This window comes from Desulfomonilia bacterium (genome assembly GCA_036567785.1).
Classification (GTDB): Bacteria; Desulfobacterota; Desulfomonilia; order UBA1062; family UBA1062; genus DATCTV01.
Window position 1 is genome coordinate 115,344 of record DATCTV010000004.1, and the last position, 115,343, is coordinate 230,686.

A 115,343-nucleotide genomic window follows, 5' to 3' on the forward strand; every position below is an offset into this window, starting at 1 on the left:
TATCACCTGGGTGGCCGAAATGCCTATGCCGGCAAGTCCGCACAGAATGCCTGCGGCAGCGATGTTCGACGGCGGCAGAAAAATGGCGCTCAACATCACAATGACCATGTAGGCCATTGCCATGAAAAATGCTGTTTTTTTACCCTTTTTCTCTCCGATATATACCCAGAGAGGAGCGGCGAGAACCGCAGTGATCAGGGGCAGGCCCAGAAGAATGTAGGTCATGCTTTCGGGCATTTTCAGAACGTCCTTAAGATAGAAGAGGAAAAGGCACTGTATGAGATTGAATCCAAGGAGGTTCATTATGAACATGGTAATGGCGATCCTCGATTCCCTGAGCTTCATGATGGAACCTATAATACTGAACATGCCGCCGGTGATTTCCGCTTCAGATTTCACCCTTTCCTTTGTGAAGAAAAATGTTATCAGCAGAGATACAAGAAAAACCGCTCCACCGATCACGCCCATGACTGGATAACTCTGTTTATAGAACTCGTGCCCCCTGTATATTTCGTCAACAATAAGGGCGACCCCTGCGGCGCCAACAAGATTACCCACAAATGTGAGCCCCATCCTTATCCCCGATATGGTGGTTCGCTCGTCATAGTTCTGCGAAAGCTCCGGCATCAGCGAATTGTACGGCAGGGCAACGAAAGTATAAATGGTGACATAAAGAACATATACGACGGAAAAATATATGATGTTGGACACATGGCCGCTGAACGGGACAACCCATAAAAGTACAAACAGGATCGAGGCCGGAATGCAGCCGAAGAGTATGAAAGGCCTTCTCCTGCCGAATCTTGTCTCAGTCTTGTCGGAGATCATCCCGACAATAAAGTTCAGTACGGCGTTATAGATGTTGACTGCCAGAAAGATGCTGCCTGCAAGCCCGGCCGGCACTCCTGTTACGTTGATGACGAAATATAATAGATAAAAGCTTACAGCGGTGAATACGACATTGATCCCGAAATCACCCATGCCGTATGCAAACTTTTCCCATAACGGAACAACAAATCCGGGTTTCATGCATGCCCCCTTCTAAAAATCAAACAGATCATATGTTAAGTATAGTATGCCAGAAATGTCATGAATTCAATTGCTCTGTTCCTCGTGAAAATCATGATTACCCTTTCATAAGTGTTGACCAGAGGCTAATGCAAATGTATGAATAACTGGCCTGATCAAAGGCATGAACAGATAAAATAATTTCAAAAAACTGGGGAGGTAGTATTATGAAAGGTTTAAGATTTCTGACAGCTTTTCTTTTATGCTCACTGATTGCGGTACCGGTAACTGCGGCAAATAACGAACCCATCAAGATAGGCGCGATCCTGGGAGTCACCGGACCTGCGGCCAACCTCGGAAAACCGGAGGCCAACACACTTGAAATGCTTACCGCCGACATCAACAAGAAAGGTGGCATAAACGGCCGCAAGATACAGCTCATAATCAAGGATTCGGCGGCAAGCCCAGAAAAGGCGATTTCTTTCGCAAAGCAGCTCATAGATGAAGACAAGGTCATTGCAATAATCGGTCCCTCAACCAGCGGTGAGTCAATGAAAATAAAAGGCATTGCAGATGACGGCAAAACCATACTGTTGTCCTGTGCAGCGGCTGAAGCGATTGTTGTTCCGGTAAAGAAATACATATTCAAGACGCCGCAGAACGACAGATTCGCAGCCATGAAGATTTTCTACCAGATGAACAAAATGGGAATAAAAGAGATAGCAGTCCTGTCAAGCAATACCGGATTCGGCAATGCCGGCAAGCAGCAGCTTGAAACCATAGCCCCTCAGTATGGAATCAATATTGTCGCAAACGAGGTCTATGACAAGGAAGCGACCGACCTGTCTGCAGTCATTACAAAAGTCAAGACAGCCGGGGCCCAGGCCATTGTCAACTGGTCGATTGAGCCTGCGCAGTCAATAGTGATAAAGAATGCAAGACAGGCGCTCGGGCCTGACTTCCCGATCTTTCAGAGCCACGGTTTCGGCAACATAAATTATGTCAAGGCTGCCGGGCCCGCTGCAGACGGAGTGATCTTTCCGGCAGGCAGGCTCCTGATTGCCGATATCCTCCCGAATACCAACAAGCAGAAACCCGTACTTTTAAAGTACAAGAAGAGCTATGAGGCCCTTTACAAGGAAGAAGCCAGCACATTCGGAGGCCATGCATACGATGCCTTTGCAATACTTGTCGAGGGGATCAAAAAGGCCGGAACAGACAATGAGAAGCTCCGCAACGAAATAGAAAACATGAAAGGTCTTGTAGGAACGGCTGGCATTTTCAACTTCTCGCCTGCTGATCACAACGGCCTTAACATGGATTCCTTCGTAATGCTTACGGTAAAGAACGGCAAATTCGTCCCTCTGCCGGATACCCCGGTAAAAAAGAAATAGCATGAAATCCCGGGATGAGGCCTGTTGATGCCTCATCCCTTTACCTAATCAACGGCATGGGTATAGAAACCTTTTTCCAGTATATAATAGCAGGGATTACCTACGGAACGATTTACGCAATCGTCGCCATCGGCTTTAACATCATCTACAACGCAACGGGAATAATTAATTTCGCGCAGGGCGAATTTGTAATGCTGGGAGCAATGACGGCCGTTACGCTTAATGAATACATGCCCCTGCCTGCCGCAATAATCTGCGCAGTCATCATTACGATGGCTGTCGGCGCACTCATCGAAACCCTTTTCATACGCTGGCTCAAGAATCCCGCTGTTCTGAGACTTACGATAATAACGATCGGCCTCTCTATTCTGATAAGGGAGACAGCCCTTCACATATGGGGGGCCGGCGTCAGGTCTCTGCCCTATTTTACAGGCACTGCCGTCACCACAATATCAATCGGGGACGTGCTTGTCTCACCACAGATCCTGTGGGTAATTGGGGTCTCAGGGATAATGGTTCTGATTCTGAGCTTCTTTTTCAACTACACGCTTGCAGGCAAACAGATGAGGGCCTGCGCATCAAACAGCAATGCAGCAAGGCTTTGCGGAATCAATGCAAAAAACATGGTGAGCCTTTCCTTCATATTGAGCGCGGGCATCGGAGCACTTGCAGGATGCGTCGTGTGCCCGATTACCTATGTCCAGTATGACAGCGGCACCAGCCTGGCCATCAAGGGTTTCACGGTAGCGATTCTCGGAGGACTTGGAAACAGCACGTCTGCAATAGCCGCCGGCATGATTCTGGGCATTATGGAATCGTTTTCAATATGGATTATGCCCACGGCGTACAAGGACGTCATAGCCATCACCCTGCTCCTTCTGATTCTTTTCGTGAGGCCTTCAGGCCTGTTCGGAAACGCCGAGACCTCACGCCTGAAGGAGTTCTGATGCTGAGAAACAAGAATTTTCAGATCGGCCTTCTGGCCTTCATAGTCATAGCCGTGCAGCTGATGATTACTTTCACTGGCAAAACGCCTTATCTGACCCAGCTTACCATGACGGGCTATTATTCCATGGTTATTATAGGACTTACCCTTCTGATGGGATATACCGGCCAGATATCGCTTGGGCATGCGGGTTTCTTTGCAATAGGAGGCTACACTTCCGCCTTACTCACGACATTCAACATGCTGCCCTACAGATCGAAACCTTTGATCTCGCTGCTTGAAAATGTCGGGGTGCTCACGCTTCGTAAAGACCTCTATGAGATGGACATACTCACAGTGACTCCGTGGGCGGCCTGCATTGCCGCGGTCATTCTGAGCGTCCTTATCGCCTGGATAATAGGCCGGCCGGTGCTCAAACTCAAAGGACACTACCTTGCAATGGCAACGCTCGGCTTCGGAACGATAATATACAAGATCGTACTTGCAACCACCTTTCTGGGAGCAGCGGACGGGCTTTCCGACATCCCGGGATTCAGCCTTTTCCCGGGTCTTGAGGTAAGCGGGAAGTCGTCCATACGCATAGAGAATTATTATATAGCATGGGGTCTTGTAATAGTTAGCATGATCCTGCTTACAAACCTTATCCATTCAAGGGTCGGCCGGGCGTTACGTTCAATACACGCGGCCGAGGATGCATCCAACGCCATGGGCGTAAACACCGCACAGTACAAGCTGAAAATATTCATACTCAGTGCTGCGCTCGCATCTCTCGGCGGCGTATTCCTCACTCATTTCAATGGGGGCATCGGACCGTCTGAGGCTTCCATCATGAAGTCGGTCAGATATGTCGCGATTGTAGCCATCGGCGGCATGGCAAACCTGTGGGGTGCATTGTTCATGGGAGTGCTGCTTAATTTCCTGTCGCTGAGAGGTTATCTCGGCTCGTTTGACGACGCGGTTTTCGGGGCGATCCTTATCATTATAATGCTCTTCGCTCCAGATGGCCTTTTGAACAAAGACCTTTTCACCGGCATCTGGTTTAAGCTGAAACGTCTCGCATGGAAAAAGGTGAATACAGAATGAGCCTTCTCGAAGTAACCAACCTCAATAAACGCTTCGGCGGCCTGCAGGCCGTGGATGATGTCAGTTTTTCCATCAGTAATGGTATGATCAAAGCCCTTATCGGCCCGAACGGTGCAGGCAAGACAACGCTTTTCAACCTTCTTACCGGCATGATCCCGCCCGATTCCGGCAGAATTACGTTCAAAGGTCAAGAAATCCATCACGCTCAACCCTACATCGTGGCAGGTCTTGGAATAGCGCGCACATTCCAGCATATCAGGCTCTTTTCCGGAATGACTGCCATAGAAAACATCATGGTCGGCAGGCATACTCACAGCAGGTCGGGTTTTGTATCATCTATGCTGGGCCTTCCCTCTACGGGAAGAGAGGAAAAATCAATAAGAAAAAAATCCCTTGAGATAATGAATTTCCTCGGTATCGAGGAACATGCCGATACCAATGCAGCAAGTCTTGCATACGGCCAGCAGCGCATAGTCGAACTGGGCCGGGCGCTGGCATGCGAGCCTGAACTGCTTCTTCTGGATGAGCCCGCCGCAGGGCTCAACATGAGGGAAACCTCCGAAATGGCAAAGCTTATCATGAAGATCAGGGATACGGGCGTTACAGTTCTTATCGTAGAGCATGACATGAGTCTTGTAATGAACATCTCGGATGAGATACTGGTGCTCAGCTACGGCCGGAAAATCGCGGACGACATACCTCTGGCGATACAGAAGAATCCCGAAGTCATCAGGATATACCTGGGGGAGGACGATGCTCAGGCTTAGGAACATGGAATCAGGCTATTCCGGGCTCAAAGTGCTGAGGCGCTTGTCCATTCACGTCTCAGAGGGGGAAATCGTAACCATAATAGGCGCCAACGGGGCCGGAAAAACGACCCTTTTGAAGACAATCGCAGGGCTTATAAAAGCCTCATCAGGCGAAATCCTTTTTGAGAACTGCGATATCTCGAAGCTCCCGCCTGAAAAGGTCGTCATGATGGGATGCTCGCTCGTACCTGAAGGAAGGCAGGTATTCGCGCCCATGACAGTCAGGGAAAACCTTCTGCTCGGGGCATACCCTCAGTACAGGAGAAAAAAAGGCAAAGAAGTCGATGATGATCTGAAGCGCATATACACACTCTTCCCAAGGCTTCTCGAACGCGAAAAGCAGCTTGCGGGTACTCTTTCTGGTGGAGAGCAGCAGATGCTGGCCATAGGAAGGGCCCTTATGGCAAGACCCAAGCTTATCATGATGGACGAGCCTTCCATGGGACTTGCCCCCCTGATAGTAAAGGATATTTTTTCGATAATACGACTGCTCAAAGACGAAGGCAACACGGTGCTTCTTGTCGAACAGAATGCAAAGATGGCCCTGTCCATAGCCGACAGGGGCTATGTGCTCGAAACCGGCAGGATAATGCTGGAAGAAAAGGCGCAGGAACTCCTGTCCAACAAAGATGTCCAGAGGGCGTACCTCGGCAGGGACCTGGATTCGGAAGTAAGGATATAAGGTATGAACCCGCAAATATCATTACCGGGAGGCCGATATGTATTTTGAACCTCAACAGGAACAGATGGACCGGGAAGAATTAAAGCAGTTACAGCTCGAACAGCTTCAGGCTATATTGTCCAGGGTTTACATGCATGTCCCGTTCTACAGGAAAAAGTTCGACGAGTTGAAGATAGACCCGGATGACTTTAAAAACCTTGATGATCTGAAGAACCTTCCCTTCACGACGAAAGAGGATATATCGGACAATTACCCTTACGGCATGTTTGCAGTGCCGCTGCGCGAGGTCGTCAGGATTCACGCGTCTTCCGACATGTCGGCTGTTGTAGGCTATACGAAGAACGACATAAAGACATGGTCTAACCTCGTTGCCAGGCTGCTCACTGCTGGCGGCGTGACAAAGGATGACGTCGTACAGATCGCCTATGGCTACAGCCTGCTCACCGGCGGCTTCGGAATGCACTACGGTGCCGAGAAGATAGGCGCTTCAGTCATTCCGATATCAACCGGCAATACTGCGCGCCAGATAAAGATCATGAAGGACTTCAGAACCACGGCACTTGTCTGCACACCGGGCTATGCCATGCATATCGCCGATACTATTCACAAGTCCGGGACAGGTCTCGGCAACCTGTCGCTCAAATACGGTCTTTTCGGAGGAGAACCCTGGTCAGAGACCATAAGAAAGGAAATCGAGGAAAAGCTCCATATCACTGCAACGGACAACTACGGGCTGAGCGAAGTGATCGGACCGGGTGTAGCCTGCGAATGTCTGGAAAAGGATGGTCTTCACATACAGGAGGACCATTTCCTTGTCGAAATCGTCGATCCCGTTACACTTGCCCCGGTAAAACCGGGTGAAGCAGGAGAAGTGGTGATTACGACGCTCACCAAGGAGGCATTCCCTGTAATAAGGTACAGAACCCGCGACATTTCAATGCTGATTCCGGGCCAATGCAAATGCGGCCGGACTATGCAAAGGATGGCGCGCATCATGGGACGGACCGACGACATGCTCATAATAAAGGGCGTCAATGTTTTCCCGTCGCAGGTAGGCGCAGTGCTTTCCGAAGTTGAAGGAACCGAACCCAATTATCAGATAATCATTGAAAGGAAGGGCTCGCTTGATGAAATGAAGATCAATGTCGAGGTCTCTGAAAGCAGCTTCTTTGATGAAATCAAAAAGCATCAGGCGCTTATCGAAGAAATAAAGGATAAGATCGCATCTTCAATCGGCATATCGACAAAGGTCAGACTTGTCGAAAAGAAATCATTGGGCGAGATTCCCGGCGTAAAGGTGATCGACAGGAGGGATAAAACCCAGACGGAGAAGCCACTTTAATTGTCCTTTAATGTCTGAAAATGTATTCACGTATTAAAAATACGCGAGACTGACACTATCAGTGGTTCAACTAGAGGTTCAGATAGTCCTGCGGCGAATCCCCCCTTATTTAATTCTATCCCGTCAGGTGCTTTCCTTATGCCCTCCAATTCATATCAGCCTTTATCACCTCTCAGAAATCCATGATTTTGACCGTAATATCCGGAGTTCCCACGTCTTCGATTCTGAATCTGTATTTCTTTTTGATCGGAAATACTTCATTCAATATGGTTCTGGCCTCGGATTCATATGTAAATTCATATGTTCCGGTTTCAGGCTGGTCTGTCATGTCAAACCATAGCGTGATTATGGACTGGTTGAAGCCAGCCTTCTCCCACTGGAAACGTGTTTCAGGGTCGTCGTCAGTATAGAGGAAATCTTTGGGGGCCAGTCTGTAAACATCATTGGCCGGCGTTCTGACTGTCATGTAAGTCCCGTCTGTCATAAGATTGCGGTTGGGGAAAGCACCCCATATCCTGAGCTTGAGATAGCGGACCCCGTCTGGTTCCTTCTCGAAATATGGACCCTTGACAATGCCTCCGAACGGATTCTGCGTGCTCTGCCAGTCAAAAAGAGGCCAATTGAGTGTTGATGTCGAAGACTCCGCCATGGCTGTTTTATCCGGGAATGGGGGAACGGGTTCGCCGGTCTTGTCCATCCGGGAGTTATTCTTCATTGATAAGGCCAGTTTTGCAACCGTCTGCTGGAAGGCCTTCAGTTCATTCGGACCGAATTGAGTGGAAGCGCCTTCATAATACTGCTTCTGGTACTCCTCTAATGTCGTGACATAACCTGCATAGTCATTGGTGCATTGTGCAACGACTACATATCTGACCGGCCCCTCCTCGTCAGCCCAGCCGTCACCATTTCGATCACCGTTGAAAATCAGCTTTATCGTGTTCTCGATACGCCGTCCGGCCATTGTAGTCACCTCAACAGGCATGGCACATATTATCAGCTCCCCTATCCTGAAAAGCTGGACAGGAAGAATATTGGAACAAAACGGAATTTTTATGTCTTTTCCAGTATCACCGTCCTTTGATGATACCTGGATGAATCCAGTGGCCAGAAGAATCACCTTCGGATATTGGCTGGCTTTATATTCGTCAGTAAGAGAACCTAAAGTACCGGGGGAGATCAAACCAAACAGGTTTGGGGCCAGAAGGGCAAAGAAGCGTTCGGTGAGGCTGGCTATACCGTCGGGACTCAGATCGTCAACAGTAATACCTTCTCTGAAAAGAGGAGCAGGCGACCCGGAATCTTCGGTGCTGCCTGCCGTAATAGGACCGCCCATGGCCGCCTTGGAGGTTTGCCAGGGATTTTTAGGGTCTTCGCTTGCAACGCAGGACATGTCAACAAAGACATGACGGTAATCTATGACAGGACTAAGTTTATGTTCGCCTCCGTTAGCATTCAAGTAGAGCTCAAGCGCCTTGTCAAACTGTCTTTTGCCAAGCTCCTTGGTATGCTGCCAGTCGTATATTCCAGTCTTGCTGGGGGGGCCGTACATGATGTTTCCGGAGACGTCTCCGCAATTCGCCTGGGCGAAGGCACCGGTCATGTAAGGAAAGCGCCGCTCCCACAGGGATTCGGCATATCCCTTGCTGTCGCCGGAAACAAACCGGAAATTGGTACCGAGAGATGTCGGGTGCAGCGCAAACCAGTTTACCATGGCGTTTTCGCCGATTTTCAGTAGGGTCATGCGTTTGTTGGTGTTGTTCCAGTCAACACCGTTAACGTAACCTGTGGAAAGACCGTTTTCAAGGTGTTCCCTGTCTTCAGGATCAAGATTTTCCAGGTTGCTGAAGCCGGCCTCATTATCTATGGAAGTGATGTCGGAAACACGACCGTAATGCTTGAGTTCGGTCAGCGGATTATTAATGTAGGCCCGAGGCGAACGATTCCATCCGCACTGGAACAGATTGTCCTCATTGATTCTCAAATCCGCCGGCTGCAGGGATGCTTCCGCTAACCGTATGGCCTTGACGATGCCGCTGACCTGCACATCGAAATTAATTTTATTAAATCCTCCGCCGCCCAGATTATACATGGGAGACAGTGAAGCACCGCCTGGCGCCGCATGGGTGTGCGTTCCCTGGAGCATGATGTTATCATCAGACCATCCTTCGTCCTTCAATGACCTGACTACTTCCTGCTTGACACCCTGAAAAATCATGCAGACATCGGATGTAACATAGGCCATCTTCTTATCGCCCTGCCTGAAGACAAATGCCCTGGCGTAAGTACGGGAAAGCAGTCCTTCGCCCTTCTGCGAAGGTTCGGCCATTCCCATGAACTGCGCCATGGCCGGCGGCCCTGTTACATCTGCCTTGCCCACACCTGCGTACAGGATATCCGGAACATCCTGTCCGGACGAATCTTCAGCCTGGCCTGCCGGACTAACAGGATTATCACTGCCGCCTGAAGAACAGCCTGATAAAAGTAAAAACAGGATAAGCGAGATTACAGGTCCGGATTTAAGGATAGTCCTCATTGCCACTTCTTACCTCCTCACGAACGGATGAGCGTGATCAGCCATCAACGCTATTAAAATCAACTATAAAATAAAGGAAAAGAAGAGAAAAAACAAGAGGTCACAACTCCCCGAATTTGGCTTGACATAACGTTGTGCATGACAAGGTATTATTCTCCCGTGAGTATCTGTCAAATCGGATTAATATTTTTGTATAAACAGCAGACCGGGCTTTTTTACGGCTTGACGCCATTCCGGCCCTCCATATTTTCTCCCAGCCTGTTATCAATTATTATCACATTGATCTTTCTGTAATCAAAAAAGGCATCTTCCGAATTCCTCTGGAGTATCCTCTCACGCAAACGTTTGAGTTCGGGTTCGTTCTTAACTGTGCTTGAAGCGGCCAGAACCTCGTAGTCACCTTCTTTCCCGGCTGACTTATAGATATTATCGTATTCTTTTCTGAAGGCCTCTGCAGAGACCTTCTTCTTTTTCATAAACGATTCGACGTCCGCTTTCATATTTTTCATGTTATCCAGGGTATTCCGGGCCAGATTCAGAAGATCATTGTTCTTCTCCCTGGCCGTGACCTCTTTAAAATATTTCGTCATAACGGAAAAATCCGGAACAGTTGAAGTAAGTGAGCCAAGTATCATCCCGCTTATTCCCGTATCCGTTTCTTTCCAGTAATGCTCGAACATCGGCTGTGCAGCTTCGGTAGATATAAGCAATTGTCCCAGAACATTTATTGCATTGGCCCGGATGTTTCGGTCAGGATCATTTATCTTCTCTATGAGGAACGAAACCGATTTATCGCCCATCTTTCCGAATACCAGCATGTTAAGCCAGTAATAGTTCTTTATATCCAGCTTCAATATCTCCACGGTCTGCGGCAATGCCTTCTCATATTGCATCTGGCCGAGCAGGTTCAGAATGTTGTAGCGCATTTCAACATCCTTGGTTGATTCAAGGGTTGAGAGAAGAAAATCGCCTGATTTATTCCCTCCGATATTTGCCAGTGCGCCAAGGCAATTCCCCTGAACCTGACTGGATTGAGTCTTCTTATAAACGTCGATTACGGCATCAACCGCATCAGGGTCCTTTGTCATTCCCAGAACCCATATATAAACCGCCAGTTGAACTTCAGGCAGGTCCTTGTCCTTGAGCTTGCGGATGATGGCTGCCGATATTTCATTCGGATTTTTTTCGGCTTGACCCACTACGGATTTGACAAGAGACGACTCCGCCTTTTCACCGAGAGAGGCCATCTTATCTATATCTTTCAAGACATCCTTGGTCTCCGCGGCGGATGCAGGCACATATAAAGCAACCGATATGAATATCGTCACGGCTGTAATATACAGTATTCGTTTCATTTTATTACTCCTTGCCTTTTCTGATTTTTCATTTTGGTTCTGCTCTAAAAAACCCTTTGTCTAAAATAAATAGGCATATCGAACATGAATGTCAAAACACTTTCAAAAACTTTATCCGTACGACCGTATCGAGCTAAAAAATAAAGACCCTGCACAACTTCCCAAGTTTTTTGATTGAGGAAACTTGTCATCAAAAATCATTTTCTTAAATAAAAACTCTGCCATGTCAGCAATTATTCATGAATTGTAGAGGAGTTGTGCAGGGGTCTTTATTCAATTCTAAATTCGCCTTTTTCAAAAAAGATCTGTCTGAGCTTACAGGAAGTGTCACCTGTTATTAGGCGCAGCGCTGAATCTTTTCCGTTTTCTGGAGATTGGATCGGCGCTGAATCAGCCCCTGCTTTATGTCATTCAGGGTTCCGAATGAAGATACGGGCTGTAGGTTATATTGTCCTTTGAATTGATGTTGGCTTCTATGATTTTCGAATCTGTTGTCCCCCACCAGTTGTTTTGAGCGTTGATATTTGTGAGAGTCTGATTGTCAATGTCATAATAGGCACCGCCTTCTATATTGTTGGCATATATGGAATTATAGCCGCCCGAAACGCCGTCGCCCAGATTTATGCGGCTCATCGTCCCGCCTGCTTCATTATTGAATACCATGCCGTTTTGGTAATTGCCGATAATGGTGTTGCGTGTGAAAGTGAAGTTATCTATCGTGCCGGTGCCGCCTCTGTCGCCATTACCTGTCATTGTTATTCCGTTAGCGTGATTATTGCTTAAAGTGTTATGCATGAAAGTGAAGTTTTCTATTGTGCCTGTGCCCTGATAACCGTTGTCCTTTATGCGTATGCCGTTTGACCTGTTATCGGATATGATGTTTCCGGAAAAGACAAAGCCACTCATTGTGCCTTCACCGCGCAAACCATTATCAGATATCAGTATGCCATCACCGCCAGATGGGGAAAGAGATCTAAAACCGTTGCCGGTAATAGTGTTTTCAGTGAAGGTGAAGTTTTCCATGATGCCTCTGTTGCTAAAATATATAGGATTGCCACCATTATACGATATATCTATGCCTATAAGCCCATTGTTGTTAATGGTGTTGCCGGAAAGGACAAAGCCCGTCATGATTCCATAACCGTTAGAGCCGTTTGTAGATAAATTTATTCCTGTCATTTGATTGCCATTTATGGTGTTGCCGGAAATCGTGAAATTGGACATGTCACCGTCTCCTTCGGAACCGTTATCAAAAAAGGTTAATCCGACAAAACCATTATCGTTGAACGTATTGCCGGAAATCGTGAAATCCTTCATTACGGCAACGCCTCCGGGTCTTGCATTTCCACCCAAAGATAAACCTTCGGTGTTCAGGTTGCATGTATTATCCGATATTAAAAATCCCTCTATTTTGCCCTTGTTTTTATAAAAACTTATTCCGGTGCCTCCTTCATAGCCGTTCGCGGTGTTGCCTGATATTGTGAATCCTGACATTGTGCCGGTATTGCTGACCCCGATTATCCCACCGACATAGTCTGAAATACTGCCACCTCCCTGGCTGTCACAGGCAATATTGTTCAGTATATTGAAGTTCTGCATCGTGCCGCTGTTGTTTGATAAATCTATTCCCCTCCAATAGCTGCCGGTTATCGAATTATCAGAAATGGTAAATCCAGAGATCGTGCCGGTGTTTTCTGAAAGGTTTATGCCATCCCAACCGCTGTCTTTTATCGAATTATTGGAAATGGTAAAGCCCGTCATTGTTCCGCTGTTTTCTGAAAGGTTTATGCCGTAATGGCCGCTGCCTGTAATGGTATTATGCGAAATCGTAAAATCAGACATTGTGCCTATGCCGCCTCTCTCTCCATTTCTGGTTATGGATATGCCATTAATTTTATTATTATTAATGGAGTTATATGTGAATGAGAAATTTTTCATTACACCTTCCCCATTAGAACCGTTTGCATTTATATTTATGCCGTTTGACCTGTTATCGGATATGATGTTTCGGGAAAAGACAAAACCGCTCATTTCTCCATAACCGTTCAATCCATTATCATCTATTATAATACCGTACCCACCACTTGAAGAAGGATATTTATAACCATTTCCAGTGATAGTATTTCCGGTAAATGTGAAGTTTGTCATGATGCCTCTGCTGCCTAAAGAAATAGGATTGCCACCATTAAACGACAAACTCATGCCATCTTTCCCGTTATTGCTTATGGTGTTTTCCGAGAAGATAAAGTCAGACATAGTGCCATAATGCTCAGAGCCGTTTCCAATGATTATTCCCCTCAAATGATTTTCATTGACGGTGTTGCGGGAAATAATGAAATTAATCATATCGCCATCGCCTTTTCTGCTGCCATTGTCAACTAAATCTATTCCTACAAATCCATTTCCGTTGAATGTGTTGTCGGAAATCGTGAAATTCTTCATTATTGCCACACCGTGTGGACTTCCATTTCCATGTAAATACAAACCATAAGAGTTTATGTTGCATTCGTTATTGGATATAATGAAATCTGAAAGTGTTCCCATATTATAACCAAAACTTATTCCGCCCCCCCCCAAATAGCCATTTGCTATGTTGCCAGATATAGTAAATCCTGACATTGTACCAGTATTTTCCACCGCAATTATACCGCCGGTATCAAATGATTCATCCCCCCCACCTCCCTGGCTGTCACAGGCGATATTGTTCAGTATGCTGAAGTTCTGCATCGTGCCGCTGTTATTTGATAAATCTATTCCCCTCCAATAGCTGCCGGTTATGGAATTATCAGAAATGGTAAATCCAGAGATGGTGCCGGTGTTATTAGAAAGGTTTATGCCGTCCCAACCGCTGTCTTTGATAATGTTATTGTTGATTGTGCCTGTTGAAGTTATGCCGTCGGTAAATATGATGCCGTTGCTCGGGGCGTTCTGCAAATGAAGCCCCATTACCGTATTGTTGTCTCTGATGGTCACGAGGCTGGAATCGCCCGGCAGGCCCGTGCCGTCGATCACGGGATAGCCCGTGGCTAAAATCCCTTTGAATCCCCCGTCGTATCCGCTGCCCCATAGGACAGTATCGTCGCTTAGTTTGACAACTTCATTATATCCGTCGTTGCCCTGCCTCACATATACCCACTTGTCTCCGAACGCATTGTCAACACCTTCCTGTATGGTCCTGTAGGGGTGTTCATATGAGCCGTCTTCGATGCCAGTGGTGTTGGAGTTGTCGACATAGGTTAGGCCGTCGATCACCTTTGTTTCGACAGGCGCTGGCGTAATCTCTTTTACAAGGACATCCATGTCCCTCATGACCATGTCTGTCATACGGTCTCTCAAAGGCCTTGCGCCTTTGCCGAAAGAAAAGAACTTTTCCATGCTTTCAAAAGGATTTCCGCTTTTGAGCATATTGCCGATGGAGAATGGCAGCGTCACATAGCCGCCCACATACGCCTCTGTCGAGGATACATTGTCATTCGAGACCTTGACATCCAATGTCAGGAGGGGGATCGGCATTATCTCTAGCCTTGCCTTTATGCCGTTGATGTCCGGGCCAAGGTCTGCGGTGTAGTTATAGCCTCCTATGAAGGCCCTTGTCTCGACATAATCGGATATGAAAGGGATCAACGCCCCTGCCTCGTAATCGACGCCTTGCATGGGCTCTTCGTAAGTGCTTGTTGTTAGCTTGTTCAGGCTTCTTGAGGCGAATTCATGGGTTATTTCCTGATCGAGCACGATTTTTGATGACTGCGGGAAATAAAAATTGGCCCTTACATCCACCCACCTGGAAAGGGCCTCCACACCGAAACCCCACTGCTCGAAGCGGTTTCCGTAATAGCTTTTAAAAAAATCATAATACAGATTGGCACCAAGGATAACGTTTTCCTCAAACGCCATATGCCTCAAGCCGATACCGATATTCTGCTCGTTTGCATCATGGTCGTCCCAGTTAAGTTTGGGGTTTATGAACACAAGCAGGTTTTCCGTCCCTACGGCGGGAATCAAAAAGTCGGAATAATAAATGGTTCTGCCGCCTCCGCCCATTATTCCGGGGCGTATCATCGCAGGCCATTCGGACGGCGAATCGAGAATCCATATTTTGCTGTCCTTGATATGGGCGGCAGTCGGTGCCGATTCCTCGGCTTTTGCATTGGAAACTAACAGTAATGGAATTATAATTATGATAATTAGTTTTTTCATTCATAATTTATTAGAGATTAATAAATGCAAATGCAACAAAAACCGGCTATTTTATAAAAAACATTTCGTAATCACTGATGGGATAATCTTGAATGAAGCATAAACGAAAATGTTCCTGATTATATTTTATAAGGGAGGGATAAGGAGATGCTTATAAGGATTCTCATTTTAGTTCTATCGCTACTTTTAGCGGCCGTCGTATATGTATGACTGACACCTTTCGGGTGTGAATTCCTCATAATCGCAAGATATTCATGGGTGCTTGCGGCATTTGCGGTATTGCTTGCAGCCTTTTCAATATATGGCCTTGTCAGTCAGGCGAAGGGCAATGGAACCCAACAGGTGCCCGCTTATGCAAGGGTCTTTATAAATAAATATGTGTCAATGCAAGACCCCATAAGGCATTATATGAGCTTACATCTTTTTGAATCTGAATTTCGAACCAAATTCTGATTTAATTGTAATACCTGTTTTTTTTAAGCCATTTCTGCGCTTCACCCATGCAGTAGATGAAATAAAGTTCATGAAGTGTTTTTTCCTTTGCAAGTGTTTTGGTGATAAATCTTGTTGAAGAAAAATCTTCATGAATTATATTTAACTCACATTGTGGAAATGTTTCCTTCATCTTTCTGCTGTTATCCGACGGCACACAGTCATCGTTGGTTCCATGAATGAGCATTACCTTTGTTGATGGATTCATTGTCCATCCAGAATCGAGATCATTTTCCCTAAGTTTTTCATAGAATTTTCCGGTCCCTGCATCCATTTGAGCCCTGATGCCCGTTTCGAATATATCGCGCGGCTTTTTCGAAGATGGCTCATATTTATCGACTTCTTTATCCGAATGGTATCCGTCTATCAGATTATAAAGTTCAGTATAGCTTGGAGCAAAAAGTTCCGCGGGACTGTAATTCAAGTCGGTTGTCTTGTTTAACGTGGCAATCAGATAAGGGGCGAAGTAGAATACTGGAAACTCGGAATCCGCCATGAGTTTCTTGCGCATCACATTAGAAAGCGAGTATGGTCCTGCCTGTGCAGCCACTGCTATAACGCTTAAACCCGGATAGCTTGCCGCGTTCAGAGAAAGCTCCTTGAAAAGAGCCATAGTTGCATAGCCGCCTTCAGAATACCCCGTCAGGAAAACCCTTCCGTTGCTTCTGCTGAACTTCGCACCCGTAATCCATCTGTCAGGATAATAAAAATCGTTATAGAAGTTGGACTGTCCAAGGGTTTTAAGCATATCTGCGCATGCATATCCAATCGGCTTCGACTGACAGTAGGGGTGTAGATCATTTTTGTGTAGGCTTGCCAATCCCATCCCAGGAAGATCAGGAACAAGCGTGATATACCCGGTTGCAGCAAAGAGGGTCGCATAGGCAAGTTCAGGCCCCCATGACGCACTTGGCGCTTCCTTTTTGGTAAGCAAAGTGCCATGCTGGAAGCTCAATACAGGCATATCCGACATGCTGCGGCCGTCCGGATCATAGGGAATTATCATAACACCGGATGAATCAATCTTTTTCCCCTGAGCGTCCCTTGTTGTGTACTGAACATCAAACATTGCAATAGGATAATCCATGTCCTTGAAATTAAATCCTGATTGACCCATCATATGTTCAACGATCGCTTTTTTTGAAAGCTCATGTTCAGCTATAATACTCGCTGCATTGTCCAGAGCCTTGTGAATTTTTTCCTTTGAGAGTCTATATTTGCCATATCTCCAGGAAATTCCCAAAGTCCCTCTTTGAGCTATTGAGAATATCTTGCCTGTCCCATATTCATCTTCTCCGCGCAGGCTTTCAGAAAAACCATCATCAGGCACATCGCTGAAAGCCTCCAGACTTATCATTCCACGGCCGTTGTCGCTGTCTATAATAATCCATGGGTCAATCCATGTTGCAGGCGTTGAGGGCAATATAATCCTAAGATGACTTTGTCCATCCGATACATCCATTGGAAAATTTTCATCCGAATCATCATAAGGATCATCAATTTCTTCAGGATTTTCGATAATCGTACACTTTTCAATCTTTTTTTCGCCGCCTTCTCTTTCCATGTATTCAAGATAGACATTCTGCGTTTTGCCGAAAAAGGAGCCTGTCAAATCTACTGTCTCCCCGGGAGAGATTACACCTTGACTGGAAACAATATGTGGAGTTCTCACTTCAAGAGTTTTGTCAATTAGATAGATATCATCATTACCCTCTATGCTCATATTAAGCTCATAGATTCCAGGCGCTAACTCGCCTTCAATTCGGAGAACCGCTTTCCCTTGCGATATTGAGCATTGGCTCAAATCATAATGTTTGTCTTCCGAGTCTTCAAGCCAGAAATTGGCAGTACCATCAATTGCAGCCTGTTTCAGTTCAGGATAGTCATCCCCAAAATCGATGGTATAGACCATGTCATCACATACGCTCTTGAATTCACCTTGGAATATTTCTGTGTCAATAATGGCTCTGTCGTTATTTGAACTTTCACCGCACCCGGAAAGAAATAATGTGATTGACAAAATTACCATAAAGTAATCGATCCATTGTGACGTCCTGGATGTTGATAGCATAATCTCACCCCATATGTTTTATATATTTAATAATATCGACAATAATTTGTATTCTAATAAATTGAATTTCGAATGAAACTTAAGATTGTACTCGTAATCACAAGGTCGAGAATAAACGCGCCGGGAGTTCTGAATCATATTATCATCCGAGGAATTGAGCGCAGGTACATTTTTGAAGATGATCTTGACAGGAACGACTTTGTGAACCGTCTGTCGGTTATTTTCACTAAGACTAAGACAAGATGCCAGACTAATAGGGGGCGCTGATTGGTAAATTGATTTAAAGTTTTAAATCTGCTTATTCTTATTATCCAATCAGCGTTACCCCAAGGGGTTCCCACCCTTTGGATCTATATCATTTTTTTGTATGCCGGTAAGCATCTTCCTGAACCTTGACCAGTCTATCATCTTTCAAATCCTTATAAGTCTGTTGTCATTAAGCTTGTCTTCAACCCCCAGCATGAACAGATTCATTGAAATCCTTCTGAATAATTTATTCAATTATTACAATTGGTTATAACAAACAAACAGCAATACCGCAAGTTATTTCAAGGGGTTAAAATTATTTTTTTAAACAAAACCTCTGCCATGTCAGCAATTATTCATGAATTGAAGGAGGGGGGTGTGCATGGGTCTTTTATATACGGTTGTTGCAGCCTTACCTGAACACAAAACAGGCTAACGGTTTTAAGATTTTTTAGTTATAATATCAGAGTTTCAAACATCAGCAGAAGGATTCTGCACAAGATCCGTGTTGGGGAACAGGATAAAAAGCTTACGGCAAATGCCGGGCAAAATTTAACCTGCAGGGATTTAAAAAATTTAATAAGGGCTTAACAGTTGCTGCCCGTTTGAGGAGTATTAAATGGAAGAAATTAAAGAAACCGTCGGGTTTGACAGACGCAGAAAGATTATTCTTACTGCCATCTTCGCCGTATTTGTAATTTCCGGTCTCAGCATTCAGTTTCCGAACATGATACATGACTACCGCGCAAAAGGATTTGTCAAGGAATGGGCCCCTGTATTCTCAAGCTGCAAGTCAATAGATTGTGTCTATACAACATCGGGCAAAAATCCGGATTATTTCTACAAGAGGACTTTTGAAAACGGCGAATGGGTCATTGCCGTAAATTCTAATTCCTGCGAAGGATTGGCCAATTTCAATGCCTCGGTGTTTTACGGAAGCGACGGCGCCATTTATTATCAGACCGGATACAAATACTGCGGTCAGTCCGCCTTCAAAGAGGCCCTCGACAGCATCAGGGAAGGAGACCTTACGCGGTTCTATGACAAGCTCCCCTATAAACTTCACTATTGGAAAGGTTAATGTGTCGGCTGTTTAACGCAGGAGAATAATAGCAAAACGAGATTCAGAAAACGACTTCACCGAGGTCTGACAAAAGAGTTTTTTGTATGGAAAGATTGGCGACTTTAAAGGCTGATCCTGATGAATGCTTCTGACTTTCAAACCCGTTATTGGAAATGCTTATACGCAATTGACATAGGTATTCTTCAATTATAGTATAGACCATATTTTTGATTCCAGTGATGTATATGAATTCTAACATATTGAGGCAGCAAGGTTTTCTATTCCTGTTTAAGCGAGTACCGGGTAACCTCAAGTGTACATTACGGGCATCAATCATAATATCAGCCAAGGAGGGTGATATGCACAATGGTAATAATATCATGAGGAGAGTTCTTATCCCGGCCGTAATTCTGGCATTCATGATGATTTCAGCAGGCTGCAGAGAAGGAGCGTCAGGAAAGCTTACCGTCCTCAGCACAAATGACAGCCATTCGCACACGATAGGCGCACCGGCTGAGCAGTATGACCCGTCTTCAACAGGAGACGGGACCATCGGCGGCGCTTCCCGCGCAGCAGCTGTAATAGATGCCGAGAGGCTCATAAATCCCGACCTTATGGCGTTTTCCGCAGGAGACTTCACCGACGGGACCATATTCATAACGGGAGAAAACGGTGCCGCTGATTTCAACCTGCTGTCCGACATGGGATTCACGGCAGCGTGCCTCGGTAACCACGAAATGGGCATGGGGCCGGAAGGTCTCGCCCATGCGATACTCAATGCAAGGCAACCAGTAATTCCGCTCGTATGCTCCAATTTCAGTTTCAGTAATGATGACACGCCCGAGGGGCATTCTGACGACCTGCTTGAATCGCTTCACTCAGAGACAGAGAAGCCCGGCAAATATATCTTCGATTACATTATCCGCACAACCCCGTCCGGGATAAAGGTCGGCATCTTCGGCCTGATCGGAGGCAGTGTCCTTATGCCTGATGCCCTGCCTGTGAAATTCAAAATCAACAATCTCAAGATACAGACGCTTGTCAACAAGCTGCGGAATAAGGAGAAGGTCGATGTCGTCGTATGCCTAATGCACGCCGGATTTTCGATTGACGGTTCAGGAACCCCGAGCGGAGAGGTGCCTGACCTTGCAAAGAACGTATACGGTATAGACATAATCTGCTCGGGACATTCACACACGCTGGGAACTGCTGTTGTTAAATACTGGGCGCCATGGAGCACCTGGAAGACAACCATCATGGAGGCCGATGACGAGTTCAAGTATGTGGCCGCATCGAACCTGTTCGTGGAAAAAGGCAGGGTGAACACCGCACTCACCGAAACACGCCATATCAAGGTCGATGACACCATAGCCGGATTGCCTTCGGTCAACGCCAGGGTTGATGAAATCACAAGCGATATCGAGACGAAATACCTGAGCCGTTATCCGGTTCTGGGAGACGGCACGATCTTCGCAACACTGGCTCATTCTGATTTTGCACTATCGAGCTTGAACTCCATGAACCTCGTGACTGACGCCATGCGCGGCATTGCAGGCACCGACATTGCGGTATGCACGCCGGGAGCGGATACCGCTTATGTTCAGACGTCTCCTGGCGGTGCGATAAACGTATATGAGGCCTTTGCCGCCATGCCTCACAGCATCGGCCGCGACGGAACACCCGGGGGGGCACTTTATGCATATTATCTCAAAGGCTCGGATATCCTTTCTCTATTCGAGCTGGGGACCTGCCTGCTGGGACAGTTGACCAGCGACCTGTTTGTAGTGCCCTCTGGAATACGGATAGTCTTTGATTCGAGCGGCACCATAGGCAAACGGGTCCTTCAGATGTATGAAATTTCAGCGGATGAAGGTACTGAAACACTAATTTATGACAGCGAAAATCCCAAATATCTCTTAAGGGGCGGATGGGTCACCGATTCAAAGAAAAACTATTCCGTAAGTTCGAGCCTTCTTGTTCTCATAGGCATCAGATATGTCACTAATCTGTTGCCTCTGGTCGATATCTGGCCGAGGGATGTGAGCGGCAACAAGGTGAAATGGGAGGTCGTATCCGATCTCGACCAGTTCGTCGTACACGGAATCAACCCTTTAACCGGAGAATCCTATGAGGTAAAGGCCTGGTACAGCCTTGCGCAGTGGCTTCTGAATCTTCCCGGCGGAGAGGTCCCGTCACGCTTTAATGATGATGCCGCGATAAACCCGGCAGGTCCTGCCTGGCGCAGGGTATGGGACGTAAAAAAATACGGTGAGCCTTATTAACTGAGAATAAAATCCTAGAAGGCAGGAGTCAGACTTACAAAGACCCCTGCCTTTTATTTTCATCAAAGAGCTTCAGATACTCACCATACCCGGCTTTTTCCATATCCTCTTTTGGTATGAATTTCAGCGATGCCGAGTTTATGCAGTATCTAAGGCCTGTTGGTCCCGGCCCGTCATCAAATACATGGCCGAGATGAGAACCGGCTTTACTGCTCCTGACCTCCGTCCTTCCCATGAAGCCCTTTTCCTTCTTCTCAATGATGTTCTTGCTTTCGACCGGCCTGGTAAAACTCGGCCAGCCGGTACCGGAATCGAACTTGTCTCTCGAGCTGAAGAGCACCTCGCCTGAAACTATGTCCAAATATATGCCTTCGCGCTTGTTGTCCCAGTATTCATTTCTGAAAGGAGGCTCTGTTCCGCAGTTCTGGGTCACCTCGTACTGCATGGGTGTAAGTTTCTTTTTCAGGTTTTCTTTTCCCCATGTCTTTTCCAGCCAGCCCTTTCTGCCTGAACCCTCCTTGTAAAGCCTGTATTTGACAGGGCAGGTCCTTGCATAATTCTGATGATAGTCTTCGGCCTTATAAAATACCGATGCCGGTAGAATTTCAGTGGCGACAGGCTTGTCGAACATCCCTGAATTTTCGAGCCTGTTCTTCGATCCCACGGCCGCCTTTTTTTGATTTTCGTCCTTATAGAATATTGCGGTCCTATACTGCCTGCCCCTGTCTGAAAATTGACCGGAAGGATCGGTAGGATCGATATTCCTCCAGAATATGTCCAGAAGCCTTTCGTAAGAAATAAGGACCGGATCGAATGTCACCTCGACCGCTTCATAATGACCTGTCGTCCCCGAGCATACCTGTTCATATGAGGGGTTGGCAACGGATCCTCCCGTATATCCCGAAACAGCCTTTATCACACCTTTCTCCCCGCTGAAGGCAGCCTCCATGCACCAGAAGCAGCCGCCGGCGAACACCGCGGTTTGCTGATTATTCGTCATAACTGTCTTTTCCTTCTCTTCGCTCTGGGTGCAGGAGAAAGCAAAAAACATCAACCCTGCAATGAGCATTGATTTCTTCATATGAATTCAGTAGGAATTGGAGTTGAGAATCTCAAGGCCCGATGTCAGATTCTAATTTTCAAGGAGAGCAAATGGAGCAAACGAATATCAGTCCCAGGGCATCATCTGCAGGGATAGGCGATGCGGAAATTTCATACCTCGAGTACGAGGGCACCGGGAAAACAATTATATTTCTTCATGCGACAGGCTTCATGCCATGGATATGGCACCCGATCGCAAGGGAATTTGCGGGCAGGCATCATGTGCTGGCGCCGTATTTCTGCGATCACCGCTCAGTAGATCCGTATGAAGGCGGCCTCAACTGGCTCCAGCTCGCCGATGACCTGACAAAATTCTGCAATGTACTTAATATAGACAAGCCCTACCTTATCGGACACTCGATGGGTGCAACGGTCATAACCATGGCGGCGGCAGTTTCCGGGCTTGAAACCTCCGGCATGGTTCTTATTGAGCCCATATTCCTTCCTGAAGACATTTATGCAATGGATCTGGGTGTCGAGCAGCATCCGCTTGCATCAAAATCGATCAAGCGCCGCAACGGATGGGCCGACTCCGACGAGGCTTTTGCGTATCTTAAATCAAGGCCTCTGTTTAAAAGATGGGATGAAGAAATGCTTCACCTTTACCTGGAACACGGCATGAAGCCTGATGAGGAAGGGTTGAAGCTCACATGCTCGCCTGTAAAGGAGGCATCCCTGTTCATGGGTGGAACACATTTCAACCCCTGGCCTGTTCTGCATAAAGTCTCTCAACCGGTGCTTGTGGTTGAAGGGTCGCTGAGCGAAAACAGGGGCTTCATCGAATATGAAAAGGCGGCAGGCCTTTTTCCTGAGGGGCGATATCTTCTCGTGGAAGATGCCGGACATCTCATTCCGATGGAAAAACCTGCTTTGATTACAGAGATAATTCAATCTTTTCTCCCCGAATAAGGCTTTTCGAAGTTATAAATCAGTAATTTCCTGATTGTGGCGTTACTGCTGAATTCTATAAATGATAAAATACAGCTGGGTATCAGCGCCTTGAGTTAATGTCTGGCTGAAAAGCCAGAAAACAGATCGAGTATTTATAACATAGCGGTTAAAGGAGGAACAGATAATGAAAGACTGTCTCTTTAAAATATTGTTGGTTCTTGCGCTGGCGCTCCCGGTCTCAGTCCAGGTTTATGCTGCACCGTTCCATTACAGCGATATTTACGGTCAATATGATATCAATATATCCACGACAGAACCCTATATCGCATTCGATGGCCGGGCTGATACAGAAAACACATATGTCATATATGGACAGACAGCTGCTCTTCCCGATGGAAACAGGCCGATAACCTCTGCTCCCGTCCCTGAACCGATGACTCTTGTCCTTTTCGGCATAGGCATGATCGGTATAGGCTTTCTTGCAAGAAAAGGAACAATATAAAAAAGAAGGTGGAGTATGTTTGAACCTACAAGCGGGTGGATGTAATGCCCAGAATCAGCAAAAATACTGTAACCTCCCTGAAGCTGGCCGGTATATTACTTGAAAATCGCCTTGAGAACAGAGGTAAAGATCCGGTCTCAGAAAATGAAAAGGCCCCAGCTCAGAATGATCGACGAAAGGCGAAACGTCTCAACCTTGAAAAGGACATAATGTTCAGACATGCCAACGGCAAAAATGCTTTCGGCCATATAATAAATATCAGCAGAAGAGGAATGTACATCATAACAGACACACCTCTTGATAACGGCGAAGAAATCCATGCGAACCTTTTTCGGGTAAACCTCAAGGGCATTACAGGCATCGATGGCCGCATCGTAAGAAAGGGAGATAACGGGGTCGCGGTCCGTTTTGTCTGAAGAGAAACGAGCACTCAATATCGCAAATATCCTTAATTACTGAAAAACCATATTCTTCTTTAAAAAAAACCATTTTTGTCCATAACCATTGCACTTTAGAACCGGTTTAATACAATTGGTTCTCAATCATTATTGACTGATCCTTTTTTTTAAGCATAAAGTCATACATGACTGAACAGCCATTCATTTTGTAAAGGAGAAGGATATGAGCAACATTATCAGCAGGGATACAATCGGAGACATTACAAGAAAGGCAGCCACAAAATACGGGGACAAGACAGCCATTATTTTCAGGGATATAAAACTTTCTTATTACGAACTTGAAAAAGAGGCTAGGCGCTTCGCGAATCTCATGACCAGTTACGGAATAAAGAAGGGTGACAGGGTAGCCATTTATTCCTACAACTCTCATTACTATCCCATCAGCATGATTGGTCTTTCGAAAATCGGCGCAATACAGGTTCCCATAAACTACATGCTGAACGCCGAAGAAATCGCATATATAGTCAATCATTCCGGTTCCAGGTTGTTCATCGTCGAAGATGCGCTCTACCCCATCATTGCTAAGGCCCAGGACAAATTCACCACTGTCGAAAAATGGGGTTTTCTTCCTCTTGCGGATACAGAGATACCGGCTGGCTTCTTCAACCTCATAAAAGAAATGGAATCGATGAATTATGATGAGTCCTATGTAGAGGTGAATGCGGAAGACATAGCCCAGATTCCATACACGAGCGGTACGGAGTCCAAGCCCAAAGGGGCAATGCTCTCACACCGTGCGCTCATGTCGGAATATTACAGCTGCATATTTGACGGCCAGTATGACACCTATGATGTAAGCCTTAACGCCCTGCCGCTCTTCCACTGCGCACAGCTGCACTGCTTCCTGATGCCGTACCTTTATGTGGGTGCAACCAATGTCATCATGCACAAGGCAGACCCTCTTGAGATGATCAGGGCAATCGAAAAGTATCAGATAACTCATACATTCGCACCTCCTACCGTCTGGATTGGCATTCTCAACCATCCCGAATTCAAGAACCACAACCATAGCAGCCTGAAGAAGGCTGCCTACGGGGCCAGCATCATGCCGGTTGAAATAATAAAACAGCTCTCGGTCGCTTTCAGGGGTTTGAAGCTCTGGAACTATTACGGCCAGACCGAAATGGGTCCGGTCGCGACAATACTGAAGCCCGAAGACCAGCTTTTAAAGCCCGGCTCCGCAGGCAAGCCTGTCCTTAATGTCGAAACGAGATTGATGGATTTTGAAGGCAATTTCGTTCCGAACGGTGAAGTGGGCGAGATAGTCCACCGCTCAGGGCAGGTCATGACCGGATATCTCAATGACCCTGAAAAAACCGCAGAAGCGTTCGAGTACGGATGGTTCCACAGCGGAGATCTCGGCCGCTTCGACGAAGACGGATATCTTTATGTCGTTGACCGTAAAAAGGACATGATCAAGACAGGCGGTGAAAACGTCGCATCACGTGAGGTCGAGGAAGTGCTCTACAAGCATCCCGGCATTGAAGAGGTGGCAGTAATAGGCCTCCCCGATCCCAAATGGATCGAAATCGTAGCGGCAGTGATCGTTCCGAAAAAGGGCATTGTCCTTTCAGAAAAAGACATCATCTCATTCTGCAAGGAAAACCTCGCCGGATTCAAATGCCCGAAGAAAATTCATATCACGGACAAACTGCCGAAGAACCCTTCCGGAAAGATATTAAAGCGCGAACTGAAAGAGGAATTGGGGAAATAACATGGCAGAAGATAACAGGAGGCAACCAGCATGACGACAAGAACCGCTTCATTCAACATCTCGGACTGGACTACTGCCATGAGGATACCTTTCGCTACAGTCGCTGTTGTGCCGTTCTGTGTAGGGATTCTGCTGGCAATCTTCAACGGCGTGCCGGTATCATTGCCTGCATCGATTTCGGGAGTCATAGCGGTTTTCCTTATATGCACGGGATGCCACCTGATAGGTGAAACGGCCGATAAGGCCGAAGATGCGATAACCCTGAAAACGGGCCGGACAAAATTCTCAGGAGGCACACTATCGGTAGTGCAGGGCAAGCTGAATGAAAAAAAGGTAATGAAAGCCGCTTTTGTCTGTTTTACTGTTTCAGCCATTCTTGGCGGTATTATCTTTTACATCCACAGATCGTTCTGGCTGGTAGGACTCGGCTCCTTTGGAGCCGCGGCCGCGATATTCTATTCCATGCCGCCCGTAAGGCTTGCCAAGCGTGGAATGGGCGAGCTTGTCATTGGCGTATGCTACGGATGGCTCACAATTGTTACGGGTTATGCATGCGCATCAAACACAATGCCGCCGGATTCGTATATCTGGTGCTGGCCGGTTGCGCTTACGGTATTCAACATCATTCTCATAAATGAATTCCCGGATTACATACCTGACTCGACAACCGGCAAAAGAAATATCGTGGTCAGGATAGGAATGGAAAAAAGCCAGTGGATATACACATCCGCATCAATCCTTACCGGGATATCAATATTCAGCATCTGGTTAAGGTACAGGCCATTTGAGTTTGCCTTTCTTGCTGTGGCATTACCCGGTATTTTGCTTTCCTTTGCACTTGCATACCTTGTTGCCGTAAAAAAATTATGGAAATCACACAGCACGATCGAGCCGGTATGTGCGCTCACAATAGTGCTCAATCATATATCATCCATAACGATAGCGCTCCTGGTAAGATGGTAGTTGCCCCCTATTTATCCGTTCATAATCTCATCAGACAGTTCGCTTCATCTCTCCTGCTGATGAGGACCGCCAGATGGAAACACTTTCCATTGTGGCTCTCTAAAAACGCCTGGAAATCCATACCTGTTGCAGGAGGTGCTGTCGGTATGGGCTGCATCGGTTTCGGATATCATGCGGTATGGGAAGTGACTGAAGCATGCAATCTCAGGTGCAGGCATTGCCATGCAACCAGCAGCGTGGCATCCCCGGATGAGCTCGACACCATGGAGGGCTTCAGGCTGCTTGAGCAGATATACGGGCTCAAGGGCTTCCAGATGCTCGCATATTCGGGAGGAGAACCGCTTGTAAGAAAAGATATCAATGACCTTCTTGCATATGGAAAGAAGCTGGGACTTGTCAATGTAATCGCTACTAACGGCACATTGATCGATTATCCGCGTGCAAAAGAGCTGAAAAAACTTGGCGTAAAAGGCGTAGCCGTAAGTTTCGACTCCACAGACCCACAGATACATAACAGTATCAGACAGAGTCCTACAGCGTTTGACCGGGCTATAAGCGGAATAGAGGCGTGCAGGAAGGCCGGGATAATCGTTCAGCTCAACTATACTGCGATGAAAGAAAATATTGAGACACTGCCCGAAGTGGTGAAGTTCGCACATGATGTCAATGCGGCAATCATGCTCTGCTATCAGCTCGTACCTATGGGAAGAGGCGGCGCTATTGCATGTTCTGCTCTTTCTCCCGAGGACAACAGGCTACTTATGAAAAGCATAAAAGAGCTTCAGTCCGATGCGGTCACCATCGTCGAGCCGGTTGCAGGTCCGCAGTACTGGCCTCACCTTCTCGGCAGGGACAACAATGACCCAAAGCGTCTGATAAAACACAGCCTTTTCCACGGCTGCGCGGCAGGATGGGGCCTCATATACGTCAAGCCGAACGGTGATGTATGGCCCTGCCCGTTCGTCCCCGTGAGCGGCGGGAATGTAAGGTCTATGGGCCTTTCAGATATTCACAGAAAAAGTGACATATTTTTTAAACTCTCAGACAGGGACAATCTGAAAGGCAAATGCGGCGAATGCGAAAACAGGCACATATGTGGCGGTTGCCGGGGAAAGGCGTATGCAGCCTTCGGGGACGCTCTGGAAACAGATCCCACATGCTACAGTCACCATACTGTAATGCCCCAATATCTGAAATGGTCTTCTAACGGTGCATTTTTTGGCGATACGCCCGGAGGAGGCACAGGAACCTGCGGCTGATAAATACTTTCATCTCGTCTTATAACTTTTATCAAATGACAATCAGGCATCATTACTGATATAATTGTCGTATTCAATATGAGGAGATTGATATGAGGAAGACAAAGGGGTCATTTTTTATCCTGACGGTTACGGTGCTGCTGATGCTATGCGCCTGCAGAAACAGCTTCGAGCGGCAATATATAACGGATGATCAGGGTCGCGCCTTGATACTTCACGGTCTTAATGTCAGCTGCTCTTCGAAATATTACGAGGACAGGGTCGGCTGGACCAAGAAGGAAGATATCCTGAGAATGTCCCGCGACTGGGGGTTTAATTTCGCCCGTATGCTTGTGCTGTGGGACGGTATCGAACCCGAGAAGGGCGTATTCGATGAGGCCTATCTTGACAGGATTGCAGAACGCCTCGGCTGGTATGAAGAGGCGGGCATACATGTTGTCCTCGATATGCACCAGGACCTCTATTCCATACACTTCGGCGGTGACGGGGCCCCATCCTGGGCTATCGAAGACAACGGCTGGGCGTTCGAATATCATAACCCCTGGTCGATCAACTATCTTGCACCAGCCGTAATCGCCGCATTCGGTAACTTCTGGGATTATGAGAATCCCGAATATGCCTATCTGCAGGAACATTATACAATGGCGGTCATGAAGATTGTAGAGCGCTTCCACGACCATCCGGCTGTAATAGGCTATGACCTGATGAACGAGCCCTACCCTGGCTACCATAAGCCTTTTACCTTTGAATCTCAGGTGCTCAGGCCTTTTTATGAAAGACTGACAGCGGCCATCAGGACTGTAGATAACGACAACTGGGTATTTTTCGAGCCGATTGCCATCCCGGTAAACCAGGGAACACCCTCATATCTGGGAGTTGTCAAAGACGTCAGGCCCGGAGGGGACAGGCTTGCATACTTCCCTCATATATATGCCTTCAGCCTGTCCACCATCCTGCTGTGGGAAGAAACCAGGAAGAATGAGGCGGCCAGACAGCAATCCCCAATGCTTATCGGTGAACTTGGCTTCTCCGGTAACGGAACCGCAGCCGACACATATCTGAAACAGGTCATGGCAATGGCGGACCGCACCACAAGCGGCTGGGCGTACTGGTCTTATGACGTCGATCCGATGGGTGTAATAAACGCTGACGGGAGCGAACAGACAAAGATGAACGACCTTGTCAGGGTATATCCGAAGGCGGTGGCAGGTTTTCCAACCAGCTACGACTACAATCCGAATACCCGGAAATTCGTTCTTGTTTTCAATGAAACCGGGGTCAATGCTCCTACCGAAATTTACATACCTGCAAAGCGTTTCTTCCCTGAAGGATGGAAACTTGAAACAAGCGACCCGGCAGGCTCGTGGTCAAGCGAATGGAACGCGGAATCGGAAGTGTTGAAGGTTTACACAGACCCGAATCAGGCGGTTCATACTATAAAAATATCGCCCGAAGTTTGAAAATATAAGGAGGCGTGTAAGTGCCTCCTTTCTCACCACTCTTAACTCCCAAGCGGCTTTTTTATTCCCACTCTATCGTGCTCGGCGGTTTTGAGCTGATATCATAGACCACCCGGTTGACGCCTTTGACCTCATTGATGATGCGGGTCGAAATCCGTGCAAGTATTTCATACGGTATCTTAACCCAGTCTGCAGTCATGGCATCCATGCTGTGTACGGCGCGTATCGCGATGGCGTTCGCATATGTCCGCTCGTCGCCCATAACACCCACGCTCTTTACCGGCAGCAGCACTGCGAATCCCTGCCAGATGTCCTTGTAGCCTTCCCATTTCTGGAGCTCTTCCTGCACCCTCAAATCCGCCTGGCGGAGAACGTCGAGCTGTTCTTTCGTTATTTCACCGAGAAGCCTCACGGCAAGGCCGGGGCCCGGGAACGGCTGGCGCTTCAAAAGCTTGTCGGGGAGCCCGAGTTCATGGCCGAGCACTCTGACCTCGTCCTTGAACAGTTCCTTGAGCGGTTCAATAAGTGTGAATTTCAAATCCTTTGGCAGGCCTCCGACATTGTGATGGCTTTTTATGGTTACCGAGGGCCCTCCTTTGGCCGAACGGCTTTCGATAATATCCGGATAAAGTGTCCCCTGCGCCAGGAACTTTGCGCCGCCGATCCTGTCGGCTTCGCCATAAAATACATCGATAAAAGTCTTGCCTATTATCTTGCGTTTTTTCTCTGGGTCCGAGACACCTTTCAGCTCGTTGAGAAAGAGATCGCTTGCATCGACTATATCGAGGTTGATCGGATAATCATGTGTGAACATCTGCCTTATTTCGTCCACTTCATTGGCGCGCAAGAGCCCGTTGTCAACAAATATGGCCGTCATCTGTCTGCCTATCGCCTTATGTATAAGCGCTGCGGCAACGGATGAATCGACACCGCCAGAAAGCCCGCAGATCAAATTATCTTTTCCGACTGTGGCACGAATTTTAGCCACGGTCTCTTCTATGAAGCTGGCCATTGTCCATTCGCCCCTGCATCCGGCAATGTTGAACAGGAAATTTCTCAGCACCTCCATACCCCTCGGTGTATGGACAACCTCCGGATGGAACTGGACACCGAATATCTTCCTTTTGAAATCGCCCATAGATGCGATGCACGACGATGTGTGCGCAAGGACGGCAAAGCCTGCCGGCGGCACTTTGACATGATCGCCATGGCTCATCCATACATCCATTCCCAGGCTGAATCCGTCAAAGAGACCTTTATGAGAATCGATTTCAATTGTTGCGGGACCGTACTCGCGGCTTTTACCGGCATCAACCGTTCCGCCTGAAACGAGCGTTATCAGCTGCATCCCGTAGCATATCCCGAGCAAGGGGATTCCGCTTTTAAGGAGCGCCGGATCCATGCCCGGATGATCTTCCTCAAGGACCGATGAGGGGCCGCCTGAAAGGACCACAGCTTTTACACCCATCTTTTTGAGCTCATCGGCGGTCGTATCATGCATAAGTATTTCGCAGTAAACTCCAAGCTCTCTAATGCGTCTGGCAATAAGCTGTGCATACTGGCTGCCGAAATCAAGAACAGCTACCATCTCTCTCATATTAAACCTCTGGATTATAGAATTGTTAATACAGCGGACAGCAGAAAACAGTTTCTATATTTTCCCTCTCCAGCTATTCCTGCCCTTCCATGCAGTCACAGCTTGAAAATGCGAATTTGTCATAATCCGACGGTTTTGCAGTCGGATATTTGCCGGTAAAACAGGCCGTGCAAAAATCTGTGGGATTGACCACGGTTGCAAGCATGGCGTCAATGCTGAGGTATTTCAGGCTGTCCGCTTCAATAAATTCACGAATTTCCTCTACCGTCTGCTGCGACCCGATAAGTTCACCCTTGCTGGATATGTCGATACCGTAAAAGCATGGGCATTTGACCGGAGGCGAACTTATCCTTACATGAACCTCTTTAGCACCGCCCTCCCTGATAAGCTTCACAAGCTTTTTCATGGTGGTTCCCCTGACAATCGAGTCATCCACAACAACGACCCGCCTGTCCTGGAGCACGCCGCCAACTGGATTGAATTTTATCTTGACGCTGTCCTGCCTTGACTTCTGGTATGGTGAGATGAATGTACGCCCAACATAATGGTTTCTGATAAGACCTATCTCGAAACGTTTTCCCGAGGCCTGGGCATATCCCAGCGCAGCGGTATTTGCAGAGTCCGGAATGGGGATTACGATGTCGGCTTCGGCAGGAGATTCATAAGCAAGCTGCTTCCCCAGCCTTCTCCTGATCTTGTCGACCTTTTCGCCGAATATCCAGCTGTCAGGACGGCTGAAATATATGTATTCGAATATGCATTGCGCCTTGTTGTGAGATTCATTAAGCCACAAGGATTTAACGCCTGATGAATCTATGACTATCATCTCTCCTGGTTCGAGCGATCTGATATATTCAGCCCCCACAATATCGAAGGCACAGGTTTCGGATGCTACCATATATCCTGAGGAAGTCCTGCCGAGGCTGAGCGGTCTGAATCCCATCGGGTCTCTCGCAGCTATAACCTTATCGTTGGTAAGAAATACATAGCAGTATGCGCCGACCATCTGCGAGAGTGCTTCAATAATCTGTTCTTCGATAGTTGTTTTCTGAGACCTCGCAATAAGATGCATCACTATCTCGCTGTCCGATGTGGTCTGGAATATCGAGCCTGCGCTTTCCATTTCAGATCTGAGACTCGGCGCATTAATCATATTCCCGTTGTGCGCAGACGCAAGCTGTCCTGATTTGCACTGAATAACAAGGGGCTGGGCATTTGCTATATTCGTACCGCCCCTTGTCGAATAGCGGTTATGGCCGATTGCCGAATGTCCGTGAAGCCTCGGCATTATCCTCGAATCAGAAAAGACCGACCTGACCAGACCGAGGCCCTTGTGATATCTTATATCGTGACCGTCTGAGGCAGCAATGCCTGCGCTCTCCTGCCCCCGGTGCTGAAGGGCGTAAAGCCCCAGATAAACCTTTTCCGAGGCATCCTCATCGCCATAAATGCCTACTATTCCACAGTATTCCTTTAATGAATCATCATGATCGACCGGATTATACATATTACAGGCAGACTTCTCCTTTGAAAGCGACGTCCACAGCACCTATAAGCCACACATCGGTAAATGAACCGTCTTTATATTTAAAGTCTATCTTGAGTTCACCGCCGGGTACTACCACCTTTATAGGAGTGTCTGACACATCTTTCAAGGCGGCGCTCAAAAGGGCCGAGGCTGTCGCGCCCGTTCCGCATGCGAATGTTTCGTCTTCTACGCCCCGTTCATAGGTGCGTACCCTGATAGTCCCCTTATCAACCACCTGGACAAAATTGACATTTGTCCCGGCAGGCCTGAACGCTTCATGATGGCGGATCATACCGCCTAATATCCTGACCGGTACCGACTCCACATCGTCCATGAAGAGAACGGCGTGTGGCACACCCGTATTTATGAACTGGACCATATATTCCATGCCTTTGATGGTGACTGGTATGTCTTTTTTCATTCCGGCCGGATCGGTGAGTTTTATTGCTGCACCGTCTCTATTGAGCTCAGCCTCGATTATTCCTGCAAGTGTCTTGAATTTCATCCTGTTTCCGGCGATTCCCTGTCCCGCGGCAAACCTGGCGGCACATCTTGATCCGTTTCCGCACATTTCAGCCTCGCTGCCGTCCGAGTTGAAAATCCGCATGGTGAAATCCGCCTCGTTCGACGGTTCAATGAGTATGATGCCGTCAGCGCCGATCCCGAACCGTCTGTGGCAGAGCCTCAGTGCAAGATTGCTCAAATCAGTCTTCAGGCCGAGGTTCATATTGTCTATCATGATGAAATCATTGCCCGTGCCTGACATTTTCACAAAGGAAAGACAGTTACCGCTCATAAATAACTCCTAGTCTATATTCTGAAACATTTAGAAAGATTGTGCCCAGGTGATAGCTTCGATTAACAGACCATTATTATCCGGTCAAGAGACAGTTGAACACGTTATCGATTGTATTAATAAACCTGGACTACCCGAAGCTGTAGCCCTTTGTGATGAAGTAATTGATCCTGTCATAGAAAAATATGATGCGGTTGTTAAGTTCGAGAGTTGAGTATATTTCAAGGGGAGATGAGAGTATCCGCTTCTTTATTACAGACAGCCATATGGATTTCCTGCTTAGAGCAAGCGCCGTCAGAATTTCAGCAAGCATGAAGGTCTCTTTCCTGATGTTCTTTCCGAACTCGACATACTTTTTATAATCTACCTCGCTTCCCTTCAGCCATGATCTGACATCACTTAAAACCATGCTGTTCAGCCTGGAAAGCTCAACCTTAAGAATCCCGGCTCCGGGAATACTGTCCAGCACGTCCTTAATCCACCCGCTGGAAATTTCATCCATATCCATATCAATAATCTTTATCAGAAGATTCGAAAGGAAGGCCCCGGACTTTTCATTCCCCGCCGAGATGCCTTCGATATTCAATGCGCCGGGAAAGAGCTGCCTGAAAGAATCCATCATCGCCCAAGTATCCTTATAAAGCATCCTGAAGATTTCGAGCGCCTTTTCATTCGATGACCAGGCAAGTTCAGGAAGGCTGCTTATGGGAAAGTATGCTGCATCGGTAGCGTCATCTCCCGGTTTGAGCACACCCCCTGTTGCCCTGACCTCATAAGTGACAATAGCAAGACTGCCGTAAAAGTAATTTTCGACGGTATCAACATCAATAAGCCTGACGATCTCTCCGGTAAGGCCGGTCTCTTCAGACAATTCCCTCAGGGCGGCCTGGCTTACTTCTTCGCCTGACTCCGCAAAACCTATGGGCAGGCACCACATGTCCTTATAAGGGTCTTTTTTTCTCTTCACGAGAAGCACTTCCCGGTTCTCGTTAGAAACGATGCAGCAGGCAACAGGAAGCGGGTTTTCATAAAACACGGTTTTACAGTTTCTACAGTAGTCCCTTTTCCTGCCATCGATCGTCTTTCTCGATATGGTACCGCCACAGAAACAACAGTATTTTTTCTTTTTTTTCATTGCCTGCCCCGAGCCTTATTTTTTCTGCTTTTTAATATTATCTTAAAACAAAGCAGCAATCCTGTTTTTTGCCGCTTTTCTCCATATCGACTGTTCCCACCCCATCCCTAAAGATTATTACGGTTCCGAAAGGTCTGGATATCTCTTCAAGATGGCATATGATTTCTTCTGCCCTGTTTCCTCTTGCAGATGCAGGTTTGAACATCACCTCATAATTATCAACGATAACGGGATAAAGCCTGACACTGTAAATTCTGTCCTTTTTCATAATAATTTCTGCAGCAAAACTTACAGGGGTTTTCCTGCTGTAGGACCCGAATGCATAATTCCCCATACTGTAAAAAACAGGTTTCCCTTTATATATTTCCACGGGCTGCGGGACATGGGGATGATGCCCGAATATGATATCAGCCCCATAATCTATTGCAGTATGTGCCATTTCTATCTGATATCCTTTCGGTGCGAATGCCAGTTCCGAACCCCAGTGAAAGCTTACAATCACTACATCCGCTTCTTTTTTTGCATTCATGACATCTTCGATTACCGCGCTCCTTTCTCCATAAGCGGTGCCTGCTTTTCCGGATGTAGCCCAGAACTCACCGGGAAAGGTCATCGAATATGAAAGAAGCCCGTATGTGATGCCCTTTCTTTTGATAATACTCAACCTGCGCGCTTTTGTTATATCCATACCTGCACCGGAACATGCCAAACCTGATTTCAGACAGTATTCCTCAGTGGATGTAAGACCGCTGACCCCATAATCCATCATGTGGTTATTGGCCAGTGAAAGCATATCGAATCCGGCTCTTCTGACGGCCTTTATCGATGCAGGATCAGCCCTGAACACGAACTCCTTATCTTTAAACGCATTTCCTCCTTTCGTGACCGGACATTCAAGGTTTGCAAAAGCAAGGTCTGCATTCCTTATCAGCTTTGAAAGTCCGTTATCCCCGAACGAATAATCATAGCCTTTTTTTCTCAGAAGAGGTTTTGCGCTTCCGGAAAGCATTATATCTCCGACACCGATAATTGTCTGTATTCCGGATGGGTCTGGTTTTTCTGCGGCTTCAGTTTCGTTTATGATTATAAGGCTTGTGGCAATAACGATAAAAATAAACTTTCTGAACGGAAATCCGTCACCATGAACGGACTTTTCATGAATGAACGATTTGATTATCGGATTCACCTGAACTTTGCGACAGTTGTCTTTGAACGGTGTCTGGCATTTGTCTGATAATTTGTATTAGTCCTTATCTTGTGGGAAGAATATTTTTTTGAATCTCTATTTTTTTCATGCTTGTTTAATGAAAGCGGATTTACATACACCCCTGATTTCATAACTCTCAGATCAAGATGAGGGCCTGTTGACATTCCTGAAGAGCCGACATAACCGATCACTTCACCGCGCTTTACGGCTTTGCCTTCTGTTATGCCCTTACCAAAACGGCTCAGATGCGCATACTGAGATATATAACCGTTATAGTGCCTGACCTGAATGGTATTGCCGTATCCATTCCGCCAGCCTGTGAAAATTACCTTTCCATATCCTATTGTTTTAACCGGAGTGCCATAGGGTGCGGCATAATCAACCCCGGTATGGTGTTCAGAGTTACCCGTGATCGGATTGACCCTCCATGCAAACTTGGATGTTATCTTTCTGTAGGCCAGAGGCGCCTTCAGGAATTCGCGCTTTGCTGCAAGCTTAGCCCTCAGGAACATCTGCCTTTCCCTGTATATTTCATTTCTTAATCTGTTCTTGAGAGATTTCGGCGCATTGAATATCGACAGATGATCATAGTCTCTATCGATATCATGAGGCATATAGGATTTATCCGATATTTCCCAGGGCACCATTCCGGGTATGAAACTGAGGTCTGCCGCAAGAAGTTCCGCCGGCCCTGGTACGGAATCATTCTGAAATACATCTTTTACTGTCCATACAGGAGAATGGCTGTAGCCTTTTGACGACAATGGTATTTTTATGCTTCCGCCTTTTCCCAGAAATTCAGTCCTTGGATTGAATGCCTCGACAACCGATGACGTCTTTGATGTTTTTGCAGGGCCAGCAACATTTGCATTATTGTATCCGGTCAGTGATGCCTGTCCGGGTGAGGAAACCGGTAATCCCTTTCCTGAATACAACACCTTTCTCTTTTCATCCCTGAATGTATACCCTATTTCCATTATTGCCGTTCTGTCTTTATTATAAGAAAGGTCAATGATACCGCCAGGTTTAATTTTTTTCAGTGTCTTTTTATCTATTTTTTTTGCAGCGGCAAGAGCATCGCCAGTGGATACATCATATCTTTTTAATATTGAAATCAGTATATCCCCGTTTTTGACTTCATATATGATTCCGGCTTTATCCGGACAGCTTTTCTTCAATCCGGAAATACCCGGTTGCACCTTTTGAGGATAATCGGACAGCTTTTCTATGCTTGCCTGTATGCCTGATGTAATAAAAAGGAAGCATGATACAGATACTGCTGCAAGAAACCATTTTAGTGATGGCCGTCTATCCTTGCCCAAAAATAACCTCCACAACCCGTCTTTAAAAAACTGCTAATATTCAAGATTGTTTTGATTCTTAGGGCCATATACACTAATAAAAATCTTCAAGTCAAATCTGCATGTTTTTACTTTATATAATCAATAAGTTAGCATATTTATTTACTTGAGCTGTTTTATAAACTATTCTCACAAAGTAAAGACGAGGTGAAAATGAGCAAGGAAAAGATATATCTTGATCATGCTGCGACAACGCCTGTGCACCCTGATGCGCTTGCCGCCATGCTGCCATGCTTCGGTTACCATTACGGCAATCCTGGCAGTCTCTATTCGCTCGGGAAAAAAGCCGGAAATCTTATTGATGAAGCAAGGTCACGTACAGCCTCTCTGATTGGAGCCTGTCCTGAAGATATCATATTCACCTCAGGAGGGACGGAAGCAGACAATCTGGCTATCAAGGGGGCGGCACTCGCCAGCTGGAAAAAAGGCGGGCATATAATAACCTGTGCAAGCGAGCATCATGCGGTTCTCAATACCTGCGAATGGCTTGAGGACAAAGGGTTCACGGTCACATACCTTCCGGTCGACTCATATGGAATCCTGAATCCCGATGATGTAAAAAAGGCAATAACAAAAGATACAATTCTCATTTCCATCATGCACGCCAACAATGAGACCGGAACAGTGCAGCCGGTTGAGGATATAGGAAAAATCGCCGGTGAGAATGGTATTCTTTTCCATTCCGATGCAGTCCAGAGCGCAGGCAAAATCCCGATCGATGTCGCCAGCATGAATGTCGATCTTCTGAGTATTTCATCACATAAGATTTACGGTCCCAAGGGTGCAGGGGCACTTTATGTAAAAAATAAAGCTGTTCTCTCCCCTCTCTTTTCAGGCGGAGGTCAGGAAAACGGCCTCAGATCCGGAACGGAAAATGTCACCGGAATAGTGGGTTTCGGCCGCGCCTGTGAAATAGCGCTCGGCAACCTTTCCCATAACATTCTGCATGTCAAATCATTGAGAGACTGCCTCGAACAGCTTCTGCTTGAAAAAATACCCGATGCCAGGATCAACGGCCACCCGACAGAGAGACTTCCCCATATACTGAGCGTCTCATTTGAAGGCATAGAGGCTGCAAGCATAATTGCAGCTCTGGATGCATCCGGAATCTGTGCCTCAGCCGGCGCCGCCTGCACCTCAGGATATGTTAAACCTTCTCACGTGCTCGCTGCAATGCAGGTTCCTCCAGGAATGCTGTATGGAACCATCAGGCTGAGTCCGGGCTTGGAGAATACAGAGGACCAGATGCTTGAAGTATCTGATGCCATCCATAAGGCAGTCAGCGAGTTCAGGGAATTTGCCGCCAGAAGATATTCAGAGACAACCTACCTTTTATTCTCTGACGAAAAAAAGGCCAGGAGGGCTAAACTGGCAATCAATAAAGCTGGTATTGACTGTATTTTTGCATCCGTTCCTCCACAGTTCAGGCGTCTTTCTGCAAGCAACACATCTGCGGCAATCCCATCCGCAAAGAAAGCGGCTTCATTGAAGACCTTGTCAGGCATATCTCTCGAACCCCTGGCTGTTTATGACATAAAGGGCGTTGGAATCCACACAAGGAGTTCTCAACTGTCAAAAAAAGAACATTCTTTCTGGGAGGATGTTACGGAGTCTTGACTTGATGCCGATTATACAGGTAATAGTTTTGCGAGGTTATCTTACCGGCAAGGAGAAAGTATGAAATTCAGATTTTTACCTAAAGGTTTTGATTTCTTTACATTATTTGACAAACAGGCAAATTATGCAGTTGATGCCGCGAAACTGTTCACGGAACTTGTACTTAAGGGAACATACGACAGTGAATCAGTACAGCAAATGCGTGAAATAGAACACCTGGCCGATGAAGTCACTCATGACATCATGAAAAATCTCAACCTTACATTCATCACGCCGTTCGACCGCGAAGACATCCATGCCCTGGCAAGCGAAATGGACAGTGTCATAGACATGATGTACACAATCGTAAACAGAATGAGCGTTTACAAGATTACAGGAGTCAATCAGGACCTTCTCCAGTTCTCGAATGTCATAGAGCGCTCCGTCAGGACACTGGCTACAGCAGTAAAAAGCCTTAACAACTCCAAAAATTATGAATCAACGATAGAAGCCTGTATAGAGGTAAACAGGCTTGAAAATATAGGTGACACAATGAGAGACGCCATTATCGGAAAGCTCTTTGAAAACAGTACCGACACGATATACATATTAAAATGGAAAGAGATATATCAGTTTGCCGAAAGCGTTCTCGACATATGTGAAGACGTGGCTAATGTCGTTGAATCAATAGTGGTTAAGCAGGCCTAGAGTCTGGCTTGAGAAATGTTTACTTTTATTGACTTGCTACAATTAAACGGTATCTTGATCACAGAATTGTTAGTGCTGGTTCCTTGATGAAAATAAATGAATCCGCCCAGATTAAGAGTAATTCCGAATCTCCTGACGAGAGAAATGCCCTCCTTGAAAATCTGATCGAGGAGTATGAAGACATCAAAGACAAGTACGAATGTCTATATGACAGGTCAATAGAAAGCATTTACATACATGACCTGAAAGGCCGCTTTCTTGAAGTCAACAAGGCAGGTCTTGACCTTACAGGATATACGAAAGAAGAAATTTCCAAGATGAGCCTGCCCGACATCCTGAAAGAAAACCAGATACAGCAGGCGCTCGACCTGATCGATGAAGTAATCAGCGATGAAAGTCCATCTTACCCTGTGGAATTCAAGATAAAAAGGAAAGACGGCTCCTGGCTGGATGTGGAGGTATTCCCCTCAGCTGTTTATAAAAACGGTGCCCCTTTTGCAATAATGGGAGTTTGCAGGGACATTACGGACAGAAAAAATTACGAAGAAGCCATTCAGGAGAGTGAAAAGAACTTCAGGGCGATAGCCGAAAATGCAGGTGCAGGAATCCTTGTCATAACAGGCATTGAAGGCAGACTCTCCTACATAAACAGGATGTTCTCGACACTTTCAGGATACAATCTGCAGGAACTCAGACACAAAACCATCACGGACCTGCTGACGGCCGACTGCAGCAATGCAATAACGGGCAGGCACAAGACCATTCTCAGGGGAGGCGTTTTCAAAAAGACGATCGAAGCCGGGATACTCAGGAAAGACGGTTCTGCAGTCCCGGTGGAAATGATAAGCGCCCGCACATACTGGAAAGGCGAACATGCGGAACTTGTTCTGATACATGACATTTCAGCAAGAAAAGCAGCTGCCGGACATGAAGACTTCAGCCAGGACGAAGACCTTTATAAGCTTGCAATAGAGGCAGGCGGCTTGAGGTTCTGGAAATGGGATTCTGAAACAGAAGAAATAGTCACGCCCAGAGGCAGTACGGATTGGAAATTCAAAGGCCTTCTGGAATCTTTTATGGCGATCATACACCCTGATGACAGATGGATGCTTGAACAGCTGGAAAAGGAAGCAAGGGCAGGCAAGAACCAGTTCACCTTCAAGGCGAGGATATACAAGGATCCGACCACTTATAACTGGGTGCAGGTTGACGGAAGGGTTTACAGGGACGATTCGGGAAACCCGAAGAGGGTCGTCGGGATTGCAAAAAACATCACGGATCAGGTCAATGCCGAAATGGAGAATGCCAGGCTCCTTCGTGAAAAGACCAATATCCTTGACGTCATGGATGACGGGCTCTTTGCGTGTGACATAAAAGGAAAGATCATAGAGGCAAATCCTGCACTAATGAACATGACCGGGCTCAACAGAGATGAACTTATAAGCAAGTACGCGCCGGAAATCATTGAGAGATCGGTCGAACATGAAGATGCTGAATTATTAAGGAGCTTATATCCTGATGTCCTTTCAGGAGTAAAGCAGCCAAGTTTTGAAGTTACCATCATACACAAGAACGGCAAAAAAACGCCCGTACACTTCTCAACATCTTTTTTCAAAGACAGCGAAGGCAAACCGGGAGGCATTGTCTGTGTAATAAAAGATATCACCTATCAGAAAAAGACCTGGGATTTTCTCAAGTTCTCCTGTGACGAACTCGAGTATAAACTCAGTGATGCAAACACCGCGCTGAAAGATAAGATTGAAATGCTGGATGAGCAGATAGCCCGGAAAACCAGGCTCGAGGAACTGGTTAAGCAGCAACGCGATCTTGCAATAAAATTAAGCGCCTCAATTGATTATGATGACCTGATGACCCAGACGATAGACATGGCTATGGGCATCCCCGGCATTGATTGTGCCGGGGTTTATATAATCAACAGGGAAACAGGCTATATGGAAATGAAGGCCAGTAAAGGCTGTTCAGAAAAATTCATAAAAAGGGTTTCACGCTTCGCCCCGGGCAGCCCTCAGATACAGATGATCGAAAAAGGGATACCGGTATATGGTCTGTATTCGGTTCTGTTCCCCACCAGTGATAAGGTCAGGATAAGGGAGGGATTGAAGGCCTTTTCATTGATACCCGCTGTCCATGAAGGAAAGGTGATTGCAGCCCTTGCAATTGCATCTCGCACACTGGATGAAATACCCCTTTATGCCAGGGAATTTTTTGATACGGTGGCTGCCCAGACCGGTGCGGCATTGTTCAGAATGTGGACGGAAGACGACCTCGATAAGAAGCAGATCGAACTGGCAGAAAGTGAAAACAAATACAGGTCTCTCGTCGAAAGCATGAACGAGATATTCTTTATCATAAATTCTCAGGGTGCATTCAGTTATCTGAGCCCTTCCGTCGAAAAAATACTCGGTTATTCCGTTGATAAAATGCTGAGCGAATCCCCTTTCACATTCGTGCACCCTGATGACAGAAAAACGCTCAGCGATCTTATACCCGATGTCATTTCAGGAAAGGCCAGCAAACACGAATTCAGGGTACTGGACATTCAGGGAAATATACGATGGGTCAATATCTCAATTAAAACATTATACGAAAACGGTCAATTTGCCGGCATTCAGGGTATTTTTTCAGATATAACTGAAAGCAAGGTCCTTCAGCAGAGGCTATTTGTTTCAGAACGTCTTGCGGCAACAGGCCAGCTCGCGGCGTCTGTGGCGCATGAAATCAATTCGCCTCTTCAGGCAATTACCATAACACTTTCATCAATGAAAAAGATGGCGCATGACAAACCCGATCTGCTGGAAGGCATAGAACTTTTAAAAGGTGCATTTTCAAGCATCAGCAATACGGTAAGAAACCTGCTCGATCTTAACAGGCCTGGCATGATCGAAAAGAGGTCAGCTGACATCAACGATATTCTCACCAAGACCGCTTCTCTTGTAAAATCACAATTGAAACAGAACAGGATCAGGGTGCTGATGGAACTGGGAAAAGACCTTCCGTTTGTAAAAGTTTCCACGCAACATATAGGACAGGTTTTCCTGAATCTCATCAATAATGCAATCGATGCAATAGCCGGTGAGGCAAGAAGCAATACCGACTATAACCGGGACCTCGAAGGTGGGACCATAAAAATCACCTCTCTGATGGAAGACGACGCTGTTACGGTCAGGATCGAAGATACAGGCTCAGGCATAAAAGAGACGGATATTGACAGGATCTTCAATCCTTTCTTTTCCACCAAAAACGGGGCCGGCATGGGCATAGGGCTTGCCATATGCAAGACAATCGTTGAAGAAAACGGTGGAATCATTACGGCTGCCAATTCATCAGAACATAAAGGCGCGGTTTTCACTATAAAACTACCTCAAAACAAGGATTGAACAATGATAAAAAATGAACTTCTGATTGTCGATGATGACGCCAATATCAGAAAAGCAATCGGCCTGAGCCTGTCGGCGGACGACAGGAACATAACACTGGCCGCAAGTGCTGAAGAGGCAATCAGCCTGATCAAGAGCAGGTACTTTGACCTTGTCATTACAGATCTTCTGATGGGTGAACTTGGCGGCATCGACGTATTGAGAGAAACAAAGAGCGTTTCCCCTGGCACAATGGTTATAATCCTGACCGGCTATGGAGACCTGTCTTCCGCAATAGATGCCCTCAGGCTTCATGCCGACGATTTCCTCATCAAGCCATGCGAGGAAGAGGAGATGCTGGAACGGGTCGAAAAATGCCTTGAAACGGCCTCCATGAAGAAAAGACTCAATATTTATGAAAACATGCTCGCAGTCTGCTGCAAGTGCAAAAAAATCCGGGATGACGAAGGCCAGGAAAAAGGCGAAGGCAAATGGGTGAGTGTCGAGGATTATATGTACACGAAGGCCAAGCTCATGCCGACAAGCACCTATTGCCCGGTTTGTGCAGCAAAGGCCCAGGAGGAGCTGGACAAAAAATGAGGGGCATTTTTTAAACTACAAACTCCTTACAGGCTTTATTATTACATGTATCTTTTTTTAAGCCTGATATCGGTATATGCCTCAATCATACTGATTATATCTTCTCTGTGTCTTATAAGAACGGGATTGCCCTTCAAATACTCATCAAGGAATCCCGTTCTCTTTTCCCTGCTTAGGCTCATGCAGAACGACGCATTCAGATAAGTCAGGTTTTTGATGATGTTATCAAGAGACAGGTAACTCTTTACCTTGAGCCTGTCCAGGTCAATCAGATATATTTTTCCCTTATCATCACAAAGGAGGTTCTCTCCCTTGAAATCCACATGGGAAACCCCTGTTTCATGCATCCTTCTTACATATTGAGCGACATCGGATATTAATCCGTCAGTACAGGAGCCGCCGGTTACTACTTCCACCAGGTTTCTGGCATTTACGGCCCTGGTTGCAATAAATGATTTCATGAGAATGCCAAGAACCCTTTTTTCGCAGGCAAAAATTACTTCAGGGGTATCGAGCCCGATTTCTTTAACCTTAAGTGCCGCTTCCATTGCTTTGAGCGCCCTGCTCTTTCTGAACAGATTTTTACATGAGTCCTTGATACCCTTGTAGTTGTAGCGTTTCAGAAAAACCATCTCTCCTTCAACATCGCCGCTTTTGACAAACGTTGTCCTGGATCGGTTATGCACTTCAGGCATCAGGTTCAGAATCTCGTCCGGGGTCTTATCAGGAATCCTGCCTCCTTGGGGTATAAACCATCTGTATCCTGATCTCTTTTCAATCGAATATACAGGTTCAATCCTTTCAAGTCCGAAACCCCGGGGCCTGCCAGAAATAATCCATATAAAAACCGAGGCTGAGCGGATCACCTTTTTCCTTTTTTTATCGATGAAGCAAAGAGGCAGATTTGTGATGACTTCGATAAGAGACTTCATGAGCGTCAATATTAAAAAGACATGCGACTTTAATTCTCCGCCATACTTCATAAAAAAACGGTTCATGGAGCGTATGAACTCTATAGTCCTGGCAATGTCATATTTTCTCGCCGATACGCCCTGATAATGAACCATTTTCAGATGAGGAAGATGCCATACCTCAAATCCGGCATCAATTGCCCTTTTGCACAGATCGGTTTCTTCCAGGTAGAAGAAAAAGCCTTCGTCCAGAAGGCCTGTCTTTTCAAGCATCGAGCTTCTTATCATCATGAATGCGCCGATGACAGAAGGGACTTTTACCGCTTGGGCGTAACCGGAGCGCTTACCGGGATAAGCGCCGGGAAACATTATTTTCAGAGCGGATTTATTGATGAACTGATTTGCAAGATTGGGGATAATATCAACCGAGTTCTGGAGTTTCCCGTCAGGGAATATAAGCTGAATGCCGCATATGCCGGCCTTTTCATTCATTTCCATAAAATCAACGACCGGACTGACCACATCCGAATCGAATCTGGTATCAGAATTCAGCAGCAGCAGCCATTCCCCCTTTGCTTCTCTGATTCCTCTGTTGACCGCCCTGGCAAAACCGAGATTCCGGCCGTTTTCGATTATCTTATCCGCATATGAAGATTCAATTGTATTTCTTGAGTTATTTACCAGAATTATCTCATGATCCGTTCTTAGGTGATTTCTGATTGATTCCAGGCATCGTCTTAGCTCCAAATCGACACCCATCGTAACGATTATTATGCTGACCACAAGGCCTCCATTTTCTCAAAAACATCCTGCGGAGTTATCCCGCGCATGCATTTCGGATCGTCGCAGCTGCGCCTGTTGCATGGCGAACAGTCAAGGGCTTTCTGAATCACCGTGCCATGGAGCGGCCCGGTCCTTGCAGGATCGGACGGTCCGAACAGGGCTATGACCTGTCTTTTCAGGGCAACGGCCAGATGCATTGGTCCAGTGTCGCAGGAAACAACCATCTTTGCGCCTGCCAAAACTTCCTTCAGTTCAGGTATTGTGGTTTTGCCTGCAAGATTTATAACACAGTCTCCGGCTTTTTCCGTGATGGCTGCCGAAGAATTTTCATCCTCCCTGCCGCCTGTAATTACGCTAACGACCCCGAAACGCGATTTTATTATCCGAGCCAGCATTGAAAAATTATCTTCAGGCCACAGGTTTGCTTTTTTCGTGGCTCCTATATTCAGCACGACATATTTTTCCGGTAGACTGAACGGTATTGCACCTGAAACGGGTATGTCCCATTTTATCTGATCGGAATCCACTCCGAGGTGCCGGGCGAAATCAAGGTACTGGACAGCCATATGCCTTCCCGGGTCTCCCATTGCTATCCTTTCGAAAGGGAAAAGCCATGTCATTTCCTTGCATCTCCTCTTGTCGAAGCCTATACGTCTCGAGGCTTTTGACACCATTGCAAAGGATGCCGATTTCAATATCCGTTGAAGGTCCATTACAATATCAAAGCGTTTTTCTCTCAATTTCCCCAGCACATCCGGCAGGGATTGCCTCCAGTTCTTCTTATCAAAAAGAATCACTTTATCGACAGCGGGATGTCCGTTTACAATCGGAAAACTGAGCGGCTCGACCAGCCATGTTATCCCGGCATCCAGATTGTTCTTCAGGCTTACGGCAAGAGGAAGCGTGTTGATCACATCTCCGAGCGCACCGAGTTTGACAAAAAGGATATCCATCAGGCCTTGATATTTCATAATCATGACTTTGGCAAGCATATGAAATTCGCAGGTTCCGTTTAAATAAACAAGGAATCATTTTTTTATGGCAACCTTGTGTTGTCTTCTTATAACTGGTTTTTTATCATGATAAAGGCCATATTCTGGGATAATGACGGGGTGCTTGTAGATACGGAAGAAATCTATTTCCAGGCAAACAGAGACACTCTTGCCGGGGCAGGCATTGAACTCACAAGGCAGGATTTTCTTGAACTCAGCCTTATCAGGGGAAAAGGTGTCTGGGGTCTGGCGGAAATGAACGGCATGTCTCATGATGAGATTGAACGGCTGAAAGAAAAAAGAAACCGGATATACAATAAAGAGCTCGAATCAGGAATTCCTCTTATCAATGGCGTCAAAGAAGTGCTCGAAATCCTTGATGGAAAATACATCATGGGTATTGTCACAAGCGCGTATAGACATGACTTTGAGATAATCCACAGATCAACGGGCATTCTGCAATATTTCAATTTTGTCCTTGCAGGCGGCGAATACGAATATTACAAACCCCACCCTGCACCTTACCTGAGGGCTATTGAATTATCCGGATGCAAACCCTGGGAATGCATGGCAATAGAAGATTCGCCGCGGGGTGTTGAATCTGCGGTTAAAGCGGGAATCAGGTGCATAGCCGTACCGCACGGCATTACTGAAGGGCTCGATTTCCCAGGAGCGTGGAAGATAATGTCCCATATATCTCAGGTCCCTCAAGCCCTGTCCCTTGCCTGAGAATCAGACCCCTATCAGGCCCATCCCGGCAAGAACATTCGAGGCGGTTGTAAAAGAAAAATCGGATATGAGCTTTCTGAAACGTCCCTTCGTTCTGGAAAGGTTGACATAAGTCCTGAAACCGGAAAGTACAGGCAACCCTTCGATCTTCAAGGAGTCCGGGTTGAACTCCCAGGGATGAATATAAAAAACGAAGGGTTTCCTTTCCCTTTCTATTGTTTTCAGCCCGAGCTTTGTGAGCATATACGGGAACAATCTGAAATAACCGCCTCCGGCAATCGGGAAATTGATATTGCCCAGTTTCATTGTCGAAATCGGAAACTCGGCAAGATTTCCTCCTTCGATCCTGTAAGGAAACCTCGGGGCTGAAGGAATTCCATAATTGTCGTGATGAACCGGGAATATGCTGGAGTCATAGGCAAAACCAAACTCATCAATGATATCAAGTGCCCACAATGTCTTTTCAGTTATGGAATAAGTGGGCGCCCTGTAGCCGAGAACAGGCTTTCCAGTGATATCTTCAATGATTTTCTTCGATTCGGCAACATCTTTTCTGAACGCATCCGGGGTCTGATTGTAAATGACCTGATGGTTGTAGCCGTGGCATGCTATTTCGTGGCCGTCATCACAGATACGTCTTATCAGGGGCCCGTGTTTCCGTGCGATCCACCCTAGGCAGAAAAAGGTGGCCTTCGTATCATTCTCTTTCAGCATATCAAGGATAATGGATGTGTTCGACTCCACGCTGGAGGCAAATCCGTCCCAGTCCTCAATCTTCACGACGTCTGAGAGGGCATGCACTTGAAAAATTTCTTCAACATCGATTGTAAGAGCATTCCTCATTTCAAACCTATCGGATTAACGCTCAATAAGGATTAGAGGTAAAACATCTTGAGCTTTGGCTCTCTTTGATGTAATCCGGAATCGCTTCAATACCGTCTTATCAATGGAGGGCTTGATGAATTTTTCCGAATCTACGATAGCAGGAATTTTCCTGAACAGGGCAGAAAAATACCATTATCGGACCTGCATCCGCCACAAGGAAGACGGAAAATACAAAGATATAAGCTTCACGGAAATGAAAAGAAACGTGATGAACCTCGGGCTCGGCCTTATCTCTCTTGGAGTCAGAAAGGGGGACATCGTTGCAATCTTCTCGGAAAACAGGTGGGAATGGCTTGTTTCGGACCTGGCGATCTTATCCATAGGCGCAGCTGATGCTCCGATATATTCGACATGTTCGGGAGAGGAAGCTGCATATATAATCAATGATTCGGGTTCAAAAGTTGTATTCGTCTCGAATAAGGAACATCTGGATAGACTTTTGAGCGTCAAATCAAAAATAAAAGGGGTAAAGAAAATCATCTGTTTTGAAAATGCCGCTGCAAAGGGGAAAAGCATCATTACCTTCAGTGATGTCATTGAAACCGGTGCCTCTGCAAAGGACAGAAAGATATTTGAAACATGCATTGGCGAAATCGAACCGCAGGACCTGGCAACACTCATTTATACGGCAGGAACGACCGGGAATCCGAAAGGGGTGATGCTCACGCATGATAACATTGTGACCACCGTCCATCAATGTCATGCATCACATCCCATGCTGAGCCAGAATGACGAAACACTCTCTCTCCTTCCCTGGAGCCATTCGCTTGGCAGAATCGTAGGCATTTATCTCATGTATCATGTCGGTGCAGTGATATCGCTTGCGGAAAGTTTTGCTACAGCATTGACCAATCTCGTTGAAATCAGACCCACCTTGCTTGTCAGTGTGCCGCGTATTTTCGAAAAAATGTATTCGTCAATACTCTCAAAAGAACAGAATTCACCTCCTCTCAGGCAGAAGCTGTTCAACTGGGCAAGAGAGGTGGCGGACAGGTCGGTTGACTATATCGTACAGAAGAAGCAGATACCGTTCGGACTCAGAATACAATATGATCTGGCAGAGAAGCTTGTCTTCTCACGTATCAGGGCTGCTCTCGGCCTCGACAGGCTCACTGTTTCGGTAAACGGAGGCGGCCCTCTGGCAAACGGAATTGAAAGGTTTTTTAACGGGGCAGGCATAGCTCTTCATAACGGCTACGGCCTCACGGAGACCTCAACGGTCACAAATACCAACACGTTCGATGCATTCGAATTCGGCTCAGTCGGCAGGCCGGTGGCAGAAACGAAGGTCAAACTTGCAGATGACGGTGAAATACTCATCAAAGGCCCCCAGGTGATGAAAGGATACTGGGAAAAGCCAGATGAAACAAAAGCGTCTTTCGACAGCGAGGGGTGGCTTATGACCGGCGATATAGGCAGAATAGATGAAAGAGGTTTCCTGTATATTACCGACAGGAAGAAAGACATAATCATAACCTCGGGCGCAAAAAACATCTCTCCACAGAATATCGAGAATACTCTGATAACGGATGCATATATCGAGCAGGCTGTTGTAGTGGGTGAAGGAAGGAAGTACCTGAGCGCGCTTATAGTACCCAACTATATTGAACTGTCTTCCTGGGCAAGGTCGGAGCGCCTGACGTTCGATTCAAATGAGGAACTTGTCTCAAGGCCTGACGTAATCGAGTTTTATAGAAAAAGGATTGAAAATGCCATGAAAAAATATGCCCGGGTTGAACAGATCAGAAAATTCCGTCTTCTCTCCAGCGAATTCAGCATAGACGGCGGTGAACTGACGCCTACATTAAAGCTTAAACGTAAATTCATTAATGAAAAATACTCAGATGTCATCGAGGGCATGTATCTCGAAAAAAAAGGTGAATAGATATCCCATTTATTTATAAAATTAATTATGAAATATCAAAGATTTACATATTACATACGTCTGCCTCTTTTTATTTATGAATCTCGGCCTTAAATTTTTTTTAAAAAATTTTATTTTTTTCTAAATATTCTTGTAAGCCCTGCCGAAACACTATATATGGTTGATTATCTCGGCCATCAACACTATATATAGCGCAGGAGGATGGTATGTTTGATAAAATTATAAAGAGGGATGGAAGGGAAGCGATATTCGATGCATCAAAGATCACCGATGCCATCGCAAAGGCCGGGAAGGCTACAGGTGAATTCGGGGATGATGTTGCAGGCAGGCTTACACTGCAGGTTCTGAACTTCGCGCAGCAGACTATCAAGGGAGTACCCACGGTCGAGGGAATCCAGGATATAGTGGAGTATGTCCTGACTACTTCACCTTTCAAGGCAACCGCAAAATCCTATATAATTTATCGAGACCAGCACGCCAAGATGAGGGAAATAAAGGCCGGCATCGGTGTCGACCTTATCGATCAATACCTTCAGCAGCTCGACTGGCAGGTAAATGAAAACAGCAATATGGCCTTTTCGCTGCAGGGGCTTAACAACTACATATCTTCCGAGATCAGTAAGATATACTGGCTAAATAAGATATATCCCCCTGAGGTAAGGAATGCACATTCGGAAGGCGATTTTCATCTTCACGATCTGAATATCCTTTCCGTTTACTGTGTCGGATGGGACCTGTACAACCTTCTGCTTCAGGGATTCAAAGGTGCTGCAGGCAAGGTGGAAAGCAAGCCTGCAAAACACTTCAGAACAGCTCTCGGACAGATAGTGAACTTCTTCTACACACTTCAGGGCGAGGCGGCCGGTGCACAGGCGTTTTCCAATTTCGATACGCTTCTGGCACCGTTCATCCGGTATGACAATCTGGACTACAGCCAGGTTAAGCAGTCGCTCCAGGAATTCATCTTCAACATCAATGTGCCGACCCGTGTGGGTTTCCAGACGCCCTTCACCAACGTTACCCTGGACCTGAAAGTGCCATCGTTCTATAAAAATCAGGGAGTGGTCATAGGCGGAAAGATAAAGGATGCCGTATACGGTGATTTCCAGAATGAAATGGACATGTTCAACAAGGCCTTCGTCGAGGTCATGTCAGAAGGTGATGCGATGGGCAGGGTCTTCACGTTCCCGATACCCACCTACAACATCACTTCAGATTTCGAATGGGAAAATCCCGATCTAGACGGCCTGTGGAAGATGACGGCCAAATACGGCGTGCCCTATTTTTCCAACTTCATCAATTCCGACATGAAGCCAGATGATGCGAGAAGCATGTGCTGCAGGCTGAGGATAGACAACCGCGAACTCCAGAAAAGGGGCGGCGGCCTTTTCGGTTCCAATCCGCTCACGGGTTCCATCGGAGTAGTGACCATAAACCTGCCCAGACTCGGTTATATAAGCAGCGATAAGGATGACTTCAAAAGGCATCTTGAAAAGCTTATAGATATAGCCAGCGTAAGCCTTGAAATGAAGCGCAAGATTCTCGAGATGTACACCGACGGAAATCTCTACCCTTATACCAGGTTCTATCTCAATGACATAAAGGAGAGGTTCGGCGAATACTGGAAGAACCATTTCTCCACGATAGGTATAGTCGGCATGAACGAGGCCTGCCTCAACCTCCTAGGAAAGGATATAGCAAGCAGTGAAGGCATGGCGTTCGCCCTTGAAATTTCCGATTTCATAAGGGACAAGCTGGTTACGCTGCAGGAAACGACAGGCAACAATTACAACTTCGAGGCAACACCTGCCGAAGGCACTTCATACCGTCTGGCAAAGATGGACAAGAAAAAATTCCCCGACATCATCTGCGCAAACGAGGATGCCTTCAAGAACGGGCATGAGCCCTTCTACACGAATTCCACCCAGCTGCCGGTCAATTATACGGATGACATCTTCGAGGCATTCGATCTGCAGGACGAAATACAGACAAAATACACCGGCGGCACGGTGCTCCATATATATGCAGGAGAGCAGGTGAATGAGCCTGTCGTGATCAGGGAGCTTGTAAGAAGGCTGTGTTCGACCTACCACCTGCCTTATTTTACTTTCAGCCCCACTTTCAGCGTCTGCCAGTCTCACGGCTACCTATCGGGGCAGCAGCCTCTTTGCCCTCACTGCCATGCCCAGACCGAGGTGTATTCGCGCGTTACGGGCTATCTCAGGCCTGTGGCTCAGTGGAACAACGGTAAAAAGGAAGAGTTCACGCTGAGAAAGACCTTCGAGGTTAAAAAGGTCTCTCATTCAAAACTGATCGAACCCTTTAAGATGGCAAAAAAGGATGCAAGACCGGGTACTGCCTTTGTAAGCGTCTTCGAAAAAATGAAAGGGCTTTCAGCCGGCTGCGCAATGATAGTAGTATGACAAAAAAACAAGGGACAGGTTAACAGGCCTGTCCCGGTTTCTGATAAGTAATGAAAATTGCACATCTTCAGAAAACCTCATTTATTGAATATCCGGGAAAAATTTCGGCAGTTATCTTCACCCAGGGCTGCAATTTAAAATGCCCGTATTGCCACAACCCCGAACTGGTCGAGCCCGGGCTGTTCACTACCCCGCTTTCTCAGGATGAAATCCTGTCGTTTATGATGAAAAGAAAAGGCAAACTTGACGGAGTCGTGATTACCGGAGGCGAACCGGCCCTTCAGAAAGGTCTGATCGAATTCATGCATAAGATAAAGGATATTGGCTTTCTTATAAAATTCGACACAAACGGGACATTTCCGGATGTCCTTGAAAACATTATTGAACAGCGGCTTGCGGATTATATTGCAATGGACATAAAAGGCCCTGCCTATAAATACCCGGCAATTACAGGTGCTCGGGTTGACATGGACTTAATCTTGAGGAGCATCCGCTTGGTAATGAATTCCGGTATTGATTACGAGTTCAGAACAACATGGGCCATAGAGCAGCTGACCCTGACAGACATCGAAGAAACCGCAACGATGATCAGGGATGCAAAACGTTTTGCCCTGCAGCGCTTCAATCCGTCAAAGCATCTTGACCCTTCAACACTCAATTTTCGTGCTCCGACGGATGACATGATCAGAAAGGCTGTTGATTATGCCGGCAATCTTGTCGGGGAATGTATCATCAGATAGGATTTTATGAGAAAGTTCCGGCCATATCAGACCGGGCCGGAACTGTCCTAAAGGAAGGTCTCTTATGCCACCCTTAATCAGGGCTTCACTACGTCGATTGCAAGGGCCTGGGTTATGCGCAGGGTAATGTCATCGCCCTTCTTGATATCGCCCAGTTTTTCCACCCTCTTGTCCACCTTGAATTTCTTTGTCTTTCCTTCCGGACCGGCAAGAGTGATGGTCCTTTTCTTAACATCGACAGCATTTACTTTCGCAGTCAACTCGTCCGTCTGTACCATGACCATTCCGGGCTTGGCACCCTTCGGGGCCACTCCTACCGCATCAAGTTCACCCGCACTGGGAGGATCGCTTGTCTTGCGCACAAATACCGCTATGGACTCCAGGTATTTTGCCACAACCTTGTCTCCGGCCTTTACTTTATCAAGGTTCTTCACATCATCACTGACTTTGAATGTGACCGAGTTACCTTCTGGACCTTTAAGAGTGATCATCCGTGTCTGCAGGTCAATCTTATCCACTGTCGCAGTAATCTTTGTGACATCAACTATTGCGCCTCCTATCGGCTTGTCTGACGCTTTCGCATCCGTTTTACCCTGGGCGAAAGAAACAGAGGTAAAACAAAGAACAAGCATGCCAACAATAAGTAACGACGATACCTTTTTCATAAACGCCTCCTGATATTTTTTATTTCTTCTGTAACCTGCTCAATCCATATAGCCGGGGACAGAGCCTGTTACTGAAAACACAAACATAACTGTTACCTTGGTTTTCGGTTCCAGGCTGATAGCCCAGTTAAGCATTCCTTCTTCATCGGGCTTCACCTGAGGGGCTGATTCTTTCATATCCACCTTTATCCCTTCATCATCAGATACTGGAATCTGATCTTTTATTTTAAGATCAATTTTTTTATCTCTCAAATTTTCGAGTGTTATTGTAACAGTCTTTGTATATCTGTTTTTGCCTGTCAGCGTCTTTTCCGTAAATGTCTTTTCCTTGCGGTCAATCTTTATGCCCTCATCCCTGCCGAGATCCACCATGATATTCCCACCGGGCTCGACTGTTTCCAGATATCCCTTGCCGCAGTACTCACCATCGACAAAGGCCGTATAATCTCCCGCCATAAGAGGCGCATTTCCCTGCCATGCACCCTCGGCCCTGAGGTATGCAGCCCCGGATATTTTCGGCACAGCCGCCCTTGTAAAGTTCGAGTTGATGCGCTCTTTCAACAAACTTATTACCCTCGGACTGCCGTCCCCCGGGATTGTTACATTTCTGGCGGCACCGATAACATAGGATGTCTCGGTCGCCTTCACGGATGGGGCATATTCCCTGTCAGCCCCTCCATCCATCTCGAGAGGCGCCGCTGCCATGGCCTCAGCCTTCAGCATGTTTCTTCGCGGCCTTACAGGTGATATATGCCAGGGAGAAAGCTCCGGAGCTTGTATCCCGTATGAAGGTGTGCCCGTAGAGACGAGGACTTCTTCAGCGGTAATGTCCGCTCCGGTCGACTGCCATATCCTGGCTTGTATTTCCAAAAGGAGCATGTCCTTTGAAGGCCATGCCTGTATCGCGTATTCAGGTTTCCATCCAATGTTCCTGACGGCATAGGATACATCGGCAGAACCGTCAGCCCCGATTGTTATCCGGTATCCCTGAAGCCTTGAAACACCTTTAAGCTGCTCTTCCAGTTCCCTGATCCGGGTCTTAAGATCATCACGCTCTTTCCCGAGCTTTATATATCTCGCATTGAGCGCACCAACCTTATCATCAATATAAGAAATGGATTCATTCAGGCGCGACCTTGGAAAAGCCGCCTCTTTCTTTACCCCGCCTGCAATATCATAGATAATCTCCATCTCCCTTTCTATGGTTTCCTGCTGGCGCTTCTTCAGAGTCTGCTGAGCTTTCATCTGATCGATCTGGTCCTGAATATCCCTGGCCTTACCGTTAAGACCGCTTCCGGGTTTGACCTCGATTGAACGTATAGAGCCCCCCGTCTGAGCAGGCTGAGCCATAATGGATTCCTGAAGCAGCCCGGCAGGTGCATCAACGATTATGCTGCCGCCTGCGGCCGTTTTATGAATGGTAATGTATGCCACATCCCGATAGATAACCAGACGCTTTACAGTTTCCGCACCTGCATAAGAGAATATCCCGAGAATGAAGAGTATCGTTATCACAACCTTTTTCATGGTTTCCTCCCTTGATGTGAAATATCGATTTCCGGACAGGACAAAACCTACACGAGCAAGAGATAAAAATCAAAGGTTCCTGCAAATTTCAAGATTCGCCATAAATTTTTCATATGATATTCTTTCAATCGACGTTCCCATGCTCAATTTTTTGAAATCATCCTCATTCAATCTGAGAAGCTCTTCCCTGCCTAGCAAAAAAAGGCCGTTACTTTCCATAAAAGAAGGTTCCCTTGTCCTTACGGCGTTTCTGTTCCATGGACATGCCTCCTGGCAGATATCGCAGCCATAGACATAAGGATGACATATCATGCCGCTTCCAGGAAAAGAGCCTGACCCTCTTTCCTCTATCGTTATGTAAGATATGCATCTGCCGGCATCTATTGTCCTATCTTCTCTTATCGCTCCTGTAGGACACGCCTTTATGCATTCCCGGCACTCACCGCATTTACCGGAAACCGGCGTATCAGGTTCATACTCCCTGTCAATTATAAGTTCTGCCAGGAAAAACCATGACCCGAGCTTTTCATTGACAAGAAGTGAATTCCTGCCGATCCAGCCTGCTCCAGATCTAGCTGCAAATGATTTTTCGGCGATCACCGATGAATCGACACATATCTTCGCCTTAATCGTCGGATCATTCTTTTTTAAAAAGGCCTTAATTCTTTCAAGCTTTTTAGTGAGGACAACATGATAGTCCTTTCCCGATACATATCTTGAAATCGCTGCCGGGGCTTTGCCGGTATTGTAGCTGACTGCCGCCGTAATAACAGTTTTTGCATCCTTAAGGCCAAGACGGGGGTCGAATCTTTTTTCAACGCTTCGCTCAAGCCATTTCATTCCTGCATTGCAGCCGTTTTTTATCCATTCTTCAAAACGGCGTTTCTCTTCTTCTAACCTTTCAGCTTTACTGAAGCGGATTAAATCGATGTTCAGCGACATCGCAAAATCGATTATTTCCTGTTTATCAGGCATCTGATACGGATTTGTATGATCAGTCAGACTAATTTTGAAAGCACCCTTGTAAGCTCATGGACGGTGAAAGGCTTGTTAAGGCTCGCAATTACCAGAGGATTTGATGTTATCTCCTCGAATTCGTTGCCTGAATGGAATCCTGTAGAAACAATGACCTTTTTTTCTATCTTTTTTGCGCTCATTTCTGCCAGGGTGTGCAAACCGTCAAGTCCGGGCATTATCATGTCCAGTATTATGACATCGAAATTGTTCTTGTCATTTGAAAGCATTTCCAGACATTCTATTCCGTTGCTTGCCGTGGCTACTCTGTGGCCGATGGATTCCAGTATTTCCTTTCCGATATCCCTTATCATGGGCTCGTCATCAACAAGGAGAATGCTGATGCCTTTCATGGTTTCTATGGCTGTCTTCTCTTCATCTGCATCTTCACAGCTTTCATCAGACAGCGGCAGGAGAATGGTAAATCGTGATCCCTTGCCCTTTTCAGAACTCACTTTAATATTGCCGGAGGCGTTTTTTATAACCGTATATGTAATCGAGAGCCCCAGGCCGGTTCCTTCCTTCTTGTCCTTGGTTGTGAAAAAAGGATCGAATATTTTTTCCATTGTCGCCTGATCCATTCCGCTTCCGTTATCAGTGACATCGATCCTGACAAAGTTGCCCGTAGCATGAAGCATATTGCGGCGTTTTGTCTGCTCGTCAACCCATATGTTCTGAACTTTGATATTAATCAAACCGTCCTGGTTTTTACCGATTGCATCACGGGCATTGACTATAAGGTTGAGCATCACCTGCGTAAACTGCGTGAAATCCATCTTGAGTATCATTTTTTCCTGAGGCAGTTCCAGCTTCAGACTTATGTTCTTGGGTATAGACCTGGATGTTATGTCGATAACCTCATCAAGGGCCTTTTTTACCGAGAAGTTCTGGAGATTCCCCGCCCTGTTGCTCGAAAGCATGAGAATTTTGGATATCAGGTCTTTTGCACGGTTTGTAATATGGTCCATGTTGTCAAGATACTTCTGTTTTTTTGCCTCGTCGGACGACAGCCTCATCATGGCAATATTACCTACAACACCTGTAAGAATATTGTTGAAATCATGCGCAAACCCGCTTGACAGAAGTCCTATGGTTTCCATCTTCTGGGCATGGATCAGTTCGGCCTGCATTTTTTTCTTTTCGGTTATATTGATAGCGGTTATTACAACCCCTCCCTTCGGACTTGCTGTAAGGGGATAAATTATGAGGTTATAAATATTGTTGTCGGGAAAGACTTCATCCACAAGAAACTTCGATGACTTGTTTTCCCATGCCCATTTTATTCCTTCACTGAACTTCTCCATAAAAGGGCATACCTCAGTCAGTCTATGCCCGGTGAGTTCGCTCAACGGCAGCAGAAGGATGCGTTCGGTGACAGGATTGCTGATCTCAACAATCCCGGAACTGTCAAGACAGATTATCATATTCGGACTGGATTCGATGATGCTCTTCAAATGATTTTTCAGCTCGATGATTGTTTCCTGAGCCTCTTTGATATCGTTGATAAGCTGGGCGTTATACTGCATTTCGAGTATTTCATCGCCATCTTTTATTATGCTGCCGCTGGCGACGAGATACCCGGTTTGACCTTCCTTGCCAATGACTGAGAGTTCATGGCGCGTCGGCCGTCCATCCAGCAGTTCTTTCCAGAACGTGATAAAGTCTTCCCTGCTTTCAGGGGCGGCAATGAGAAGTATGCTTTTACCGATAAGCTCTTCTCTGCTGTATCCGGAGACTTCCTCGACTTTTCTGTTCAGTTTTGTGATCATTCCATATTTGTCTGTGGTAATGATCAGCTCGTTGGCGTTTTCAAAGAGCGCCTCATAGCTTCTCAATCTCTGATCCAGAAGTTTATCATCAGACATAGTTAATTTTATCGGTAAACAAAGTTCAATACTTAATTTTTTTTTAATGAAATTAGAAAATTACATAAAGAAAAATCACACATCAAGGGGATAAGAATCCGGCACATATTAATTCAATCCTTTGTTCATCGAAATTTGCAGCAGATTCAGAATGTGGTGCCCGCAGAGGCCTCAATATTTTATCCCAATTTTGTCCTCAAGAAATATCGGTTTTATCTCGATACTATTTATGGGAGGAGTTCTGTGTCAAAAAAAGGCATACAGGAAATAACAGAACAGATGCAGGATATAATCCTGGGACAGGGCGATGTTGTCAGATATGTCCTTTGCGCTCTTTTTGCAGGCGGCAACGTCCTGCTTGAAGGAGTGCCCGGCGTCGGTAAAACGCTTATAGGATTATCTCTTGCAAGGCTTCTCGACCTCAGTTTCAGGCGCATTCAATTCACAAACGATCTTCTGCCGTCAGACATAATGGGGTTTCATGATTTCAGGAAGGGGATAGGCGAACCCGAACTCATGAAAGGTCCTGTTTTCGCAAGCATCGTTCTGGTCGACGAGATAAACCGAACTTCGCCTAAAACACAGTCCGCTCTGCTTGAGGCAATGGAGGAAAGGCAGGTGACGATCGACGGAATATCGTATCCGCTGCCTGAACCATTCATGGTCATCGCCACACAGAATCCCATCGAGGTGGCCGGCACATTTCCTCTGCCTGAAAGCCAGCTCGACAGGTTCCTTCTGAAGATAAAGGTGGGCTACCCTCCTCTTGAGCATGAAAAGCAGATTCTTCTGAGATCTATAGACCACAAGAAGGCTCTCAATCTGAAACCGGTAATCAGCATGGACCTCATTTCGGACATGATCGTTCAGGCTTCAGAGATTAAGGTCCATGACGATGTGCTCGGCTATATAACATCGATTATTCGTGCCACCCGCGTCCATCCCAAGATAGAACTCGGCGTCTCTCCAAGGGGCGGACTGGCCCTCAAAAAGGCGGCGCAGGCCTTTGCCTTCATATCGGACAGGGATTACGTCACACCCGCAGACGTCAGAAAGGTGAGCGTACCCGTACTTGCCCACAGAGTTCTTACAAGGGGCGCCAGCTCTGAAAACGCCATAGAGGATATACTGCGTGAGGTTCAAGCGCCTCTTTAAATTTCTTAAACCTCCCAGAGGATTCAGGCTCACAAAGGCCGGAAAGGTGTTTTTTGTTTTCATGTTCGCCATAATAGTCGTGGCAATGGTTACCGGAAACAACCTTCTGTTCCTGATCCTCGCGTTCATGCTTGCCTTCATGATCGTCTCAGGCGTCGAATCGGAAAGGAACCTGCGCTATCTCGAGATAGAGCGCGTCATTCAGAGTGAAATCTTTGCAGGCATTCCCGCCAGAATGGGATACCATGTCAAAAACCCGAAAAATGCCTCAGTCAGGCTCGTTATCAGCGAACTGGGAAAAATCAATGTGGAAAACCTGCCGAAAGGTCCAGGTGAGGTCGTTTTCACCGAATACACTTTCCCCAAGAGGGGAAAAACCGCACTGGGCGAAATAAAGATATTCACTTCATTCCCCTATGGTCTATTCGAGAAATCCATAAGGTTTGATGCTTTTGAGGACATAATCGTATTCCCAAGACCCGTCCCTGTAATAAGCACCGCCAGTTCCGGCATGGAAGGGATAGGCGAAGGCCGCGCCGCTGACAGCATATCCCACATAAGGCCATATGCGCCGGGTGACCCCGGTTCTCAGATCATCTGGAAAAAACTGCATCTGGGACTTTTTTCAAGGGTCGTCGAAGGGGGCTCGGGACTTAAAGGCGTTGTTGTACTCTCGCCCGGAGGAAATATAGAAGAAAAGCTCTCAAAGGCCACATATCTGATCAGCGAACTCTTCAACAAAGGCGTGCAGTTCGGCCTTGCCGTGGGGTCATACTATAGCGGCCTCGCAATAAGCAGGACGCACAAGACAGATATTTTAAAACGTCTGGCAATTATCGAACGTATCGGAGACCCCCCTGATGAAAGCCTCTATGGCGATGCGGCGCGCATTTATATCTGATATTCCGTTTCTTACGACCGTAGTCTCCTTCTGCGGCGTTTTATCACTGACGCTTGCAGGCATGATGCCCTGGCCGATGCTGGCCGCCATTGCGGCAATACATATCGCCGCCTATCTCTGGCTCTTTGAAAGAGAGATACTGCCGTCTTATTTTTTCGGGATATTCATGGGTGCCGTTTTTCTCGGTGAATGCATAAGGATATTCGTGGCGGGAAGCGAGGGAGTGCTGCCGGCATTGAGAGACATAATCCTCATCCTTGCCATGGGAAGACTTATCCTTAAAAAGACTGCAAGGGAAATATATCAGATTCTCGGAATAAGTCTGGCACAATGCATACTTGCAACGGTTTTCACCATAAGCCCGGTATTTCTCATAGGCCTGATGATTGATGCATTTCTTATCCCTGTTGTCCTTTATCTGCTGGACAGCTATGAATTCGAGAAGAAGGAGCCTTCATCGACCCCTTCCTCCGGACACTGGCTGCTGGTTTTTATCTCAATCATCGCGGTAAGCGTTGTCATGTTCTTTGTGATACCAAGGCCTTCGTCGACACTTCTTTCAATGAACCTTATCAAAAAACACAGGACAGGTTTTTCTGAAGAGGTAAACCTTGCACGTGAGGACACTCTTGAACAGGACAGGGGCATCATCATGCGAATTGTCTGGAAGGAAGGCCGTCCCGAAGACAGGATTTACCTTTCCGGCGCAAGACTTGAAGTAATCGACAGGAGCGGGTTCAAAAAAAGCCCGGCCCCGGTTGAGAGCATCGATTCATATGCAGACAAAACCGACACGCTCACGATTTATCCTACGGATATCGAATCGAAGAATGTCTTCTTCACCTATTCCCTTGTCTCGACATACCCTGCGTCAGCACACAAAGAAGGGGTCAATTACTATTGGAACAGGGATGTACCCCCTGTTTACGATGTACATCTCGCAAGGGTGGAAGACACATCCGGAAATAGAATTACCGATGTGCCGGAAAGCCTCGTTAAAGTCGCAGGGCTTGGGAAAGAGGTTGCAGGTACCGGCTCGGCAGGAATAAGGGTGGAGAGGATTATTCAATATCTCCGCTCCCATTGTTCATACAGCCTTGAGGGCATGCAGGTGCCTCGGAACAAGACACCGGTCGAGGTCTTTCTCGAAAAAAGGAAAGGCGCATGCGAACACTTCGCAAGCGCGATGGCGGTTATGCTCAGAGGCGCGGGCATTCCTTCACGCGTAGTGACCGGCTTTCTGGTAACCGAGTTCAATACGGCGGGCAACTATTACATGGTAAGGGCAAGCGATGCACATGCCTGGGTGGAATACTGGGACGGCGCATGGATAATGGCCGACCCTACGCCTTCCGGGGGTGTTCAGCCGGGAAGAGCACGCACGAACCTGCTCGATGCGATGCGTTTCAGATGGATACGTTGGGTCATACAGTATTCGCTTAATGACCAGATCAATTTTGCAAAATATGTCAGGTTCAACGCACCTAAAATCCCGAAGGCTGCCGCCACCCCAAGATGGCTCTCATTCCTGATTCCGGCGTTTCTTCTTGGGACTTCTGTGTTTTTATTTATCCGGTACAAAAGATTGTCTCTTTATGAAAAAGCCCTTTTATCGCTCAGGCGCAAGGGGCTCAAGCTCGATGAAGGCGCAGAGCATGAAACACATCTCAGGCAGGTCAGGGAACAGCGGCCCGAACTTTCGGATGCGTTCGAGGCCTATCAGAAAAAATACCTTTCATGGCGCTTCGGCGGCAGAAAGATCGACATGCAGACATTGACGGAAGAGTTTATCAGACGCATCTCCGGCCTTGGGAAATAACCAAATTTTTCTGAAATCTTTAATGAAACAATCTCAAGGTTACGTGCCAGAATTTACAAATTAGCTGAAATTGACAAGTACGAACATCTTCACAAGAAATCATATTTACCAAGAAGGACATGAAGAACACGAAGGTAATAAATGTCAAGAGGTATAATCGGTTTTCTATAAATCCTTACAGGCTTTTCTTCGTGCTCTTCGTGGTGAACAATCATTTTGATATATAGCTTTTAGAACCATCCGCCAACAGACAATTATACCGGAATCCATATTACTGTATGAACTCGCTGTTCAGATTTTCCATAGGTACAACAACCGGTAATATTTTTAGCGCATGGCCTTGCATTTGAAATTCATCTGAGATATTGCGCGGATATGTTTGAAGAGAGCCCTTCACTTATTTTTGCGGATTCCAAAGGCAATATCATGGACTTTGAACCACTCGCCATGGCGGGCAGAACATGGGACTACATCGAGCCTGTTGAAGACACAGACTTGATACCCATGCCGAAAGGTTCCCAGCTCTACGTACTGCCGGAAAGGCATCCCATGGGGTTCGATAGGCATACCGGCGAACTTATTGTGCTTTATGAGAACCCTTTCGAACCCGGTACACCGGCCTATGCTGTAAGCGTGTTCCTGCCTGCCGCTTATTCACAGACCTATATCGCGGCCTGGGACAAGGAAGAAGGCGCCTGCACGCTGCCTCTTTTCCCGTATACGGCCCTCGGCTGGCAGGGTGAAGGTTTCGTCGCTGCCGGGATGAGAGTCGATGAATCCAGGCGGCAGGACCCGGAGATGTTCGACCATGAAAAAATTCGCAAAGGAATTGCCGAATGGAGGAAAGACCTTCCGGAAAACAGGCTTGTCAGACACCTCTCAAACTGCGCGGAATGTTATGCCTGCCCGGCCGCACTTAACCTGTTTCAGGGCCGCGAGGAGGCCCCTCTTCCAACATCTCCTGCATGTAACGCAGCCTGCATCGGCTGCATTTCATTGCAGGAGAAGTGCGGACCCCCATCGCCTCAGCAGCGCATCGATTTCATCCCGACACCTGAAGAAATCGCCGAAGTTGCGCTGCGCCACATACATGCGGTAAAAGAACCTGTCGTAAGCTTCGGTCAGGGCTGTGAAGGCGAACCTCTGCTCGTTTCAGACGTCCTGAAAAAGGCGATTGCTCTTATAAGAAAGAGCACATCCAAAGGCACAATCAATCTCAATTCTAATTCGAGCCTGCCTGAAAAGGTAGCCGAGCTTGCGGACACGGGACTGGACAGCCTGCGCATAAGCATGAACTCGCCTAAAGAGGCAACCTACCTTAAATATTTCAGGCCTAAATATCCTTTTGAGGCCCTCAAACAGAGCGCGCTTGAAATGAAGAACCGCGGAAAGTTCGTTTCGCTCAACCTCTTTGTTTTTCCCGGCCTTACAGATGCACCGAGAGAGGTCAAGTCTCTGAAACGTTTTATAAATGAAACCGGCATCGACATGATACAGTGGCGCAACCTCAACATGGATCCCGATGTTTATATAGAAACACTCGATTTGAAGCTGGAGCCCGGCATCGGCATCAGAAACCTGATCGAATCCCTGCCTTTAAGAAGGGGCTATTTCAACCCGTTCATCCCGAAATGAGAATCCTTTTCACCGCAGACCTTCACGGCCAGGTTACTTTGTATGAGCAGATGTTCGCCCTTTCAAAAAGCGGTGGCGCGGATGTGATAATCATGGGAGGCGACATCCTGCCCACCGTAATAGACGAACTTTTCGATCTTGCACGCGGGGTAAGCGCCTATAAAAAAAGCCTAGATGTTCAGATCGAATTTATCGACAGTTATTTCATCCCGGTAATAAGGGAGTTCAAAAAAGAAAATCCTGCTAAGGAAATTTTTTATATCCCGGGAAATCACGACTGGAACATGGCGACATTACATCTTGAAAAAAATTACCCTGAAGCCGTGAACCTTCATGGCAGGACAGTACATTTTTCCGGCTACGACTTTACAGGCTATGGCTGCGTGATAGATTCCCATTTCTGGGTAAAGGACATGGTGAGAAGAGATACTCCGTCAGATACCGGATTTCCCGGAAGGTTTTCATGCGTAAGCACTCCGGAAGGCATGAAACTTTATAAAGACAATTCATACCTTGACCTTAACCCGAGCATCGAGGAAGAGCTTTCGTCCATAAAAATAATCGCCCCCGCAAAGACAGTCTGTGTATTTCACTCGCCTCCATATGATACCCGGATAGACACGCTCCACAACGGCAAGCCAATCGGCAGCAGGGCCATAAAGGATTATATCGACAGATATCAGCCACTCATTTCCCTTCACGGCCACATCCACGAGGCGCCCTACATGACAGGCATTTACCGCACGGCAATCGGCAAAACCATCGCGATCAATCCCGGGCATTTCAAGGACGACCTTCATGCAGTGATCATCGATATGTCGGAAGGCGAACCCGTAATAAGGCACACCCTCTTCAAAAACCCCGATTGCGGTTAAAGACGCCTTTGACGGCGTTTATTGCAACCGTCTTCATATCATCAGTCGAGATGCGGATCTGTCAGAAACAGACCCGCACCTTGAGATTTCAATTCGTTGATAACTGATGGAAAGGATTTTATTTCGTCCCTAGAGGCAGTATGGTCCTGCCGAAGCTCTCGTTGAGAACCTGGGCCATTGCACAGTAGATCGCGGAGAATCCGCAGAATACTCCATCCCAGCCGGTCAGTACCGCCCATGTACCTTTCCACCCGAAACCGTCCCTTGCCGCCAGCATGAAGAAGAGTATGGTAAGGCTCAGAAAAACCACCTGAAGTCCGCGGTTTGCCTTCCATGTACCTATCCACATGAAGAACGTGAACAGCCCCCACATGAACAGATAGGCCGTCATAAAGGCTTCACTGTTACTCTGAAGACCCACTTTGCCGTTGAAGAAAACGAGAAATACCAGGGACATCCAGAACAGACCGTATGAAGTGAACGCCGTGGTGCCGAAAGTATTGCCCTTCTTGTACTCCATGATACCTGCTATGACCTGTGCCAAACCGCCGTAGAAAATGCCCATTGCAAGTATACCCGCACCCAGTTCGAAAAATCCTGCATTGTGCAGATTCAGAAGAACGGTTGTCATACCGAAACCCATGAGACCCAGCGGTGCAGGATTAGCCAGATTGTCAGACATTGTAAACCTCCTTGCGCTTTCTTTAAGAATATCACAAACCGAAGAATTTTTGCTAGATATGAATGATCATTCAGTTGGAATAAAATAAACAATTTTCATGCGTTGTATTCCGGCAGATTCCGGATAACGTATCTAATCCTTCACATCGACCCTCATAAGCCATCTTGTGAAGTCGAGGAAAATTCCCATCGGCCTTCCACCGATCGCCATCAGCACGGTGGCCGAACTGCATGCCGTGATTATCTGGTGAAGGTTTGCGCCGGACAGTTTCAGGACAATCGAATATTGTGGAACCTGCATGGCTACGAAGGCTATTACATCGGCTGTGATCTTCATTGCCCTTCCCCTTTCGCCCGACTTCAGGATCCTGTTTATCCAGTCACGGAACAGCCCGTAAGGCCTGGCAAGGATAAGAATGACCGGTATCGCAATAAGTCTCGCGTGAATTGACTGGTTTACAGTCATTCCTGCGAGAAATATCTCGATTATCATGGAACAGACCGTATTGAAGGTCAGAACAGCAATCACATCCGCAAATATCCTCTTCATGGTCGGAATGTAATTGACCACATAAGACCGTTTAACGCAACCCTTTAAAATCATGAGACTTCATTACTTTATCAAGAACGTGCTGCTGAAAATCGTATAGAAGGAAGATACATCGGATAACGAATACAGGATTTATGTTACTGCGTCCCATATGAATATGGTAACGAACATAGCAAGCACCTTCATGACGTCGTTCATCCTGTTGCCGAGACTGGAGCAGTGGGTCTCTTCGCTCACGAGTGACGGCATATTCCTCAAAAGCCTTGTATTTACTTTACGAAGAGGCCAGATGCCCTTTCTGAGCCGCAGGTTTATCGAGTCTTTTCCTGCCGATATGTTCAAGCGTGTACTGAAGCATGCCTGCTTTGGATGAAACCTGTTTCAAGAATTTGTCTATCTGGAATTTTACCTTATTATTCCTTTTTATTTATTCATTAAAAATACCGTAAATGCCGGTAAATCAACTCGTCATAACCTTCATGAAATCTTCAATCTTTCCTTTTTCCGTAGCCACCCTGATACCCATGTCCTGAACTGTGGCTGGAATATCCGGTTCAACCGGACGCTTTACAAGCGAGATTGCGCTGACCGGACATGAAGAAACACAGAGCCCGCAGCCGATGCACATGTTCTCATCGATTGCTGATGATTCATCATCTATACTGATCGCTACCATCGGACACCTTTCAGTACATACGCCGCAGGAAGTGCATTCGCCGGAGTCGAGCACGGCAAGATATGAGCTGGTATAAAAGGCATGCGGATTTTTAAGCTGCGTAAGGCCCCTCATGATTGTGCAGCAGCACGGACAGCAGTTGCATATGAAATAGGTCTTGCTTTTCGTGTTTCCGCTCATGTGCACGAGGCCCGCCTGTTCGCTTCTGTCGAGCACGGCGAACGCTTCATCCCTTGTGATCTCCCTCGCGTAACCTTTCTCGATGAGGAATTTAGCCCCGGCATCGAATATCAGGCAGACATCTCTGGGTTTGTCACATTTTGCGACACTCACCCTGCATGCGCAATCGGCAAGCGCAAAACATTCGGACTGGGAAATGAACTCCTTGACCTCTTCATAGGGATGAATATTGGAAACAGATTCAACCGAACTCCCGACGGGAATTACCCTGGCCAGAGGAGTCGGATTGCCTGAAAATGCGTTGCCAAGGGTATCTGCATGGTATTCTTCCCACAATCCGGCAAGTTTTTTAAGCTCCGGGCTTGTGATACCTTTCATGAAGGGAAACTCGAACAACCCCGGAATGGTCGGCAGCAGGGCATAGGCCTTACCTGTTTTGCCGCTTTTAGAAAATATAAGAGCCCTTGACGAAAGTGCATCTAGCGTCTTTTCGACCTCCTGCGCATCTAAACCGGAGTCCTTTATTATTTCATTTACGGTTTTCATCCTGAAGCTCATACGGCACAGAAGTTCAGCCTCATCCGGCGTGAAATACATCCTCAGTATCTCGTCAAAATGTTTTGACTCAGGGGCGCCTGAGGGGTGGGTGTCCAGTATCCGCCTCAACTTCTCGTAAATCTCACTGCTCATATTTCCTCCTGTCTTTATCTTTCAACAACCGAAGGCACGCCAAGAGTTCGTTTTTTGCTGAAACCCCATCGATTACCACGTCTGTTTTCTCCAGTATGAACACTGTCCTCATGTCCGGCATGACATATCTCACATTTACATCTCAAAGCTCAAGCCCTTTGGCCTGACTCGATACATATTCACTGCATGACAGAATATTTTTTCAACAAAGATTTTATGCCAGACCTGAGTATTATATTCGATCAACAGATAAAAATATATTTTAATAAGAGCGGTATTGATTATTTCATAAAATAAGGTATTATTAATTCAAGGTTCTTCAAGGTTCATTCCCCGTAGAACCTCCTCATATGTTGCAGATCGCCAAGATCTGCATTTTTTTTGTCTGTTTTAAGGACATCCGCACGGACAGCAACCCGGGTGAATTACAGAAAGATTTGCTATGCTTTGTTCCGCATCTATATCTTGAATACCCTGTCTTCAGTGATTATTGCCGTAATAAGATTGTGCGGGGTAACATCGAATGCAGGATTATATACCGGAACATCCGCTGAAACCTGAATGTCCCCGTACCGGGTAACCTCTTCGGCAGCCCTTTCTTCAATCGGGATTTCTTCACCGCTCAGACATTCGTGATCGAATGTCGACATGGGCGCTGCAATATAAAAGGGTATGCCATGCGAATGGGCCAGTACAGCCAGACTGTATGTCCCTATCTTGTTAGCTGTATCCATGTTCCCGGCTATCCTGTCCGCGCCTGTTATCACCGCATCTATCCTTTTTTGCTTCATGAGCCAGCCGGCCATGCTGTCCGCGATCAGGGTCACTGGGATATTGTCGGTTTTCAGCTCATAGGCCGTCAACCTCCCTCCCTGAAGAAGAGGTCTCGTTTCATCGGCATAAACCATTTTCAGCTGTTTCCTGTCATGAAGTTCTCTTATGACTCCCAGAGCTGTCCCGATCCCGCCAGTGGCTAGAGAGCCAGCATTGCAGTGTGTCAGAATGGAAAGGCCGTTTCTGCCTGCAAAAAGATCAGCACCATGCCTGGACATTTCCTTGTTCGCCCTCGCCTCCTCGACCCAGATGGCTTCGGCCTCTTTCTTTGCAGTTTTGAAGGCATCAGATGAGCCTGCTCTTTCGATTGCGCTGATCACCCGCCTGACAGCCCATGAAAGATTAACAGCTGTGGGCCGGGATGATATTAAAACATCCGCCGCATTTTGAATATCGCCCCCTGTCCGGGCGGAAAGAGCCAGACCGTATGCAGCAGCTATGCCGATTGCGGGAGCGCCTCTGACTGCAAGTGTTTTTATTGCTTGGGATACATCATCAGCATTTTCGCACTTTATCCATGTCTCTTCCTTCGGAAGTTTTCTCTGGTCGAGGATATAAAAAGATGCCCCGTCAAAATAAAAAGGCCTTATCATTTTTCAATCCCCTCCTCTGAAATGTTTTTCGTATTATTGGTTTTTTCGGTTTTTTAAAAACAGTTTTCTTTATCTTATTTCCTTGATTCTAAATCAAACACTATTATAATTATTCTGCGCTTATAATAAGACAAAAAAATCACACTTGGAGGTCTTAATGGCAAAATACCAGGAAACTTCAATGGCGGCAATTTTTCAGAATCGTGTGGAAAAATGGGGTGATAAGGCAATGTGCGCCTATAAGAACGACAAAGGCGTTTACGAGGATATAAGCTGGAATCAGATGAACAAAATGGTACTTGACCTTGCAGCTTATCTTCTCACAAGGGGGGTTAACATCCAGGACAAGGTGGGCCTTTTCTCCCCCAACAGATATGAATGGTGGGTATCTGACCTTGCAATACTTACCACAGGCGCCGTCAATGTACCGATCTATCCCACAAATTCAGCCGAAGAGTCCCGCTACGTGATTGATAATTCCGACTCGAAGATCTGCATTGTCGGCACAAAATCCCATATGCAGAAAATACTAGAAGTCAAACCCCAGCTTCCCAACCTTACGGACATAATAATTCTTGACGACCTCGATACGCCGGTAGAAGGTGTCGTCACATTCAAGGAAGCGCTCAGGATCGGTGCTGCTGCAAACAAAAAAGACGAGTTGGACAAGAGAATCAATTCAATCAAGACAGATGATATAGCAACCCTCATCTACACGTCAGGAACCACCGGAAACCCCAAGGGCGTCATGCTTACGCACAACAACTTTGTAAGCAACTGCAACCAGTGCTATGACGTTGCACCGCATCTGTTTGAATTTGAACACACACTCCTCTCCTTCCTTCCTCTTTCTCATTCGCTCGAAAGAACGGTGGGTTATTATCTGCCTCTTTATACCGGCAAAAAGGTCGTGTTTGCAGGCGATGTATCCAAGATACTCGAATACTTCCAGGAAGTGAGGCCTACATTCATCGTAAGCGTCCCCAGGATTTATGAAAAGGTTCATTCGGGTGTAGTCTCAAAGGTTGGCGCGGAAAAACCTCTTAAACAGAAGATTTTTGCATGGGCCATGGATGTTGCGAAGAGAAACCTTCCGTATATCTGCAATGACAAGCCAAGAACCGGCCTCTTTGCAATCGAATATGCAATCGCGAACAAGATAATCTTTTCCAAACTGAAGGCAAGGCTTGGTCTTGACAGGCTTCAGTTTGCACTCTCAGGTGGAGGACCATTGTCAGTATCCGATGCGGAATTCTTCCTGGGCATGGACGTCAAAGTCCTCGAAGGATTCGGTCTCACCGAAACGACCCCTGTGACAAACGCCAACAAACCTGAGAAAATTAAACCCGGAACAGTCGGACCCCCTCTCAGGGATACAATCGTCAAGATATCAGAAGAAGGCGAGATCCTGATAAAAGGGCCTCAGGTCATGAAAGGATATTACAAGAACGAAGCGGCTACAAAAGAGGTGTTCACGGATGACGGCTTCTTCAAAACCGGCGATATCGGTGTAATTGACAGCGATAATTATCTCAAGATTACAGGCCGCATAAAAGACCTCATCATCACTTCGGGCGGCAAGAACATATCACCGCAGAACATCGAAAACAGCCTGAAAACATCACCATACATCGAGCAGGTTGCCGTTATCGGCGACAATAGAAAATATCTGTCCGCTCTCATTGTTCCGGTATTTACAGAACTCGAAAACTGGGCCAAGGCAAACAATATCGCCTATACAAGCAAAAAAGACCTCATAGACAATCCGGAAGTCAACAAGCTGATACTTTCAGAGGTCGAAGCCAACATGAAGGATTATGCAAGGGTCGAACAGATCAGGAAAATAAAGCTCCTTGAAAACGAATGGTCGCAGCAGACCGATGAGCTGACACCAACACTCAAGATCAAGAGAAGGGTCATCAACCAGAAATACGCCGCTGAAATCGAAAGCCTATATCCGCCTGATACCGACGTATAACTGACATTGCTTCTGAAAACCGGGGATGGGTGTATAGCACCCGTCCCTGACTTTTAATTGAGGAATCATCAGAATCGCTCTTGTAAAAAGTTATATATGGAGATAAATAATCAGGAATCAATTAAACCCATTTAGGAGGAAATAATAATGAAAAAACTTATTACTCTGGCTCTTGTATTTATGTTCGCATTACCGATTGCACTTTCAGCGGAGACCCTGGCAAGCCTGAAGGCTGATGCAGATGCGGCAACAAAAGCAGCACTGGCTGCACCTACAAGCTATGAAGCCAACTGGAAGGCAGCAAAAGCATGGAGACTCTACGGTGACAAGGCAGTTTCAGACAAAGTCAGCGGGTATAAGGAAATAGCAGAAAAGTCCGGCCAGGAAGGACTCAAGTTCGGCGAAATAGCCCAGAAAATCAATCCTAATGGAGTTGAAGGCTGGTATTATTACGGTCTCTGTGTCGGAACATATTCTGATGGTGTAAGCATTATCACGGCAATCAGAAAAGGCTTCAAAGGAAAGACTCAGAAGGCCTTCGAAACTGCATATTCCCTCAATAAAATGTATGATGATTGCGGTCCGATTCTTTCTCTTGGCCGTTTCTGGCAGGTCCTTCCCGGTATTGCAGGAAGAGACAGGGACAAGGCCGAAAAGCTTTTCAACGAATATATAAAGCTCATGGCTTCGAATAAAGACATAAATATGGATGTTTATTACTATCGCGGAGAGCTCTACAAGGATCTCGGCAAAAAGGCTGAGGCAAAAGCCGACCTGACAAAGGCAGCTGCAGCCGGCAACAAAGAAGCAAAAGCGCTTCTTGCCGAGTTATAACAACATCTGATCATTTTTATACAGACGAAAAGGCGTCCGTTCGGACGCCTTTTTCTTTTAATGAATTCTAAAATGAACAAACATATCAGTCTTCCCTGTGCGTCAACATCATTTTGCACCTTCTGCAATCGAAACTCAGAAGATATGTCCTGCCGGAATTTTCAATGCCAAGGGGTTCCTCAAATATCTTATGATCTTTCTGCTTCGGACATGCATTCAGTTCTTTTCTCAGACACAGCCTTGTTTCCATGACCACAGGCGTTGAAGCCGGCCTTGATATCTCAAAGGCAGGTTCAATTTCTTTTACTCCATGTCTTAAATAAAACCTTCTTGAAGCCTCGTTGCTCACATTATACGTATAATCCAGACATTCATCAGGGTATGCTGCATCGGGTCGTGGTGCCGGTTTTCTGAGAGGTCTTTCATATTCTTTCCTCCTCTGCTCGTCAAGCTTGCTGGTAAGCTCTCTTCTGAGGGCATTTAGCTGTGATGCGGCAAGGAAAAAACGGTTTGATAATATTTCAATTGAGTTGAGGCTGAAATGCGTGTCGCCAAGTTTTGAAAGCTGTTTTTTTATGGAAAGGGCAGCCGTTTCAGTATTTCTGGCCGGCTCTTTTTTGATATCCAGCCTGACTGAACAGCTTATTCCGTCTTCATCCGTGCCTTTAAGTTCAAAACCTTCGGTTGTTTCCTTAAAGACGAGGTTTAGACCTATCTTCCTTGAGGATGTGTCCGCTTCAAGCTGCCTGGAAAACACATGGTCATGATTCCTGTATATAAGTGCTCCCCTGACTAAACCCTCAGGCATGGCATGAATCTGCACCCTTCCGTCCACAACCTTGACGACCTGAAGACCTTTAAGCTCTGTGCCGCCCTTTAAAAAGCAGAGCCCGTCGCCGTTGCTGATTCTTGATGAAACTGTTTTTTCAGAAAATCTGAACCAGTTGAGACCAGTTTCCGAAACTATCCCCAGAGGTTCACCTGTTGATTTTGGGGTTTGAGGCGACGCGATATCGTTATTATCGAAATACGGGGTTGCACCCCTGTGAAATGTCTTCCTCGCATCAGGCTCGAAAAAGAACGTCGTTCTGCCGCTTGATGCACGACTCAGATCACTTCTGCCTTCGATTATAGCATCCAGCTTTTTTCTGTACAGTGCCGTTATGTTCTTAACATACCGGGTATCTTTCAGCCTGCCCTCGATCTTGAATGACGTTACTCCTGCATCGATCAGAGGCTCAAGCCAGCCCGAACGGTCCATATCCTTCAGGCTTAACAGGTAAGCATAGTCCCTTATCATCTTGCCGTCCGCATCCTTTAGCCTCCAGGCAAGACGGCACGGCTGTGCGCACATCCCCCTGTTGGCGCTTCTGTTCCCGATTGAGGCGCTCAGGTAGCACCTTCCACTCAATCCTACACACAGCGCACCGTGCACAAATGACTCAAGCTCGATTGACGTCTTTTCAGATATATTTTTTATCTGTTCAACTGTAAGCTCTCTGGCAAGAATGACGCGCATGAAACCGGCATCTTCAAGAAATCTGATGTGACCGATATCGCTGTTGTTCATCTGGGTGCTCGCAATAAGAGGTATCGGTGGAATGTCCATTTCCAGGTATGCCATATCGGCAATTATCAGTGCATCTACACCCGCGTTGTATGCTTCACGGGCAAGGATTGCTGCATCTTCAAGCTCATTATCAAAGAGTATCGTATTGAGAGTAAGATAGACTCTCGCCCAATACCTGTGCGCATATTGAGCCAGATTTTCGATATCTCTGAGACTATTGGAAGCTGATGAACGTGCTCCGAAGGCGGGCCCTCCTATATATACCGCATCGGCACCATTATCTATTGCGGCCTTTCCAGTTTCAAAATTTCTGGCGGGAGAAAGGAGCTCCAGTTTCTTCATTCTATATTCCCTTTGTTTTTCCCGCTGCCTTTGATCTGACATACTCTTTGAAATCGAGCCCGTATTTTATCACTTCCTTTATCTCTGAACGCCTTATCCACCTGCTGTAAGTCCATGTCCAGTGAGAGGGCTGTTTCATTATGATAGATTCAACCCAGGACTGCATGAAATCGCTTATATTCCGGATTACATCTCCGGAGAACGTCCTTGTATCTACAGCCGGACATATCGTTATCGTGTATGAATATCCTTTTCGTTCCGAATAGACCGGAACAATCAGAGCGTCACCCTTTGACGCCACAAAGGCAGGCGCCGGGTTGGTAAGCGCGGGCATGTCGAAAAAGTCGCAATAGAGGTCGGTGCCCTTTTCTCCCCTCTTGTCCACTATGAAGGCTATCGTCCTGCCTCGTCTGAGTTCCTTTACGAGCATGAGAATCTTTCCGGTTGGCGGCAATATAGTGATGCCGGTCCTTCTGCGGATATCATTTATGAGGGTGGATATCCCGCTATTGTCCCTCAGATCCGCCATAACGCAAAAATCCACCTTGAGAATGCGTGACACGTTGGCCAGAATCTCCCAGTTTTCCGCATGTGAGATCATAAGCATTATGCCCCGGCCTGAAGCCTTTGCAGCCATAAGATTATCCGCCCCTGAGATCTCCACTCTTTCAGCTATCTCATCGTCATTCATATAGGCGTACCTGATCGTATCCACGAACACATCAGAGTGGTGAAGGAAGACCTCCCTGACCATGCCAGGTTCGAATGCATCTCCAAGGGCTGCCTTCATCTGGATTCGGGCTATTTTTCTTTCCCTGTGTGCAAATAAATACACCATGAATGCAATCGTCCTGCCTGTACTTATCGCAACAGGATAGGGCATTTTTCTGAAAAGCCATATTACGGATTCGATCAGGCTTACCGCAATTTTTTCAAGGGTTTCCATCACATATGTCCCTTATCACCCATTCGGCTGCATCCAGTATATCCTTTGCATGATATTCGGCTGATATGGTTTCAGTTGAATGTCCAACGAGAATCCCTTTTCCCCCGACGCGATGTATGGCCTCGATATCGCTTTGTTTATCCCCGATAAAATAGCACCTGCTCAGATTCAGAGAAAAATCGCGTGCAGCGTCTTCAAGAAGTCCTGTTTCCGGTTTTCGGCACCTGCACCTGACGGCATATCTTTCTATGACTCCGTCGGGATGGTGCGGACATGAATATATGGCGTCTATCCTTGCGGAATCATCTGCAAGCATTTTCCTGAGTCTCTTGTGTACAGCTTCCAGATCGGCTTCATTCAGCAGTCCCCTGGCTATTCCCGACTGGTTGGTTATTATGATCGCAAAAATGGCGTTATCATTGAGAAGTCTGACCGCACGGGATGCACCGGGCAGGAGCATGATCATATCCGGATCTTTCAGATAGGGAACATCCTTTATGATTGTGTCATCCCTGTCTAGAAATACGCCTGTTTTCAGCAAGTCTTTCTATCTCCCTGACAATATCCATCATCTTATCTGACCTCATGCTCACTTTTAATGCATGAAACCTGTCATCCATCCATGACTGATTCATCCTTACAAAGTCTTTCTCGGTTGTCACAATCATGTCAGAACCCGTGGCAGCCTTTTTTATCTTCCTGATATCATAGGCATTGTATTTATGGTGATCTGCAAAAATCATTGTCTTTATCCCGGCGCAGAATGGCCTCAAGGTGTCGAAAAACCTTTGAGGATTTGCTATGCCGCAGAAGGCGAATATCTTATCCGCCCTTATCTCGGACAAAAGCCTTCCCCTGAAGTCAATAAGCCCTTCGATACGTATCGAGGCGTCTTTTTTCGTATCGATTATGAAGCAGGCACGTTTGAGCGATGTGACCGGCTCTCTCAGCCTTCCTGCCGGCAGCAGTCTTTCATTCTCAAGCGGGCCTGAAACAAGACATATGTCAAGGTCTCTGAATATGCGCCTGTGCTGAAACCCGTCATCCAGAAGAACAATTTCAGCCCCGAGTCTTCTATAAGCGAAAGCGGCCCCCCTGCATCTGTCAGGCGATTTGATTACAGGAACACCAGTGGTCCTGGCCATGAGCAGGGGTTCGTCCCCTACATCCCGGTAGTTATGAGAAGGGCCCACTTCAACAGGCCCGTGCAGTCTGCCCCTGTATCCTCTCGTGACTATTGCCACATTGTAGCCGAGCCTGCCAAGTTCACTGGCCAGTGCCATCGTAAAAGGCGTCTTGCCAGTGCCGCCGGCTTCTATGTTGCCTATGCTTACGACAAGGGGAGGCACCAGATATGATTTCAATATGCCTTTATCGTAGAGAAGATTCCTTAAATATACAGCTGAAGCGTAAGGCATCTCAAGCATCATCAGACCCGAACTGGAGGTTGTAAAGCCTCGTGTAATAACCGTTCCTGGCCAGGAGGTCCTCATGGTTGCCTTCTTCCACGATTACGCCTCTGTTCAGTGCGATTATCCTGTCGGCACCCTGTATTGTGGAAAGCCTGTGGGCGATTATGAACGTGGTCCTGTTTTCCATAAGCCTGTCGAGCGCCGCATGGACCTCTTTTTCGCTTTCCGTATCAAGTGCGGAAGTCGCCTCGTCAAGTACCAGTATAGGCGCGTTTTTCATTATGGCGCGGGCTATGCAAATGCGCTGCATCTGTCCGCCGGAAAGCCTGACGCCGCCCTCGCCGGCTATGGTCTCATATCCATCGGGCATTTCCATGATGAATTCATGTGCGTTCGCCGCCTTTGCGGCCTCGATTACCGACTCGAGCGGCGCGTCCTGCGATCCGTAGGCGATATTCGCCCTTATGGTATCGTTGAAAAGTATGTTTTTCTGCTCCACCATAGCGATGTTGGCCCTGAGCGATTTTATGCTGAGGTCCCGCAGGTCGTGGCCGTCAATCGTTATCGAACCTGAAGTTACGTCATAGAACCTGGGCAGGAGATTTATGATCGTCGTTTTGCCTGCCCCCGACTCTCCGACAAATGCTATCTTTTCACCTTCGGATGCCTTGAAGCTGACCCCTTTCAATGCATATTCCTCTCCGTCGTAGCTGAAATCCACATCATTGTACTCGACATCGCCCCGGGCCCTCCCGAGATCTATTGCATCAGGCTTTTCTTCCATATCAGGTTTTGCGTCGATTACATCATATATCCTTTTCGCAGCGGTGACGCCTTCCTGTATCTCGATGTTGACTTCATTGATCTTTTTTATAGGCTGATAAAGCATAAATAGCGCCGTCACATATGAAAAGAACTGTTCGGGCGTCATGATGCTGTGAATGACCCTGGACCCGCCTACAACAAATACGGCAGAGGCAGCCACGCCACCGATGGCCTCCATGAGCGGAGAGGCTATACCCCTTATTTTCAGGCGCTTCATCCAGTTGCGGTAAAATTTATGGTTGTACGAGCCGAACCTTTCCTTTTCGTATTCCTCCATGCCGAAGGCCTTAACTATGCGGATTCCGGAAATGGCTTCATCAAGCACGGTGTTGATGTCACCCATCACCTCCATGCTTTTCCTTGCATATTTTTTTATCTTCTTTCTGAGACGGTTCATGAAAAAGCCGATAACCGGGAATATTATCATGGCTATGAGCGTAAGCTGCCAGTCCAGATAAAAGGCATACCCGAGCAGCCCTATCACACTCGAAATCTCCTTTACCATGGCGGTCACGGCGCTGGTTACCGAACCCTGCACCATGTTGACGTCATTCGTTATTCTCGACATCAGGATTCCCGTAGGGGTCCTTACGAAATATCTCAATGAAAGGGCCTGTATATGCGCATAGAGCTCGTTTCTTATGTCTTTGATTATTTTCTGGCCTATGTCAGCCATGAGGACATATCTTCCGTAATCTGAAGCAGACTTGACGAAAAACACGACGATTACGGCCAGGGCAAGCGAATAGAGAAGGGTCATGCTTTTTTCTTTGAATATATATTTCACAGCAGGCTGTACGATCCATGCCTGAAGGACCATGCAGCCGGAGAACACTCCCATCAGCAGCATGGCAATGATTAGTTCCTTTACGTAAGGCCTTAAAAAACCGATCAGCCTCATGTAGATCTTGAGATCGCTGACTTTGATCGGAATAAGTTCGCTTTTTACGCTTTCGCTGTCAAATCCCTCACCCATTCTGCCGTCCTCAGAGACGCCTGTGAACCTTCAAGGCCTTTTCTCAAAGCAATGAATTCGTCTCTTGTATTTTCATAAAGCTTTCTGTCCTGCATATACCTGATAACCTCTTCAGCGACTCTCCCCGGGGTAAAATCATGCTGTATGAGTTCGGGGACAACCCCTTTGCCTAATGCTATATTCGGCATACCTATATAATTGACCTTAACAAATATTTTAGCGAGAACATAATTGATCGGTGAAGTTTTGTAGCAGATGACCCCGGGTATGCCTTTTAACGCAACCTCAAATGAACCGGTGCCTGATTTCGTAATGGCCAGATCGGCTTCAGGGATTTCTTTTGCCAGCTCTATATCTCCGTCCGTGAAGCCTCTGATAAAATCACTGTTGAGGCCCATTGCCACGGGCAGCATCCATTTGAGACCTGCCTTTCTTGAATCGATGATCCTTTTCGCCTGAACCATTACAGGAAGCATGCGCACGATTTCGTCCTTCCTGCTTCCGGGCATAAGGACAATCCTCTTCACAGGCCATGACGTCTCGGAAGTCTTTATAGCATTTTCCTCCAGAAACGGATGCCCCACATACCTGCAGTTAACTCCGCTTTTTCTGAAAAAGTCCTCCTCGAACGGGAATATCACGGCCAGACCGTCGGTGATCCTTGCGAGCGTCTTCGCCCTGTAAGCCCTCCACGCCCATGCCTGCGGCGCAATGTAATAAAGAACCTTGACGCCCTGTTTCTTTGCAAATCCTGCAAGCCTCATATTGAAGTCGGGCAGGTCCACGGGAATGAACACGTCTGGCTTCGTTTCCCTGATTACCTTCTTGAGCCCCGAATATATCCTGAGAATACCTGCCAGCTTCGGCAGTACGTCAGAAAAACCCATCACCGAGAATTCCTTCATGGAATACAGAATCCGAACTCCGGCCTTCTGCATCTCATGGCCCCCCATGCCGAAGACAACAGCGTCAGGCATAATGCGTCTTATCTCTCTGGCCAGATAGGCTGCATGCCTGTCCGCGCTTTCCTCTCCGGCTGTAATAAGGATTCTGGGTGAGGTTTTCATACTTATCGGCTTTGCAGAAATCAGTGCCGGCCTAATTTTCCGGCAGTATCATATTCTGTCTGATCATATGGGCCACCTTTATCGCATTGAGCCCGGCGATCCCGTCAACTACAACCTTTGATTTGCCCTTAACCGCATCGATGAAAGACCTTATCTCGGATTTGAGCGCATCGGATTCCGACATCTCCAGTCTTTTGTGTCCTATTTTCTTGTCCTGGCTCAGAGTGAATATGTCCACGGCGTTCTTTGCATAATCGATCGATATGTAGGCATCGGGCTGGAATATGCGAATCTTCCTCATAACATCCGCAGAGATGCGGCTTGCCGTTACATTCGCTATACAGCCAGATTCGAAGCGCAGTCTGGCGTTTGCTATATCGACATTATTCGTTAGCACCGGCACGCCTACCGCTTCAACAGAAACTATATTTGAATGAACGAGGGAAAGAATTATATCTATATCATGTATCATGAGGTCAAGTATCACATCGACATCCGTGCCCCTTTCCTTGAAGGTGCTTATCCTGTGGACCTCTATGAACATGGGTTTTGTAATGCTGTCCCTGAGATTGGCGAATGCCGGATTGAATCTTTCCAGATGCCCTATCTGAAGGGTGGCACCGCCTTTTTCCGCCGCATCTATGATTGCCTGAGATTCTTCTATTGTGGCACTCATGGGTTTTTCCAGCAGCACTGCTGTGCCATTCAACAAGAAGGGGATCGCCGTTTCACGGTGAAGAGATGTGGGAACGACTATGCTGACTGCATCCACTTTTCCGATCAGTTCCGAATAATCAGTAACAGCGGCAGTGCCGGTTTCCAGTGCAATCTCTTTTGCCCTGTCGGGATCGATATCAGCCACCGCCACAAGCTCGACATCTTCCATTGCTGCATATTTCTGGGCGTGAAACCTGCCGAGATAACCTACACCAATAACCGCCGCCCGTATTTTATCGTTCATCTTTTTATTAAGCCTCTGCCCGGTCAGACTTTTCAAATATTCAAAGCCTGCGTCTTTACCTATCTCGCAATTCCCCGTTTGGACCCTTTTATGAATTCAACTATCCTCATAACCTCGGGAATGCCTGCAAATTCATCTTCAATCTTTCTTACTGCATCTTTGAGCCGGAGTCCCTTTTTGAATATCAGACGGTATGCCTTGTTGATTGATTCTATAGTTTCATTCGAAAATCCGTTTCTTTTAAGCCCTATCGTATTGATGCCGTACATCTTCGCCCTGTTGCCCTGCACCTTCGCATATGGAACCACATCCATGCCCACCAGCGTGCCACCGCCCATAATTGTATAGGCGCCTATCTTTGTGAACTGGTGTATGGCTGACATCCCGCCGATGATGACCCTGTCTTCGATGTGGACATGCCCGCCCAGTGTAGCGAGGTTTCCCATAACGATATTGCTGCCGAGCTGACAGTCATGTGCCACATGGCAGTATGCCATGAGCAGGTTGCCGTCGCCGATTCTGGTTACACCGCCGCCGCCTGCTGTCCCCCGGTTCAGCGTTACGAATTCCCTGAACAGGTTATTGTCGCCTATCTCGAGCCTTGTCTTTTCCCCATTATATTTGAGGTCCTGAGGCGGCCCTCCGGCACTGGCATAACCCTCAAACCTGCATCCTTTTCCGATGACTGTAGGGCCGTTTATCATGGTATGCGGCCCTATATATGTGCCCTCCCCTATCTCGACATCGTCTCCTATTACACAGTAAGGCCCTATCTCGACGCCTCCTTGAATAACGGCCTTACCGGATATTACGGAAGTTGAATTAATCCCTGGCATCAAGCCTCCTTTCAAGCTCCTGCACCCTTTTCAGAAGCTCGGGCAGGTTTTTGATAATGGCCTGCACCCTCAGCCATCTCTTGTGATCCATGGCCGGGGCGCCGGATACTATTGATCCGGGTTTGAGATCGTTGTGCACGCCGGCCTTCGACGCCACAACACAGCCGTCGCCAATGTTTACATGGCCGACTATACCGCTCTGTCCGGCCAGCGTGACATGACGGCCAAGTTTGGAGCTTCCCGCTATGCCGGTCTGGGCAACGATTATCGAGTGATCACCCACATTGACATTGTGGGCTATATGAACCATATCATCGATTTTCACATCATTCCCTATTACCGTTTCAGTAAGTGCCGCCCTGTCAATTGTACAGTTGGCGCCGATTTCCACGAAGTCACCAATCTTCACTATTCCTTTCTGAGGGATCTTGAGATGTTTTTCTCCGTCCCAGACAAAACCGAATCCGTCACCTCCTATGACAACACCGGAATGGATTATGCATTCCCTGCCGATAACAGAGCCTTCATAGACAACAACGTTGGGATACAGGATACATCCATCCGAAATTCTGCATCCGTCTCCTATAAAGCAACCAGGATATATCACGCATTTTTCGCCGATTTCAGAATTCTCGCCAACATAGACATTGGGGAAAACCGTAGAGCTCTTTCCGATGACTGCGCCTGCGCATATGGAGGCCATTTCCGATATGCCCGGTTTGTGTGTTTTTTCAGGATACAGAAGCTTGAGCGTACCGGCAAAGCCAAGATACGGATTCGCCACGATAATCTGTGGAATCTCTCTATCTATAAGGGATGATACAATTATGGCGCCTGCCTTTGAGGTAAGCGCCATATGTGCATATTTAGGATTTGACAGAAACGAAATATCGTGAGGACCCGCTTCCTCAAGAGTAGAGATTCCTGTAATCTCAACATCCCTGCCGTTAAGCACACCGCCTATGGCTTCTGATATTCTGGATAAAAGCATTTATTTCTTTGGACTGTCCTTTGTTGCAGGGGCAGGCGTTTTGGCTGATTCCTTTGCCATATTATCCAGGTATTCCTTGTCAAAGGCATCCAGGATTATCTGTGTAATATCAGAACTTTCAGGTGCATAAACCAGGGCCTCTCTCATAAAAATATAATCATAGGCATTTTTCTTCGCAAAATTGTTAATCAATTCGACAAGGGCATCCTGCATCGGTCGGACAAGAGCTGCTTTCTTGCTCTGCAGTTCGCTGTCCGCACTGTCCTCGAACTTCTTCAGTTCCTGAGTGGCCTGCTGATACTGCTTCATCAGTTTTGCCTTGGCATCCTGTTTCATGGCAGGCGTCTCCGCACTGAGCTGATCACTTATACTTTTTACTTTCTGGTAATATTTCTCAGCCTCAGCCTGCTTGTCCTGAAACATTTTATTCATTGTGGCCTGGATCGCCTTGCCCTGCTTGCTGTCATTCATCACCCTGTTAATGTCAATGGTACCAATTTTATTTCCCTCAGCATATGCAAGGTTTGCAGCCAAACCAACCATAAGACAGATAAGTGCTATCAATGACAACTTTCTCATAATTACCTCCAGCTTTATTTTTAGAAAAACGCCCCGATGGTGAAATCCCATTTACCTGAGGGATCATACTCTTCGGGATCGATTACCCATCCATACTCAAGCCTCAACGGCCCCATTGGCGTAACCCATCTTATTCCGGCTCCGCATGATTTTTTAAGATTGTTCAAATCAATCGTGTTGTTGAATGCGTTACCCGCATCAACAAATACGACACCTGAAAGGCCCGGTACGGCTCCTATGGGGAAGGTTATTTCACCGTTGAATACCACCATCCTGTTTCCGCCAACGACATTGCCGTAATTGTCTCTGGGCCCGATATCACCATAATCGAAGCCTCGTATAGAGTTCATCCCTCCGAGGGTGTACAATTCTGATGTGGGAACATCCTGACCCTCACCACCGTTTATGGTTCCCCATCTTCCCTTTAGCATCAGGGCAAATATGTTTTTATACAAAGGGAAAAACTGCGCCACATTGGCTCCTAATCTTGTATAGTGATAATCTCCTCCCAGGCCTGAATACTGCAATGATACAGACGCATCCATTCCGCGCGTCGGACGGTAGAAATCATTTGTCGTTACCCTTGAGATCGTGTTTGTAATGCTGCTGTTGAGGCCGCCTTCAATTTCCACCGTTGTCAGCCAGGGCTCATATGATTCGTCCACATCCGTGAAAGGAAGGACATAATCATAATTATATAATATATTATATCTGAATTCCTCAATAATAGGGAAACTCATACCGACTGAAAATCCCCTTGATTCCCTGGTATAATATGTAAGAACGCGTTCCTGGTCATAGACTCTTGTGCTTACCGCAACAGGATACCCCATCAGCCATGGTTCCTGCAGATATATGTTGTAGTTTTTTCTGGTCGACCCGTATTCTATACTTGCCTTGGCTTTCAGTCCGAGCCCGAAAAGGTTATTCTCACTGACTTCCACCTGCCCCATTACCTTATCGATGCTTGAGTAGGCAATTCCAAAGGTGAAAGCACCTGTCGGATTCTCCTCGATATCCACCATAAGGTCCATCTCGTCTTCTTTTTCGCTCGGGACCTGATTGATATCCACTTTGGAAAAATATCCGAGCCTGTTAAGGTTGTCTCTGCTGTCTCTGAGCTTTGTAGATGAAAACAGTGATGTTTCCTGCAGTTTCAATTCTCTTCTTATAACCTTGTCCCGGGTTTTCTTGTTGTTCCGGATAATCACTTCATCGATATGAACAGGTTTGTTCTGCTTGATATCAAGGGTCATGTCTATTACATGACCCTCTCTTTCGGTTGTCACCGGTTTTATCTGGACAGAGGCATAACCCCTGTCCATATATATATCTCTCACTCTTTCAATACCCATATACAGTGCCATCTTGCTCATGATGTCACCCTTTTCCATTCCAAGGGCCTTAATAATTTTTTCCTTGGGAACGATCAGGTCACCTTCTGCATCGATATTCCCGAGTCTGAAAAGAGGGCCTTCTTCGACCGGCACAGTTATATAGATTCCCTTATTTTCCTTTATCTCGACTTTCGGCCTTCCAACCTTGGCCTGAAGATATCCCTCGTTTCCAAAGTATTCCTCAAGCCGCAGCAGGTCAGTATCCATATCACTTTCTGTGTATGCGCCCCTGTCTGAAAACCAGTCCATGGGGTTCCACCAGCTTTTCTTCTGGGTTTTCATGGAATTCTTCATTCCGGAATAAGGGTCTTTCCATGGCTCCCACCAGGTCCTTTTACGGCTCACTCCGTCAAATGTTACTTCTTTTACCCAGAGCTTTTCATTTTCCTTGATGACAAATGTGAGAATTATTCCGCCGTCTGTTTCCTGAATCTCGTTTTCAACACTGACATTATAATAACCCTTTTCCCTGTAGAGGGCTTTTATCCTGTCGACCGCAGTTTTAAGCGAACGTGTATTGAGTATATCGAATCTCTTGACCTCGGAAGCCTCAAGTATCTTCTTCTCTTCCAATTTCTTATTGCCTTTGATCTCAATCTTAACGACAACTGGATATTCAGTCACATTGAAGGTAAGGATATTATTCTCGCTCGATGCATTACAGCTCTCAAAATATCCCATGGAGTATATTTCCTCAATATCTTTTCTGATTGCGAGCCTGTGGATTATATCTCCGGGGGCGGTCCTTATCCTGAACCTTACGGCGTCACTTGATATGCGCTTGGTTCCGTTTATTTTTATCTCTTTTATAACACATACATCTTTCATTCTGAGATAACCGTTTGCAGCATCACCAAGCGTTGCAGCCTTATAGCCTATCCCGTCAGAATCCTTTACCTCGACAAGTCCGTCTTTGGTATAGACATCAAGCCTTAACTTGGCAGTGTCCTTCAGGGTCACGCAGGGTACATCCGAAATGAAATCGGAAAGCTCCTTGTTCAGGGACAGGACCTCAATATCCGCTGCCGCAAGGCATACAGGGAAGAGGAGCGCCAGGAGCAGCAACGATAACAGTTTACAGAGTGTATCTTTCAAGCATCCCTCCCTTGAGTATCAATGTTCTATCCATGAGTCTCGCAAGATCATGATTGTGCGTGACGATAATCATTGTAACACCCATATCTTTTTTAAGTTTGACAAGAAGTTCGGCCAGCATCTCGCCGGTCGAAGGATCAAGGTCTCCTGTCGGTTCGTCTGCAAGAAGTATCTCCGGCGACATCATCAGAGCCCTTGCCAGAGAAACCCTCTGCTGTTCGCCGCCTGAAAGCTCTCCCGGTTTGTGTATTGCCCTGTCGGCAAGCCCTACGATGTCAAGAAGCTCAAGGGCCCTTTTCTTTGCAATCTTCATATTCCCAGATGAAATCATGGCCGGGATATAAATGTTTTCAAGCGCCGTAAATTCAGGGAGCAGAAAATGGAACTGGAAAACAAAACCTATCATCTTATTTCTCAGGGCCGAGAGGTCATTATCTTTCATCGTGCAGATGTTTTTGTCTCCGTAATAAATACTCCCGCTGTCGGGCTTTTCCAGACCGCCGAGCAGATGAAGGAGCGTGCTTTTGCCTGTTCCCGACGCCCCGATAACAGCAACCCCTTCCCCTTTATCAACGCTGATATCAAGCCCTTTCAGTACCTCGATCCCGTGTTTTGCCTTATGGAAGGTCTTGAATAACCCAAGGGCGCTGATGGAAGTCTCAGCCTTCATAGCGGAGCACCTCTACAGGATCCTGTCTGGCAGCCTGCCTTGCAGGATATATGGTTGCGAAAAATGAAAGAATTATCGAACTCAAAGCGATAATGATTATTTCGATGGGAAAGACCCTGGTGGGAAGGCCCGTAATGTAATACACATCCTTCGGCATCACCTCTATTCCGAAGATGAACTCGACGGCATTCACTACTGAATCCAGGTTATAAGTAAGTCCAAGCCCTAAAACAAGCCCGAGGATCGTTCCGCTCAGGCCGATCACCATACCCATTATGATAAATATTCCGAGTATCTGTGAAGAAGTCGCACCCATCGACTTGAGTATTGCAATCTCTTTTCTCTTTTCCATCACGAGCATGATGAGCATGCTGATTATACTGAACACAGCGACAAGTATAATAAACAGCAGGATTATCCACATCACGGTCTTTTCCATTTTAAGGGCTGAGAAGAGGCTCCTGTTCATTTCCTTCCAGGTGGTAGCCCAGTATCCCGGACCGATTCTTTCAAGAATCGCCTTTGAGATTGCGCCTGCCTGATAGATATCCCTCACCTTTATTTCTATCCCTGTAGGCACGTCCTTCATCATAAGCTTCATAGCGGCAGGAAGAGTAATATAGACCATGTTCGAATCATATTCATACATGCCGGTGGAAAATATCCCTTTGACCGTAAAACTTATGGATTTGGGCATAAGCCCCAGAGGCGTCACTATTCCTGAAGGGGAAACGAGCGTTACAACATCACCGGGTGTCGCACCCAGATTTCTGGCAAGCTCCGAGCCCAGCAGGATATCCGATTCTCCCATCTGTTTCAAGGACACGCCGTTTTTGATGATATCCTGAAGTCTTATGACTTTACCTGCGGTTGCCGTATCGATACCCCTTATGACTATGCCCTTGATCGATCCGGATGCGGACATCAGCCCTTCCGAAAGTATGAACGGCGTTGCGCCCTCCACTCCTTCTACGGACATTATACCGGGCAGAAGCTTTTCAGGATCGGTCATGCTGTCGCTCAAGCTTGTAACAACAATGTGTGACTGGGTACCCAGAAGCTTTGCCTTGATGTCCTCCTCGAAGCCGTTCATGACAGAAATAACGACTATCAGCGCCATGACGCCGATGGCTATTCCAAAAACAGACAGGGCGGAAGTAAAGCTTATGAAACCCTGGCTTTTCTTTGCCCTCAGGTATTTGCGTGCAACAAAATACTCAAATCTCAGGATTATTCTCCTTTACGAAGAAGCGGGAATAGTATCACGTCTCTTATCGAGGGGCTGTCGGTAAGCAGCATGACAAGCCTGTCTATTCCAATTCCCTCTCCAGCTGCCGGCGGCATGCCATACTCAAGCGCCCTGATATAATCTTCATCAAGCTCTCCCGGACCCTCTTTGTCTGCAAGCTGCTTTTCAAAACGCTCTTTCTGGTCGAACGGATCATTGAGCTCGCTGAATGCATTGGCTATTTCCCTGCCGGCAATGTAGAGCTCAAAACGGTCGACTATGGAGGGGTCTTCCGTGTTACGGCGTGAAAGCGGTGAAACTTCGGTCGGGTAAGACGTAATAAATACAGGACCCGTGAGTTTGTCCTCGCATGTCTCTTCAAAGATTATGGTCTGCAGTTCGCCGAGGCCTTCGCTTCCGGTGACGGGAAATCCTTTTTCCCTGCAGAAAGCCATGGCCTTGTTACGATCTTCAATGATATCGGCGCCTGCTTTTCCCACGGCCGTTATAGCCTCTTTCATCGTAAAAGACTGCCATGGAGGTGAAAAATCAATTTCAGTACCCTGATAAACGACTTTTGCCGTACCAAGTACATCCATGGCAATCGTTGAAATCATCTCTTCGGTCAGTTTCATCAGATCTTTGTAGTCAGCATAGGCCATATAGAATTCCATCATGGTGAATTCCGGGTTATGTCTGGTCGATATGCCCTCGTTCCTGAAATTGCGATTGATTTCATAGACCCGTTCAAAGCCCCCGACTACCAGCCTTTTGAGATAGAGTTCGGGCGCTATCCTCATATAAAGGTCCATATTAAGGGCATTGTGATGCGTCTTGAAAGGCTTGGCCGTGGCACCTCCCGGTATGCTCTGCATCATTGGGGTTTCGACCTCGACAAAACCGAGGTTATCCATGTATGACCTGAGGGCTTTGATTATTTTTGTCCTTTTCAGGAAGACTTCCTTTACTTCAGAGGACATTATCAGATCGGCGTATCTCTGACGGTATCTTGTCTCGACATCGGTGAGCCCGTGCCATTTCTCCGGCAGGGGCTGAAAATTCTTCGTCAGCAGCTCAAAACCCTGAGTATATACTGAAAGCTCTCCTGTCTTCGTTTTAATGGGTGTGCCCCATAAACCGATTATATCGCCGACATCCAGTTTTTTGAAAAGCTCATATGCCTTTTCCCCGAGTTTAGCCTTTTCAAAGAATGCCTGAAGCTTTCCCGAACCATCCTGAAAATGTATGAAGGCCGCCTTGCCGAATATGCGTACAGCCATGATGCGGCCGGCCATTTTATGTATTTTATCGATACTGTGAAGTTTTTCTGCATCAAGAGGGGAATATTCTTTTATAAAGTCGCAGACATCCGTATCCTTTTTATACGTATTCGGAAAGTGAGCCACTCCGTATTCTTTTTTCAGTGCATCGAATTTTTCTATGCGCTGCCTTGTTAACCGCCCGATGTCCTCCAAGGTTTTATCCCCCGATGAAATAAGATTGCCGGAGTTATAGAAGATATGCCATGCCCTGTCAACATAAACACCTGTGCATAAAACCCATCCCGGAAAACGCATATCCTGCAATTGACAAATCCTGTATGGCAATATCAGGGCCTTGAAATCATTAAGATAATGTTTCATCCTGCCTATCTCGCCGTCATCTGTTCCTGGAAGTATAAAATGGTTTCAATTTTAAAATTTAAAATATATTCCAGATCAGTCGATAAGTGATTTAATCTGCAAACTTTTCTTTATTAAAGATCAAAGGAGAGTCGGACATGAACTGGTATTATCAGATTGACGGGAAAAGGCTGGGACCGGTCGATACCGGAAAGATGAGGCAGCTCGTCCTTAATGAAACAGTTAAAGCCGACACCTATGTATGGAATGAAGACCTTCCCAAGTGGATTTTTTACGGCCAGCTCACAGATAAAATGAGGGGGGACCTGCCGGCGGCCGCTTCGTCCGCCAATAATCCTGCACCGGCAGCCATCTCACCGGGCAGTTCACCAGGACAGGATAAACCGGGAAACTCCCAGCTGTGCGCCGAATGCAAAAACATATTCCCTTCTTCATATCTTGCAAAGTTCGGAGACAGGTATATCTGCGCAGGCTGCAAGAATACCTATGTCCAGAAGATGAGGGAAGGTATCTCACCCCTGGGTGTCTTCAATTATGCCGGGTTCTGGATAAGGGTTGCGGCATATATTATCGATGCCGTCATATTGGGCGCTGCAAATCTTGCGTTGCAGTTCGTCTTTTCATCATTCACGTCAATGCCTGACATGTCCGACGCCATGACGAGTAATCCAGAGATGTTCAAACAATTCATCATGCCCTTCATGATTTTAATTATAATCCAGATTACAGTCGATATCGGATATCCTACATTCTTTGTCGGAAAATACGGTGCCACGCCCGGGAAAATGATCTGCGGGCTTAGAATAATAAGACCGGACGGCAGCAGGGTAAGCTATTCAAGGGCGTTCGCCCGCTATTTTGCTCAGATGCTGAGCGGCATTATTCTGTTTATAGGCTACCTGATGGTTGCTTTCGATGATGAATGCCGGGCTCTACATGACCGCATCTGCGATACGAGGGTGATCTGGAAAGAGAGATGACAGGGGGCATCGCCTGCAAAAGATGCGGGGACATGATCCCCGTATCTTTTTACAACAGGGACAGCTTCTTTCCCTGTTCCAAGTGTAACACCCAGACCATGGTCCGCGTTTATCCCGCCCTTTATTCCGGCAAAAACGTCAATATATCGGAATCGATATCTGAAGGCGAGTCTGTATGCTTTTACCATCCTGAGAATACAGCCCTTATTTCATGTGAAAGCTGCGGCCGCTTTCTGTGCAGTGTATGCGATATTGAGTTTGACGGCTCTCACATCTGCCCCGGTTGTCTTGAGGAGGACAGAAAAAAAAGGCGCATATTAAACCTCGATTCAAGCAGGACGCTCTATGACTCCATTTCTCTGAAGCTTTCGTTCTATCCTCTGATCCTTTTTCCGATAACGATCTTTACCGCACCGATATCATTCTATCTGGCAGTCAGATACTTTAAAATACCCGCCAGCATAGTTTCACGTTCAAAATATAAATTCATTGCCGCCATTATCATCTCTTCCATGCAGATCCTGGGCTGGGCATATGTATTCAGCCTCATTTTCACATAAAAAGAGGGGGGACTCTCATTGCCTGATGCAACCGCCTCATCCTACAGAAAGCTCCCAGGCCGGGGAAGAAAAAGCGGCTTTCTGCACTCAATCGGGCGCAGCTGCTCATTGTGGCACACGGACGATCACCTTCTGCTTGTTGAAAGCAACGGCGTAACTGAAACCTACAGGCGCTTCTATTTCAAAGATATCCAGGCGGTAGTCATACAAAGAACAAATTTTTCACGGAACTTCAATTATACAGCCGGATTAATCCTGTTTGCCTCTGTAATAATTTATTTCTCGAATGCTGCTAGGCATGGTTTTCTTGATTCGGCACTCTTGTTCATCCTCATTATTTCATTGATATCACTAGCACTGAACTATTCTATGGGCGCCTCATGCATATGCAGGATTATCACCCCGGTTCATGATGAAGAAATCCCATCCCTTAAAAGACTTGGGAATGCAATAAGGGCAAAAAACGTCATAGACCATGCCTGCGCCGCCCTTCAGGGAACGCTATCAGAAGAAGACATCCTGACAAAACCGATCCCTCCAAGACAGGGGGCCGCCCGGCCGGGCGCATCAAAAATGCTGAAGCCTTTCACCGGCATGTACCATACGCTCACGTTCGCCACTGTATTTGTTCAAGGCCTCCTTCTTGGGCTGGACGTAACAAATCATCATTCAGTCTATAATTATATACAGATTCTTTTCGGGAGCGCCGCCAGCATACTTATCATCGTTGCGCTCGTTAAGCAGCATGACAGCGACGCCCCGCCAATGATAAAAACAATCATGTGGACGACGATTGCATTCATATGTCTTTCAACGCTTATGATATTCGGGGCGAAAATGCCCCAAATGATGGAACAGGCCATGATTTCGCAATATGATATGTACAAGTCTATGGCAAACATATCCCCCAATGATTCAAAAGCCGTTTACTGGTCCTATGTCATAAGTTTTCTGGGCTATACCGTCCTCGGAACTGCAGGCCTCTTATGCATGGCAGGAAGATCTGTCATGAAAAAGAGGTGTAAGACACATTTGGAAAGAAATGAAATTTCCGATCAACATCTTTAAGCATGCCGGGCATGGACGTGTATTATTATGCGGTATATGCTGTATCATTATCGGTAAAAGAGGCATCTTAAAAAATATTGTCGAATTCACCACAGGAGGCCTATGTTTGGATAAGTGATGAACAATATGTTGGAAATGTGGTAGAGATACTTTTCAGATCAAAGTAGATTGCAGTAAGGGAGGCCTTTAATGAAGTTTATTCTTAAAATCCTCAAATACGCGGCAATTGCACTCATTGCTTTCATCCTGATCATTGGATTGACAGTCTTTTACATGTGGATAAGACCAAACAAATCCGAGGTTAATCCCGCAATAATAGCTGAGTCATGGACTGCGGTATCAGACGGAATGCACAACTCAAACACCCACATGATCAACTGGAACAATGATTTCTGGCTGGTGCACGCCAACTCGCCGTATCATTTCGCCACACCCAAATGCAAGCTCATGGTCTGGCGGTCAAAGGATGCAAAAAACTGGGTAAAGGTCACTGAATTCAGAGTACCGGGCGAAGACATTCGTGACCCCAAATTCGCGGTGATTAACGGCAGGCTAATGCTTTATGTGCTCAAGAGCATCAGGTTCGAGGCGGAACCTTACACGACTGCCTTCACTTTCACCGATAACGGGATGATATGGGCCCCGCTGACCGAAATCAAAGAGCAAAACGGCTGGCTTTTCTGGAATCCGAAATCATTTGACGGAAAAATCTGGTATGTCCCTGCCTACTGGTACGAACATGGCAAATCGGCCCTGTTCAAATCAACTGACGGCATAAAATGGGAAATGGTCTCCACCATACATAACGGCAGGAATGAAATTACCGGTGCGAATGACCGCAACGACGAAACGGATATCGAATTTCTGCCCGGGGGCGGCATGATAGCAACAATGCGCATGGAAGGTTCTGACAGCCTTTTCGGCGATAAAAAGGCCAGTACGAATATCGAGGTGGCTTTGCCGCCATATACCAAATGGTCAGAGCCTGTGAGTGATTTCACTACAAGACTGGACGGACCTGCGCTCTTTTCATATAACGGCAGGATATATGCGGCTGGCAGGTACAACCCCTACAGGCCCGGCCCGGTAAACTACTTCGGCAGCATATTCGCAAAGAAGCGCACGTCACTTTTCCTCGTAACGCCCACGGGGCTTGCACGCCTGACCGATTTACCGAGTGCAGGCGACACGTCCTACAATGGTGTCGTGATCAGGGACGGATTCGCATACATCAGCTATTATACGAGCAACATCAAACGGGACTGGCCGTGGCTCATGGGCATGGTCTCGGCAAGCGATATACGTATTGCAAAAGTGGATCTTGCCGCGCTTGAAAAAGAAGCCCTCAAACAAATCTCGGAGAAAGGATGGGGACAGAAATGAATATGCAGGAAATACTCGATCATATAGCCGTACCAAGACCAAGCTACAGCAACACTTATGACAGCATTGTCGTTTTCATCAAGGAGCTGCTCTATCCCTATAACATCCCATATACCATCCAGGAATTTGCACTGAAGCCCCGGCTGGACTTTCTTATAGGCATCACTATAGCATTGCTCGGCATAATCCTTGCTGTCTTTATCATAAGGAAAAAACCCGTAGCTGCGATAATAACCGCATTGCTCATCCCTGCTGTGCTGATACTGGAGTTCGAATACTTCGTGAGCATTGTTTCATGGCTTATCACAAAACCGGCGGAGAACATCATAATCCAGTTCCCGAACCCGGCCGCGACAAGGGAGCTTATATTCGCGGCTCATATGGACTCGAAAACCGCTCTGTTCGACCATATACAGAGGGCACATATCTACAGGCTCATCCCCGCGGCAATCGTTCTGGGATTGATCACACCCCTGATATATTTGATCGGCAGAAGTAAACGTTTTGCAAAAAACAGGATTTTTTCCGGAATATCAATGCTCATAGCGGTGGTTCTGGCGGCATACTGGATACTTTTCGGATTGAGCTTCTTCGGATATGTCTTTGTTGACGACAAATCCCCCGGCGCAGTGGACGACGCGGCAAGTGTCGCCATTCTGGTCGAACTTGCAAAGGAAATCCAAAGCGGCAGGGTGCCCATGTCAAACAATGCCGTCACAATACTTCTCACCACAGGCGAAGAACTGAATCTTCTTGGCGCTCAGGCATATGTCAATGAGTTCTTCCCGTCAGGCAACAACGGAAGGAAGATACCTGCAATGCTCATAAACCTCGATTGCGTCGGACAGAGCGGCAATCTCGCCTACTTTGAAAGTAACGGGGTGTTCCTCAGACATTATCCTGCAGATCCGGGTCTCGTGAATGAGGTCGGAAAGGCATTCAAAGCCGTCTCAGGCAGGATTATCGATAAAGGCCCGTCAAGCACGGACGATTCCGTATGTTTCATGGCAAAGGGCATACCCGCCATAACTCTTTGCAACACAGGCATTCCCGGCCAGGGAATGGGCGGTTTTCATTCCGCAGCAGACAATATGCACAGGATCGACCTCAACAACATGAAAATGGCCCTCGATACGCTCATTCACGTTATCGGTAATAAGTGAGAACTGCTGATTCCATTGGAGAGGGAATCTGTGTGAAGAACTCAAAACTGATGAAGACCGTTTTTCTTTTTATGATCGCCGCATCTCTTTGCTGCTGCAAGGTGGATTCAAAAGACAATGCGTCCCAATCGTCGTCTTATGCTGCAGATATGTTTTCAGACAGTGAGGTTGTAAAGAAGAAGGCGTTGATAGTCATTTCCCCGCATCCCGACGATGAGAGCATCATGGCTGCAGGGACAATTTACAGGGCGTGCCATGATCCTGATACCCTTGTACAGGCTGTGTACCTCTCCTCGGGTGACGCCGCAGGCGGCAGGGGAAAATGTCATGAGACGAGCGAAGAGATAAGAAGACAGAAAATAGTTGAGCTCAGAGAAAACGAGACAAGAAACGCATGGGCCGTACTCGGCCTTGACCCGTCATATATCCATTTCCTGAGGTATCCTGATAAAGGCATGGTTTCTGCTACAAAACTGGTTAAAGGTAAGCGCATCGATACCCTCAACACTGAAGGTACAAATGCAATTGCCGAGATAACAGAACTGGTGCAGGGGCTTGTGCCTGAAGGCACCCAAAACCTTACTATAATCTCAGGTTCAGGCTGGGACGGCCACCCTGACCACCGCGTCGACTACTATTGCGCAAAATCAGCCGCACTTGCCGTGAGCTCCAACATGAAGATCCCGGTAACACTGCTCAGCATGGTGGTCCATGACGAATTTATAATCGATCTCGGTTTCTGCTGCATCGGCGACCTGTTCTGGCCGAACAAGGGGCCTGCATTCAAATACTGTACACTGGCCAATTCAAGACAGCGCCCCAGGCCTCCCATGTGGGACCTTGCTTTTGACATAAGCGACCTCGGCAGCATCAAATCCGATGCGATCAAGGCCCATGTCAGCCAGGTCACAGGATATCCTCCTCTTTGCATGACGGTTCTGGACAAGGAGTATTACCGCAGGTGGATGGAGAAAAAGGAGGAGGTCTTCTACAAAGAGGAATTCCCTGCAGCAGACTGATTATTGGTTTTATGAAAAATATCCTATTCTGAGGTTTAATTATTTCTGCGGTTGCCCGGGCCGGGGCCTATAATTCTGCCAGCTGCCTCGATGTCCCTCCTGATGCCGTCCATGATCTCGGAAGGTTCAGCCGGGCTTGAGCCCTTGCCGGGATATATCTCGTAGAGTTTTCTGTACTTAGCCGGCGTAAAATCCGGCATGATGACATTGGCGCCTGCCATGAGCGACCTGACGCGGTTTTTCGGGTCGATGGTCGTAAGTGCGGTTGTTGCGGGGATGTTAGTGTTCCGGGTCACAATGCGCGTCAAGGCGATCATTTTAAGAACAAGTTCGGGACTGCCTGCAGGATTTCCTGCCAGAAGGGTATCGGGATGCGGTATGAAAGGACCTATCCCTATCATATCGATGTCAAGCTCCTTGAACATCATTATGTCTCCGGCCAGAGATTCCAACGTCTGCCCGGGAAGTCCCACCATGACACCCGAGCCGGTTTCAAAACCCAGAGTTTTAAGATGCTTCAGACATTTAATTCTGTATGATTGATCGCCACCTGATTTGATCTGCTTATACAGATTACCGTCCGAGGTTTCGTGCTTGAGCAGGTATCTGTCCGCCCCCGCCTCTTTGAAAAGTTCGAACGCCTTAAGGGGCCATTCGCCGGTTGAAAGCGTTATGACAAGGCCTGTTTCATCTTTTATCCTTTTGATGAGGCTTACAATTTTTTGCGTGGAGTAAAACGTATCCTCACCCGACTGAAGAACAACGGTACCTATCCCGGATTTTAAAATCTCCCTGGCGCCGGAAAGTATCTCATCATCGGACATCCGGTATCTTTCGAGCTTGTTATTGTTGCATCCCAGTCCGCAATAATGACAGTCCTGAATACAGTAGTTCGAAAATTCGATTATTCCCCTCAGATAAACCTCGTCACCGATGTAGTTTCTTCTTGCCTCGTCAGCCTCAGCTAACAGGGCGGAAGGATCATCCTCAGACAGAATTTTTATGATTTTGCTTTTATTGTAAGATTTTGTTTTTTCCAGTTCACCACTCACTACTCACCACTCTCAACCATTTTTTTAAATATACAGATCCCTTTCCCCGTTTTCCATGCGCCTTAGCCTGCTGTTTATCGTACGTTTGAGGCCTGCACTTCCGGTATCTGCAAGCAGCTTTTCCACAAGCTTCATTCCCGCCTTTTTTGTTTTCTTGCTCGCATAGTCAAGAAGGTATTCTTCGAAAGTGAGTATGGCGTTTGTCCTGCAGAATTTTTTTATAAGCCCGGGTTTGGCCAGTTCCATAAAGTCGGCGCCTGTTCTTCCGAGCCTGTAGCATGCAGTGCAGAAGCTGGGGATAAGCCCCTGCTGAACTATCTCGTAAATTACTTCATCGAGAGAGCGCGTATCGCCGAGATTGAACTGGGCCGCCATGAAATCATTGCCGCCGTGGTCATGATATCCGCCGGGATTCGTGCGAGATCCTGCACTTATCTGTGATACCCCCAGACTGAATATTTCGTTTCTGAGCGCAGCAGATTCGCGGGTGGTAAGTATCATCCCGGTATACGGAACCGCCAGTCTCAGTATGGCAACAAGCTTTTTGAATTCTTCATCACTTACCGGATGCGGCGGTTTTATTGCCGCAGGTGCATTAAGTGCGGGTTCCAGCCTCGGTATCGAGATCGTATGCGGCCCCACCCCGCATGTCTTTTCAAGATTCTGGGCATGATACAAAAGCCCCAGGACCTCGAACCTGTAGTCATAAAGCCCGAATAACGCGCCCATCCCCACATCGTCAATGCCGGCCTCCTGCGCACGGTGCATTGCCGTCACCCTGTATTCATAGTTTTTCTTCGGGCCTGTCGGGTGCATCTTCTTATATGTCGCATGGTGGTACGTCTCCTGGAAAAGCAGGTATGTGCCGATCTTTGCAGCCTTTAATCTCTTGAACTCATCGACTTCCAGCGGCGCAACCTCGACATTGATGCGCCTGATTTCCCCGTTGAAATTTGTCGTTGCGTATACCGTCTCGATCGCCTCGATAAAATAGTCCAGGCTTGAGCGTGTCGGGTGTTCCCCGCAAAGCATAAGTATGCGTTTGTGGCCTTCGGCCTCGATGGCCTGAGCCTCAGCCGCTATCTCTTCCATCGTGAGCGCAACCCTCTTAAGCTCCTTGTTGGCGCGTCTGAACCCGCAGTAAAGGCAGTTGTTGGCACAGTGGTTGGCTATATAAAGGGGCGCAAAGAGTACCAGCCGGTTGCCGTATATCGATTCTTTCACATAGCGCGCAGTCATAAGTATTTCATGTACAAGCTCTTTATCCTCGGTCTGCAGAAGCACTGCCGTTTCTTCAGGAGTGAGGCCTTTCAATTCCCTGGCTTTAACAAGAACATCCTCTACCCTTCTTTTTTCAGGTCCGGCGGAAACATCCAGAACATGTTGAATCTTCTCATCATCGATAAAGTCTTTCATAAAGCACTTCCTTTTTAATTGTTCATCTTTTTTTCAAACGCCATGAGCGCTGCCGGGAATGGCTCCAGAGAACGCCTGATAACGCCCTGCAGGAATGAGATGGCCACCCCGTAATTTGTAATCGCCGCACCTGCCTGATGCGCCTTTTGTATTCTGCTCATCATTTCCCGTCTGGTCAGCATGCATCCGCCGCAGTGAATGATCAGTTTGTATTCGGAAAGATTTTCCGGATAATCCCTGCCTGCATACGCATCTGCTTTGACATCAAAGCCGAGATACTGCCTCAGCCACCTTGGAATTTTCACCCTTCCGATATCGTCTTCCAGCGCATGATGCGTACAGGCCTCTGCAATAAGGACCCTGTCGCCGGGTTTCAGCTTGTCGATTTCAGCAGCGCCCTGTGCCGCGATTGACAAGTCTCCTTTCTGTCTGGCGAAAAGAATGGAAAATGTCGTGAGCCTGATATCCCTGGGCACATCCGCAGAAACCTTCAATATCGCCTGGGAATCAGTAACGACAACATCCGGCTTTTTATTAAGCATTGCGAGCATGGCCGGGAGTTCCCGTTCCTTGACCACGAATGCAGCGGCATCATTGTCAAGCGTATCCCTAATCGTCTGCACCTGCGGCAGAATTAGCCTTCCCTTTGGCGCCTGCAGGTCAATGGGCACGACAAGTATTGCAATGCCGCCCGGATTCACAAGATCACCTATAAGCCTGGGTGGTTCAATGAAGTCATCCGGGGCGACCTCTATCAGCTGCTGTTTGATGGCATTCACATAGGCATCCCTGCCGGATGATCCGATGCTTGAAACCTCTACAACTCTAGAATTTTTTCCCCTGATATCATCCAGAAACGCCTGCGCAGGTTTGACAAGATCGTTTTTATTTATGATGACGATGACAGGTATTTTATTCTCACCGGCCTTCAAAAGAACTTCATCTTCGAATGTTGTCCATGTGTCCGGTTCCGTCACAAGCAGAATGACATCGGCCCTGTCATATATCTTACGGGTTTTATTAAGCCTCAATTGAGCAAGTTCCGAAATGTCATCGACTCCTGCCGTGTCCAGAAAAAGCACGGGTCCGAGCGGCAGGAGTTCGCATGCCTTCTCAACAACATCGGTTGTCGTGCCTGCAACAGGAGAGGTTATTGCATAGTCCTGACCTATAAGCATATTCATGAGGCTCGATTTTCCGACATTTGTCCTGCCGAATATTGCAATATTGAGTCTGTTGGCTTTTGGCGTTTCCTGCATTATTATGCCCTTTACTTCTTATATGGTCCCTTGCCCTTGAATCCAAGGGCCGTAAGCGAATAAGGATCAAGCGCCCTGTCAACCAGTTCTTCACCGAGCAGATCTTTCAGATAGGTCCTGAAATCCTTACCATCAGCAGCCTTATATCCATTTATTATTTCCGTCGCCTTCTCATAACCTATGTACGGCACAAGCGCCGTTATGATCATTGGGCTTGCATGGGCAATCCCGGCGCATTTTTCTGCGTCTGCCGAAATGCCTGAAACATGCCCGGCCAACATGATATCCACATTTGAGAGAATGTCCATGCTTTCGAGCAGTGCATCGGCCAGCATGGGCATGAACTCTATTATCTGGAACGTCGAGCGGTTCGCAGCTTCAGTTACGATGAGGTCGTTCGCAACAACGCGTATCCCTGCCTGAATCACCGCCTCCGCGATCACCGGATTGATCTTTCCCGGCATGGCCGATGAACCCGCCTGCATGGAAGGAAGCCTTATTTCTCCCAGCATGTTCATAAGCCTCAGATCGCCTGCGATCTTTATCAGGTTCGATGCATGAGCCTTCATGATGCCCGAAACCTCGACGAATGCGTCCGCGTTCGCGGTCTCTCCGGCTAGATTCTCGCCGCGGCTCAGTCCAAGGCCGGTGACATCCCTCAATTTTTCAATCACAAGGAATATATAGTCCTTCGGGGCGGAAATGCCGGTGCCTATAGCGGTCCCGCCGAGATTGACCACCCTGAGCCTTTCCTCGCATTTGAAAGTACGCCAGCGATCACGCCCTAATGCCTCAGAGAAGGCTGAAAACTCCATTCCCAGAGTAAGAGGAACCGCCTCCTGCATCTCGGTCCTGCCCATCTTAACGATTTCACCGAACTCCTTTTCCTTTTTCTGGAATTCTCCCTGAAGGGCCGCAATGTCCCGGCTTAGTCTTCTGAGGGCATATATCGCGGCAACCTTGACAGCGGTTGGATAGACATCGTTCGTGGACTGGTGAAGGTTAATGTCGTCTATAGGATTAACGATCGAATAGTCACCTTTTTCACCGTTCAATATCTCTATAGCCCTGTTGGCAATAACTTCATTGACGTTCATGTTCGTCGAGGTGCCGGCCCCGCCCTGCATGGCATCGAGCGGAAATTCAGAATCCCACCTGCCCGAAGCCACCTCGTCACAGGCATCTGAAATCGCCAGGGCCTTGTCCGGCTTCATCCATAACGTCTCCACGTTCGCAAGACAGCAGGCCTTTTTTACCAGCGCCAATGCATGTATCAGACCGGCATTCACCTTCCTTGGGCTCAGTGCAAAATTTCCGAGGGCCCTTTGAGTGTGTATGCCCCAATATGCCGCTACCGGAACATCAAGTTCTCCGAGAAGATCATGTTCGACCCGATACTTCTGCACACTCACACCTCCGCTCGTCAAATTAAAAGGGCTTGACCAGAATTACCAGTCAAGCCCTCTATTTTCCTTGATTCAGGTCAATGAATCAATGTTTTGAACAGCCACAGCATCCTTCATCTTCTATATGAGGTACTGCAACACCCCTCTTTACATAATGGGTATGAAGAAGATCGTGAGATTTGTGTCCGAGCGGTTCTTTGAGGAAGTTTTCATAGAGCTTCTTGACGGATTCATTTTCATGGGACTGGCGCTTCTGCTGCACCTGGCCGTCATCCTTGTAAAGGGCTCCTGCACGCAGCATTCTGATCTCGTCGTTTGTCGGAATCGGCGAACCGCCGCCGGCCACGCATCCGCCCGGGCAGGCCATTATCTCTATGAATGCATAATCCGCTTTCTTATCCCTGATGAGATCCATGATCTTCCTTGCATTTCCGAGCCCGTGGGCAACCGCTATCTTGACTTTTCCGAGAGGCCCAACTTCAACCTCGGCTTCCTTGACACCTTCAAGACCGCGAACCGGTGTAATGTCCAGACTCGGCAGGTCGTGTCCAGTAACGACTGCATATACGGTTCTCAGGGCCGCTTCCATAACACCGCCTGTCGCACCGAATATCGTACCTGCTCCTGTGTACTCGCCCATTGGCGCATCAAATTCCTCGTCCGGCAGGTTGACGAAATCTATACCAGCTTCTTTTATCATGCGGCCCAGTTCCCTGGTCGTAAGAACATAGTCCACATCACGGTATCCGCTAGAGCACATCTCGGGACGGCTTGCTTCATACTTCTTCGCGGTGCAGGGCATGATGGAAACGCTTACTATGTCTTTCGGATCTATGTTTGCGAACTGTGCATAATATGTCTTCGCAAGCGCGCCGAACATCTGCTGCGGTGATTTGCATGTAGAAAGGTGATCGAGAAGATCAGGATAGAAATGTTCGCAGAACTTTATCCAGCCCGGGCTGCACGATGTGACCATCGGCAGGGTTCCGCCTTCCTTGACCCTCTTCAGAAGCTCATTTCCTTCCTCAATAATCGTAAGGTCAGCAGTGAAGTTCGTATCGAAAACTTTGTCAAAGCCAAGTCTGCGGAGAGCGGCTATCATCTTTCCTGTTACAAGCGATCCCGGGGGCATGCCGAACTCTTCCCCAAGATTTGCACGGATTGCCGGAGCTTCCTGAACAACGACATGCTTCGTGGGATCCTGAAGAGCGGCCCATACTTTATCAACATCATCCTTTTCGTACAATGCGCCTACCGGGCATGCCATTACGCACTGGCCGCAGTTGATGCAGTTTGTTTCGCCGATAGGAAGGTTGAATGCCGGAGCAACTTCGACATGAGGTCCTCTCTTTACCGGACTCAACGCGTTGACCGACTGCACCTGTGCACATACGGTTACGCAGCGATGGCAGTGTATGCATTTTCTGTTGTCCCTGACGATCGACGGGCTTGAATCATCGATTTCAGCCTTAGTGAAATCAGGATATTCGAACCTCACCCTTCTGACATTGGCAAACTCAGCAACTTTCTGAAGTTCGCAGTTTCCATTTCTGATGCAGAAATTGCATTCGCTCGGATGATTTGAAAGCAGCAGTTCAATTATCATCTTTCTGGCGTTTCTTACTCTTGCGGAGTTCGTATGCACCACCATATTATCACTTACCGGAAACACACATGAAGCAACAAGATTGCGCATCCCTTCGACTTCGACCACGCACACCCTGCATGCACCAGGGGTATGGTTTATGTTCTGCCATGCACAAAGGGTTGGAATTGTAATGTCCGCCTTTTTTGCCGCTTCTAGAATTGTTGTTCCGGCTGGAACTTTGACCTCTTTACCGTCAATCTTCAAGGATACTTCCGACATTATAGGTGCCCCTTTCTTAATAAATTTATTGGGTGATTTCAATAGATTTGCATATTCTCAAACTAGTAGTCTGTCAATACAATATTTAGAATTATTGTTTATCAGCAATTATTTACTCTTATTCTGTTTTTATCATAAGATATTTCTTTTCATATTGCGCTATATGTCATTATCAAAAATGAATTGCTGATTTTATGAATTACCGTTCAGCATTTAAAAGCAAAAAAGGGATGGCAATTCCCTGCCATCCCTTTAAAAAATCATCAATCAATTATGACCTGTATAACCGGTTAGTTAAATATGATATTAAGGAGGACTGAAACTAATTCATCTCCCAGTTACACAGTTACCCAAACCCCTTTTTCAGGCCCAACCACATTTACCATCTTATCAGATGGTTGCATTATTGTAATACTAGCACAATAAACAAATTGTGGCAACATTATTTAAATCATATTTTTTTTATTTTAATCATTTTTTTACTATACTTAATCACGTTGCATTTCAGGTTTGATTTTTTATCATCGGAGATCAATCCTTAAATATTGATGCCAGAAAAGACAGGGTTCAGATATCACACATATAACTGACCCCTGCTCTGCAATTTCATTAACAGCTGTTTTTATTAAATAGATTTGCACGCCTCAACTATATTAACCGGTCCGAACCCATGCTTATCATAAAGATATTTTTCTGTCGCCACTTCACCGAATTTATCCGGTATGCCAAGACGCTTTACCCTGGTCGGGCATTTCTCAGAAAGCACTTCGCATACCGCTCCGCCGAGACCGCCTATTATTGTCTGATTTTCCACACTGACGACTTTCCTTGTTTTACTTGCCGAAGCAACAAGAGCAATTTCATCGAAAGGTTTTACTGACGGGTAATGCAGAACTTCCGCCATGATACCATCTGCTGCAAGCATATCTGCAGCTTTCAGCGATGATTTTGTCATATATCCGGTCGAGACAATCGTTACATCGGAACCCTCTCTTAAGATTACAGCCTTATCCGGGTTAAATACATAGTTGTCATCAAAGAGCCGGGGCTCCTTCGAACGAATGAGCTGAAGATATGTAGGCTGTTTTGTCTTGGCCATATGTTTCATTACCGCCCTCAGTTCATAGGCATCGGCTGGCGCGTATACATGCATGTTTGGCATGGCGCGCATTATCGCCATATCGGTAAAGTCCATGTGGGTTCCACCGTTTGATCCCTGCGTCAGGCCCGGAGCGGTTCCTACTATCTTTACATTGTTGTTCGCATACGCACAGCTTATATATATCTGATCATACACTCTGCGGGATGCAAAGCATGTGAAAGTAGCGGCAAACGGAATCTTGCCCTCGGATGCAAGGCCGGCAGATATGCCTATCATATTGGCCTCGGCGACTCCCACATCTATAAAGTTACCGGGATTTTTTGAAGAAACCTCGGGGAACGTTCCAGACGCCTTCCCCAGATCAGCTTCAAGGCTTATTACATCGGGGTTCTCTGCAATAAGTTCGTTAAGTGTTTTTGCGTAAACCGTACGCATTTCCATTTCATGCCAGCTCATAATCTCCCTCCTTATTCCTCGCCGTACGGCAGCCTGCACTCATATCCAAGGGCCTTGATATATTTTTCATAAGCGGTTTTGTCGCCTATCTTTATATTATGGCTCCCCACCTGCCCTTCAACTGCAGCATTGCCCATTCCCTTGATCGTATGAGCAATGATCATTGCCGGTTTTCCCTTTACAGCGATTGCCGCGGATATTTTCATGTTTATATCGTCCCAGTCATGGCCGTCCATTTCAAAAACCTCCCAGTTGAAAGCACGCCATTTATCAACAATAGGTTCCAATGTGACAACTTCATCCGTGGTACCGTCTATCTGCATTTTGTTATAATCCGTGATGGCGATAAGGTTATCGATCTTCCTGTGTCCGGCGAACATGGCGGCCTCCCAGACCTGGCCCTCATCGCTTTCACCATCACCCACTATGCAGAACACATTATGGTCTTTCCCGTCCATTTTGCCGGCAATAGCGGCGCCGAGAGCGCACGAGAGCCCCTGCCCCAAGGAACCGGCTGTAATGTCGACACCGGGTGTGCGTATCTGGTCAACATGGCTCGGCAGCCATGTCCCGTCCCGGTTTAGTGTAGTCAGCCACTGCATCGGAAAATATCCCCGGTATGCAAGTGCGGCATAAAGTACTGGGCCTGCATGACCTTTCGAGAGAATCAGCCTGTCGCGGCCGTCCCATCTTGGCTCTTTAGGGTTAACTTTCATTATGCGCCAGTACAGGCTTATTATTGTCTCGACGAGACTCAGCGCACCACCGATATGCCCTGAACCCGAACGGCATATCATATCCGTGATGACAAAGCGGAATTCCTTCGCAAGCTCATCCGCTTTCTCATTGCTCCATGATTCCAGGAGTTCTTCGTACATTTTATATCTCCTCTGCTTTTAAAAAATATGAGCCCTAGAAAATTTCTTACACCACAAATTGAATACATTGTACAGATACTGTCCAATATTCTTTTTAAAAGAATAATATCTTGACGAATCGTTGCTGATAGAGTTAATTCCATGCAGACCAAACGATATAAGCAGCAGGAAAAGAAGTACCTGATAAATCATAATTTAAGGAGATTACCCCATGTCGAAATCAGATACTCCGCTTCTGGATGAACTCGAAGAAGGCAAGTGGCCCAGTTTTGTAAAGGAAATCAAGCAGGCAGCCAAGAAAAGCCCAATGTCGGAAGACCTTCTTAAACAGCTTGAGCTCTCATACAAGGACAAAATCGGACACTGGAAGCATGGAGGTATTGTCGGCGTCAAGGGATACGGTTCAGGCGTCATCGGCAGATATACCGACCGGCCTGATCTCTTTCCCAATGTTCAGGCATTCCATACCTTAAGGGTCAATCATCCTGCCGGATGGTTCTATAAGACCGATGCACTGAGGACCCTTTGCGATATATGGGACAAGCATGGCAGCGGGCTCACGAATCTTCACGGCTCCACAGGAGACGCCATCCTGCTGGGAACAACGACCGATCACCTTCAGCCCTGTTTCAATGATCTGTCCGAAGCGGGTTTCGATCTTGGCGGTTCCGGATCGGCTCTCAGAACACCGAGCTGCTGCGTAGGACCAGGCCGCTGTGAATGGGCCTGCGTGGACAGCCTGGACCTCTGTTACAACCTGACAATGAGCTTCCAGGATGAAATCCATCGCCCCATGTTTCCATACAAGTTCAAGATCAAGATATCAGCCTGCCCTAATGACTGCGTTGCAGCCATTGCAAGGGCGGATTTTTCTGTTATCGGCACATGGAAGGGGGATATCGCCATAGATCAGACTGAAGTTGCGGCATATATCGATTCAGGACTGGATATTCAAAAGGAAGTCTGCAACCTGTGTCCGACCAGATGCATGGAATTAAAAGGCAGCACCCTCAAAATATACGATGAAGACTGCACCCGGTGCATGCACTGCATCAATGTCATGCCAAAGGCTTTGAGGCCTGGCGATGAACGGGGAGCGACGATCCTTGTAGGAGGAAAAGCCCCCATAGTCGAGGGAGCGCTCATGTCCTGGGTTCTTGTACCATTCATGAAACTGGAACCTCCCTACGATGAACTCAAGGATCTTATATTCAAGATACAGGACTGGTGGAGTGAAAACGGCAAGTCACGCGAGAGGCTGGGTGAACTGATAAAAAGACTGGGTATGCGCTCGTTCCTCAAGGCCATGGATCTTCCTGCAGCCCCGCAGATGGTCAAGGCACCGAGGACAAACCCTTATGTCTTTTTCTGGCCTGAAGACATTAAGAAGGAGGAAAAGTAATATGTCGACGGATATAGGACCCCCGGATTACAAAACCATGCTTCCGCCCGTAGTTCAGAGAAATTACGGGAAATGGCGCTACCATGAAATTCCAAGGCCAGGCGTTCTGGTCCATGTTTCAGAGTCAGGAGAGGAGCTTTACTCTGTAAGGGCAGGTTCGCCCCGTCTGCTTTCCACGGATACTATCCGTGAAATCTGCGAAATCGCCGATGCCTATTGCGACGGATACCTGCGCTTCACAAGCCGGCACAACATAGAGTTTCTCCTTTCGGATAAAAACAAGCTGGAACCACTCCTTGAGGAACTCCAAAAGAGGAACTACCCTGTCGGCGGAACAGGACATTCCATATCGAACATCGTCCATACTCAGGGCTGGGTGCATTGCCACACACCGGCCACAGATGCATCGGGCCCGGTAAAGGCGCTCATGGACGAAATTTATGATTATTTCGTAACCATGACTCTTCCCGCGCATGTAAGGATCGCGCTTGCCTGCTGCCTTAACATGTGCGGCGCCGTTCATTGTTCCGATATCGCCATTCTGGGCATACACCGCACGGTTCCCAAACCCGACAACTCGCGTGTTCCCAACATGTGTGAAATTCCGAGCACGGTTGCATCCTGCCCCACGGGCGCCATTCGCGGTGACATGAAAAACAAGACCGTCACCATCAACGAAGAAAAGTGCATGTACTGCGGAAACTGCTACACGGTCTGCCCGGCCATGCCAATCGCAGACCCCGCCAACGACGGAATATCAATCTGGGTAGGCGGCAAGGTGTCAAACGCCCGCAGCAAACCGGCATTCTCCAAACTGGCCATCCCTTACCTTCCCAACAATCCCCCCAGGTGGCCTGAAGTTGTGGATGCGGTAAAGAATATCATCGAGGTATACGCATCTCATGCAAAAAAACATGAGCGGATAGGCGAGTGGATCGAACGTGTGGGATGGGAAAGATTCTTCAGCCTTACCGGCATCCCTTTCACCGATATGCATATCGATGATTTCGATATGGCCACGGAAACATTCCATACATCCACCCAGTTTAAATGGAGGTAATGATGGCTGATGATCTGAAAGCAAAAATGGTTGAAGCCTTCCGTGAAAAGTCAAAGGGCGACAAGAAGATGTTTTACATCCGTGATGTCACAAAATGGTTTCCCGATGAAGACCGCCATGCCGTTCAGGACACTGTCAAGGCTCTTATTGATGAAGAAATCCTGAAGTACTGGTCGAGCGGGTCATCAACCTACATCGTTCTTGCCGAATATTTTTCGGAAGCATAAGCATATGACAATGAAAGCGACGCATTCCCGAATCGTCATCACCGCCTTGCGCGGAGGAGCAGGGAAAACGACGCTTTCGGCAGGCATGCTTGCAGCCTTAAAGAAAAGGGGTATCATGGCCGCCCCGTTCAAGAAGGGGCCCGACTATATAGATGCAGCATGGCTGTCTTCGGCCTCAGGTAAGGCTTGTCACAACCTGGATTCCTTTCTCATGAAGAAAGAAACCATACTGTCTTCCTTCATCAGAAATGCGGCAGGAGCTGACATGGCACTCATAGAAGGAAACAGGGGCCTTTTCGACGGGATGGACTCTCTCGGCACCCACAGCACCGCTGAACTTGCCAAACTTCTTAAAGCGCCGGTTGTCATGATTATGGATTGTGACAAGGTAACCCGCACGGCAGCAGCGATGATACTGGGATGCCGTATGCTTGATCCAGATGTAGACCTCCGCGGTATCATCCTTAATCGCGTATCGGGAAGCAGGCATGAGGGAATTCTCAGACGTACAATCGAGGAAACCTGCCGTCTGCCTGTCATTGGCGCAGTCCCCAGAATGAAGGATTTTCCGTTTCCTCAAAGGAATCTGGGTCTGACACCTCCGCAGGAACATTCGCATATGATGCATGCCCTTGATATGGCTGCCGGCGTGGCCGAAAAATACATTGATCTGGACATGATTATCTCGACTGCATCTCAGGCTTCAGGCACCATCGAAGCAGACATGCCTGCCGTCTGCCCGATCAATCAGACAGGAGCGACAATCGGCGTCTTAAGAGATTCCGCCTTCCAGTTCTATTACCCCGAGAACCTGGAAGCACTTAACGACAGGGGCGTTAAAGTGATCGACATAAGCCCTATCAGCGATACAGACCTGCCGGATATTAACCTTCTTTATATCGGCGGAGGTTTTCCCGAAACACACGCTGAAGCACTTTCAAAAAATACCGCCTTCAGGGCATCCCTTCGCGAAGCAGCCGAAAAAGGCCTCCCCGTCTATGCCGAGTGCGGAGGTTTGATGTACCTCGGAGAAAAGCTCTTGATCGGAAGCAGAGAATATCCCATGGCCGGCGCCCTGCCCGTATCTTTTGCCATGGTTGATAAACCCCAGGGACACGGATACACGGATATTGAAGTCGTGGCGGAAAACCCCTACTTTCAGACAGGCACCAATATCAGAGGCCATGAGTTTCATCATTCGAAGATAGTTTCCTTAGATGAAAGACAAATCCGTTTTGCCTTCAGGATGAATCGCGGAACCGGCATCGACGGTATTCGGGACGGCCTGTGCAAAAAACAGATTCTTGCAAGCTATACGCATATCCATGCCTTGGGAACACCGCAATGGGCTGAGACGCTTGCTTTAAGGGCTCAGGAACACAGAGATCAGAAGGAAAAGAGGTCGGATCCTGATTTAAACAGGCACCGTATGAAAACCGGACATATTTACAGATTCACAGCCTCAAGACCCATACAACAATAAACATAAAAAGGAGATAAACAACATGCCGACAATCGAACTAGCTGGAAAAACTTATGAAGTTGACGAAGACGGATTCCTTCAGGAACTTGATAAATGGAACGAGGAATTCGCGCAGGCCTATGCAAGCACGGAAGAGATCGAAGGGACATTGACTGAAGAACACTGGAAGATTATCAATTATCTGAGGGATTACTTCCAGAAATTCGGCATAGCCCCAATGATCCGCAAGGTCTGCAAGGACAATGGCATCGACACCAAGAGGCTGTATGAACTCTTCCCCACCGGACCAGCCAAAGGGGCATGCAAACTGGCCGGTCTTTCGAAGCCTACAGGTTGCGTTTAACAAAAATTTTAACCAGAAATAAAGGAGATTGAATCCAATCTCCTTTATTTCCTTTGACCTTATAATAACAGCACTTAAGAAAATGCGGGGTACGAAAAACTTCTTATGGGATTTTATTTATTAACATATGCATGCGCGACAGTATTCCTGATCGCAGCAGTTTGTCGCGTGGTAAGACTGTCATCCCTGCCTGTCCATGTCCGCTGGGAAGTGTATCCTGTACAGCATGAGACCGCATCCAGGGTATATTATGGCGGTTCCTATATGGAAGAATCAGACTGGTGGGAAAAGAAGCAAAAGCGTTCGTTATTCAATGAATTCAAATATATGGCGGTAGAGATATTGTTCATCCGAGGTTTATTTAAGGAAAACAGAACCCTCTGGCTGGTATCTTTTCCATTTCATTTCGGTCTTTATCTTATGGTCGCTGCTTTTCTTCTGCTGATGCTTAATGCGGTTCTGGCCCTATTTGTTGAAGGCAGCATCTTCATCAAGCCCTTAGACACCCTTATCATAATTGCCGGATGGTCCGGTATTGTACTGGGTAATATCGGCTGCGCAGGGCTTTTATACAGGCGTTTATCCGATCCCGAACTCAGAAACTATTCATCTTTTACAGACTATTTCAATATCATGTTCATTTTTATTTTTTTTCTGTCCGCTCTGATAAGCATTCTTGCAGGTGACCCATTTTTTGAAGGAGCAAAGGCGTATGCAACAGGCCTTATCACCATGGGAAGTTCGTTTAACGGGTATGTTCCGGGTAGCAGCATTTCCGGGACTGTTTCCATTATTTCGGCATCCCTTCTTGCCGTCTATATTCCCTTAACTCATATGTCTCACATGTTCATGAAATATTTTCTTTACCACAGTGTTAAATGGGACGACGCCCCCAACCTGAAGGGAGGACCTGTCGAAAAGGCCATTATAAAAAATCTAAAACTCAAACCGACATGGAAGGCATCTCATATCGGGGCCGACGGCAGAAAATCATGGCTCGATATCGCTTCAGAAGCCCCTGAGGAAAAATCATGAAACCCTCAGATATCAGCAGGAAATCCGAATGTCTTTGCCATGTGGAACCGGCCGATCTGACACCGCTTCCATTTCCATATGAAGACTATAACGACAGGACAATAACGGCGCTGAAACCCGATAAAATCAAAAGCATCGAATCATCGCTAGATGATACGGTGGCTGTCGGCATACCGAAACCGGCAGGAGAGGAAGAAGAGAAAGCGTTTGTCGAAAGGTTCCTTGCCGGTCTGAAAAAACTTTTCGAGAAGGAGAACAACTGGACATTTCTCCAGCCTCTGATTCTATCAATGGAGCACTGCGCAAAATGCCAGACCTGTTCGCAGGCCTGCCCTGTATATGAGATGAGCGGCGGAAAGGACATCTACCGCCCCATTTTCCGCGCCGAAGTCCTTCGCCGGATATACAGAAAATATATAAAACCAGGCGGTAAAATAAGCGCCAGACTGACAGGTGATATCGACCTCAACTGGACGACAATAGCCCGTCTCGCAGAACTCTCCTACCGCTGTACGCTGTGCAGACGCTGCGCGACAGTCTGCCCTGTCGGCGTTGATAACGGACTCATCAATCACGAAATACGCAAACTGTTTTCCCAGGAAATGGGCATAGCCCCCAAAGAGATCCATGACAAGGGATCAGTACTGCAGTTGAGCAAGGGGTCTTCGACAGGAATGATTCCTCTCGCAGCCAGGGACAGTGTGGAATTCATCGAAGAAGAAATGGAAGAGATCACCGGTTGTAAAGTCAACATCCCATGGGATGTTGAAGGAGCGGACATCCTGCTGCTCCATAATGCCGGGGAAATGCTTGCCTGGCCGGAAAATGTAGGTGCCTTCGCAATCATCTTCCAGGCTGCAGGAATTTCTTGGACGCTTTCTTCCGAAGCTGTCGGCTACGATGCCGTCAACTACGGGCTTTGGTACGACGATGTCCAGTTTTCCCGCGTGGCTGTCAGACACGCCGATATAGCCAGAAGGCTCAGGGTAAAAAAGATCGTCATGGGCGAATGCGGACATGCACACAAAGCGCTTACGGTCATCGCAGACAGGCTCCTGACCGGAGATCTCAACATTCCCCGGGAATCCGCAATGGTGACGCTGGATAATATCATTTCAAGCGGGAAGCTCAAGCTCGACCCGATGCGTAATAATTTCCCGGTCACACTGCATGACCCCTGCAATATCGTGCGTTCGATGGGAATAGTCGAGCCTCAGAGACGCATACTGAGAAAGATCGCCCCGCTGTTCAGGGAAATGACTCCTCATGGAGTCGATAATTACTGTTGCGGCGGCGGCTCAGGATTCGCAATAATGTCTGGATATAATTTCTCCGAATGGCGGACTCTTCTAAGCTCGCGCAAAAAATTCCTGCAGATACTTGATGCCTTCAGCGGCGAACCTGAAGATATGCCCAAATACGTATGCGCGCCGTGCTCGAACTGCAAGGGTTCGATCAGGGATATAATTTCTTATTATGATGCGGAAGAACGAAGCCGAATATATTACGGCGGGCTTGTAGAACTGATAGTCAATGCCATGACCGATATGAAAAAGCCCATTATAAGCTTCGGTGGGGAACCGTCATGGGCATAAGAAGTCTCATTATATCTTTCATCTTTATCATATCACTGCTTAGTGCAGGGTACGCACTGGGTACCTTTGCTCCCTGGCTGACGGCTTCATTAATATTCTATGCGGCTTTTGCAGTTTTCTTCGCTGGTTTTATTTACAGAGTGATAAAGTGGGCTCTGATACCGGTTCCATTTCGGATACCGGTAACCTGCTCCCAGCAAAAGTCTCTGGACTGGATCAATGCCAGCCCGATTGAAAATCCATCAGGAAAAACAGGCGTCTTTTTAAGGATGGCCTCGGAAATTATTCTATTCCGGTCTCTGTTCAGAAACTCACATACCAGAATGTATGAAGACAGGCCGGTTTATGGAAAGGATACGGCCCTTTGGCTGTTCGGACTTCTCTTTCACGCTTCAATGCTGATAATCGTAATAAGACATCTGAGGTTCTTCATCGAACCTGTTCCTGCTGTTATCAATAAACTTTCCGCCTGGGACGGCATGTTCGAACTGGGCGTTCCGACCATTTATCTCTCGGACATCATTTTTACAGTCTCGGCAATATACCTGTTCATGCGCCGCGCCGCAGTTTCAAGGCTGCGGTATATATCGCTCGTACAGGATTACATTCCTCTACTGCTTATAATAAGTGTAGCTGGTACGGGAATTCTTATGCGCCACATCTACAAGGTCGACCTCCTGAAGGTGAAAGAGCTTGCCACGGGATGGATTTCCTTCTCAATGGCGCTGCCAGAAGGAATAGGTTTGCTCTTTTTCGTCCATCTGTTCTGCGTCTGCGCGCTTCTCTTATGGTTCCCCTTGAGCAAGCTCATGCACATGGGCGGGGTTTTCCTGAGCCCGACGCGCAATCTTGCCAACAGCAACAGGGCAATAAGGCATATCAACCCGTGGAATGCGCCTGTCAAGGCCCACACGTACGAAGAGTATGAGGACGAATTCCGCGAGAAGATGAAATCGGCCGGACTGCCGGTAGAGAAGGAGTAGACGTGTCGTTCGCCAAAATACCCAAACCGGATGAACTTATTCGTGTCAAGTATGACATGCCTGGAAAATCCTGGATGAACACTCCCGTCGATTTCAGGCCGGGAACATGGAGCCATGCAGGTGCGGCAAAGAATCTCACGGCACTTGATCTTCCCAATCCCAGAGCATGGCAGCCTTCGGACGAAGACTGGAAGCTCCCTGAAAACTGGCAGGCAATAATCCTTGCAGGCATGAAGGAACGGCTTGAAAAGTACAGGTCATTCAGACTGTTCATGGATATATGTGTTCGATGCGGCGCGTGCGCAGATAAGTGCCATTTCTATATCGGCACCGGCGACCCGAAGAATATGCCGGTGCTTAGGGCGGAACTCATCCGTTCTGTTTACCGGCGTTATTTTACAACACCTGGAAGGATCTTCGGGAAACTGGCCGGTGCGCGTGATCTCACATTAGACGTACTAAAGGAGTGGTTCTACTATTTTTACCAGTGCACGGAGTGCCGCCGCTGCGCCGTATTCTGCCCATACGGAATAGACCAGGCCGAAATCACCATGATAGGCAGGGAACTTCTCAATCTGGTGGGCTGCAACATCAACTGGGTCGTGGAACCTGCGGCAAACTGCTTCAGGACGGGGAACCATCTCGGCATACAGCCGGGCGGCATGAAGGATATGCTCGAATTCCTGACCGATGACATAGAAGAAAGGACAGGCGTGCGCGTGGAAGTTCCTCTTAATAAAAAAGGCGCCGAAATCCTTTTTATAACACCATCTGCAGACTATTTCGCCGACCCGGGCACATATACATGCATGGGATATCTGATGCTATTTCATGAGCTGGGCCTCGACTACACCATGAGCACATACGCCTCCGAAGGTGGAAATTTCGGCCTCTTCAACTCACATGAAATGATTAAAAGGCTTAACGCCAAGATGTATGCCGAAGCAAGACGTCTGGGAGTCAAATGGATAATAGGTGGCGAGTGCGGCCACATGTGGCGCGTGGTGAACCAGTACATGGACACAATGAACGGGCCGGCTGATTTTCTTGAAGTACCTGTTTCCCCCGTAACAGGGACTCGCTTCGAAAACGCCCGCTCCACTAAGATGGTTCACATTTGCGAATTCACCGCCGATGTTATCAGAAACGGCAAGATCAGACTCGATCCTTCAAGAAATGACCATCTGAGGATTACATTCCATGACTCCTGCAATCCGGCACGCGCCATGGGCTTATTCGATGAGCCGCGCTATATCATCAATAATACCTGCAATTATTTTTTTGAAATGCGCGAAGATGCAATAAGGGAAAAGACATTCTGCTGCGGTGCGGGAGCCGGGCTGGGAAACGATGAGAACATGGAGATGAGGATGAGGGGCGGCATGCCGCGCGCCATGGCAGTAAAGGAAGTTCATGAAAAATATGGCGTTAACCGCCTGGCCTGCATATGCGCAGTTGACCGCGCCACACTGCCGCCTCTGATGGAATACTGGGTTCCCGATGTCTCTGTGATGGGAGTCCATGAACTGCTGGGCAATGCCCTTGTCATGAAAGGCGAGAATGAACGGCCTACCGACCTCAGGGGATATCCGATAAAGGAGACGGGGACTCCATGAAGATCAAACCGGGAACAATCATGGGCGTCTGCACAGGATTAGCCGTATTCATACTCATTGCGGCCTTTCCATTCTGGTACGGAGGGTTAAAACCCAAGGCCGCCCCGGATATCGATCTCAACACACCTGAGATAAACGCGTTGACCGAAAAGCAGTGCGTGACTTCCACCGAATACATGAAGACCGAGCACATGAAGCTGCTTAATCAGTGGCGCAACGATGTTGTTCGCAACGGCAGCCGCACTTACATAGCACCAGACGGACGGCAATTCGATAAAAGCCTCACCAGGACCTGCCTTGCCTGCCATTCCAACAAGGAACAGTTCTGCACACGGTGTCACAATTATTCCGGGGCAAATCCCAGGTGTTGGGACTGCCATTCTGAAACGGCTTCCGCAGCTGCGAGAAAGGCGATAATACTCAAGGAAAAGGTGAACCTACATGGTGGACATTAACCGCAGACTACTTTTGAAGGCCGCTGGAATATCCGCTTTCGGCACAATCTTTCCATCTGTGGGATATCTGATCTCTGCCCATGCTCAGGAAGTCATATCGAAGAATACCGCGCCGTCTGCAAAAAGGTGGGCAATGCTGATGGACATCTCGAAGTGTCCGGCCGGATGCAGAGACTGCATCGATGCCTGCCACGGCATTCACAATGTTCCCTTAATCAACGAACCCGGACAGGAAATAAGATGGATACAGAAGGTGCCGTTCTCAAACGCATTTCCATCCCAGGAAAACCCCTACTCGGACATATCGCTCAAGAAAAGGGAACCCGTAATCATGTGCAATCACTGCAGCAATCCTCCCTGCGTCCGGGTCTGCCCGACCCAGGCTACGTTCAAACGCAAGGACGGCATAGTCATGATGGACTACCACAGGTGCATCGGCTGCCGGTTCTGCATAGCGGCCTGTCCTTACGGCGCAAGGAGCATGAATTTCAGGAATCCCCGGCCCTATATAGGAAGCATTAACCCGGACTTTCCTACAAGGACCAAGGGCGTGGTCGAAAAATGCAACTTCTGCGAGGAACGGCTTGCAGTGGGTCTTCCCCCGGCATGTGTCGCCGCATGCAGGCACAAGGCCCTCATATTCGGAGACCTGCTGGCAGGGGAATCGGAAATACGGACGATCCTCAGGAACAATAACGCGTTCAGACGCAGACCCGAACTTGGAACCGAACCGCATGTATTCTACACAGGATGAAAAGCGAGCAAGACATGACAGGCCACATGGATAAAAACAAGATTACAGGACGCATCTGGCTTTGTTTCCTGATCGCTGTAATTGCGATCGGAGTGTTCTTCTACCTGCGCCAGTTGAGCATGGGCTTAAGCATCACTGGCATGAATCAGAACATAACATGGGGTCTCTATATCTCCCAGTTCACATTTCTTGTCGGCATTGCCGCTTCAGCGGTAATGCTCATACTTCCTTACTATCTTCATAACTACAAAGTTTTCGGCCGGATTACGCTGTTAGGAGAGTTCCTTGCAGTTTCTGCCGTCATCATGTCCGTTACATTCGTACTCGTTGATCTCGGACAACCGGGCCGGGCCTTCAACATGATACTTCACCCTTCTCCCAAATCCATCCTCTTCTGGGACATGGTCGTACTTTCGGGATACCTGCTTATCAACCTCGTCATAGGCTGGGTCGTGATAGAGAGCGAAAGACAGGGTGTGGCGTCGCCAGCCTGGGTAAAGCCTCTCATATACCTGTCCATTCCATGGGCTATAAGCATTCATACCGTGACGGCATTTATCTATGCCGGTCTGCCGGGAAGGACATTCTGGCTCACGGCTGTCATGGCCCCGAGGTTTCTTGCATCGGCGTTCGCATCAGGACCTGCGCTACTTGTTCTTCTGTGTCT

At 47.2% G+C, this 115,343-nt stretch carries 93 protein-coding genes (2 of these 93 cut by a window edge); 48 read left to right on the forward strand and 45 right to left on the reverse strand.

The window, feature by feature from the left end; genetic code table 11:
* On the reverse strand, positions 1-1,029 hold the 5' portion of the coding sequence (locus VIS94_01465) for an MFS transporter (GenBank protein HEY9159741.1). It extends 357 nt beyond the left edge of the window; 1,029 of the gene's 1,386 nt are visible here — the first part of the coding sequence; the start codon lies at positions 1,027-1,029; its stop codon lies beyond the left edge, outside the window.
* 206 nt (positions 1,030-1,235) lie between these two features.
* Between VIS94_01465 and VIS94_01470 the strand changes: the two genes are divergently transcribed.
* The 6 genes from VIS94_01470 to VIS94_01495 are packed head-to-tail and all read left to right on the forward strand — an operon-like array spanning position 1,236 to position 7,264.
* Positions 1,236-2,402 (forward strand): ABC transporter substrate-binding protein, encoded by a 1,167-nt coding sequence (locus tag VIS94_01470; GenBank protein HEY9159742.1) that lies wholly within the window; start codon positions 1,236-1,238, stop codon positions 2,400-2,402.
* Positions 2,403-2,416: 14 nt separating this feature from the next.
* Entirely contained in the window at positions 2,417-3,349 is a 933-nt protein-coding gene (locus VIS94_01475) for a branched-chain amino acid ABC transporter permease (GenBank protein ID HEY9159743.1), read from the forward strand.
* On the forward strand, positions 3,349-4,431 hold the full coding sequence (locus tag VIS94_01480; GenBank protein ID HEY9159744.1) for a branched-chain amino acid ABC transporter permease: 1,083 nt from the start codon (positions 3,349-3,351) through the stop codon (positions 4,429-4,431). The genes VIS94_01475 and VIS94_01480 overlap by 1 nt, the downstream gene beginning before the upstream one ends.
* Complete coding sequence (locus VIS94_01485; protein HEY9159745.1) at positions 4,428-5,198, forward strand: ABC transporter ATP-binding protein; 771 nt, start codon at positions 4,428-4,430, stop codon at positions 5,196-5,198. The genes VIS94_01480 and VIS94_01485 overlap by 4 nt, the downstream gene beginning before the upstream one ends.
* Positions 5,185-5,922 (forward strand): ABC transporter ATP-binding protein, encoded by a 738-nt coding sequence (locus VIS94_01490; protein ID HEY9159746.1) that lies wholly within the window; start codon positions 5,185-5,187, stop codon positions 5,920-5,922. The genes VIS94_01485 and VIS94_01490 overlap by 14 nt, the downstream gene beginning before the upstream one ends.
* Positions 5,923-5,959: 37 nt before the next feature.
* Positions 5,960-7,264 (forward strand): phenylacetate--CoA ligase, encoded by a 1,305-nt coding sequence (locus tag VIS94_01495; protein ID HEY9159747.1) that lies wholly within the window; start codon positions 5,960-5,962, stop codon positions 7,262-7,264.
* A 172-nt stretch (positions 7,265-7,436) separates the two neighbouring features.
* Here the strand turns inward: VIS94_01495 and VIS94_01500 are convergent, their stop codons facing one another.
* The 4 genes from VIS94_01500 to VIS94_01515 form a co-directional block, all read right to left on the reverse strand.
* Positions 7,437-9,797 carry a neutral/alkaline non-lysosomal ceramidase N-terminal domain-containing protein gene (locus VIS94_01500; protein HEY9159748.1) on the reverse strand — a complete coding sequence of 787 codons (2,361 nt, stop codon included), beginning with the start codon at positions 9,795-9,797 and terminating at the stop codon, positions 7,437-7,439.
* Positions 9,798-10,012: 215 nt separating this feature from the next.
* Positions 10,013-11,152, reverse strand: coding sequence for a HEAT repeat domain-containing protein (locus VIS94_01505; GenBank protein ID HEY9159749.1), 1,140 nt, complete (start codon positions 11,150-11,152; stop codon positions 10,013-10,015).
* A 411-nt stretch (positions 11,153-11,563) separates the two neighbouring features.
* Positions 11,564-15,349, reverse strand: coding sequence for a right-handed parallel beta-helix repeat-containing protein (locus VIS94_01510; protein ID HEY9159750.1), 3,786 nt, complete (start codon positions 15,347-15,349; stop codon positions 11,564-11,566).
* 454 nt (positions 15,350-15,803) lie between these two features.
* The gene (locus VIS94_01515; GenBank protein HEY9159751.1) at positions 15,804-17,912 is read right to left on the reverse strand and encodes a hypothetical protein; all 2,109 of its coding nucleotides are present in this window, start codon (positions 17,910-17,912) and stop codon (positions 15,804-15,806) included.
* Between the two features lie 865 nt (positions 17,913-18,777).
* On the opposite strand from VIS94_01515, the gene VIS94_01520 reads away from it, so the two are divergent.
* Positions 18,778-19,239, forward strand: a complete 462-nt coding sequence (locus VIS94_01520; GenBank protein ID HEY9159752.1) for a hypothetical protein — start codon at positions 18,778-18,780, stop codon at positions 19,237-19,239.
* 341 nt (positions 19,240-19,580) lie between these two features.
* Positions 19,581-21,503 (forward strand): metallophosphoesterase, encoded by a 1,923-nt coding sequence (locus VIS94_01525; GenBank protein HEY9159753.1) that lies wholly within the window; start codon positions 19,581-19,583, stop codon positions 21,501-21,503.
* A gap of 34 nt (positions 21,504-21,537) precedes the next feature.
* On the opposite strand, the gene msrB is transcribed toward VIS94_01525, so the two are convergent.
* Complete coding sequence (gene msrB / locus VIS94_01530; protein HEY9159754.1) at positions 21,538-22,503, reverse strand: peptide-methionine (R)-S-oxide reductase MsrB; 966 nt, start codon at positions 22,501-22,503, stop codon at positions 21,538-21,540.
* 152 nt (positions 22,504-22,655) lie between these two features.
* Here msrB and VIS94_01535 point away from each other — a divergent pair, with 152 nt between their 5' ends.
* From VIS94_01535 to VIS94_01565, 7 genes are all read left to right on the forward strand, one after another.
* Entirely contained in the window at positions 22,656-23,513 is an 858-nt protein-coding gene (locus VIS94_01535) for an alpha/beta hydrolase (protein HEY9159755.1), read from the forward strand.
* Between the two features lie 166 nt (positions 23,514-23,679).
* Positions 23,680-23,997, forward strand: a complete 318-nt coding sequence (locus tag VIS94_01540; GenBank protein HEY9159756.1) for a PEP-CTERM sorting domain-containing protein — start codon at positions 23,680-23,682, stop codon at positions 23,995-23,997.
* A gap of 44 nt (positions 23,998-24,041) precedes the next feature.
* Complete coding sequence (locus VIS94_01545) at positions 24,042-24,413, forward strand: PilZ domain-containing protein (protein HEY9159757.1); 372 nt, start codon at positions 24,042-24,044, stop codon at positions 24,411-24,413.
* A gap of 205 nt (positions 24,414-24,618) precedes the next feature.
* The gene (locus VIS94_01550; protein ID HEY9159758.1) at positions 24,619-26,169 is read left to right on the forward strand and encodes a fatty acyl-CoA synthetase; all 1,551 of its coding nucleotides are present in this window, start codon (positions 24,619-24,621) and stop codon (positions 26,167-26,169) included.
* A gap of 30 nt (positions 26,170-26,199) precedes the next feature.
* Entirely contained in the window at positions 26,200-27,132 is a 933-nt protein-coding gene (locus VIS94_01555; GenBank protein ID HEY9159759.1) for a prenyltransferase, read from the forward strand.
* Entirely contained in the window at positions 27,126-28,391 is a 1,266-nt protein-coding gene (locus VIS94_01560; protein HEY9159760.1) for a radical SAM protein, read from the forward strand. The genes VIS94_01555 and VIS94_01560 overlap by 7 nt, the downstream gene beginning before the upstream one ends.
* Before the next feature lie 92 nt (positions 28,392-28,483).
* Positions 28,484-29,851, forward strand: coding sequence for a cellulase family glycosylhydrolase (locus VIS94_01565; GenBank protein HEY9159761.1), 1,368 nt, complete (start codon positions 28,484-28,486; stop codon positions 29,849-29,851).
* Between the two features lie 61 nt (positions 29,852-29,912).
* Here the strand turns inward: VIS94_01565 and guaA are convergent, their stop codons facing one another.
* From guaA to VIS94_01595, 6 genes are all read right to left on the reverse strand, one after another.
* Positions 29,913-31,448: a glutamine-hydrolyzing GMP synthase gene (guaA, locus tag VIS94_01570; GenBank protein HEY9159762.1), complete on the reverse strand. Its 1,536-nt coding sequence runs from the start codon at positions 31,446-31,448 to the stop codon at positions 29,913-29,915.
* Positions 31,449-31,521: 73 nt separating this feature from the next.
* A complete protein-coding gene (gene purF, locus VIS94_01575; protein HEY9159763.1) occupies positions 31,522-32,955 on the reverse strand; it encodes an amidophosphoribosyltransferase in 1,434 nt (477 codons plus the stop codon).
* Between the two features lies 1 nt (position 32,956).
* Positions 32,957-33,772 (reverse strand): diaminopimelate epimerase, encoded by an 816-nt coding sequence (gene dapF / locus VIS94_01580; GenBank protein HEY9159764.1) that lies wholly within the window; start codon positions 33,770-33,772, stop codon positions 32,957-32,959.
* A 130-nt stretch (positions 33,773-33,902) separates the two neighbouring features.
* A complete protein-coding gene (locus VIS94_01585; protein HEY9159765.1) occupies positions 33,903-34,907 on the reverse strand; it encodes an NUDIX hydrolase in 1,005 nt (334 codons plus the stop codon).
* A 37-nt stretch (positions 34,908-34,944) separates the two neighbouring features.
* Positions 34,945-36,093 carry a CapA family protein gene (locus VIS94_01590; protein HEY9159766.1) on the reverse strand — a complete coding sequence of 383 codons (1,149 nt, stop codon included), beginning with the start codon at positions 36,091-36,093 and terminating at the stop codon, positions 34,945-34,947.
* Positions 36,090-37,436 carry a M23 family metallopeptidase gene (locus VIS94_01595; protein HEY9159767.1) on the reverse strand — a complete coding sequence of 449 codons (1,347 nt, stop codon included), beginning with the start codon at positions 37,434-37,436 and terminating at the stop codon, positions 36,090-36,092. Before VIS94_01595 ends, VIS94_01590 begins: the two co-directional genes overlap by 4 nt.
* Before the next feature lie 192 nt (positions 37,437-37,628).
* Here VIS94_01595 and VIS94_01600 point away from each other — a divergent pair, with 192 nt between their 5' ends.
* From VIS94_01600 to VIS94_01615, 4 genes are all read left to right on the forward strand, one after another.
* Positions 37,629-39,092, forward strand: coding sequence for a cysteine desulfurase family protein (locus VIS94_01600; protein HEY9159768.1), 1,464 nt, complete (start codon positions 37,629-37,631; stop codon positions 39,090-39,092).
* Between the two features lie 60 nt (positions 39,093-39,152).
* Positions 39,153-39,779, forward strand: coding sequence for a DUF47 family protein (locus tag VIS94_01605; GenBank protein ID HEY9159769.1), 627 nt, complete (start codon positions 39,153-39,155; stop codon positions 39,777-39,779).
* A gap of 86 nt (positions 39,780-39,865) precedes the next feature.
* Positions 39,866-43,177, forward strand: a complete 3,312-nt coding sequence (locus tag VIS94_01610) for a PAS domain S-box protein (GenBank protein ID HEY9159770.1) — start codon at positions 39,866-39,868, stop codon at positions 43,175-43,177.
* 3 nt (positions 43,178-43,180) lie between these two features.
* Positions 43,181-43,756 (forward strand): response regulator, encoded by a 576-nt coding sequence (locus VIS94_01615; GenBank protein ID HEY9159771.1) that lies wholly within the window; start codon positions 43,181-43,183, stop codon positions 43,754-43,756.
* Between the two features lie 41 nt (positions 43,757-43,797).
* On the opposite strand, the gene VIS94_01620 is transcribed toward VIS94_01615, so the two are convergent.
* Together VIS94_01620 and VIS94_01625 are read right to left on the reverse strand one after the other, a co-directional pair.
* Positions 43,798-45,450 (reverse strand): glycosyltransferase, encoded by a 1,653-nt coding sequence (locus VIS94_01620; GenBank protein HEY9159772.1) that lies wholly within the window; start codon positions 45,448-45,450, stop codon positions 43,798-43,800.
* A complete protein-coding gene (locus VIS94_01625; GenBank protein HEY9159773.1) occupies positions 45,438-46,403 on the reverse strand; it encodes a glycosyltransferase family 9 protein in 966 nt (321 codons plus the stop codon). Before VIS94_01625 ends, VIS94_01620 begins: the two co-directional genes overlap by 13 nt.
* 126 nt (positions 46,404-46,529) lie before the next feature.
* Here VIS94_01625 and VIS94_01630 point away from each other — a divergent pair, with 126 nt between their 5' ends.
* The gene (locus VIS94_01630) at positions 46,530-47,171 is read left to right on the forward strand and encodes an HAD family phosphatase (protein HEY9159774.1); all 642 of its coding nucleotides are present in this window, start codon (positions 46,530-46,532) and stop codon (positions 47,169-47,171) included.
* A 3-nt stretch (positions 47,172-47,174) separates the two neighbouring features.
* Here VIS94_01630 and VIS94_01635 read toward each other — a convergent pair whose 3' ends face one another.
* Positions 47,175-48,014, reverse strand: a complete 840-nt coding sequence (locus VIS94_01635; protein HEY9159775.1) for an XrtA system polysaccharide deacetylase — start codon at positions 48,012-48,014, stop codon at positions 47,175-47,177.
* 115 nt (positions 48,015-48,129) lie between these two features.
* On the opposite strand from VIS94_01635, the gene VIS94_01640 reads away from it, so the two are divergent.
* The 3 genes from VIS94_01640 (at position 48,130) to VIS94_01650 (ending at position 53,104) form a co-directional block, all read left to right on the forward strand.
* Entirely contained in the window at positions 48,130-49,941 is a 1,812-nt protein-coding gene (locus VIS94_01640; protein HEY9159776.1) for a long-chain fatty acid--CoA ligase, read from the forward strand.
* 206 nt (positions 49,942-50,147) lie between these two features.
* Complete coding sequence (locus VIS94_01645; protein HEY9159777.1) at positions 50,148-52,364, forward strand: ribonucleoside triphosphate reductase; 2,217 nt, start codon at positions 50,148-50,150, stop codon at positions 52,362-52,364.
* A gap of 50 nt (positions 52,365-52,414) precedes the next feature.
* Positions 52,415-53,104, forward strand: coding sequence for an anaerobic ribonucleoside-triphosphate reductase activating protein (locus VIS94_01650; protein ID HEY9159778.1), 690 nt, complete (start codon positions 52,415-52,417; stop codon positions 53,102-53,104).
* Between the two features lie 77 nt (positions 53,105-53,181).
* Here the strand turns inward: VIS94_01650 and VIS94_01655 are convergent, their stop codons facing one another.
* From VIS94_01655 to VIS94_01670, 4 genes are all read right to left on the reverse strand, one after another.
* Positions 53,182-53,769 (reverse strand): hypothetical protein, encoded by a 588-nt coding sequence (locus tag VIS94_01655; GenBank protein ID HEY9159779.1) that lies wholly within the window; start codon positions 53,767-53,769, stop codon positions 53,182-53,184.
* A gap of 39 nt (positions 53,770-53,808) precedes the next feature.
* On the reverse strand, positions 53,809-55,296 hold the full coding sequence (locus VIS94_01660; GenBank protein ID HEY9159780.1) for a DUF4139 domain-containing protein: 1,488 nt from the start codon (positions 55,294-55,296) through the stop codon (positions 53,809-53,811).
* 69 nt (positions 55,297-55,365) lie between these two features.
* Positions 55,366-56,271, reverse strand: a complete 906-nt coding sequence (gene queG, locus VIS94_01665) for a tRNA epoxyqueuosine(34) reductase QueG (GenBank protein ID HEY9159781.1) — start codon at positions 56,269-56,271, stop codon at positions 55,366-55,368.
* Positions 56,272-56,294: 23 nt separating this feature from the next.
* Positions 56,295-58,175 carry a PAS domain S-box protein gene (locus VIS94_01670; GenBank protein HEY9159782.1) on the reverse strand — a complete coding sequence of 627 codons (1,881 nt, stop codon included), beginning with the start codon at positions 58,173-58,175 and terminating at the stop codon, positions 56,295-56,297.
* Between the two features lie 243 nt (positions 58,176-58,418).
* Here VIS94_01670 and VIS94_01675 point away from each other — a divergent pair, with 243 nt between their 5' ends.
* The 5 genes from VIS94_01675 (at position 58,419) to VIS94_01695 (ending at position 64,560) form a co-directional block, all read left to right on the forward strand.
* On the forward strand, positions 58,419-59,330 hold the full coding sequence (locus VIS94_01675) for a MoxR family ATPase (protein HEY9159783.1): 912 nt from the start codon (positions 58,419-58,421) through the stop codon (positions 59,328-59,330).
* Entirely contained in the window at positions 59,308-60,231 is a 924-nt protein-coding gene (locus tag VIS94_01680) for a hypothetical protein (protein ID HEY9159784.1), read from the forward strand. Before VIS94_01675 ends, VIS94_01680 begins: the two co-directional genes overlap by 23 nt.
* Positions 60,191-62,050, forward strand: coding sequence for a transglutaminaseTgpA domain-containing protein (locus VIS94_01685; protein HEY9159785.1), 1,860 nt, complete (start codon positions 60,191-60,193; stop codon positions 62,048-62,050). Before VIS94_01680 ends, VIS94_01685 begins: the two co-directional genes overlap by 41 nt.
* A 375-nt stretch (positions 62,051-62,425) precedes the next feature.
* Complete coding sequence (locus VIS94_01690) at positions 62,426-63,685, forward strand: radical SAM protein (protein ID HEY9159786.1); 1,260 nt, start codon at positions 62,426-62,428, stop codon at positions 63,683-63,685.
* Entirely contained in the window at positions 63,682-64,560 is an 879-nt protein-coding gene (locus VIS94_01695) for a metallophosphoesterase (GenBank protein HEY9159787.1), read from the forward strand. Before VIS94_01690 ends, VIS94_01695 begins: the two co-directional genes overlap by 4 nt.
* 118 nt (positions 64,561-64,678) lie before the next feature.
* Here VIS94_01695 and VIS94_01700 read toward each other — a convergent pair whose 3' ends face one another.
* The 5 genes from VIS94_01700 to mtnA all read right to left on the reverse strand — a co-directional run bounded on the left by VIS94_01700 (position 64,679) and on the right by mtnA (position 68,764).
* Positions 64,679-65,242 (reverse strand): acetate uptake transporter, encoded by a 564-nt coding sequence (locus VIS94_01700; protein HEY9159788.1) that lies wholly within the window; start codon positions 65,240-65,242, stop codon positions 64,679-64,681.
* A 132-nt stretch (positions 65,243-65,374) separates the two neighbouring features.
* Positions 65,375-65,845, reverse strand: coding sequence for an L-alanine exporter AlaE (alaE, locus tag VIS94_01705; protein ID HEY9159789.1), 471 nt, complete (start codon positions 65,843-65,845; stop codon positions 65,375-65,377).
* Positions 65,846-65,923: 78 nt separating this feature from the next.
* Positions 65,924-66,133 carry a hypothetical protein gene (locus VIS94_01710; protein HEY9159790.1) on the reverse strand — a complete coding sequence of 70 codons (210 nt, stop codon included), beginning with the start codon at positions 66,131-66,133 and terminating at the stop codon, positions 65,924-65,926.
* A 118-nt stretch (positions 66,134-66,251) separates the two neighbouring features.
* A complete protein-coding gene (locus VIS94_01715; GenBank protein HEY9159791.1) occupies positions 66,252-67,337 on the reverse strand; it encodes a 4Fe-4S binding protein in 1,086 nt (361 codons plus the stop codon).
* A 458-nt stretch (positions 67,338-67,795) separates the two neighbouring features.
* Positions 67,796-68,764: an S-methyl-5-thioribose-1-phosphate isomerase gene (gene mtnA / locus VIS94_01720; GenBank protein HEY9159792.1), complete on the reverse strand. Its 969-nt coding sequence runs from the start codon at positions 68,762-68,764 to the stop codon at positions 67,796-67,798.
* Positions 68,765-68,921: 157 nt separating this feature from the next.
* On the opposite strand from mtnA, the gene VIS94_01725 reads away from it, so the two are divergent.
* Positions 68,922-70,742: a long-chain fatty acid--CoA ligase gene (locus VIS94_01725; GenBank protein HEY9159793.1), complete on the forward strand. Its 1,821-nt coding sequence runs from the start codon at positions 68,922-68,924 to the stop codon at positions 70,740-70,742.
* 147 nt (positions 70,743-70,889) lie between these two features.
* A complete protein-coding gene (locus VIS94_01730; protein HEY9159794.1) occupies positions 70,890-71,576 on the forward strand; it encodes a hypothetical protein in 687 nt (228 codons plus the stop codon).
* An 85-nt stretch (positions 71,577-71,661) separates the two neighbouring features.
* Here VIS94_01730 and VIS94_01735 read toward each other — a convergent pair whose 3' ends face one another.
* From VIS94_01735 to lysS, 14 genes are read right to left on the reverse strand one after another with little or no spacing between them, the layout of a single operon-like run.
* A complete protein-coding gene (locus tag VIS94_01735; GenBank protein HEY9159795.1) occupies positions 71,662-73,488 on the reverse strand; it encodes a U32 family peptidase in 1,827 nt (608 codons plus the stop codon).
* 1 nt (position 73,489) lies between these two features.
* Positions 73,490-74,434, reverse strand: coding sequence for a hypothetical protein (locus tag VIS94_01740; GenBank protein ID HEY9159796.1), 945 nt, complete (start codon positions 74,432-74,434; stop codon positions 73,490-73,492).
* On the reverse strand, positions 74,421-74,975 hold the full coding sequence (locus VIS94_01745; protein HEY9159797.1) for an HAD family hydrolase: 555 nt from the start codon (positions 74,973-74,975) through the stop codon (positions 74,421-74,423). Before VIS94_01745 ends, VIS94_01740 begins: the two co-directional genes overlap by 14 nt.
* Entirely contained in the window at positions 74,941-75,927 is a 987-nt protein-coding gene (lpxK, locus tag VIS94_01750; protein HEY9159798.1) for a tetraacyldisaccharide 4'-kinase, read from the reverse strand. The genes VIS94_01745 and lpxK overlap by 35 nt, the downstream gene beginning before the upstream one ends.
* On the reverse strand, positions 75,854-77,647 hold the full coding sequence (msbA, locus tag VIS94_01755; protein ID HEY9159799.1) for a lipid A export permease/ATP-binding protein MsbA: 1,794 nt from the start codon (positions 77,645-77,647) through the stop codon (positions 75,854-75,856). The genes lpxK and msbA overlap by 74 nt, the downstream gene beginning before the upstream one ends.
* Positions 77,617-78,714: a lipid-A-disaccharide synthase gene (gene lpxB, locus VIS94_01760; GenBank protein HEY9159800.1), complete on the reverse strand. Its 1,098-nt coding sequence runs from the start codon at positions 78,712-78,714 to the stop codon at positions 77,617-77,619. The genes msbA and lpxB overlap by 31 nt, the downstream gene beginning before the upstream one ends.
* Before the next feature lie 31 nt (positions 78,715-78,745).
* Positions 78,746-79,675 (reverse strand): Gfo/Idh/MocA family oxidoreductase, encoded by a 930-nt coding sequence (locus VIS94_01765; GenBank protein ID HEY9159801.1) that lies wholly within the window; start codon positions 79,673-79,675, stop codon positions 78,746-78,748.
* A 59-nt stretch (positions 79,676-79,734) separates the two neighbouring features.
* The gene (gene lpxA / locus VIS94_01770; protein HEY9159802.1) at positions 79,735-80,511 is read right to left on the reverse strand and encodes an acyl-ACP--UDP-N-acetylglucosamine O-acyltransferase; all 777 of its coding nucleotides are present in this window, start codon (positions 80,509-80,511) and stop codon (positions 79,735-79,737) included.
* Positions 80,498-81,502: a UDP-3-O-(3-hydroxymyristoyl)glucosamine N-acyltransferase gene (gene lpxD / locus VIS94_01775; GenBank protein ID HEY9159803.1), complete on the reverse strand. Its 1,005-nt coding sequence runs from the start codon at positions 81,500-81,502 to the stop codon at positions 80,498-80,500. The genes lpxA and lpxD overlap by 14 nt, the downstream gene beginning before the upstream one ends.
* Positions 81,503-82,081 (reverse strand): OmpH family outer membrane protein, encoded by a 579-nt coding sequence (locus VIS94_01780; protein HEY9159804.1) that lies wholly within the window; start codon positions 82,079-82,081, stop codon positions 81,503-81,505. It abuts the gene before it with no gap.
* A gap of 20 nt (positions 82,082-82,101) precedes the next feature.
* The gene (bamA, locus tag VIS94_01785; protein HEY9159805.1) at positions 82,102-84,573 is read right to left on the reverse strand and encodes an outer membrane protein assembly factor BamA; all 2,472 of its coding nucleotides are present in this window, start codon (positions 84,571-84,573) and stop codon (positions 82,102-82,104) included.
* The gene (locus VIS94_01790) at positions 84,554-85,243 is read right to left on the reverse strand and encodes an ABC transporter ATP-binding protein (protein ID HEY9159806.1); all 690 of its coding nucleotides are present in this window, start codon (positions 85,241-85,243) and stop codon (positions 84,554-84,556) included. Before VIS94_01790 ends, bamA begins: the two co-directional genes overlap by 20 nt.
* Positions 85,233-86,477, reverse strand: a complete 1,245-nt coding sequence (locus tag VIS94_01795) for a lipoprotein-releasing ABC transporter permease subunit (GenBank protein ID HEY9159807.1) — start codon at positions 86,475-86,477, stop codon at positions 85,233-85,235. Before VIS94_01795 ends, VIS94_01790 begins: the two co-directional genes overlap by 11 nt.
* Positions 86,474-87,946, reverse strand: a complete 1,473-nt coding sequence (gene lysS, locus VIS94_01800) for a lysine--tRNA ligase (GenBank protein ID HEY9159808.1) — start codon at positions 87,944-87,946, stop codon at positions 86,474-86,476. The genes VIS94_01795 and lysS overlap by 4 nt, the downstream gene beginning before the upstream one ends.
* 305 nt (positions 87,947-88,251) lie before the next feature.
* Here lysS and VIS94_01805 point away from each other — a divergent pair, with 305 nt between their 5' ends.
* The 6 genes from VIS94_01805 (at position 88,252) to VIS94_01830 (ending at position 94,287) form a co-directional block, all read left to right on the forward strand.
* Positions 88,252-89,094, forward strand: coding sequence for an RDD family protein (locus tag VIS94_01805; protein HEY9159809.1), 843 nt, complete (start codon positions 88,252-88,254; stop codon positions 89,092-89,094).
* Positions 89,091-89,654 carry a hypothetical protein gene (locus VIS94_01810; protein HEY9159810.1) on the forward strand — a complete coding sequence of 188 codons (564 nt, stop codon included), beginning with the start codon at positions 89,091-89,093 and terminating at the stop codon, positions 89,652-89,654. The genes VIS94_01805 and VIS94_01810 overlap by 4 nt, the downstream gene beginning before the upstream one ends.
* Positions 89,655-89,672: 18 nt before the next feature.
* Positions 89,673-90,722: a hypothetical protein gene (locus VIS94_01815; protein ID HEY9159811.1), complete on the forward strand. Its 1,050-nt coding sequence runs from the start codon at positions 89,673-89,675 to the stop codon at positions 90,720-90,722.
* A 189-nt stretch (positions 90,723-90,911) separates the two neighbouring features.
* Entirely contained in the window at positions 90,912-92,105 is a 1,194-nt protein-coding gene (locus VIS94_01820; protein ID HEY9159812.1) for a hypothetical protein, read from the forward strand.
* Positions 92,090-93,268 carry a M20/M25/M40 family metallo-hydrolase gene (locus VIS94_01825; protein ID HEY9159813.1) on the forward strand — a complete coding sequence of 393 codons (1,179 nt, stop codon included), beginning with the start codon at positions 92,090-92,092 and terminating at the stop codon, positions 93,266-93,268. The genes VIS94_01820 and VIS94_01825 overlap by 16 nt, the downstream gene beginning before the upstream one ends.
* A gap of 32 nt (positions 93,269-93,300) precedes the next feature.
* On the forward strand, positions 93,301-94,287 hold the full coding sequence (locus VIS94_01830; protein ID HEY9159814.1) for a PIG-L family deacetylase: 987 nt from the start codon (positions 93,301-93,303) through the stop codon (positions 94,285-94,287).
* Positions 94,288-94,322: 35 nt separating this feature from the next.
* Here the strand turns inward: VIS94_01830 and hydE are convergent, their stop codons facing one another.
* The 7 genes from hydE to VIS94_01865 all read right to left on the reverse strand — a co-directional run bounded on the left by hydE (position 94,323) and on the right by VIS94_01865 (position 103,723).
* Positions 94,323-95,339, reverse strand: coding sequence for a [FeFe] hydrogenase H-cluster radical SAM maturase HydE (gene hydE, locus VIS94_01835; protein ID HEY9159815.1), 1,017 nt, complete (start codon positions 95,337-95,339; stop codon positions 94,323-94,325).
* Between the two features lie 24 nt (positions 95,340-95,363).
* Positions 95,364-96,755 (reverse strand): [FeFe] hydrogenase H-cluster radical SAM maturase HydG, encoded by a 1,392-nt coding sequence (gene hydG / locus VIS94_01840; protein ID HEY9159816.1) that lies wholly within the window; start codon positions 96,753-96,755, stop codon positions 95,364-95,366.
* A 14-nt stretch (positions 96,756-96,769) separates the two neighbouring features.
* On the reverse strand, positions 96,770-98,014 hold the full coding sequence (gene hydF, locus VIS94_01845; GenBank protein ID HEY9159817.1) for a [FeFe] hydrogenase H-cluster maturation GTPase HydF: 1,245 nt from the start codon (positions 98,012-98,014) through the stop codon (positions 96,770-96,772).
* 11 nt (positions 98,015-98,025) lie between these two features.
* Positions 98,026-99,420, reverse strand: coding sequence for an aspartate ammonia-lyase (locus VIS94_01850; protein HEY9159818.1), 1,395 nt, complete (start codon positions 99,418-99,420; stop codon positions 98,026-98,028).
* 85 nt (positions 99,421-99,505) lie between these two features.
* Positions 99,506-101,287, reverse strand: a complete 1,782-nt coding sequence (locus VIS94_01855; protein ID HEY9159819.1) for an NADH-dependent [FeFe] hydrogenase, group A6 — start codon at positions 101,285-101,287, stop codon at positions 99,506-99,508.
* Positions 101,288-101,912: 625 nt separating this feature from the next.
* Positions 101,913-102,845 carry a transketolase C-terminal domain-containing protein gene (locus tag VIS94_01860; protein ID HEY9159820.1) on the reverse strand — a complete coding sequence of 311 codons (933 nt, stop codon included), beginning with the start codon at positions 102,843-102,845 and terminating at the stop codon, positions 101,913-101,915.
* Positions 102,846-102,856: 11 nt separating this feature from the next.
* Positions 102,857-103,723, reverse strand: a complete 867-nt coding sequence (locus tag VIS94_01865; GenBank protein HEY9159821.1) for a transketolase — start codon at positions 103,721-103,723, stop codon at positions 102,857-102,859.
* A 211-nt stretch (positions 103,724-103,934) separates the two neighbouring features.
* On the opposite strand from VIS94_01865, the gene dsrA reads away from it, so the two are divergent.
* The 12 genes from dsrA to nrfD all read left to right on the forward strand — a co-directional run.
* Entirely contained in the window at positions 103,935-105,125 is a 1,191-nt protein-coding gene (gene dsrA, locus VIS94_01870; GenBank protein HEY9159822.1) for a dissimilatory-type sulfite reductase subunit alpha, read from the forward strand.
* A 1-nt stretch (position 105,126) separates the two neighbouring features.
* Positions 105,127-106,185 (forward strand): dissimilatory-type sulfite reductase subunit beta, encoded by a 1,059-nt coding sequence (gene dsrB / locus VIS94_01875; protein HEY9159823.1) that lies wholly within the window; start codon positions 105,127-105,129, stop codon positions 106,183-106,185.
* A 2-nt stretch (positions 106,186-106,187) separates the two neighbouring features.
* Positions 106,188-106,412: a dissimilatory sulfite reductase D family protein gene (locus tag VIS94_01880; GenBank protein ID HEY9159824.1), complete on the forward strand. Its 225-nt coding sequence runs from the start codon at positions 106,188-106,190 to the stop codon at positions 106,410-106,412.
* A 10-nt stretch (positions 106,413-106,422) separates the two neighbouring features.
* Positions 106,423-107,895: a cobyrinate a,c-diamide synthase gene (locus tag VIS94_01885; protein HEY9159825.1), complete on the forward strand. Its 1,473-nt coding sequence runs from the start codon at positions 106,423-106,425 to the stop codon at positions 107,893-107,895.
* Between the two features lie 22 nt (positions 107,896-107,917).
* A complete protein-coding gene (locus VIS94_01890) occupies positions 107,918-108,238 on the forward strand; it encodes a TusE/DsrC/DsvC family sulfur relay protein (GenBank protein HEY9159826.1) in 321 nt (106 codons plus the stop codon).
* Positions 108,239-108,406: 168 nt separating this feature from the next.
* Positions 108,407-109,273, forward strand: a complete 867-nt coding sequence (locus tag VIS94_01895; GenBank protein ID HEY9159827.1) for a respiratory nitrate reductase subunit gamma — start codon at positions 108,407-108,409, stop codon at positions 109,271-109,273.
* The gene (locus tag VIS94_01900) at positions 109,270-110,868 is read left to right on the forward strand and encodes a (Fe-S)-binding protein (GenBank protein ID HEY9159828.1); all 1,599 of its coding nucleotides are present in this window, start codon (positions 109,270-109,272) and stop codon (positions 110,866-110,868) included. Before VIS94_01895 ends, VIS94_01900 begins: the two co-directional genes overlap by 4 nt.
* Positions 110,859-111,851, forward strand: coding sequence for a sulfate reduction electron transfer complex DsrMKJOP subunit DsrM (gene dsrM, locus VIS94_01905; protein ID HEY9159829.1), 993 nt, complete (start codon positions 110,859-110,861; stop codon positions 111,849-111,851). Before VIS94_01900 ends, dsrM begins: the two co-directional genes overlap by 10 nt.
* Positions 111,852-111,853: 2 nt before the next feature.
* A complete protein-coding gene (locus tag VIS94_01910; protein ID HEY9159830.1) occupies positions 111,854-113,467 on the forward strand; it encodes a (Fe-S)-binding protein in 1,614 nt (537 codons plus the stop codon).
* Positions 113,464-113,922: a sulfate reduction electron transfer complex DsrMKJOP subunit DsrJ gene (gene dsrJ, locus VIS94_01915; protein ID HEY9159831.1), complete on the forward strand. Its 459-nt coding sequence runs from the start codon at positions 113,464-113,466 to the stop codon at positions 113,920-113,922. Before VIS94_01910 ends, dsrJ begins: the two co-directional genes overlap by 4 nt.
* Positions 113,909-114,676, forward strand: a complete 768-nt coding sequence (locus VIS94_01920) for a 4Fe-4S dicluster domain-containing protein (protein HEY9159832.1) — start codon at positions 113,909-113,911, stop codon at positions 114,674-114,676. Before dsrJ ends, VIS94_01920 begins: the two co-directional genes overlap by 14 nt.
* On the forward strand, positions 114,673-115,343 hold the 5' portion of the coding sequence (gene nrfD, locus VIS94_01925; GenBank protein ID HEY9159833.1) for an NrfD/PsrC family molybdoenzyme membrane anchor subunit. 523 nt of this gene lie beyond the right edge of the window; the window shows 671 of its 1,194 coding nt (coding positions 1-671); the start codon lies at positions 114,673-114,675; its stop codon lies off the right edge, out of view. Before VIS94_01920 ends, nrfD begins: the two co-directional genes overlap by 4 nt.

Coding starts and splice junctions, on each gene's coding strand:
- VIS94_01470 (HEY9159742.1), top strand. CDS start 1,236: ATGAAAGGTTTAAGATTTCTGACAGCTTTTCTTTTATGCTCACTGATT.
- VIS94_01475 (HEY9159743.1), top strand. CDS start 2,417: ATGAGGCCTGTTGATGCCTCATCCCTTTACCTAATCAACGGCATGGGT.
- VIS94_01480 (HEY9159744.1), top strand. CDS start 3,349: ATGCTGAGAAACAAGAATTTTCAGATCGGCCTTCTGGCCTTCATAGTC.
- VIS94_01485 (HEY9159745.1), top strand. CDS start 4,428: ATGAGCCTTCTCGAAGTAACCAACCTCAATAAACGCTTCGGCGGCCTG.
- VIS94_01490 (HEY9159746.1), top strand. CDS start 5,185: ATGCTCAGGCTTAGGAACATGGAATCAGGCTATTCCGGGCTCAAAGTG.
- VIS94_01495 (HEY9159747.1), top strand. CDS start 5,960: ATGTATTTTGAACCTCAACAGGAACAGATGGACCGGGAAGAATTAAAG.
- VIS94_01500 (HEY9159748.1), bottom strand. CDS start 9,797: ATGAGGACTATCCTTAAATCCGGACCTGTAATCTCGCTTATCCTGTTT.
- VIS94_01505 (HEY9159749.1), bottom strand. CDS start 11,152: ATGAAACGAATACTGTATATTACAGCCGTGACGATATTCATATCGGTT.
- VIS94_01510 (HEY9159750.1), bottom strand. CDS start 15,349: ATGAAAAAACTAATTATCATAATTATAATTCCATTACTGTTAGTTTCC.
- VIS94_01515 (HEY9159751.1), bottom strand. CDS start 17,912: ATGCTATCAACATCCAGGACGTCACAATGGATCGATTACTTTATGGTA.
- VIS94_01520 (HEY9159752.1), top strand. CDS start 18,778: ATGGAAGAAATTAAAGAAACCGTCGGGTTTGACAGACGCAGAAAGATT.
- VIS94_01525 (HEY9159753.1), top strand. CDS start 19,581: ATGCACAATGGTAATAATATCATGAGGAGAGTTCTTATCCCGGCCGTA.
- msrB (HEY9159754.1), bottom strand. CDS start 22,503: ATGACGAATAATCAGCAAACCGCGGTGTTCGCCGGCGGCTGCTTCTGG.
- VIS94_01535 (HEY9159755.1), top strand. CDS start 22,656: ATGGAGCAAACGAATATCAGTCCCAGGGCATCATCTGCAGGGATAGGC.
- VIS94_01540 (HEY9159756.1), top strand. CDS start 23,680: ATGAAAGACTGTCTCTTTAAAATATTGTTGGTTCTTGCGCTGGCGCTC.
- VIS94_01545 (HEY9159757.1), top strand. CDS start 24,042: ATGCCCAGAATCAGCAAAAATACTGTAACCTCCCTGAAGCTGGCCGGT.
- VIS94_01550 (HEY9159758.1), top strand. CDS start 24,619: ATGAGCAACATTATCAGCAGGGATACAATCGGAGACATTACAAGAAAG.
- VIS94_01555 (HEY9159759.1), top strand. CDS start 26,200: ATGACGACAAGAACCGCTTCATTCAACATCTCGGACTGGACTACTGCC.
- VIS94_01560 (HEY9159760.1), top strand. CDS start 27,126: ATGGTAGTTGCCCCCTATTTATCCGTTCATAATCTCATCAGACAGTTC.
- VIS94_01565 (HEY9159761.1), top strand. CDS start 28,484: ATGAGGAAGACAAAGGGGTCATTTTTTATCCTGACGGTTACGGTGCTG.
- guaA (HEY9159762.1), bottom strand. CDS start 31,448: ATGAGAGAGATGGTAGCTGTTCTTGATTTCGGCAGCCAGTATGCACAG.
- purF (HEY9159763.1), bottom strand. CDS start 32,955: ATGTATAATCCGGTCGATCATGATGATTCATTAAAGGAATACTGTGGA.
- dapF (HEY9159764.1), bottom strand. CDS start 33,772: ATGAGCGGTAACTGTCTTTCCTTTGTGAAAATGTCAGGCACGGGCAAT.
- VIS94_01585 (HEY9159765.1), bottom strand. CDS start 34,907: ATGAAAAAAAAGAAAAAATACTGTTGTTTCTGTGGCGGTACCATATCG.
- VIS94_01600 (HEY9159768.1), top strand. CDS start 37,629: ATGAGCAAGGAAAAGATATATCTTGATCATGCTGCGACAACGCCTGTG.
- VIS94_01605 (HEY9159769.1), top strand. CDS start 39,153: ATGAAATTCAGATTTTTACCTAAAGGTTTTGATTTCTTTACATTATTT.
- VIS94_01610 (HEY9159770.1), top strand. CDS start 39,866: ATGAAAATAAATGAATCCGCCCAGATTAAGAGTAATTCCGAATCTCCT.
- VIS94_01615 (HEY9159771.1), top strand. CDS start 43,181: ATGATAAAAAATGAACTTCTGATTGTCGATGATGACGCCAATATCAGA.
- VIS94_01625 (HEY9159773.1), bottom strand. CDS start 46,403: ATGGATATCCTTTTTGTCAAACTCGGTGCGCTCGGAGATGTGATCAAC.
- VIS94_01630 (HEY9159774.1), top strand. CDS start 46,530: ATGATAAAGGCCATATTCTGGGATAATGACGGGGTGCTTGTAGATACG.
- VIS94_01635 (HEY9159775.1), bottom strand. CDS start 48,014: ATGAGGAATGCTCTTACAATCGATGTTGAAGAAATTTTTCAAGTGCAT.
- VIS94_01640 (HEY9159776.1), top strand. CDS start 48,130: ATGAATTTTTCCGAATCTACGATAGCAGGAATTTTCCTGAACAGGGCA.
- VIS94_01645 (HEY9159777.1), top strand. CDS start 50,148: ATGTTTGATAAAATTATAAAGAGGGATGGAAGGGAAGCGATATTCGAT.
- VIS94_01650 (HEY9159778.1), top strand. CDS start 52,415: ATGAAAATTGCACATCTTCAGAAAACCTCATTTATTGAATATCCGGGA.
- VIS94_01655 (HEY9159779.1), bottom strand. CDS start 53,769: ATGAAAAAGGTATCGTCGTTACTTATTGTTGGCATGCTTGTTCTTTGT.
- VIS94_01660 (HEY9159780.1), bottom strand. CDS start 55,296: ATGAAAAAGGTTGTGATAACGATACTCTTCATTCTCGGGATATTCTCT.
- queG (HEY9159781.1), bottom strand. CDS start 56,271: ATGCCTGATAAACAGGAAATAATCGATTTTGCGATGTCGCTGAACATC.
- VIS94_01670 (HEY9159782.1), bottom strand. CDS start 58,175: ATGTCTGATGATAAACTTCTGGATCAGAGATTGAGAAGCTATGAGGCG.
- VIS94_01685 (HEY9159785.1), top strand. CDS start 60,191: ATGAAAGCCTCTATGGCGATGCGGCGCGCATTTATATCTGATATTCCG.
- VIS94_01690 (HEY9159786.1), top strand. CDS start 62,426: ATGTTTGAAGAGAGCCCTTCACTTATTTTTGCGGATTCCAAAGGCAAT.
- VIS94_01695 (HEY9159787.1), top strand. CDS start 63,682: ATGAGAATCCTTTTCACCGCAGACCTTCACGGCCAGGTTACTTTGTAT.
- VIS94_01700 (HEY9159788.1), bottom strand. CDS start 65,242: ATGTCTGACAATCTGGCTAATCCTGCACCGCTGGGTCTCATGGGTTTC.
- alaE (HEY9159789.1), bottom strand. CDS start 65,845: ATGATTTTAAAGGGTTGCGTTAAACGGTCTTATGTGGTCAATTACATT.
- VIS94_01715 (HEY9159791.1), bottom strand. CDS start 67,337: ATGAGCAGTGAGATTTACGAGAAGTTGAGGCGGATACTGGACACCCAC.
- mtnA (HEY9159792.1), bottom strand. CDS start 68,764: ATGATAAGGCCTTTTTATTTTGACGGGGCATCTTTTTATATCCTCGAC.
- VIS94_01725 (HEY9159793.1), top strand. CDS start 68,922: ATGGCAAAATACCAGGAAACTTCAATGGCGGCAATTTTTCAGAATCGT.
- VIS94_01730 (HEY9159794.1), top strand. CDS start 70,890: ATGAAAAAACTTATTACTCTGGCTCTTGTATTTATGTTCGCATTACCG.
- VIS94_01735 (HEY9159795.1), bottom strand. CDS start 73,488: ATGAAGAAACTGGAGCTCCTTTCTCCCGCCAGAAATTTTGAAACTGGA.
- VIS94_01740 (HEY9159796.1), bottom strand. CDS start 74,434: ATGGAAACCCTTGAAAAAATTGCGGTAAGCCTGATCGAATCCGTAATA.
- lpxK (HEY9159798.1), bottom strand. CDS start 75,927: ATGAGGACCTCCTGGCCAGGAACGGTTATTACACGAGGCTTTACAACC.
- msbA (HEY9159799.1), bottom strand. CDS start 77,647: ATGGGTGAGGGATTTGACAGCGAAAGCGTAAAAAGCGAACTTATTCCG.
- lpxB (HEY9159800.1), bottom strand. CDS start 78,714: ATGAAAACCTCACCCAGAATCCTTATTACAGCCGGAGAGGAAAGCGCG.
- VIS94_01765 (HEY9159801.1), bottom strand. CDS start 79,675: ATGAACGATAAAATACGGGCGGCGGTTATTGGTGTAGGTTATCTCGGC.
- lpxA (HEY9159802.1), bottom strand. CDS start 80,511: ATGCCAGGGATTAATTCAACTTCCGTAATATCCGGTAAGGCCGTTATT.
- lpxD (HEY9159803.1), bottom strand. CDS start 81,502: ATGCTTTTATCCAGAATATCAGAAGCCATAGGCGGTGTGCTTAACGGC.
- VIS94_01780 (HEY9159804.1), bottom strand. CDS start 82,081: ATGAGAAAGTTGTCATTGATAGCACTTATCTGTCTTATGGTTGGTTTG.
- VIS94_01790 (HEY9159806.1), bottom strand. CDS start 85,243: ATGAAGGCTGAGACTTCCATCAGCGCCCTTGGGTTATTCAAGACCTTC.
- VIS94_01805 (HEY9159809.1), top strand. CDS start 88,252: ATGAACTGGTATTATCAGATTGACGGGAAAAGGCTGGGACCGGTCGAT.
- VIS94_01810 (HEY9159810.1), top strand. CDS start 89,091: ATGACAGGGGGCATCGCCTGCAAAAGATGCGGGGACATGATCCCCGTA.
- VIS94_01820 (HEY9159812.1), top strand. CDS start 90,912: ATGAAGTTTATTCTTAAAATCCTCAAATACGCGGCAATTGCACTCATT.
- VIS94_01825 (HEY9159813.1), top strand. CDS start 92,090: ATGGGGACAGAAATGAATATGCAGGAAATACTCGATCATATAGCCGTA.
- hydG (HEY9159816.1), bottom strand. CDS start 96,755: ATGAAAGACTTTATCGATGATGAGAAGATTCAACATGTTCTGGATGTT.
- hydF (HEY9159817.1), bottom strand. CDS start 98,014: ATGCAGGAAACGCCAAAAGCCAACAGACTCAATATTGCAATATTCGGC.
- VIS94_01855 (HEY9159819.1), bottom strand. CDS start 101,287: ATGTCGGAAGTATCCTTGAAGATTGACGGTAAAGAGGTCAAAGTTCCA.
- VIS94_01860 (HEY9159820.1), bottom strand. CDS start 102,845: ATGAGCTGGCATGAAATGGAAATGCGTACGGTTTACGCAAAAACACTT.
- VIS94_01865 (HEY9159821.1), bottom strand. CDS start 103,723: ATGTACGAAGAACTCCTGGAATCATGGAGCAATGAGAAAGCGGATGAG.
- dsrA (HEY9159822.1), top strand. CDS start 103,935: ATGTCGAAATCAGATACTCCGCTTCTGGATGAACTCGAAGAAGGCAAG.
- dsrB (HEY9159823.1), top strand. CDS start 105,127: ATGTCGACGGATATAGGACCCCCGGATTACAAAACCATGCTTCCGCCC.
- VIS94_01880 (HEY9159824.1), top strand. CDS start 106,188: ATGGCTGATGATCTGAAAGCAAAAATGGTTGAAGCCTTCCGTGAAAAG.
- VIS94_01885 (HEY9159825.1), top strand. CDS start 106,423: ATGAAAGCGACGCATTCCCGAATCGTCATCACCGCCTTGCGCGGAGGA.
- VIS94_01890 (HEY9159826.1), top strand. CDS start 107,918: ATGCCGACAATCGAACTAGCTGGAAAAACTTATGAAGTTGACGAAGAC.
- VIS94_01900 (HEY9159828.1), top strand. CDS start 109,270: ATGAAACCCTCAGATATCAGCAGGAAATCCGAATGTCTTTGCCATGTG.
- dsrM (HEY9159829.1), top strand. CDS start 110,859: ATGGGCATAAGAAGTCTCATTATATCTTTCATCTTTATCATATCACTG.
- dsrJ (HEY9159831.1), top strand. CDS start 113,464: ATGAAGATCAAACCGGGAACAATCATGGGCGTCTGCACAGGATTAGCC.
- VIS94_01920 (HEY9159832.1), top strand. CDS start 113,909: ATGGTGGACATTAACCGCAGACTACTTTTGAAGGCCGCTGGAATATCC.